Raw genomic sequence first — 114574 nt, 5'->3', positions numbered from 1 at the left:
TGACGATTGCCGTGACCATTTCCAGTGAAAATACACCGCTCAGAACGGACAACCGTCGTAGCACCATAGCCTCTGTTTCAGATAGCAGGTCACAGCTCCAATCGAACATAGCCATTAGCGTTTGATGGCGTGGCAGCGCTGTTCGCCTGCCGTCCCAGAACAGGCTGACCCGATTATTCAGTAATTCGGCAACGCCCTGAATTCCATAGACCTCGACCTGGCCCGCTGCCAGTTCTATCGCTAAAGGGACGCCATCGAGCATGCGGCAAATATGTGCAACCATCGGCGCGTCGTTGTCGCTCAGAATGAACGCGTTATCTTTGTTATGAACTCTCTCGACGAGTAATTGCACCGGCGAAAATGTTAACGCGTCATTTGCCGTCAATCCGCACAACTCTGCTGGGCAGGCCAAAGGACACAATCGATGAACATGTTCACCTTCAGCCCGTAAAGGCTCGCGACTGGTGGCCAGAATGTGGACCTGTTCTGTTACTTCAAAAACCTTTTCTGCAAGGTAAGTGGCAGCAACGATGACGTGATCACAGCTATCAAGCACAAGCAGCAATCGCTTTTCTCGCAAAAAATTCACCAACGTCTTAAGAGGATTAGGGCTGTGACATTGAACTCCTAACGCAGACGCTAGAATGCCTGGCAACAAGGCGGAATCGGTTATTGAACTCAAATCCTGGAAGAGAATGAGACCATCAAAATGTGATTCCAAATGGTGGGCTACGGCCAGTGCAACCGTCGTTTTACCCATCCCGCCAGGACCGCAGATCGAGACGAATCGATGGAGTTTGATCAGCTCTGCTATTGCAGGCACCGTTTCGTCACGACCAACCATTCGCATCAAAGGTGGCGGCAACATTCCGATTGAGCATTCGTGCGAAGGTTGCGTACTGTCAGAACCTGTAGCAGGGGAGAGGGGAGCTACAAAGCTGTAGCCGCGACCCGGGATGTTGGCGATATAGCTCAATTCGTTCTCGCCACACGACAAGGCTTTTCGTAACGCAGAAATATGCACTCGTAAACAGCTCTCATCGACGATCACGTCCTGCCAGACCATTCTGATCAGATCTCGATTGCTGATGACTTCCCCTGCGTGATCGACCAATGTAATCAGAACGTCGAGTGCACGGCTTCCCAGTTCAATTGGGGTTCCACCTTTCAACAAAAGTCTTTGTGCAGGGTGCAGATGGAAATGGCCGAAGGTTATCGGCTGGAGATGCGCATTCAGAGAGTCGTCCGCTGACCTATTCATGATTCGCAAGCTCGTGCGACATGGCACGGAGGGGGGCGATCCAGTGACCGCGGAGCGGGTCGATAGCTGATGCCATATTCATGGGCGTCACTGACGATGGATGAACTTACCTTGGCAGCTCATTCTGTGACGTCCGTGGCTACAGTTCTAAGGTGCCGGTTGGTTATCTCCATATAGAAAAATTTGTCATTGATGCAGTGTAGGCGTCATACGGATATCAGGTAGCGAAATTTGTAACGCACTGCTCAAGTCGGGCAATGAGACGTCGCTGACAAAAAAACGAACTGACAGTACTGGACGTTGGGCGTCCGAGGAGAGGGTAGAGCGAGCAGTCTGAGATTTGAAAAAGTGTTGCTTCAGAATTTCTGAAAATTTTCACGGGTACGATGTTCACGATTGAGCATCGCTTCAGACCAGACTGCTCGTTGCCGGACATGGTAATTACTCAGTTGGTGCTGCAACCACCACCTTCGACAAGGTAGGTTGCCACATGACGTGCACCATTGGAGTCTTCATAAACCATCTCAGCTTGCACGATCCCACAGGCCTGACTGGTGTCACTGATGCTGATGGTTTTTGCCACATCAAGTGGAAAGCCAGTGCGCGCAGTCTGCGCATCATTCGCGGCAAAAGCGGCGCCGGCAGCAACGGACAGGAACAAAGCAATAGCGGTTTGCATGGTTTTCATGGTCTTTTCTCTACAAGTATTGGTTGGGTGTGGGCCCGCGAGAGTGCGGGCCGATATTTGCGTACAGTTAGAAAGGGCGCAGAGGCAGGAATTTGCCATCGAGCGTAATCACGGCACGGTGACCGCCTTCTGGATCTTCGACTTTCTTCATGTTCAGCTTGAAGTTGATCGCGCTGATGATGCCGTCGCCGAATTGCTCGTGAACCAGGGCTTTCAGCGTGGTGCCGTAGATCTGGATCATTTCGTAAAAGCGGTAGATGGTTGGATCCGTTGGTACACCCGACAAGCTGCCGCGCAGAGGGATGATTTGCAGGCGAGCTACCGAGTCGGCATCCAGTTCAAGTTTCTCGCCGATCACTTTGGCAGCGGCTTCAGGCAGTGGATGCTGGCCGAGCAGGGCCGCAGTGACGTAAGCCAGGCCAAGGCCGGTGCCTTCCGCAACCTGTTCAAACGACAGATTTTTACGAGCTTTTGCGTCAAGAATTTTGGCGGTCAGTTCGAGGCTGGTGTCGTTGTAAGCGTGGGACTGAGTCATGGTATTTCTCCTATCGGATTTACGTGGTTGGTGTTGCTTAGTTGATGTTGCTTGGGTGTGAAGCAATCTTCTGCTCGTTAACCGATAGCGTCCAAGACCGATATACAATGCAGCGTATAAGCGGTGCCTATAGGAGGTGAGTTCACATGCTGCTACGACATTTACGTTATTTGCTGGCAGTCGCGGACAACGGCGGTTTCACGCGTGCTGCGGAGGCGCTGCATGTTTCCCAACCGACCTTGTCGCAACAGATCCGGCAGTTGGAGGAAACGCTTGGCGTAATTTTGTTTGACCGAACGTCGCGCACCGTGAAGCCGACGGACGCGGGCGAGGCCTACATCGCGTGTGCACGTCGCGTGTTGGTGGAGTTAGCGGCCGGTAAACGAGCCCTACATGATGTGAAGGATTTATCCCGTGGCACCCTGCGCCTGGCGATGACACCGACGTTCATGGCTTACTTGGTCGGGCCGTTGATACGCGATTACACCGCGCACTATCCGAATATCCATCTAGAAATTTTTGAGCTGTCGATGGATGAGATCGAGACGGGGCTGGCAGACGATTCGCTGGATATCGCGATTGCCTTTGATCAGGTCAGAAATGCCGACATCGAATCGATCCCTGCTTTCATCGAAACCTTGGGATTGATGGTTGGCCGCGACCATCCGTTGTACGAGTGTAAGACAGCATTGTCTGCGGAGCAGGTTGCTCAGCTGGAGTTTGCGCTGCTGACACCGGACTTCGTCACTCGCGTCTGTATCGATGAGTACTTTTCCAAGGCGAAGATCACACCGAAGGTGGTGATCGAGGTCAACTCGGTTAACACGCTGCTGGAGGTCATTAGGCACACGGCTGTAGCGACCATTCTTCCAGAACCTATCGCTACTCAGGATCGCGCGCTTCATAAGATCGGTTTGACGGATAAAGGGCCTCACCGCGGTGCCGCGTTGCTGAGGCGCAAAAACAACTACCACAGCGCGGCATCAGTCGCCTTTATGGACTTAATGTTGGGAATGGCGGCGAGCCAGTAGGGAAAGCGATTCAGCAAACAAGTGTTGATCATTACACCCAATGAAATGCTGGATTGTATTTGCTGGTAATTCCGCTGTTTATGCGATGAGGGGAAGATAAGTCCATCGACACGATCACCGAGTCGACACTAAACAAAAATCGGAGTACGCCATGTCCCAGCAAGCGATCAAACTTTATCGTCACCCGTTGTCTGGCCACGCACATCGCGTCGAATTGATGCTGTCCCTGTTGGGTCTGCCAACCGAACTGGTTTTCGTAGATCTGATGAAGGGCGCACACAAAACGCCAGAGTTTTTGGCCCGTAATAGCTTTGGTCAGGTGCCGGTGATCGATGACAACGGTACAGTTCTGGCAGACTCCAATGCAATTCTTGTTTATCTCGCAGCCAAATATGGCAAAGGCCAATGGCTGCCGAGCGATCCGGTAGATCAAGCTAAGGTTCAACGCTGGCTGTCAGTAGCCGCAGGACAGATCAATTCCGGGCCTGCCACCGCACGCTTGATTACTGTGTTCGGTGCGGGTTATGACGCCGAAGACGCCATCAAACGTTCTCATGGCTTGCTCAAAGTGATGGAGGACGAGTTGGGAAGAAGTAAATTCCTGGCAGGTGATAAACCGACCATCGCCGATGTCGCCGCCTACACTTACGTATCCCACGCACCGGAAGGTAATGTTGATCTGACTGAATATCCAAACGTGCGTGCCTGGCTGAGCAGCATCGAAGCGCTGCCGAACTTCGTTGGCATGCAACGTACCGCTAAGGGTTTGCAACAGGCTTAACTCAACCCTCAGGAGCTTGCCGAGAGAGTATTCTCGGCAAGCTCCATTCCATTTTTTGCTCCATGGTTTTTCTTTGGATCGCTTCCCGTTATATAAGCTAGCCCGACGGCGCGTGCGAAAGTCGCTATAGCCGTCGATACTGGCAAAAAGGTCTGCACGCGAAAGCGGTCAGATATCTCGCTGTCCTCTCATCAAGAAAGGGTCGCCTATGGATCGCTTTCAAGAAATGCAGATTTTCATGGCTGTCGCTGAAGAGGAGGGATTTGCTGCCGCCGCTCGCCGCTTGAATATATCCCCTCCCAGTGTGACCCGTGCCATCGCGGCGATGGAAGAACGTATCGGCACACAACTGCTGTCTCGAACAACTCGAAGCCTGCATCTCACAGAAGCAGGGCAACGTTATTTGGAGGATTGTCGGCGGATTTTAAGTGAGGTCGAAGAAGCGGAGGAGGCCGCTGCCGGTAGTTATTCCGTACCGTGCGGGCATTTGACGGTGACTGCGTCGGTTCTGTTTGGTGAACTGTACATCGCACCGCTGTTGGCCGAGTACGTGGACCAATTTCCTTCAGTGCACCTCAACGCGCTCCTGGTAGATCGTGTGGTCAGCATGGCTGACGAAAGTATTGATGTCGCCATACGCATCGGTCATTTGCATGAGAGTAATCAACACGCCATCAAGGTGGGTGAAGTACGCCAAGTCATATGCGGTACACCTGATTACTTCGAGCGCTACGGCAGGCCGCGTCATCCCGGGGAGTTGAGTAGCGCCAATATTGTCATGTCTTCGGCCAGCCATCTGTTGAGTGATTGGCAATTTGTTAATGACGGCAACGATCTGAGCTTTCGATTTGAGCCGCGTCTGGTCGTTACCGCAAATCAAGCTGCTATCAATATCGCCAGCCTGGGCTGGGGCATCACGCGGGTGTTGTCTTATCAGGTGGCCAATCAGGTCGCCGCTGGCGAGTTGGAATTGGTGCTGGAAGATTTCGAACCACCTGCATTGCCTATCCAGGTGGTGTACCTGAAGAGCGCGAGAGTGCCTGCAAAAGTGCGTACCTTTGTGGATTTCCTCAGTGATCGGCTGGCCAATGATGCGGCGCTCAAGGCTGTGGTCAAGGGCACGGCCTGATGGATCGCTATCACGAAATGCTCATTTTCGAAGCGCTATCGGAGAGACCAAGCCTCGCCGCGGCAGCACGTCGTCTTGATGTATCTGGCCCTACAGTGGTTCGTGCCATCGCGCGACTGGAGGAGCGTCTGGGTGTGGCACTGTTGGGGCGAAGCACACGTGGGGTCGTGCTGACCGAGGCAGGTGTTGCATTCATGGTCGATTGTTCGCGGATCCTCAAACAGGTCGATGAAGCGGAGGCCTCTGCCAAAGGCTTGCACGTTCAGGCACAAGGCAACCTCACGGTGCTATTGCCCCTGCTATTCAGTCGATATGTCATGACCCCTCTGCTATTGAGTTACATGAATCTGTATCCCGAAGTGAAAGTCTTCGCTCAATACCATGATCGTTTTCCGAGCATGAACGAGGAGGGTATCGACGTGGCCGTGTTGATCGGTCATCTCCCAAGCTCGTCATTGATCGCACGACAAGTTGGTCATGTACGCTCGATGGTGTGCAGCAGTCCCGCTTATCTGCTCCGTCACGGTGAGCCAAGTGTACCGGAGGATTTGAGAAATCATCGTTTGGTTGCCACGCACGCTTATCGAGACAAGGTTCAGTGGGACTTTCATGAGGATGGTGAATTGCACCATGTCAAAGCCCGGGCCAGGATAAGTTGTGCGACGATCCAAGCGGCCATCGATGCGGCCGCTCATGGAGCAGGGATTACCCGCTGTCCGAGCTATCCACTGCACGAGTATTTGAGAAATGGGCGTTTGCATCGAGTGTTGCAGCCGTATGAATTGCCAGCGCTACCGGTACACGTTGTGTACCGCGAAGGGCGCAAGGCTTCAATGCGGGTACGCAGTTTCGTCGACCATATGGTCGACGGCCTGCGCGAGCATCCGGCCATGCAGCTGGACCCTTCCTGAGCATAAGTTATAGTAGGCTCCACCCTGCATTCGCCAAGTGTGGCTATTCGGTGCCACGGTTGAGTTATCTCGACCCGTAAGAAATTCCCTTGTCTCGACGAGGGCCTCTTAGGCGCTTCGTGCCGTCTATCACTCTGTTTGCCGTGTCTTCGAGCACATGCTCATACTGGAAACTGTACCTCCGACACCATTTCATTCCATGAAAAGTGGATTGTGCTTTATGGTCCTTCTCTCTAACCCTGCTCAAGCACAGCATCAGTGAGTATTGCCCCAGCCACCGCCCTGAAACGCAGACACCTGCTTGTCTGGGCTGCGTAAGGACATAACCATGTCTACAAAAGCTTTGATTTGCCCCATTGACGGGATGATCGACTTTGAACGTCCCGATGGCGTGTTAGGTAGGGGATACCTGGCCTGCCCGAGTGTGCTTGAAGGTGCACCAGCCATCGTCGTTATTCAGGAGTGGTGGGGGGTAAACAAACAAATCATAGGTGTCGCCGATCGCCTTGCTCTCTGTGGGTATTTGGTATTGGTGCCAGACCTTTATCGTGGCAAAACGACTGTTGAGGAGGAAGAGGCGCACCACCTTATGGACCATTTGGATTTCAGTGCGGTGATCTCCCAAGATATTCGTGGTGCAGTCCGCTATCTCAATGCCTATTCCACTCGAATTGGTGTGACGGGCTATTGCATGGGAGGCGCTCTAACGCTGTTGGCGCTCAGCGAGATAGCAGAGTTTTCTGCTGGGGTTATCTGGTATGGATTTCCGCCGTTAGAAGCGCTGACCGTCTTAAATATAAAAGCACCCGTAATGGGACACTGGGCTACACAGGATGTATTTTTCAACATCGAATCAGTGGACGTACTTGAGGAGAGTCTGCGGAAGGCTGGGGTGGATGTAACGTTTCACAGATACTTAGCTCATCACGCATTTGCCAATGAGACCGCTTCTGGAGCTGGGCGCATTGCGGGAACTCAATATGACTCGGTTTGGGCGCAGCAGGCGTGGGATAGGACACTCACCTTCTTCGGAAAAAAACTCTGGTGAAGTGCTTGAAGTGATGATCGTGATTTTGTGCATTGTCAGATCTTGGAGATTGTCATTTCTAACACAGACAGGACGTTGAATACTTTCAGGGAAACGTAGCGACAGCGTGGCTCGCGGTCGCTACGAATTGTCATTCAGCCGTCGCGGCAGTCTCAATCAAGCCTGCAACAACCTTCGGATTCGACACCATCACCACGTGGGATGCACCTTTGACTACAACAGTCTTTTTAGCGTGTGCCCGCTCAGCCATGAACGCCTGTGCTTGTGCAGGGATGTTCTTGTCTTTGTCACCGTAAACGAAATACGACGGTACCGTTTTCCATGCTGGCTCGCTCGACGGCTCGTTAAGTGCTGCTACCGTCACGGGACGTTGGGTCGCGGCCATCAACTTGGCGTCAGCACTCGAAACATCCGCGGCGAATTGATCGTAAAATTTGTCCTGCTGGATATAGAGATCCTTTCCACCATCAGCCAACTCAACGGGCGGAGCAAGGGTTGGACCCAGGGTGTTACCTGGGAAACGGCCAGCTAGGTCGGCAGTGGACTCACCTGCTTCAGGCGCCACAGCTGCAACATAAACCAACGCCTTGACGTTGGAATTGCCGTAACCGGCTTCGCTTATGACTGGGCCTCCATAAGAGTGCCCAACAAGGATAACAGGGGTTTTGATGCTTTTCAGTACATCAGCTACTGATTGCGCGTCGCCCTTGAGCGAGCGGAGTGGGTTTGATGCAGCAATCACTGGGTAGCCATCTGTTTCCAGAATCTTAACCACACCGTTCCAGCTACTGGAGTCGGCGAATGCGCCGTGTACCAGCACAACCGTTGGCTTGACTGGAGCAGCCAGAGCAGCAGTTGAGCTAACCATAGCTGCGGCGAGGGCCAGACCTGCGAATAACTTGTTCATTGGGTGTTCCTGTACGTGGGAGTAGGGACGCGACAGGACCATTGGAACTGGATGCTGTGTCTCGTATGTGTCTGAGCTACCCACGCTACGCATGGAAGTGTGTCTGGAGTTGCCTGAGCTACAAACGGATACAAACGCCGTTTGGGCATTTCAGTGAACGAAATAGTGGATTGTATTTTGTGGTCGTTCTCTCCTTTGCGGTTAAAGCGGAGCATGGGCTCACACATTCTTCCACGCCGTACAACGGAGGCTCATACCAGATGAAACGCGTGCTTATGTTACTGGCCAACGGCGTAGAGCCACTGGAAATGGCCGCCTTCACCGACGTATTGGGCTGGGCCGATTTGCTCGGTGACCACCCTGTTGAATTGGTCAATGCGGGCCTTCGCAGAAAGATCGTAACCACCTTTGGTCTCACGCTGAATCCCAGTTTTTTATTGAGCGATCTGGACGTGAGCAGCTTCGATGCCTTGGCATTGCCAGGTGGATTTGAACCAGCGGGTTTTTATGAAGAGGCCCTGAGCGAGCCTTTCCTGGACACCATCCGCCATTTTGTCGAAAGCGGTAAACCAGTGGCCAGTGTCTGCGTGTCCTCGGTGTGTCTTGGTGTGGCCGGCGTGTTGCGCGACAGGAACGCAACGACCTATCACCAAGAAGGTGGAAAGCGGAAAAGCCAACTATTGGAAACCGGTGCCCGCTTCGTTGATCGACCTGTCGTCATTGACGACAACCTCATCACTTCCAGTGGTCCAGGTACCGCCACAGAGGTCGCGTTTCTACTGCTTGAGAAAATAACCACTGCTGAAAATGCAGCTTTTATCCGTCAAAAAATGCGCTTTGCCACTCCCGGCCGTGACTGGTACGAGACGCCGCAAGTGCCCTAAATCGCTCTCCTAATTTTGAATCGACTCACTACCAAGGTAACCGTATGACTCATACAGCACTCATCGTCGTTGACATCCAGAATGACTATTTTTCGGGTGGCAAATGGGAACTCAACGCTACTGACTCAGCCGCTGACAATGCTGCTCGTGTGATTAAAGCAGCACGTGAAAGAGGGGACTTGGTCGTCCATATTCGCCACGAGACGCTAGCCCCAAATGCCCCGTTTTTTGTCCCTGGTTCCGACGGCGCGCAATTGCACGAGAAGGTGCGCAATCTTGCGGACGAGTTGGTCATCGTCAAGCATTTCATGAACCCGTACCGCGAAACTGAACTGCTTGATGTGCTGGAACACAACGAGATTGAACGGGTCACTGTGGTCGGGAATATGAGCCACATGTGCATTGATGCTGTCACTCGCGCGTCTGATGACTTCGGGTTTGAGACGACAGTGATTCACGATGCCTGTACGACCCATGACTTGGAGTTCAACAACGTCAAAGTTCCTGCGCCGCTTGTGCATGCGGCCTTCATGGCAGCGCTTCGGTTCGGTTACGCCAAGGTGCTGAGCACCGATGAATATGTGGCCTAACTTTTTGCCGTCTCTTCTAAAGGGTCAACCGATGTTCAATCTTTCCAATGCTGTCGATTACTACTATTGGCCGACTCCTAATGGGCAGAAGGTCGCCATCTTTCTTGAGGAGTCGGAACTTCCTTACGTTTCGCACCCCATAAACATCAGCAACGGGGAGCAATTTTCGGCTGAGTTCACTCGGATTTCACCCAATCAGCGCATACCTGCAATCGTAGATAAGGAGACTGGCGTATCGGTCTTTGAGTCAGGGGCCATTTTGCTTTACTTGGCTCAGCGCCGCGGAGAATTTATACCGGCAGATCCCAACGGGGCTGCTGAAGTCATGCAATGGCTGTTCTGGCAGGCAGCGAACCTGGGGCCGATATTGGGGCAGGCGGTGTTCTTCCTTAATTATGCCTTCGAGCATGTGCCGCTCGCCGTGGCACGGTTTAGCAAAGAGACAGAGCGTCTGTACGGAGTACTGGAGCAACAGTTGAGTGAACGCCCGTATGTCGCTGGTGAGTATTCAATTGCCGATATGGCGATCTATCCTTGGGTACTCCAACACGACAAGCAGGGAATGTCCCTCGATGCTTATCCGAACGTGGCCGCTTGGTTAGAGAAAATCAGTAAGCGTCCAGCCGTAGTTCGGGCCTACGCTAAAGGGGAGCAAATTCGTCCCTCGGTTCAAACTGATCAGGACAGAAAAAAGCTTTATGGGCTCCCCTAGGTAGATCGCTACCACTTAAGCGATTTTGATGTTGTTCGAGCGCGTGCAGGGTCCGTCTCGAGCGTCATGAAACTCTCGCAGTGCGACCGGCACTGCAAAGCGCAGAGTTGATGATCACCGGCAATCGCGTGATTAGACCCCGCTGCCGGGGATTCAACCATTTACTCGCCGGTCGGCGAGTGAAGGGCACCTGATTACGAATGCGTAGAGGTGATCATGAATCAATCGGACGAGCCAGGAGCCTCTCCTTGGCATGCGGGTGAGCGGCAGTTACAGGAAAGCGTTGGCGTCGCAGATCAAATGGAGATATTTGGGCGCAGGGTCGTACGTGATTACATGCCTGATCAGCATCGATTGTTTTACAACCAGCTGCCTTACCTCGTGTTGGGCGCTGTTGATGAACAAGGAATGCCTTGGGCCACGTTATTAGAAGGCCCCCCAGGCTTCATCCATTCACCAGATCCGCGTGTGCTACAACTTGACCGCTTGCCAGCTGATGGTGATCCGGTCAAAGCCGCCCTGAAACAGGGAGCCGCGGTGGGGTTACTGGGCATCGACCTGAAAACCCGAAGGCGCAATCGAATGAACGGTAATATCAGCACCGCCTCATCAGGCGGTTTTGCCGTTTCTGTGGTGCACGCTTTCGGTAACTGTCCGCAGTACATCCAGTTACGAAGCGTTGAACCGGTCAGCCTTGGTCACTCATCTTCAAATGTCGTCGCCGAACATCTCAACGAACTGGATGAGGAGGCGAAGACAACAATCAGCAAGTCCGACACCTTTTTCCTCTCTAGCTACGTTGACCTGGACGGTGATTCATCCCGGCGCTCGGTGGATGTTTCGCACCGGGGTGGCAATCCAGGTTTCGTCAGGATTGAAGGCAACGTACTGACGATTCCCGATTTCGCCGGCAACCTGCACTTCAATACCCTGGGTAATTTCTTGCTCAATCCTCGCGCGGGGTTGGTGTTCATCGATTTTGAATCAGGCGATGTGCTGCAAGTTTCCGGACGTACCGAGATCATTCTTGAGGGGCCCGAGATCTCCGCATTTCAGGGGGCTGAGCGACTTTGGAAGCTGACAGTAGAACGGGTTATTCGACGTCATGCCGTGTTGGCCTTGCGTTGGCAGTTTGAAGGTTTTTCTCCAAACAGTTTGATGACGGGCAGTTGGGAGAAAGCTCAAGGTCGATTGCAGGCCGATGCCTTACGCGATCAATGGCGACAGCTGCGGGTGACGCGGATAATTGATGAAAGCAGCACGATTCGCTCTTTCTACTTTGAGCCCGCCGATGGTGCAGGCATACCTCGGTTCGAGGCGGGTCAGCATCTGCCGGTGCGGTTTTGCCTGGCTGAAGGACAAACTCCTCTGGTCAGAACCTACAGTCTCTCGAGCGCGCCTTCCGACAGTTTTTTCCGTATTAGCGTCAAACGTGACGGACTCATCTCCTCGCATTTACACGACCACGTTCGGGTCGGGGATTTGGTTGAGGCTCGCGCACCTCAAGGGCGATTTACTGTGCAAGCCGACGAGCATCGGCCTTTGGTACTGTTGGCCGCAGGTGTGGGGGTGACACCTTTGCTCTCCATGCTTCGCGAAGTGATTTATGAAGGGGAACGTATTCGTCGCACTCGACCCACTTGGTTTATTCAAAGTGCGCGCAGCCTGGCAGAGCTTGGGTTTCGCGATGAGCTGTACGAACTGGCGACCCGTGCCAAAGATAAAGTTCGCGCGTTACGCCTGCTTAGCCAGCCGGAAGAACATGCTCGCGAAGGTGAGGATTTTGAACTGGCAGGCCGGGTTGACATCGCGTTACTCAAGGCTCTGCTGCCCCTCGACGATTACGACTTTTATCTGTGTGGTCCGGGTGCATTTACCCAGGCTTTGTATGACGGATTGCGTGAGTTGCGCATTGGCGATGATCGTATTCACGCGGAGACTTTCGGCCCTTCGACGTTGGTTCGCCAACGGGATCAACTGACCCCGGCAGTCGAGCAAGTGCCAGCTGCTACCAGTCCCGTCAAAGTGCTGTTTTCGGCATCGGCCAAGGAAGCTCGTTGGGAGCCGGGTGGTGGGAGTTTATTGGAACTGGCCGAGAGCCGTGGCCTGAGCCCAGACTTTAGCTGTCGAGGTGGATCCTGTGGGACATGTCGAACGAAACTGGTCAGTGGGCAAGTGCACTATCTGAACTTGCCGGCCGAGATGCCGGCCGAGGGTGAAGTGCTGATTTGCTGTGCGGTACCTGCACAAAGCAAGGAGGGCGATGCCCCCCTTGTGTTGGAATTGTGAGGAGTGCCATTTCTGGAGTGCTCATCCCGCCAAACGCGGGTTGAGCGCTTTGTCCAAACCACCTTCGGAATCAAGTTGCGCAAGGTCGTCAAACCCGCCGACGTGCCAGTTTCCGATGAAGATTTGTGGGACCGTACGGCGACCGCTTCGGTTAACCATTTCGCTCCTGACCGCAGCAGACTGTGCATCGATTTCGGTGTAGCGAATGCCTTTTTCATTAAGCAGGCGCTTGGCATTTCGGCAGTAAGGGCAGGTGCTGGTGGTGTACATAGTAACTTCAAGCATATTGGATACTCCTGAGATATTCGGCTGAGTTAGGCAACGGCTTTTGCTGGACGGGCATGAACGGCAACGGTGTTCGGATGCTTGACCAACGACTTGAACGTTTTGTTGTCGGCGTCCAGGGCATCGATCGAACCGGCTCCGATGTCGTAGACCCAACCATGAAGATTCACCAGGCCTTTTTCCTGGGCCAAACGCACACTCGGATGGGTCTGAATGTTGGCGAGTTGAGCGATCACATTCTCACGAACCATCGAGCTGACTTTTGCCGCTTCATTGGCGTGAGGCCGCGACTCATTGATGACTTTTGCCGATTCGGCGTGTTGCAACCAACTACCAACGGCAGGCAGGTGGTCCATGCAGGTGCACTTGGCGACAGCGGTCATGGCTCCGCAATCGGAATGGCCGCAGATCACAATGTCGGTTACGCCCAGCACGGCCACGGCGTATTCGATAGTGGCTGAGACACCGCCAGGATTTGGGCTGTAGGACGGCACGATATTGCCGGCGTTACGGATGACGAATAGTTCGCCTGGCTCTTGCTGGGTCAGCAGCTCGGGAACGACGCGACTATCAGAGCAACTGATGAACAGCGTCTTTGGCGTTTGCGTTGTGGCAAGGTGCTTGAACAGCTCGGTCCGTTGTGGAAATGCTTCTTTTTGGAACTTCGAAAAACCTTCAATGAGCGCTTTCATGATGTTTCCTCTGATGGTTGTTTTATCAATAAGTGATGGTCAGTTGGTGCAGCCGCTGCCGATCACGCTGTATTCCAGGACATGGGTCTCGCCGTGCGAGTCTCGGTAGGTCATTTGCACTGGTGTCGGACCGCATACATCCGCAGTCGGTGTGATGTGGATTACTTTGGCGATATCCAGGTGCATGCCGTACGAGTAAGGAACGGCCTCTGGTGCGACCACAGCTTCCTGTGCGTAAGCTGACAGCGAGGCGGTCAGGGACAGGGCGAGAAACAGAATTTTTTTCATGACGAATCCTCCATTCAAATTTGGTGATTGATAGAAATGGGTTAAGAAATTTTTTGAAGCAGGCCCGCAGTGGCTGCGGGCCGATTACACAGTCATTTGCACACTTAGAAAGGGCGCAGTGGCAGGAACTTGCCATCGAGGGTGATCACGGCACGGTGACCGCCTTCTGGGTCTTCGACTTTCTTCATGTCGAGCTTGAAGTTGATCGCGCTGATGATGCCGTCGCCGAACTGCTCATGAACCAAGGCTTTCAGTGTGGTGCCGTAGATCTGGATCATTTCGTAGAAACGGTAAATGGTTGGGTCGGTTGGCACACCGGACAGGCTGCCGCGCAGCGGGATGATTTGCAGGCGGGCCACCGAGTCGGCGTCCAGGTCCAATTTTTTGCCGATCACTTTGGCAGCGGCTTCCGGCAGCGGGTGCTGGCCGAGCAGAGCAGCGGTGACGTAAGCCAGGCCAAGGCCGGTGCCTTCAGTAACTTGCTCGAAGGACAGATTTTTGCGCGCCTTGGCGTCGAGAATCTTAGCGGTCAATTCGAGGCTGGTGTCGTTGTAAGCGTGGGACTGAGTCATGGTGTTTCTCCTATCAGTTTTACATGGTTGGTGTTGCTAGGTTGATGTTGCTTGGGTGTGAAGCAATCTTCTGCCGTTTGCTCGATAGCGTCCAAGACCGATATACAATCCTCTGCATAAGTTGTTCCTATAGGTGCAGGTCGGAGCGTTCATGAACGTTGAAAACTCAGAGGCGCTGCTGTTGATTCCTAACGGTTTTCCGGTGTGGATTGACGTGGCTCAGGCAAGCATTGGAGGGGCGGGCACGGCGATGCGCTTTGTATTGCCCGTACATGGCCATAACCTGCCGTTGATGCATCGTCAGGAAACCAAGTTGGTGGTGGCGCTCAAGGGGGAACTGGATATTCGTGCCGGCCGACATCACATCGCATTACTGCAAGAAGGCGAAGCCACAAAGCTCGAACCCGGGGTCGCGCACCGTATTCATCAATATGGGGCGGGTCCGAGTACCGTGGGGGCGGTGCTGTGGCCGGGTGCGGTAGAGCAAGCCTTTCGTGAGCTTGCAGCGGCTGCTAAACAAGGCGCGTATGGTCGTAGCGACATGATTGAAATCCTCGCCCGTTACCATGTGGCTTGGGCTACTCAATCGAATGAACATGATCCTGAATCGATAACGGTCCAGCCGTTCCGAGATTGGCTGGGCGATTTGCCGGAGGCGTTGAGGAAGCAATTAGAAATTAGATGGGGAAGGTGAGGTCGCCGTCTCGATCCGGCTGACGAGGCGGAACGCGTGAGTGTATTGAGCGATGAAAAAAGCCCGCGAGTGGCGGGCTCCATTTCAACTGTTCTGAATTTTCAAGGTGTGATCGCATGCAGTCGTCTGCCTTTGACATCTACCTGTTGGCCAATGGCAAACTCCTCGCGCGGAGAGCGCACAACTTGCTCCTCACCGTTACTACTCCGGACGGTATAAGCACGCTCCTCTAGCCCGGTTGCCTTTTGCACTTCACGCCCTCCCAGCAACCCAAGCCCAGCTCCAATTAACGCACCCAAAGGGCCGCCGGCTGCACCGCCTATCAATACTCCGGTACCGACTCCAAATGCAGCGCCTGCTGTGGTGTCGTCCGTTTGAGACAGAACCTCGTCGGCTCGCGCCGCGCCTACGCTGAACAGGAACAGTCCGATAGCTATGGTTGCACCGCCCAGAAGTTTCATGTTGCCTCCGAATGGCAAGCACCTGGGCGCCTACCAATTGATGATCATGTGCGGCCATCTAAGCGCCGCCTAACCATCCACAACGTCAGAAGAAGTGAGATGATCTTCCTTTCAAGCTGGCTAACGCTTGCATCGGTCGAAACACTCCGCAAAGCGATAGCCCGGCTACTAACGGGGAGCATTTATGCTTTGAGTTTCGCAGCAATTTTCGCGACGTACTGCCCTTGGTGATGAGCAATGCGTAACTCTCGCGAGTCAGGTTGGCGTGAACCATCACCCCCTGCAATTGTGGATGCCCCATAGGGGGTCCCTCCGCCTGGTTGTGAGATATCGAATAGCGCAGGGTCGGAATAACCGATTGGCACAATGACCATGCCGTGATGCGCGAGAGTCGTCCACGTCGAAGTGATCGTCATCTCCTGGCCACCACCAGTACCTGTGGATGTGAATACACTCGCGATCTTGCCGACCAACGCTCCTGTCGCCCACAAACCGCCAGTTTGATCGAGGAAGTTACGCATCTGTCCTGACATATTCCCGAAGCGTGTTGGGGTGCCAAAGATAATTGCGTCATAACCGGAAAGCTCGGCGGGGGTTGCTATGGGGGCAGCTTGGTCGGTCTTTCCGTGTGCCGCCTTGAATGCTTCTGGGTCCATGACTTCAGGTACACGCTTTATCGTGACCTCTACACCAGGAACACTCCGCGCACCTTCGGCCACATGCTGCGCCATCGTTTCTATGTGGCCATACATCGAATGATAGAGAACCAATAGTTTGACCATCTCCACTTCCTCTTTGCCGCATCGGTGTTGTATGTCAGCTACTACAGGCCCAAATCGGAAAGGCCCGGGTGATCGTCAGGGCGGCGGCCTAGTGGCCAACGAAACTTACGCTCTGATTCTTTGATGGGCATGTCATTGATGCAGGCAAAACGGTGAGCCATCAGGCCGTTATCAGCGAACTCCCAGTTTTCGTTCCCGTAGGAGCGATACCAGTTTCCTGAATCATCGTGCCATTCGTAGGCGTAGCGAACAGCAATGCGGTTATCTGTAAAGGCCCACAGTTCCTTGATAAGCCGATAGTCCAGCTCTTTGTTCCATTTCCGAGTCAGGAACGCTGCGGCCTCTGCTCGATTCACCGCAAAATCAACTCGATTGCGCCACCTTGTATCGGGTGTATAGGCCAGTGAAACTTTCTCCGCATCGCGGGTGTTCCAACCGTCCTCAGCCAACCTGACTTTGAGGATTGCTGACTCGCGATTGAATGGTGGTAGCGGGGGGCGGGTTTCAGATTCAGCCATGACTTTCGCTCCAAATGTCTGGTGCATTGTGGTCGAGAGGTTTTACGCGCGGGGGAGAGGACGTATTCATTCGTCTCGGTAACACCCTGAAACTGCGCGATTGTCGTAACGACGAATGTCCCTATGCCTTTGTTTCTGGAAATTCTGCCAAAGGAACGAACGTATTGGTTCTGCCATCCAGGGCCACTATGGATCCCGTTTCAATGTCATAAACCCAGCCGTGTAGATTCAGTTTTTTCTGTTCAAGCGCCAATCTGACGCTTGGGTGGGTTTTCAGATTGGAAAGCTGAGCGATCACATTTTCGCGGACCATTGAACTGACGCGTTCTTTATCGGATGCGTGGGTGCGGGTTGCATTCATCACTTTGGCGGACTCTGCATAGCTCATCCAAGCAGCTACGGCAGGTAAGTGATTCAATGATTTTCCACTCGATACGGCTGTCATGGCTCCACAATCCGAGTGGCCACAGATGACAATGTCGTGGACTCCGAGTACCGCCACCGCATACTCAACCGAGGCGGTCACACCACCTGGCTGAGGGCCATAGGATGGGACTATATTTCCTGCATTGCGTATAACAAATAATTCTCCAGGCTCTTGCTGTGTGAGCATTTCCGGAATGACCCTACTGTCTGAGCATGTAATAAATAAAGTTTCAGGGTTTTGAGTGGTGGCAAGATATTTGAAGAGATCAGTTCGTTGCGGGAATACTTCTTTTTGAAATTTTATGAACCCTTCAATCAGAGCTTTCATGTGCGCCTCTCGTTTGTAAAGTTTTGAATAATATTAAGTTGTTGATGATATTTGACGCGCGAACCGTCGTCCAAGATCGAGAGGAAATAATGATTTATTTGTTATATGGGATAGATCTAATGTTGTAGTATTTCTCTCTTCATATATTCGAAAAAAATATGTATGGCTTGGTTTGGATTCGGCATGAAATGCAATAATTGGCGCATTGCGAGCTTAATTGTTGACGAGATTATTATGCAGCTTCTCTGTTCGTTTTTATTGTGCCCAGCGTTACACTTTTCTCACTCAGGTAGTGACTGAAACGGGAACGTAACCAACGTTCTCCCGAGTCGTTGTCCAGGGTCGCGCTCCATGACATAGAAAGGTCGAGCGCGGGCAGACTCATCGGAACGGGGTCTGCACGAAAACCACCTTGTCGGGTCATCGCTTTTGCCACGTAATCGGGCACAACGGCCAACATATCCGTGTCCTCGAGCAGTGTTCTGAGGGCGCTGTATTGCGAAACAGAAAGGGCGACCTGGCGTTGCCGTCCAATAGATCCTAAGGCTCGGTCAATGTAGTCGGACGATTCACCGCTGACTGAAACAGAAATGTGTGGGCGATTGCAGTACTCGTTGAGGTCCAGAGCACCTGCCATGGAGCTGGTACTCAAAATAGTCGGGCGGCTGCTTCGTAGAAATTTTCGTTTGGCGTTGGCAGGGAGTTCGCGGGAGTGACATACGCCCAGCGATACCTCTCCCGTAGAGAGCTGATTGGCCAGCATTGTGTGGTCTGTACGACGTACTACGAAAGTGACTTGAGGAGCCTCTATACGCAGTTGGCGCAACAGTCCAGGCAGCAAAGAGTACTCGACATCATCAGAAAGACCGATTCTGAAGACGCTAGCACTGGTCTCAGGATCAAATTCGCTAATGCTGCCGAGCGCGGCCGTCATTGTATCTAGTGCAGGAGTCAGGCTGAGTTGTATTTCAAAGGCTCTACTCGTGGGCTCCATCGTCCTACCCATCCGAATGAACAGAGGGTCATCGAAAAACTGACGCAGCCGATTTAATGAAGCACTGATCGCCGATTGGCAAAGAAACAGTTTCTCGCCGGCACGGGTAAGGTTTCGTTCGTGCATCAGCGTTTCGAATACGATCAAAAGACTGAAGTCGATTTTGCGAAGATCGTTTCTGTTCATCATCATCATCACCAGGGCGTTGCCCCATACTTTTGCGTCAGTGCACAAAGAGCGATGTTGAATGGTATTCGCCCATTGCCTATGAGCCTGGTAGCGGACTGTAACAATCGGATCAATTAAGCTGAAGCTTCGAGTTTCAGAGTTTAATTGAGGCGCCGCTTTCGTTGGCTTGTATGTATGGTGGATTATTTTGCTTGTATTGACACTTCTACGTAGGTTTCAATCTTCTAAGGTATGAGTTCTAGGGGCTAATACTTGAGTATTATGCGGGTGTGTTGTGGGTGTGGTTGCGGGGCAGCCAAGAAGAATATAAGAAGTGTTAAGCCTGCTGAATTTTTTGAGTTTGAAATGGGGAGGTAAAGATTGTGTTAATTTGGAGGATGTTGAGTCTCTGCGGTTTTTAGAATTTGCTCAATGCAGTCAATCATCACCTGCCCGTCAAATGGCTTACTAAGAAAACAGATCGCACCCGCGGATTGCGCTCGTTGGCGAACTGACTCCTCCGGGTATGCGGTGATGAAAATGATGGGGATTCTCTGACCTTTTTTGATCAGTTCACTTTGCAGATCCAAGCCACTCATGCCCGGCATCTGCACATCTGAGATGAGGCAGGTTGTGTCATGGCTTTTTGACGAGGCGAGAAATTCTTCGGCGGAAGAAAAAAGACTGGGTTCACAGTCCAGGGAGCGCACCAGGCTACTGAGCGCGATTCGACCAGATTCGTCATCGTCGACAATAGAAATCACAGGGATTTTATTCACTGCGCAGATCCTGGACGCGACATCAATGGATTCGAAACAGCGGAGGCCGTCGCGCCAGTTCTACTCTATTGGCGGGCTTCAACAAAAGAAATCATACACTCGTATGTGCTGTGCCTAGCGTTTTGGCCCAATTCCTAAAAATTCAGCCATTCGAACCAGATCAGCAAATGACTTTGCATGCATTTTTTTCATCACATGCCCGCGATGGATTTTGACGGTGATTTCACTCAGATTCATTTCTGCCGCGATTTGTTTATTCATCAGCCCCTTGGCTGCGTGGACCAAAACTTCTCGTTCACGGGCCGTCAGTGATTGATAACAGGTATGCATACCAGCATCTTGTTTGTCTATTTCCCGGCGCTTGGCGTCCCTTTGGTGCGCCGCAGCTACGGCATCCAACAAATCCTGCTCACGGAATGGTTTTGGTAGGAAGTCCACGGCACCGGCCTTCATCGCTCTGACTGACATTGCGATGTCGCTGTGCCCGGAGATGAAGATGATGGGTAAGGCGATTTTCGACTCGATCAGTTGATGTTGGAACTCCAGGCCACTCGCACCTTGAAGGCGAACATCAAGGACTAAACAGCTTGGGGCGTCAGAATCGGGGAACTGAAGAAACTCTGATGGCGACGCAAACGTCTCCACTCGAAGACCAATTGAACGAAACAGGCTACTAAGCGCCTCCCGCATTGGTGCCTCATCGTCTATCACAAAGACGACAGGTGTCTTATCGATGGTTGAGGTGTCTTCGTTCACGCGAGTCCCTTTTGAATGGATGGAAAGGACAAGTGAAATATCGCTCCTTCACCTGTTTGGCTCGTTGCCCAGATACGGCCTCCGTGAGCATCGATAATCGATCGGCAAATTGAGAGCCCCATTCCCATCCCTTCGGATTTGGTGGTGTAGAAGGCATTGAACAGCTTTGGCATGCACTCCGGTGAAATTCCAGGGCCGCTGTCTTGAACATCCACACACACCTCACCCTGATCAGAGTGCCTAAGGCTCAAGAAGATGGCGCGATGCTTACATTTGGCATTTGTCATTGCCTGCACGCCATTCATGATCAAGTTGATGATTACCTGCTGCAACTGAACCCGGTCGCCTATGATCTCGGCTTCTTCGGTATCGTATTCATGGTCTAGCACAATTTTGTTCCGCTTGACCTCCCGATCGACCAACGCCAAAGACTCTTCAATGACTTCTCTAAGGTCCACTGGGACGCTTTGGGGATCCGTTTTCCGAGACATTGCTCGGATGCGTCGAATGACTTCGCTTGCTCGGTGTGTTTCGCTCATCATTCGTTCTATGGCGCTGCGCACCTCATCAACGTTTGGAACATCACGATTCAACCAGCGCAAACCCGCGGTACCGTTGGTGGCCACGGCTGCCAACGGCTGGTTGACCTCATGGGCTATCGATGCCGCTAGTTCGCCCAGCGTAGTGATCCTGGTGACGTGAGCTAACTCTGCTTGCGAACGATGAAGTGCCTCCTCCGACATTTTGGCGTCGGTGACATCCATCAGTGCACCAACGTATTCAAAATTCCCGGAAGCGTCCTGGATTGGGTGAGCCAACATTTGCACATGCTTTACCCGGCCATCGGCCATTAAGAGTCGATACTCCACTTTGATGTGTGGCTCTTTCTGGTAGGCGTGTTTGATCGAGGCTTTGACCAAGTCCAAATCGTCTGGATGAGTTTTTTTCATAACGCTTGAAAGCAATGGCTCCTCGTCGTCGCTGAATTCGAAGATCCGCCGCGCCTCGTCGGACCAATACATTTCTCCACTGGGAATTTTCAGGCCAACGCTTCCGGTTTGACTCAGCCACTGAGCGCCTGCGAGAAAAGCTTCGCTACGTCGCAGAGCATTGATGGCTCTTTTTTGTTCAGTGACGTCGTTGTGCGTAGCCAGGACTGCTTTTGGCTGATTTCTCTCGTCCCGTGATAGAGAGCAACGACTGACTACTGTCACCGCTGTTCCGTCACGTCGATGTTCCACCACTTCGCCTTCCCATCGACCAGTTTCGATCAGCGCTTTCATCACCTGCTCCCACGTGAGCGCCAGTTGAGGTCGTAGAAGAGTTCGGAAATCCTGTCCAATGGCTTGCACTTGTGACCACCCATACAAGGCTTCGGCGCCGGGACTCCACGTCGTGATAATGCCATTCATATCTCGAACGATGATGGCGTCATGCGTTTGCGCGAGAACCCGCACCTGCTCCTGCAACTCATCGTTTGCTGCTTTATTTTTGAGTGCAAGCACGCTGGTGATCGCGATGGCAGACAAGCTAACCAAGCATCGCGCGAAGGCTGAACTATTGAAATCGGTACCATGGGAGATGAAGAAAGCGATCAACGTCAATCCGCTGCATGACAGCGATACGCCGATGACCCCCTTCCTGGAAAACAAACTGACGGACATGAGAATCACGGCGACGTACAAGACCGCTACCGCGATATGGATGGACGTCAGGGTATCGATGATGAAGATGACGCTTGCGAGCGTGATCGCGCCAAATCTTTGTAGCAGAGCGGGCGAAGCCAAGGGATGGGGCTTTTCTACAGCTACCGTCGGTTCAATTGAAATTTTCATATCAATCAATAGGCCTGCTGAGTTTTCGGTCATCACGGATGAATGCAGTGAACACCCCTGACGAAATTGCAGCAAGCAAAACCCATCTTGTATATCAAAGATGCGTTGGTTCAATCCAAAAACGACGTCGTAACCGTAGTTTGATGAATGTGGGCTGTAAAGTGCAAAAGGTAACGGACATATCAATAGAGATAGCTATGCAATCAGAGCTGGCTTCGAAGATAGAATCATACGAACCACGTGGAAAGGTCGATGAAGATATTCAAAAACTTGTGTACTGTAACTATTCCCGTTAATGCACCAGTTACAGAAGTGTTCGCAATTATTTGACAGGATTTTGTACTGTGACTCTCCAACCCTGGAGAGAGCCCGCACAATGATCTCTTCGCTTGAAAAGGCCCGTTGCTCTTGATGTACCCAAATGGGTCTCCCATTTCCAAAATGGTCAAGGTCAGTCACTTCAATCGGACCTGCCTGCAAAGATGCACTCAATCCTGAGTAGTGGGCGACCTTACCATCCCCTAGGTAAATACCGTGATGGGCATAGAATTTGCGCGGGCTCACGAGGTGCGATCCTGCGGCCAAGCCGTCAACATCTCGGACTGCTTCTGTTGCGGATTTTGAGCTTTCCCCGTTCAGTATTGGAGCGCTATTGCGGGGGCATGTATTTGAACCACTTTCAAAAAATTGGTCATTTAGGTTCGATGCGCAATCTGTATTGACGACTGTCGAGTTCAAATATATCGAACCCAAGGAAGATATAATCCCAATCGTTTTCACCAGTAGCTTGTTCATGATGAATTCCTCTGGAGCCTTTGAAAGTAGAATATCTTTCCAGAGGAAAATAATCAGTCGCACATTGGTTTATACGAATAGTCAACTTGTATGCGTGTCTAATACTTCAGTATTATTCTCGCTGTTTACAGAAATTTTTGAGCTGGCTGGCATGCGGAGAGATGTGTTTCATTCGCTTAACAGTGCGGCGTAATTAGGTCAATGGAGATATCACGATGCTTGTATCGAAATGTATCTCGACGATTGTTAGCTAACTCTGCTTACAAAACCCCGGTCCTCCCGACACGTGTCAGATACACCTTTACCTTGAAATGGATGCACCGCACGAGCGGAATTCCACACGGCCTATGCCGTGCACTGACCGGAGAAAATTAATGTCACGCTTTAACGCTCGAAAATCCATCGGCCTGTTTGGTGCTGCCTTAGCTGCCGCCGTCTCTCTCTCCGCATTCGCGGGGATGGCGCACGCCCAAGACACGCCGGCCGCGAAAAGCTGGCAGACAGGGCTTCACCGTACGGATCTCGTGAAACGCGATCTCGGTGTTTCTGACCGCGAAGTTATTCAGGTTCGTGTCGACTTTGAACCTGGTGTCGCTGCACCTAAGCATTCCCATCCAGGCGTGGAAGTGGCTTACGTAATCAGCGGTACCTTTCAGTACCAGCTCGAAGGGCAGCCAACGGTGACACTCAACGCCGGTGACTCCTTGTACATTCCAGAAGGCACCGCGCATATCGCAACGAACATTGGCACCACCACGGGATCAGAATTGGCGACCTATATCGTCAAGAAAGGCGAACCGCTGGTTAACCTGCAAAAATAGGCAGCACCTGTCGGCTGCTTGGAGCACGACCTCCGGGCAGACGGCACGGGGCATATGGGCGTATCGATAAGCCGCTAACCTCTTTGGGCCGGTTTCGATCCAATGGCTTGCATGAGGCGGCGAAGCTAGTCTCTCCACCTGCGCCTAAAAGAATTTCAGCTCAGACACATTGCAGATACATAACTGCTGTTTGATGTGTCAGTTCGCCTCCAAATTGAGAGTGTTTTTTATGTTTAGCAGATTGCGTAAGGCCATGAAGTCAGTCAGCCAGAGCGCGCGTTTGATGGTTGGGATTCCCGACTACGACAATTACGTGGCTCAAATGGCAATCAACCACCCTGATCAGCCAGTAATGACCTATTCGGAGTTTTTTCGTGAGCGGCAGGATGCTCGCTATGGGAAAGGAAAATGTACAACGCGCTGCTGCTAATTCCTCAGGCGTTCAACCACCACTGCGAGCAGTCATACGCCATAAGATTTATCAGATGCATTCGGTAGAAATCACCTAATCGTTACTCAGCGACCTCCATGTTTTTTGCGATATGCCCCCGGTTGCATACCCACGGACTTTGCAAACGCGCGCGTAAAGGCAGAGATCGACTGGTACCCCACGGCTGGGCTGACCGCTTCAACCGTGTGATTGGTCTTAAGTAGTTGGCAAGCATGGCGTATCCGCAAAGCTAGCAGCACTTGCCCAGGTGACTGGCCCGCCAGCTCGTTGAAGCGCTTGAAGAACGCCGAACGTGAAAGGCCGGTGCAGGCCGCCATGCTTTCCAGTGACCAAGCCTGTTGCGGATGTTCGATTAGTTGGTCCAGAAGCGGCGCAAAGACTGGGTGTCGGGCCACCGCTACCAGCCCACGGAGGTTCTGGTTGTCTGCCACCTGTTGGCGAAGCACATACAGAAATAGTAGGTGGCTCAATCGCTCCAGCAGCGCAGATGAGGGCGTTGGCAGTCGCTCGCACTCCTCAAGAATTAGCTCAAATAAAGCCCTTGCCGCCTTCAGGGAGGGATCGCCAGCACGAAGAATAATATAGTCGGGTAGTCCTTCGATGATTAGTGACGACAGCCCGGATTTGAAGTGAAAAAAGCCGCAGACAAGACCGACACCATCCTCGGCCTGGCTATCCAGGGGAACCATGTCAATTTTCGGAAGAAGCTGCGCAGTGTGGGCTTCCTCAGTGCTGGAAAGCCGATACTCAAAATCCCGCAGAAGAAATATCGCATCCCCTGCATTCAAACGTTGCGGCTCGGTTTGGGCAGCGATATGCAGCCAGCAGTGACCTTGGACAACCAAATGAAAGCTGGAGCGCGCTGCCCCGGAAGTACTGGCATGCCAGCCACCACAGTAACGGCCGACATGAAATAGGTTTGCCTCCAATTCAAGGCTTTCTAATAACCAATCCATCAGCGATCGCGACGAAATCATCTATTCAAAACACTCATGGGCATGTAATCGCTACTAATGAATATGGTTGGATTTCCTGATAAACAAGAGACTAGCCGGACTTCAATCCACATGAGTCCATCCCATGTCACGTGTCACTCTACACACATTGCAAAGCGCACCTGAAGCCGCAAAGCCCTTCCTGGAGAATGCGCAGAAAAACTCCGGCTTCATTCCCAACCTTCTGGCTGTGTTGGCCAATGCTCCGGCAGCATTGGAAACCTACGTTACAGTATCGGCTCTTAATGGAAAGTCCGACCTTAGCTTGGCTGAGCGTGAAGTGGTGCAATTGATTGCTGCGACGACTCACGGCTGTGATTTTTGCGTGGCGGGCCACACCGCGGTAGCAGTTAACAAGGCAAAGCTACCTGATGAAGTCGTTGACGCTCTGCGTGATCAAGTGACCATTCCGGAGGTGAAGCTCGAAGCCCTGGCGGCCTTTGCCCGCGAAGTGATTGCCACACGAGGTAATGTCAGCGAACCCACCTACAGTGCTTTTAAAGACGTCGGGTACAGCGAAGGCAACGCGCTGGAGGTGATTCTCGGAGTAAGTCTGGCGACCCTGTGCAATTTCGCAAATGTGTTTGCTGGCACACCCCTCAATGCTGAGTTGGGTCGGTATCGTTGGAAATCCGGTCAATAGCTTAAAGCGTTATGTGTCGAACATATCGGTTTACACGGGATCCTGAAATGCTCGACCCAGCATGAGCCATTTGGCCGGACGCTTTTGCCTGAGTACTGGTGTAGAGCGATGTGACGTAGATGCTGTTGTGCCTTGCAACATCAACGTTCATCGCTACGCCACCAGTTCACATTACGGTATCAGTGGTGAGTACGTTTCAAGCCTGCTGAACGAACGCCAACCGTACGGCAAATCCAATAAGCAATGTGCCGAATAGCCACTGCTGCACCCGCTGGGCGGTAGCGCTTCGATTCAACCACCGTCCTACCCAAGCACTTGCTGTTGCGTACAAGCTGTCGAATACGAGGCCCGTAATAACCAGAACGACACCCAGCGTTGCAAACTGCTCCCATACCGAAGATCGGCTGGGATCAATGAATTGTGGTAGCAGCACTGAGCTGAACAGCAACGCTTTTGGATTGAGCAGATTAGTCAGGAGGCCGCGGCGGAAAGAGGCTATCAAGGATGAAGATGCAACCCCATTCTCGTGAGCTGCTGGTGAGCTTGCGCCACTGCTTTTGAACATTTGTAACCCAATCCAGAGCAAATAAGCAGCGCCCGCATATTTCACGATATCAAACGTCCAGGGCAGAACTTTAAACATCGTTGCCAGCCCCAACGCAGTCAGTGTGACATGGCAAGCGCGTGCAAGCGCAAGACCCAAAGCCGTCGCCATCGCGGCAGTTCGCCCTTGTTTTGCTCCAGTTTGCAGCAGCAGGATCATATCGGGACCCGGCATAAGAAAGATCATTGAGAGGGCTAGGAGATACAGCGCTTTATCTTCCATTTAGAGCAGCTCGATGGCGGTTAAGGAAGACAAAATTCTAGGGCCAAGGGGCAGGGCAGGTGGTTGCGTATTGAACTCATTTAGCGGCTGGTTTTGGCAGAATCTGCCAGCCTAGATTCTTAAAAGGTCGAGTAATGCCAAATGAATCGTAATTCATATATCAAACTCGATAACTACGATCGAGCCATCCTGGAAGCCTTGCAACGGGATGGTCGCCTGACCAACGTAGAGTTGGCTGAAGAAATTGGTCTCTCTGCATCTCCTTGTCTACGCCGCGTACGCAACCTTGAAGAGGCAGGTGTTATTCGCGGCTATCAGGCAACTTTAGATGCAGAGGTTGTTGGGTTAGGGATGACGGTGTTCGTTGGAGTAAAAGTCGAACGTCACCATGAGGTTGAGGCTGAAAAATTTCAAACGACAGTGCTGGCGCTTCCAGAGGTTGTGTCAGCCTTTTTAGTGTCTGGTGAGTCAGATTTTCTGCTGCAAGTAGTGGTGCCTGATTTACGTAGGTATGAGCGGTTCTTGACATCCGTTTTGCTAAAACTACCTGGTGTCAGGGATATTCGGAGTAATTTTGCAATCAAGTCGATCAAGCCTCAGGGGCCTCTGCCATTGGATCACCTAGAGGCTTAGCTTTACCTGTCGCCACCGCAGGCTTTGGTCGAGTTCGGCCTGTCCCTGTCGACTCTAGCTTATTGTGATGTCTAGAAAAGCTGGGGCGGTTCACCTTGATCCACGAGTGGTCGCGGACGAGCAGGTGCAATGGATACTTAAGGAATGGCAATCCCCAAAGCGTTCAGCGTTGGTGTATCCATTTTGCCGCTGCTTTTGATCCCTGAGTCCGCTTGGAAGGCCATTAGTGAACCACGGACGCTGTTGCCCAAGACCCCATCAATAGGTCCTGAGTAATAATTTTTTACCATCAACGCCAGTTGGACACGTCGTATTAGCATCGCAAGATCCGCGGCTGCTGGCTTGGTAGGCGTGGTTGAGTAGGCGTTCGATTTAGTTATTGTGCCGGTCGAATTTGGTGTTGAGGTTGTGCTTGGCGTACTGGTGGCTGAGCGAGTGGTAGTACTTGGGCTAGCAGGCGTTGTGTAGTAGTTGGTTGTCGGCGGGGTATAGGCACGTGGCGCGCTGTAGCCGCCAGAGCTGCTGTAGTGAGAGCTATGTGAGCTATGGGAACTGTGTGAGCTGTGAGATCTATGTGCTGCGTAAATGTTGATCGCGTCTTTCGCGTTGAGCGTGTTTTTGAATACGGGTGGAGCGCTGTGCTGATTCGGTAACCAGTCAGATGATGCCAACTGAGCCTGGTTGGCATCAACCATTGGGCTTCCGACCATGGGTACCAAGGCGATGGATTGGCCAATCAGCATTTTCCAGCGATCAAGCAATTTCATGTAGCGCTCCTTGCATAACTACTAGGTCATCAACGGAGAGCGGATGGACGTTGCGGCTCTGCCATTTTGTTGAATGAGATTTGAAGAAACCAGCACAGGCGTCGGTAGCTGAGCAGGTCTGGCACGCGTCGATAAACAGGTTTTTCCAGTCGGAAATACTCTGGCGATAAAAACGACCCAGTACCGGATCCAGTACGCAAAGCGGCAGGTTATAAATCGAGACTGCGATGCCGCGGATATCGAGGAAAAATGCAGCTTGGTTCAGCTCTTTTTGATAATCGGCTGGATCGATCCAGAGCTGCTCGTAATTCTTCTTAGCGAGCCCCGTATTCTCAATGCCCATGAGCGCTACGTGGTGCACGAAAGGCAAATTGCGGAAAACGAAATGCGACCACTCTGGGAGCCGAGGCGTGGTCAATCTGCTCAGCACCATGCGAATTTCTATCTTCTGATTGGCGCGATGCAGGTTATACAGCCCTGCCATGGTTTCGCTAAATGCTCCTGGTGCCTGCACAACATTGTCGTGATCAGCTGCATTGTCGGCGTAGAGAGGGACACCCCAGGTAAGGCTGAGATGGTTCACTCGTTCAAGATCATTGACCCACGTGGCGTCACTGAGCAGTCGACCGTTGCTCAGGATATGTAGAGATTTTTCTGGGATGATCTTTTTTGCTCGCTCGATTATCGCGAGCAGTCCCTCCCTATACAGCGTGGGTTCTCCACCGCTGATACCCAGCTGCTCAGGACCCTGATCAATCAAGTCAATTAGCTTTAGGTTTTCCTCAATGTGCCAACGGTCATCTACGTCTTTAGGAGGTTGGGAGCACATTAAACAAAGGCTGTTGCAGCGATCTGTCATGAACAGGAGATTGCTATTGGCGCCCCGGCGATAAAGCACTCTGACCACGGTTGATCCTGGTCTCACAGCGATCACATCACCAGGCTGTACCACTAACGTATCTTTCGGGTTCGTCAGCAAAGTCGCGTCAGTGCTGCAACGTATGTTCGTATTGCCTGTCAGCAAAAATCCTCCAACAGGAAACGAGATCATTTGTTCATGGTTGTCGGCGGAGGACTCGTCGAGCCACAACATGAGATCATCGTAAGAAGCCTCACCCGCGCAAGCAGCGGTTCCTTTGGAGATCAACTCACCGGGCGAAATGACCTTGAATAATTTTGGGGCTGCGAGATTAATAATCTCAAACTGAGTATCAAGCCGTAGCATCTTCAGTCCCTGTAGCCGGCAGAGGGTAAGTTGCTCAAATTCCGGCGGGCTAGCCAAGACATAAGTACCTTTTGCGTGAAATTCTCACCATCGCGCAATAGGCCAAAAAGGTGGGTGAGAAGTGCCGTATTTTTCTGGCAGAAGCTGCTGAAAGAGCGATGTCCGATCGGATCTCCCTGACGGGCGAAATGCTCGATTGGATCTGCACCACAGTAAGGTACGAGCGCGCAATCTGAGCAGCCGGGTAATGCTTCGGCTACACCAGCAGACAGCAGTAAAGCAATCACTGGCGACTCAAGCAGCTCTTTCAATGGTTGATCTACGCTACCCAGCTTCAGGCCTACCTCACCCATCTCAAGAAGCATGCGAGATTCGTCTGATGGGTAAACGTCGCCATCGTAGTTGTAGACAAGGGTCCCAACTCCTGCGCCGAGAGGTGATCGTAGGTCTACGTAGCCAGAGGCGAAGGGAGTGAGAATATTGGTAAGTAGTAGCGATGCGTAGCCTTCAGAAATAAACGTACCCTGAACGTTCAGCTTCAGCAGATATGACAATGCCTCCATGTAGAAACCGATGAACTCGTTCATCGAATAGTCCAGGCGTTTCGCGGATGTTTTGGCGAAACCATATGGGCTCAAAGGTCGTAGGGAGATGCTCGTAAAACCCCGAGCTACGTACTCGTCAATGATGGCTTGGGGATATGCCAGGCTCTTTGAGGTGATGGTCGTCAACGCGGAAACGGCATCGTGGCCAAGCCTTGCTCGAACTCGATCAATACCTTCTACGGTTCGCTCGTAGGCGTCCTTCGTAGGGGTAGGTCTATTGGCGTTGTGCAGAAAAGCAGGGCCATCCAAGGAGGTGGAAAACTGGATTTTGTGGCGTTGTGCAAAATCGAGGATTTCTTCATTCAGATGATGCAGGGTTGTCGTGATTACGTACTGGATGCTGCGCTGCTCAACTACGTTACGGTCCTCTACCAAATCAACGATTTGGCGAATGCGATCAAAGGCCAGCAATGGTTCGCCACCTTGAAACTCAACGGTGAGTACCGGGGAGGGCGACTCAAACATTCGATCGACTGCCAGTGCAGCATGCTCAGCTGACAAGTCATGACCTGAGCCACTTAGAGGTGCTCTAGAGACTTGGCAATACTGGCAGGTATGGTTGCAACGCAGCGTGACTACAAAAATGTGTAGAGCCGGGCCATCGAGTACAAAGCTTTTCCGACTGCGATATTGCGCCACCATCTCAGGGATAGGGTCGTGTCCGTTTGGTTCGAAGATGAAATGGCGAGCGAGAAGATCTTTGTAATGAGCGGAGCCGACATCCACAGTTTTGTGAACGAGGTCGTTCAACTGTTTTTCCGAAACGAACAGATACTCACCTGTTTCCGCAGTGAGCAAAATGCTTTGGCTGTGATGACTATCGATCCGTAAAAATCGAAAAGGAAGTAGTCGATAGCTCGCGTCCTTGGCGATCAACATGGTACTCAAACGCCAGCTCCACGAAGGGCGGCTGCCGCAAGGATTTCTCTCAACCCGGAAGTCTCGCGCTGAATCTGATCGCGTAAAGCGAAGTCATTCAGGTTACGCAAAATCAGCTCGCGGGCTTCTTGCTTGGATACGGCTGCATCCGCTCCGCCAGCCAGAAGTGTGGGGACGACGTCGAGATGAATCTGATTTTCCACTTGCCGGATTTGGATCGTCAGGGATGTGGCTAGAGCGTAGGAAGCTCGTTGCACCACACTGAGTGGATAGATCGCGCTGTCGACGGAGACCGTGACTTCCCAGTACATCTTTCGATTCCATACATTTTTATTGGCGCGAATGATGACCGTGCAAAAGGCGAAACGCCACTATTTGTAACCAAATATTTACGTATGCCGATGACTGACCTGTTTTAAAAATCAATATGGGCAACTGCACAGACTTGCCCACCTATTTGCATTCGACCTGATCAATCATTTCCACCAGATTTCACCATCACACTGCGTGGCCATGACCGGCAGAGAACGCTAGGGTGGCGTCCTTGGAGGGAGGATTGAGGCAGATATTCCTTTTGACTGTTAAAGAAAAACTTGCACGTAAGGTCAGCCAGCGGAAGGCCGTTTTCGAAAGCGGACAGTGATAGAAAAATAAATCTGTCCCCTTTTCGATGCTTTTCAATGATGTGCAACTTGAAGAGATGCACAGTGGCTAGCAGTGGCCGAGGTGCGTAGAACGCGATTGACCACTCCCTAGAGCGACCAAAAACAGGAGTAGATCACTACAGCCGGGGTCGCAGTGGTAGTCCTCGATTGCTACCGCCTTCACAAGCTGGTGTAGTGGTCTACGCTGAGGCGGCAAAAGGCCACTGCCTGCTCTATGATGTGCTTCATATATAGGGCCGCCCTTGGCTTGCTCCCTAATTTCCTCTCTCCACGGATGCGAGACATGATTGAATCGATCACCCTTTCCGGCATAGCAACCTACAGCCCTGTAACCCCCGAAACGATTCAAAACCTGAAGGCCGTGAACTACTTCTACGGTGCAAACGGAGCAGGCAAGACAACGATCAGCAGGCTGATAAACAACCCAGCACTATCAACTGCCTCCAAGGTTACGTGGGCGAAGGGCAATCAGATTCCGGCAATGGTCTACAACAACGACTTCATCGCCGCGAATTTCACTGATTCGAAGCAGTTCAAAGGTGTGTTCACGCTGGGTCAGGCCGAGCAAGCGCAACTTGATCGCCTGGAAGAGTTCAAGAAGGATAGAGACCGCCACGCGCTGTTCAAAACCAAAGCGCAAGAAAACCTTAATGGCCCAGACGGCAAGAGCGGGAAGATCGCCGAAAAAAATGCCCTGGAAACAAAGTTAGTAGCGCGGTGTTGGGAACAAAAGCAGAAGCACGACGATGAGTTTCAGGGGGCTTTTAAAGGCCTGAGAAATAACCGAGAGGCCTTCAAGAATAGGGTCTTGCAGGAGAGCAAAAGTAACACTTCTAAGCTGGTTACTATCGAAGACCTGCGTAAGCGCGCAGAGGTACTTTATGGTGATGCACCATCACCCATGAATGCTGTCTCCAACCTTGACCTGTCTCGTTTGGTCGCGCTTGAGCAAAACCCTGTCCTGAGCAAGAAAGTGGTCGGCAAAGAGGATGTCAATGTATCTGCGATGATCCAACACCTGGGGAACAGTGACTGGATTAGGCAAGGTATGAAGTACTTGGGCCATACCGATGATGACTGTCCCTTCTGTCAACAGAAACTGCCGCTTGAATTCGAAAAAAGCCTTGAGGACTATTTCGACGAAACTTTCGAGGCTGATACTAGAGCTTTATCGCAGTTTCGGGATATTTATAGCTCGGTAGCAGATGGCCTGTTAGTTCAGGCTCAAACAGTCCTAGCCACAGATTGTTCTCACTTAGATAAAGATAAGCTTGATCTTGAGTTGCAGGCCCTGAATGCAATCATACTGGTGAACAGGCAACGCATTGAGCACAAGGTGGCTAGCCCTAGTATTGACGTGGCGTTGGAAGGTCTCGCAGAGATTCCGCTGAGAATTTCTGAACTGATCAATTCAGCCAATCTCAAGGTCTCTGAACACAATCGTCTCGTTTCGGGGTTCTCATTAGAGCAGGATAAGTTAACAGGTGCGGTGTGGCGGTATCTTCTTGATGTTGAGCTTAAAGATACTCTTGCTGATTACATAAAAGATGCTGACCGTGTCGATAAAGCAATTGATGGTATCACTGCAAGCATGGATAGGGCGACGGTAGATGTAGCCACAGCTGACGTAGAAATTGCAAAGATTGAAACTTCGCTGACAAGCGTGAGGCCTACTGTCATTGCAATCAATAAAATTCTGAAAGACTTTGGGTTCCGAAGTTTCTCCCTGGATCCTGCGTGCGCCGATAATTCATATCGGCTGATCAGAATTGATGGAACTGATGCTAAAGCAACGCTCAGCGAAGGTGAAAAGACCTTCGTCACTTTCCTGTACTTCTATCATTTGCTCAGGGGAAGTATTACGACCTCGGGAATCAGTACCGATCGAATAGTCGTCATTGATGACCCGGTATCAAGCCTGGATAGCGATGTTCTGTTCATCGTGAGTAGCTTGATCAAAAAGCTTTTTCACGAGGTTCGCCAGAAGGGGAATAACCTAAAGCAGGTCTTTGTCCTAACCCATAACGTGCACTTTCATAAAGAAATCACCTTTAACCCCCAGAGGACTGGAGATGCTTCTATTAAGGATGAGACGTTTTGGGTAGTACGCAAGCCCGATCACTTTTCGAAAATTGAAGGCTTTGAGAACAATCCAATTAAGACGTCCTATCAGCTGCTGTGGGCAGAATTGGCGAGAAAGCCATTGCCGGCGCTTACAATTCAAAACACCATGCGCAGGATTTTGGAGAACTACTTCAAAATCCTAGGAAATATAGATACGCATGTCATCATCGAGAAGTTTGACGGGCAGGAAAAGGTTCAATGCCAATCATTGATTAGTTGGGTTAATGACGGATCTCATTATTCGCCAGATGATTTGTATGTGGCAATAAGCGATGGCATGGCGCACAGCTATATGAAGATCTTCTTCAAGGTCTTTAAGGCTATGGAACATATGCCTCATTATAAAATGATGATGGGCCGAGACTTTGTCGATTTAGATCCTATTGAGGAGGCGACGGAAGATCAGGAACTGGTGGGCGAAGCTGGCGGGGCTGCCGTTGGCGCAGACGCAGACGCATTTATCATTGTTGCCGGAGCGGCTAGCGATGAAGGTGCTACCGAGCCATTGGGCACTCCTAAGTCCTTGGTAAGCCCCATTGTAGCGCAGCCCCCTAAGCCATTCTCAGTTGGGGCGGATGGTTCGGACCCAGATATCCCATTCTGAGTCGCTTGATCATGAGCCCGCGTGCCTTGTGGTGCGCTAGTTCAAGAGCTTCTGCCTCGGTCTGATACCCGCCATATCTATATGAATCGTCCCCGGCTCTGTAGGCGCCTCCAAACCTAAAATAGAGCCCTAGCGAATGGCTGCTTCTGGCCGTTCTTTGCCGGCCATGCCCATGAAACGTGTAGGTTAAATCCGATGCAATCGCTGGTCAGAACGAATGCAAATGCCTGGTCAGGTCGAATGCAAGCGGGTGGGCAAGTGGAATGCAATTTCCCAGTTATTGGAGTCATCCATTTCCTGAGCAGCGAGGAGGCGTGAGCCGGAACGTAGGTATATAGCCGCCCCCTTTTTTGCAGGCAAACCTGCTCCCACAAATACATGAGAGCCGGCTTGTCTGCGAGCAAGATTTAAAACGCGAACGCCTTCAATGCTGTACGCAAACTTTGCGAAACACTCTGTAGTACTTCACCGGCGCTGGCGGTCGTGGCGGCCGAGCGATTGCCGGCGTCGGCGAGGTGGCCAACTTCTTCCATACTGGAAGTGACTTTGCGCGAGGCGTTGGTGACTTCAAGGGTGGCGGCGACAATCTCCAGCATCGCCTGAGTCGCTACCGCGATGCGGTCCTGAATGCCCATCAACGACTCACCGGCCGCCACCACCGTCTTGATGCCGACGTCGACGTCCCCAGCACTGCGCTGGATTGCTTGCACGGCACCTTCGATGCTGCTGCGGATGGCGTCGATCAAAGACTCGATTTCCGTGGTCGCGTTAGTCGTGCGTTCGGCCAGCTTGCGCACTTCATCGGCGACCACGGCAAAGCCACGGCCTTGTTCACCGGCACGGGCGGCCTCGATGGCGGCGTTGAGCGCCAGTAAATTGGTTTGCCGGGCAATTTCACGAATGGTCTGTACGATGCCGCTGACCTTGTTCGATTGTGTGCCCAGGTCGGTGACCGAGGATTGCGTCTCGCGGCTGGCAGCCGCCAGGCGCTGCACGCTCTCCAGGCTTTCTAGGCGGGCGCTGTCACCGGCGCGAGCCTGATCGTCCGCCTGGCCGACAGAGGTCTGCGCCGCCACTGCCTGTTTGGCGATGTGAGTGATGGTATTGGAAATCTGTTCCATGGCCACACCTGTGGTCAGCGCCGACTCAGCGAGGCACGTGGAGTTTTCCTTCAGTTGCTCAAGTGCAATATTGACACTGCTGACCTGTACGTCCACCGATTCAGCGCCAGCGGCGGTATCGGCCACCAGCTTGCGAATGCGCTCCCGTGCTTCGGCCAAGCCGGCCAGGACGCTGCCGGCAATGGGAGGACGGTTATCGTTGCGCAGGTCTCCTGAGGCGAAACGGGCCATTTCCTGGCGCAGTTCGGCAGGTTCGGCGCCGAGTAGGGTTTTGATCCGGCGGGCGACGAAGGTGTAGATCAGCCAGGCGACCAAGGTGCTCAGGCCGCCGACCAGTCCCAACAGCCAACGGGCGTTGCTGGATGTATTGCTCATCTCCACCAGTTGCGCGTCTGCGTAGGCGTTGGCGACCAGAACGGTTTTGTCGACGCCCAGGCGGTGCAGGTCATAGGCGGCTTTCAGTTCCTCGAACGCGGTGTTGGCGGCCGCTTGATTGCCTTGTTGCAGGGCCGGAATGAAGTGTGTTTCAAGCGCGCTGAAATAGGTGTCGGCGGCTTTTTTCTGGGCGCCAAGCAGGCTGCCTTTAACCGCATCATTGAGGTCGGAGGCGAGCCAGTACGCGTTGCGCGTATCGAAGTCGGTGCGTAACTGATGAAGCTTGCTCAGCCCCTGCGCGGTGTCAATGCCGCTGTTCATCAGTTGATAGACGATCAAATGCGCTTCGATCACGTACAACGGCGGCGGAAGAATGTCGGCCACTACATCCTTGCCTTGCCCCATCTCAATAGCCGCCCGATCCATCTGACCGAACGCCGCGACGCCACCGACAAAGATCGCACCGAAGCCCAGGCTGCAAGCGATCACCAGCAGCAACAACATACCTTTCACTGATCCCAGCATCGATTTCACAACAGATCCTCCCTGAGTTTTAGTGGTGGCTAAGAGCCTTTATCGGCCATGCGCCATCAAATCAAGAGGGCAGGGGACTGATTTATTTCTCCGCTCTTTTGTGGCACGCGAAAAGCAAATCAATTCCTCGTCACTAGTCCATGCTGAAAAACCTAGTTGTTGAAGTCAGCTTGAGTGGCTTGAATATCGTCAGGGGTACCCGCATGCACCAAGTCTCCGCTTTTTCGACATCAAGCTGACTGTGGCGATCGACAGAAATCGGCCGTTCTCTACCGATCACAGTCAAAAGCTTTCTGGTCAAATCCGACGTAATCGTTGGGCAGAGCGAATGCAAATGACTGGTCAAGTAGAATGCAAGCGGTGGTTAAACCGAGCGCAATTTCGCATCAATACGGCTGTTTCAGGGAGAATCAGTTTCGCTAGTTTCCGTCGTTGCAGTCGTGACGAATAAACGTCTTAGACGGAAAAGGAACTGCGCAAAGTGGTATTTGAGGGCATGAAAGCAAGGCGCCCACCTTTCGGCCGGGCGCCTCAACATCTCTAATGGGGCATCACCCCAAACGAGTAATCGCTTCCCTCACTCCCGCGCCATACGCCGGATCGGCTTTGGTGCAGTTGGATATGTGCCGATCAACCACCATTTGCGACGCACCTTTTATAGCGCGTGCGGTATTTTCAAACAGCAACTGTTGCTTCTCTGGCGTCATCAGGCGGAACAGGTCACCTGGTTGCGAGTAGTAATCCTCGTCCACACGATGGTTCCAGTGATCGGCAGCACCTTCGATGCTCAGCGGTGGTTCAGCAAACTCCGGTTGCTCTATCCACTCTCCATAACTGTTGGGGTCATAAGGAATGGCGCCGCCCATATTGCCGTCCACCCGCATGGTGCCGTCGCGGTGGTAGCTGTGAACCGGGCATTTCGCACTGTTGACGGGAATCTGCGAGTGATTGACCCCCAAGCGATAGCGTTGTGCATCGCTATAGGAGAACAACCGACCCTGTAGCATCTTGTCTGGCGAAAAGCTGATACCCGGCACAACGTTGCCAGGGTTGAAGGCTGCTTGCTCCACTTCAGCGAAAAAATTGTCTGCGTTTCGATTCAGCTCCATCACACCGACTTCGATCAGCGGATAGTCCTTGTGAGGCCAGACTTTCGTGAGGTCAAATGGATTCAAGTGGTAACTTCCAGCTTCGTTCTCCGGCATGATCTGGATGTACAAGGTCCATCGCGGGAAGTCACCACGTTCAATGCTTTCATAAAGATCGCGCTGATGAGTTTCTCGGTCGCCGGAGATCAATTGCCCAGCCTCAGCGTCGGAAAGGTTCTTGATACCTTGCTGGGTTTTCAGCGTAAATTTGACCCAGAACCTCTCATTGGCCGCGTTCAGAAAGCTGAATGTGTGACTACCGAATCCATGCATGTGTCGGAAGCTAGCTGGGATGCCACGATCACTCATCACAATAGTGACCTGGTGCAGTGCCTCAGGCAGCGACGTCCAGTAATCCCAGTTGTTGTTTGCGCTGCGAAGACCAGTGCGCGGATCACGCTTGATAGCGTGGTTTAGGTCAGGGAACTTCAGCGGATCGCGAATGAAGAAGACGGGAGTGTTGTTTCCCACCAGGTCCCAGTTTCCCTCTTCGGTATAGAACTTCATAGCGAAGCCACGAATATCTCGCTCAGCATCTGCTGCTCCGCGTTCGCCAGCAACGGTGGAGAAACGGGTGAACATCTGTGTCTGCTTGCCAACTGCCGAGAACATTTTCGCTCTGGTGTATCGGGTGATGTCATGTGTCACTGTGAATGTTCCGTGGGCCCCCGAACCTTTTGCATGCATGCGACGCTCTGGGATCACTTCACGGTCGAAATGAGCCATTTTTTCTAGAAACCATACGTCTTGAAGAAGGGCAGGGCCACGCGGGCCTGCCGTTTGAGTGTTGTTATTGTCGACTACGGGAGCGCCAAACGCGGTTGTGAGCTTTTTCATGCGGTCACCTCACTAATCAGAGTGTGTACCGGTGGTGCCAGCAATCGACAACAATGACGAAATTCGTCTTCTCAACGGCCGAAAACCACCTGCTCGAGACAAACAGCAGTTCCTCCTGATAACCACCAAAAGCCTAAAGAGGGGCACCGACAAAGGCGGCCTCTGTTGGTCTTACGATCGCGTTACAAAACGTGCCGCAAGCTGGAGATCGGTTCAGGCGCGAATTAGTATGCGCTAGGATTTTACGATCGTTGGTCTCATAGCATGAGCGGTTAGATGGAGAGTCAATACCTCTCGGCCGGCTCAATTCGCTGAATGTAATAGGTCAGAAGAAAGAACAATTCTTCCGAAAAATGAATTGCCGACTACGCTGGATGTTGTCCGGTGATCACACGCGTTTCGTCCTGTGACCTACGTTCATCTAAACTCCTTACTCATCCTTTGGCCTGCGATGTTCTCGCGGGCTTTTTTCCTTTCGAATCCAGGATTTCCGTTCATAGCTCAATTCAGAAGAGCCAAGCCTACTTAATGTAGGAGGCGGGGCGGCGTGACAAGCTACTTGTTTGAGTGAATTTCGAGTCGTTTGCCTCGCTTGCCAGATCACCCACTCAGCTCGGCGTTGAAGAGACAAGCGAGGTAAACTCCCATCAGGCCTCCCCTGTAAATGGTGCATACCCCGTAGGTTTAAAAGGCTCAAGGCCAATGTGGCCCCTCTGCTGCCTGGCGGCCCTATGGTGGTAAAATTCCATCCTGTGTATGTAGTCCGTCCTCGTTCGCATTGCGAGATTCAAATGAAAGAAAATCTAAGCGAAGAAGAAATGCGCCAGGCGCTTTTTGGTCCATCCAAAAAGAACGAATCAGAGCCAGAGAAAACTCCAGAAGACCCTGGTTCCCCTGAGGCCCCGCCGCGGAAGGTTGTCAAATCGCTCTCGCCGAAATTGAGAGTTACGCTGCGGGTTTCGAAAGAGTTTGAAGGTGCCGCTGAGCTATTCACCTACGATGCGAATACCTTGAGCACATTGGTCGCCGAGCAATCAGCAAAGGCCGAGGCTAAGAAGAAAAAGTTTAAATACTTTGAATTGGTGTCAATCAAGCCGAGTTGATAGCCGCATTTTTTATTAAGGCGCATAGCTCCCGGATGTGGAGCCAAATTATTCGGGCTCCCACATTTTCACGCTGTTCTCAATCTTCCAAGTTTTTAGCGTCGAAGGCGGGCATGGCTATCAACGTGCGCAGTCCACTATCAATGTGCAGTGAGGTCGCCGGTCAGTGTCCGCAGCTCACCGCGGACGATGCCGAGCAATGTGCGCAACAGCAACCCGAAAATCACGACGGAAGCTAAGGCCAGCAAAGATAAGGCTATGCCGTCGGCGTATCCGTTTTGTGCATACGTTGCGTAACGCATTGCGGCGCTAGACGACGACGCTAGTGGGAAGCTCACTGACCACCACGCAATGCGGAATGGACAACACCCCGCCAGGCTCAATAGACGGCCTAGCAGAACCGCCAACAAGAAAAGCATCAGCATGAATAATGATTCGGCGAAAGCATCGATGTGTCCAACGGTCGTGACATACGAGGAGAAGCCGACAGCGAATGGCGCGACTAGAAACAGCAGGGACGGCTGTAAAGTTGTGGGCATCGGATCTCCCACCATCAACCGCGAAAAAATTAGCGTAAACAGCGGTACAGCGAAGAACAAACCGATTGCCAGCGAGAATATCATAAGGCCATGCATCGATTGTAAGTGCAGCGCAGGTACCGCGAGCGGCACGTTGATCATGCCCACTACCGGAATAATCCACGCTGGAGTGGTGTGCTGCACGTGCTGCCGAACACTCATCCAGCGATTGACGATGAACCAGGCAAATACCGTCATTCCCACCGTGCCCAGTACCCAAAAAATGCGTGCCAGGGGAAGACTGATGTCGGCCAACAAGATGGGCAGCAGGAGAAGGCTGATCAACGGCGTACCGAACATGTTGCCGGCGACGGGGTGACTGAATTCGGCCCGAACCAAATCGAAGCTGCTCCACAGCTTTATTGCATAACCACCTATCATAGCTACAAAGCAGAGCATGGCCGTGTAGCCGATGTATTCGCTGACCCACTGCGGTGTACCGAAATAAGCATGAGCTAAGCGCCACGCCACGGTCAGACTGCTGAGGCCCATAATGGACCCGAACAGTGCCACTGGCAGGTATCCCATCGCCCCAATCTTGGTATCGATTTCTCGTGGAGTCACTACAGTGCTCATGCCGTTACCTTTACTCGTGAGGAGGGGCAGGATTCGTATTGAAAGTTTGATCCAGCCTCACTCACTCTCGCAGCCTCACCTATCTAAATCGACCGAAGTTTGTAGAGAGTCGAGATTTACGCTTTCGATGATGGCCTCTATTAGCTAAGAACTCTGCTATCACGCTCGATTTGCAGGAAGCAGCATCAGTCAATCCTGGAAGTAGGTGTTGGAAGTCATGTCCCTTCAGCCTAGACGAGTGAAGTAGCTTCGGGGGGGGGACTACGTATTTCACGTACAGACAGCTTGTAGATAGCCAGAGTGAATAGTAGCTGTATCAATCGCAACGCCCGCTGAATGAATGGCGTTTCTACCGATCTCGAGCAACCGTGGCAGGTAGCATGGGTCTATACCTAGAAGGTCGAGCCGGATGCAAGTTATCCTCTGTAAGCCCTTCATCCATCGCGTGTTGAAAGAACTTACCGCAGAAAGCAAGACCTGAGCCATCGAGCCTTGGGCCATATGATAAGGACGTGAGGAGTGATCACGGGTCGCCTCATTCTCAAGCTTGAGCTCCTGTTTTGGAAGGGTATAACTGAAAGTCCTCCAATCAGAATTCACCACGTACTCATCTGACTCAAGACGTTTCCGGCCGCCGACGCACTTGAACCGAGATTTGATTATAGGGCCGACCCAGTCCGCGGGCGGGTTAAGACAGAACTCCATGAATCGCTCCGCATCGGAGCGGCGAAGATCCAGGAGAGGTTTACGAGCCACAATCAGTGCCCAAAGCAGCAAGCGTTCAACGTGTGTTCTGAAGGAGCTGATGGTTGACTGGTTGCCGGCGTAGGACTTCAAGAAACTCCGTTTAAGCGGACAAGCCGCGCCGCTGAGAGTCAAACGTTACGTGAACAAACTGGAAAAGCTCAGCGGAGAAACCAGCCTTAAATTGGAGCAACAGCTCTGATTCATTGAGCAATGCGCTATTGGCTCTGAAATCCCAGAATGCGGTGGTCGCAGCGTCGCGCGATTCTCCGTTCTTGTTTATCTGACACCGATTAGTCGTTGGGATACTCACCTTGTAATGGTAGAGCTGAATACAGGACCTAAAGCCCCTAAAGGCAAGGTGTCGCTTTGTTCTTCTATTCGTCCTGCCAAGGCCACGTCATCACGAGATGGAAAGTGTCGTAACAAAAACTTAGCGTCACGCCTTACTCGATCTGGAAGGGAGTTATCTCGGCTTAGCTCAACTAGAAATTCGCGGGTCTGCACCACTGCACGGGAACGCTCGTCTGGCATTGTCATTATTCACCTCCATTAGGACGGATGTGCGCTCTCTCTGCGGCTAATGGGCGACGCTCCGCTACATTCTGCTGCGATGGCCATGAAATAGCACGACGGAGTGCGACCTGCATCCAGATGGGAATCTCACAGTCCGCGAGTTGCGTAAATTCATGCGGAGTCAGTTTAGCTTTGATACTGGCTATGACCGTGCCACTCACGCCTTTTTTGCCTAAGTAGAGGAGGGCGCAGAGCGCTAATCCGACGATCGTGCCAGCATGCTGTAGTTTTGGGGGAGCAACGTGGAGCAAGCGTATGCGCTTCGCCCCAACTGTCACCTCGCGACTACCGCCACTCGTATAATAAACCGGTCTGATTTGCATCTGAGTGCTCAATCCGAAATATCTGACGGCCTCTGCACCATGTACCTGAATAATTTCACGATTATGTCTAGCGATTGCACGGAGGATTGACTTGGTACTTGGTCGCACATAACCAGTGAGGTGACTCAGCTTTGGTCGCATGTAAATACCACGACTCAGTCGTTCCAGCTCACCTGATGCAGCAAGGCGAGATAAGGCTTTGGCCACAGCCCCTTGCGAACCTAAATTAGCAAAGCGATTGATACTGAAAGGCTGCGCTTTCGGGGTGTACTTGAGGCGTTTGACGATATTGGCGGTAACAGACATGACACACCAGTTTTTAGCGTTTGAGGCGGTGCTGCAACGATTTAGGCATAGCAGCCTTGTGGTCGATGTCACCCGCGCTTTTTTTGTACTGCTGGGAATAGAACCCTAACTCTTTTTAGGTTCACCTCGGTGTTCACCCCCAAGTGCGTGTAGGTTCGATCAGAAACCTTGAAAAGCGGGACCCGCTCACCCTGTGGATTGATCGCCTCACTTGCCTCAAGGAGCGGCTCCATTTTCCAATGACCGGTTTCATTTACGAAACCAGGAGTGACGTATTGAATGGACCGCACCCGAAATGACTCATGCTGGACCTTGAGAAGGTCTTTCAGTGCCTCAAATGAGGACACCATGAACATTTCCCCAACGAATTCCTTACCGTATCGAACGTGTGCTTCGAGGTAAAACCAAGGGATCATTACCGTCTGCCGCATGAACGGACGCCCCAGAAAATCAGCATTGAAAAGGCTGGAAATAATCGTTGGCCCTTCATGATCCGTGTTCATCGCTGGTACCTCAGCTTCTCGAATGAACAATATATGTTGTAGTCATATATAGCGCAATGTCGCCTTATCGTTCCTTTTGTGAGAAAGCAAAATGGAACTGAAAGAAGCATTTGGGGCGACGCTTCGACAGGCTCGTCTTCGGAAAGGCCTGACCCAGGAGCATTTTTCGTTGGTAAGCAGCCGTACCAATGTCAGTTTGCTTGAGCGTGGAGGTACCAGCCCGACGCTTGTAAAGCTCGAGGAGTTGTGCAGCGTTTTGGGGGTTCATCCCGTCAGCCTGGTAACGGCGTGCTACATGCGAAAGGAGAACATCACGGATCTCAAAGCGTTTTTAGCTCAAGTGCGGAAAGACCTGAAAGCCATTGATATCTGAAAAACTATCGACCGCAGGTTCCGTGGCTCACCGGATCTTCGTGGCACAAGGAAGGATAAATTCGACTGGTGGTGGGACGCGGGGTGTCGGGCAACTCATCGCGGCGTGGCCCGATAAAACCGGAGTTTGCGGGGGCGAAACTGAATCTGTAATGCACCTGTGCCGAACCCAAGTCGCTTGCACGAGCTTGGGATAGGTGCATTGCGGGATCGGCAAGCACAAACTGAACCGTTAGCTGGGGGGCCGTCGACTGCAAGAGTTTCAGATTTGCAGATTTCTTTACACGACAGTTTCAAATTTACCTTTCATTTGGGGGGCGTTACCGGCATTTCTGATGGAAAAGTTTCAAATTCATGGAGTCGCAAGATTGGATAGCCGGCCTTGGAGGGCCCGGCCTGACACATCATTTAACATAATATACATTATGCGTAATGACGCGCACTGGCTTTGGAAGCTCTTTGGCCAGATTTGAAGGCAGGCGCAGCCTCTTACGCATCACCTGGTCCAGCTTGCTGCTTGGAGATGCAACTCACAATGAATGCATCCTGCGATCCGCGCTCCCTGTGATAACCAACCACATTGGCCAACGTCCACCGCAGCATCCTCATCAGAACCGCATCAGAAGATTTCGCGCTGTTGGACTCGTATGGGTACCGACTGTTGGTGAACACACTTCGATATTTTTCAAAGCATTCTTCTTGGCTATTCAGTGCCAGGCTGCGCCGAATCTGTTCAGGAACGGCATGAAACATCGTTAGCAAATCATGCCAATCAACACGTTGGCTGCGGTCAGTTTTCCCAGAGTTTTGGAGGCATTTGTGAGCCGCCTTGACGGCGTCCTTATCAAGGACGCAGGTTTCCCCAGTGGTTCCCTGGTGCTGGTCAGGGATCGAAATAAAGCTCTTTAGCAGGATTTCCATACCGATCGCTGCATTGACTATTGCGCATCCAGCAGTTCGGCCGCTTTGAGGTAGCTGTGCGCGCTTTCGAGCATCCAGCCCGGAAAGTGATCCATTTCAGACTGTGTGAAAACCTAGCAATCTGTCCGGCCCTTTAAGAGAATGCTCCGTATCGAAAGATACGGAGCATTTTTCGTTATGGCCTACATACAAGGAGAGTCCCGTAGCCAGACCAGCCTGTTCCCGGTCTCGCTGGAGGAACTGATCCCTGAAGATCACCTCGTACGGGTCATCGACCTGTATGTCGCCAAGCTCGATCTGGGCCAGCTCGGTTTTGAGAAAGCTCAGCCCAAGGCCACTGGGCGCCCTGCTTACGACCCCGCCGATCAGCTCAAGCTCTATCTCTATGGCTATTTTCAGCGCATTCGCTCGTCGCGGCGCCTAGAAGCTGAGTGCCAACGCAACATCGAAGTGATGTGGTTGATCAACCGGCTTAAACCCGACTTCAAGACCATCGCCGACTTTCGCAAGAACAACAAAGTAGCTTTCGTTACGACGTGCCGAGCTTTTGTGCAGTTCTGCCGATCCGTCGGCTTGATTGCGGGTGATCTGGTTGCGATCGACGGCAGTAAGTTTCAGGCTGTCGCTTCCTCGCGACGCCACCTGAATTTGAATCAGCTCAAGCGTCAGGAGGAGAAGCTGGATAAGCGGATTGCCCAATACCTGGCTGACCTGGATGCCGCTGATAAAGCAGAGGGCGAGCAAGTGGTCGATCGCACTGCGATCAAGGCGGCACTGGCGAAGCTTGAGGCCAAGCAGCAAGACAACCGTAGTTGCCAAGCTTTGATGAAGTCGATGGGGCTGGAGCAATTCAACACGCACGAAAGCGATGCCCGAATGATGCGCACGCCAAAGGGGGCGCGTGTTGCCTATAACGTGCAAACAGCCGTGGACGCAGAGCACTGTCTGATTTTGCACCATGAGGTGACGCAAGATGGTGACGACCGCAAACAGCTTGAACCCATAGCTAAAGCTGCCAAGGCCGAACTGGGGCAGGACACGCTGACCGTGACAGCCGATATGGGCTACTCAAATGGCCAGCAATTCCAGGCGTGCGAGGAGGCCTCCATTACCGTGTACGTGCCGCCAAACCGAACTTCGAACCCAGGCGGAGAGACATTATTCGAGCGCCAGGACTTTACCTATGACGCTGAACAGGATCGATACCAGTGCCCGGCAGGTCAATGGCTAACCCTGAAGCAGCGTTACAAAGGCGACCGGATCTACCAGGCGGCAGTCAGCGACTGCACTGGATGTGCGCTGAAAGCCCAATGTACAACGGCTCAGCGCCGCTATGTCTCACGTCACGCACAAGAGGAAGCCTTTGAGCGTATGGCACAGCGGATGCAACTGCATCCAGAGATGATGGAGCGACGCAGATCCATCGTGGAGCACCCGTTTGGCAATCTCAAACAATGGCTATTTGGGAACGGGCGGTTCTTGCTACGACAACTTGAAGGGACGAAAGCTGAAATGGCCCTGGCCGTGACCGCGTACAATTTCAAGCGGGCGATCAGTGTCCTGGGAGCCAAGAAAATGATGCAACTAATGGGCTGAAGAGCCTTTTTCAGCACAAAAACAAACGCCCCGAACAAGTCGGGGCGTTTGGTCTAAGGTCTGTCAGTGTGTTTTCACACAGTCTGATTTAGGTCTTTCCTCTAATTGGTAAATGCTGATTCTTATCTTGAGCGACATCGTTTATTTGTGAAAGATGCGTTAATCAATGAGCTACACTGCCCTTTAATGCTTTTTAGTTATAACTAAACTAAACGACTATTTAGTTGAGCTATTTTCCAAGTGCCCTTTGATCATTTGTCCGGATCAATGCCAAGTGCTGTTCCAGTGCAAGCACATTCCGTGTCGTGGCGAGTACTGCGTCTGGATTGAGACTCATCGAATCGATGCCAATCTCCACCAGATACGCGGCCATCTCGGGATAATCAGACGGCGCCTGCCCACAGATTCCAGAATGCCGGCCGTTGCGCTTTGCGCCCTCTACCGCCAGACGAATCAGTTGCTTCACACCAGGATCGCGCTCATCAAAATCGCAGGCGACGATCGCCGAATCCCGATCCACGCCAAGCACCAGTTGAGTCAGGTCGTTGGATCCGATGGAGAAGCCATCGAACAGTTGGGCGAACGCATCAATCTGGATGACATTGTTGGGTATCTCGCACATTACATAGATCTCCAGACCATTTTCGCCACGCTCAAGGCCGTGGCTGGCCATCGCCTGCAACACCCTTTCCCCTTCCCCCACGGTGCGGCAGAAAGGGATCATCAACTTGACGTTCGTCAGGCCAATCTTGTCGCGCGCCCATTTCATAGCCGCGCACTCCAGTGCAAAACCTTCGGCATACGCCGGATGGGTGTAACGGATAGCGCCACGAAAGCCGATCATCGGGTTGTTTTCTTCGGGCTCGAAGTACTGGCCACCCAGCAGCGTCGCGTATTCATTGCTCTTGAAATCGCTCATGCGCACTACGCACGGTTTTGGATACACCGCTGCTGCAATCGTGGCGACGCCCTCGGCCAAAGTCTTGACGAAGAATTCGGTAGGGTTTCCGTAAGCGACACTCAGGGCAGCGATCTTTTTACCCGTTGCGTCATCCACTTTTTCCGGGTGCACGAGCGCCATCGGATGGACCTTGATGTATTCACTGATGATGAACTCCATGCGCGCCAGGCCGATGCCATCCACGGGCAGCGAGGCAAGACTGAAGGCCTGATCGGGGTTGCCAAGGTTCATCATGATCCTGGTTCGAGGGTGCCCCAATTGGCTGAGGTCGGTTTGCTGAATGTCGAACTCCAGAATGCCTGCATAGATGTTCGCGGTTTCGCCGTCGGCACAACTGACGGTAATCAAGGTGCCCGTCTCAATCTTCTCGACGGCATCTACGGCGCCGACGATGGCCGGAATACCCAGCTCGCGGGCCAAGATGGCGGCATGGCAAGTACGACCGCCCTGGCTCGTCACTATCGCCGCGGCGGTTTTCATTACCGGTTCCCAATCGGGTGTCGTGGTGTCTGCAACCAGCACTTCGCCTGCTCGAAAATCACTTAAATGTGCAGGGTTACTGATAACCCGCGCCTTACCGGCGCCAATTCGAGTACCGACAGCCTTGCCGCTGAGCAGGACGGTCGATCGACGCTTGAGATGGTAGATTTCAAGCACACTTCCTGTCTGTTGCGATGCCACGGTTTCCGGGCGCGCCTGCACCATATACAACTGACCATCGAGTCCATCCTTGGCCCACTCCATATCCATGGGCTTATACGCACCGGCTTTTTCCGAGTAGTGGGTTTCCACCTTGATGGCATAGTCGGCCAATACCATGACCTCCGTATCAGAGATACAAAAGTGCGCGCGCTCTTCGGTTGGCGTGACGATGTTTTTGGTGTATTCCACCGCGATATTGCGGGTATTGAGCACGTTGGTAAAAACCATCTTCTTTTCTTTGCTGCCCAGGCTTCGCTTCAACACCGCACGATAGCCCTTTAGAAAACCGGGTTTGTGCACATAGAAACTGTCGGGGTTAATCGTGCCCTGTACGACATTCTCGCCGAGCCCCAGCGCAGCATTGATGAACACCACATCCTTGAAACCTGTCTCCGTGTCCAGCGAGAACATCACGCCACTGGCCCCAATGTCGCTACGCACCATTTTCATGACCACAACGGCCAGATGGACCTTGTAGTAATCAAAGCCACGGTCGTATTTGTAGTGGATGGAGCGGTCAGTGAAGTTAGAGGCCAGGCAGCGTTTGTAGGCATCGATCAGGGCATCGTCAGTGGCGACGTTGAGGTAGGTGTCGTTCTGCCCGGCAAATGAAGCCTGCGGTGAATCTTCAGCGGTTGCCGAGGAGCGTACTGCCAATGAAATGTGCTCACCGTATTGCTGCCTGAGTTGGGCGTAACCCTGCAATATCGCCCCCCTCAGATCTTCGGGTATTGCACAGCCGTAGACAATCGCCCTCGCCCTTTCCCCTCGCGCCTGCAAGTCCTTCACGTCAGAGGGATCAAGCCCGTCGAGTGCTTCATGCAAGGGCTGCCAGGCGTCATTGTGATCAAGCACATAACGATACGCATCAGAGGTAATGGCAAAGCCGTTTGGAACGCGTACCCCCAATGCCGTCAGGTTCTGGTACATCTCCCCCAGCGAGGCGCTCTTGCCACCGACCAGTGGAACATCGTTGAGATCCAGCTCGCTGAACCAACGGATATTGTTGTTGGAATACGTCACGGTTTCTCTCCGATTATGGCGCGCCTTCGTCGTCCGGCTCGCCATCCACTGCCGACCAGGGCATGTGGATCGGCATCGGCCAGTCATTTTGCTCGTTGGCCCTGTGATGTATCACCGTCCAGAACAGGTCGAAGATGGTTTTCTGTTCCTTATCCAGCGTTTCGTAGAAGGTTTTGGTCCGCACCTGAGCAGCGTTCAGGCGTACCAGATGGGCCTGCATCCAGTCCGCTTGTGCACGTAGAATCGCGATCCCCCTGGCCATCCGTTCCGGTGTGGTTTCATCGTTCAGCATGTTCTGGGCAGGTGCCATTGCGCCAACCGCGCCTGTACCCTTTTCCAGTTGCTGATGGGCATCGGCCATCACTGCTGTTGCCCACGCATCCCAGGCAGGCAATTGCTCGGGTTTGAGGTCAAGTTTGCCCTTGAGGTCATCCAGGGTTTGCTGTGTCTGTTCGAGCCAGTCGAAATCAGGCTGTTGTTGGGCCATGGCGCCTGGCATTGTCATGGACGGGTTGGCGAAAACGCTGGTCGATGGCGACAGTAAAACGCTTGCCGCAATCAATACGCACAGCCCGATCAGCCTTGATCTGTTCATGTTCAGCTCATCTCGATCCTGTGGGGTCGACTCGAGCATAGGACCCGCATTAGCGGGCAGTCTGATCCATGTCAGAAACCACTGCGATACACGAACAATGGGATGGTCGGTCAACGCTGACGGGCGCTTGTCTTGAATCCTTAACGGTACGTGCGTCCCATCAGTGCGCCAACCCAGGGTAGAGTCGTGTGGCGAGAAACAGGAGCAGAGCAAACACAAACAGCATCACCGCAAAACTGGTACTCACCGCGTAGATACTCTGGCCACCGACGATCATGGCTCCGCGCAATGCATCCACCAGGTAGGTCAGCGGGTTACACACGGCAACGATCTTCAACCAGCCCGGCATCAGCTCCAGTGGGTAAATGGCGTTCGATGCAAAGAACAGCGGCATGGTCAGCACCTGGCCGATCCCCATGAAGCGCTCGCGGGTTTTGACGATGCAGGCGATAACCAAAGAAAAGGTCGAGAAAATACAGGAGCCGATAAACACCCCGGCGGTCACGGTCAAGACAGGCAGCAACTGCCATCTGATTTCCACATGCAGTGCGATGGCAATCAGATAAACCACGAGGGCTTGCACCAGCCCCCTCAGCCCGGCCGCTACGGCTTTACCCATGATGAGCGAACTGCGATGGGCCGGTGTGACCAACAGTTTGTGCACGATTCCCAAGTCGCGCTCCCAAATAATGGCGATGCCATAGAAAATGGCGCTGAACAGGATGCTTTGCGCAAGAATGCCCGGCGCCATGTAATCCAGATAGCGCAGGTTGCCGGTCGGGATGCCGCGCACTTGGCTGAACACCTGACCGAATATCGCCATCCATAACACTGGCTGCACAGCCCGTGACAATAACTCGGTGGGGTCACGAATCAGCTTGCGCACTTCGGCATCCGCGACGGCGAAGGTCTCAAGGATAAAATCAAACATGCGGATCATCCCAGTCGGTGGATAACATCTCGACTCTCGCGCGTGTCACGATAGTTACCCCCCTGTTCAATGACGACGCCGCTGAAATAGACGAACACATCATCCAGACTGGCGTTTTCGCCGACCTGGGCCTTGAGTTCATCGGGTTTTCCTGTCACCGCAAGGTGTCCTTGGTGCAGGATCGCCAACTCGTCGCACAGTACGTCAGCCTCCTCCATGTCATGGGTTGTGATCAGGATGGTCATGCCTTGGCTGGTACGCAGTTGCTGCAACCGCTCCCATACCGTTCTGCGCGCGATGGGATCCAGCCCCAGCGCAGGCTCATCCAGAAATAACACTTGTGGGTAATGCAGCGTTGCCTGGGCGATTTCGAGCCGGCGTATCATGCCGCCTGAATAAGTTCGTACCAGTTTCGAGGCCACCTCTTCCAAGCCGGCAAATGCCAGTGCTTCCTTGACTCGCGTGACGCGGCGGACACCCCGCAAGCCGTACAAGCGGGCCGAAAGGTTGAGGTTTTCGGTAGCCGTCAATGCCCCATCGGCCGACAGCATCTGTGGCACATAGCCGATACGCCGCCTGACTTCGATCGGTTGCCTGGCAATATCGAAGCCCGCCACGGTGGCCGAGCCGGAGCTGGCATCGAGCAACGTAGTGAGGATTTTGATTGCCGTACTTTTTCCCGCGCCATTGGGACCGAGCAGGCCGAAAATATGCCCCTGGGTCACTTCAAGCGTCAAACCATCAAGTGCCGTGAGGTGATCGAAACGCTTGCTCAATGCCTGGGTGGTGATTGCGAACGACGCATGTGTATCGGTCATGCTTACACCACCCTGCTCGGTGAGGTCAGTGACAGGAGCAACTTACTGTCATCTGACCATGCCGGCCTGCTGTTGATTTAAATCAAATCAAGGCACAACCGCCCTCCCGTTGGACCTGACGCCTCAAAGGCTTTTGGGGTCGTGCCTGGACCATCAGTACGCAGCAAGGTGATGCACATATCAAAATCGTTAAGAGACTCAGCCACACAGTGGATCGGGCGTCATTTTTTCGCATCCGAGTGCCGGGCGTTTCCTGATCTGATCAGGCTGTCGCGCTCGACTCGGGGAGATGAATTTCAGTGGCACTGCGACCCGCTAGCCAAGCGAACACAGACGCCGCAACCAACACGGTTGCGCTTAGCTCGAATGTCGCTTTATAACCGCTCAGATCAAAGGCCAGGCCGCCGATGATGGCCCCTGCGGCGATAGCCAGTTGGACAATGGCCACGAGCAGGCCCCCACCGGCTTCAGCATCATCCGGGAGGGTTTGCGCCAGCCATGTCCACCATCCAACGGGAGCAGCAGTAGCGACCAGCCCCCATCCTCCGAGCAGCACGGCGGTCAGCAACGGCGAAGCGCCGTAGTTCACTAGCGCCAGTGCTATGACAGCCATGATCAGAGGTATAACCGTCAGCGTGCGATAGAGGCCATTGCCGATGAATCTTTCGATCAGAAAGGTCCCGATAAAACCTGCCAGTCCCAGCCCCAACAGCATCAAAGACAATGTTGAAACGCTGACGCCGGTGACGACCTCAAGAAATGGGCGCAGGTAAGTGAACAGCATGAACTGCCCCATGAAAAATACGCTGACGGCGACCATTCCCAATGCTACTGGCAACCGCTTCATCAGCCGCAGGGCGTTGCCGCTACCTGCCTGGCGCTCGGCCTTGAAGGATGGAAGGCTTATCAGCAGCCACACGGCCGCCAGCGCTGCGACAGGAACAACACAGAAGAATGCGCCACGCCAGCCGATCAGCGAGCCAAGGAAGCTGCCCGCCGGGGCTGCGATTACCGTCGCCAGAGCGTTACCACCATTGACAATGGCCAGCGCTCGGGAAACCTGGTCCGGCGACACCAGACGCATCGCAGTCGCCGCCGACAATGACCAGAAACCGCCGATGGCTATGCCGATCAAGGCACGCCCAAGCATGAATGAGGGGTAGCCCGGCGCGAGCGCGACGACCGTACCTGACACAATCATCAGCAAGGTCAGACACAGCAGCAGCTTCTTGCGTTCGATGCGGGCGGCGATTGCTGCAATGACCAGGCTTGTGATCAATGCGAATGCGCCGGACACGGAAATACCCTGGCCGGCCTGACCTTCCGTGATATGCAGCTCTGCCGCAATGGGCGTCAGCAGGCTGACGGGCATGAATTCTGAAGCGACCAGGGCGAATGCGGCCAACGACATGGCCAGCACGGCGCTCCAGCCGCGTTTCTCCGTAGAACGAGAGGTCATTGGAACTACCTGTGGTGCGAAAGGCGTGTTGGTTTTGCGAGGTGGCAAACGAGGCATGAGTCGTACGCTTCGGTTTACGCGAACAGCCGAAGTCAATGCACGTCCGGGCGAAATGCCCGGACGTGCATTTTTTCACTCCGCCAGTGTCGCGTTGTCGATCACGAAACGGTATTTGACGTCACCCTGGAGCATCCGCTCGAACGCCTCATTGATGTGCTCTGCACGTATCAGCTCGATGTCCGAAACGATGCCGTGTTCGGCGCAGAAATCGAGCATCTCCTGGGTTTGCGGGATGCCGCCGATCATCGATCCGGCCAGGGTGCGACGTTTCATGATCAGGTTGAACACGTTGGGCGATGGATGTGGCGAGGCTGGCGCTCCCACCAATGTCATCGCGCCGTCGCGCTTGAGCAGCACCAGCAAGGCGTCCAGGTCATGGGGGGCGGCGACTGTGTTGATGATCAGGTCGAAGCTTTTAAGGTGCGCGGCCATTTGCTGCGCATCGCTTGAGACCACCACTTCATCGGCGCCAAGGCTTTTGGCCGCCTCACGTTTGGATTCGGACGTGGTGAAAGCGACCACATGCGCGCCCAACGCATGGGCCAGTTTGATGCCCATGTGACCCAGGCCACCGATGCCCACCACACCCACTTTCTTCCCGGGGCCCGCGTTCCAGTGACGCAGCGGCGACCAGGTGGTGATGCCCGCGCACAGCAGCGGCGCAACGGCAGCCAGTTGTGCCTCGGGGTGGCGAATACGCAGTGCGTAGCGCTGATGCACAACGATCGCTTGCGAATAACCACCGAGCGTCCAGCCTGGTGCGTCCGGAGTCGGAAAGTTATAGGTGCCAACCATGCCGTCGCAGTAGTTCTCAAGACCTTCAGCACATTCCTCGCAATGTTTGCAGCTGTCGACGATACAGCCCACTCCGACCAGATCACCCGGTGCGAACCCGGTGACCTTCAGGCCTACGGCTGAGACACGACCGACGATCTCGTGACCGGGCACACAAGGGTATTTCGTACCTTCCCATTCGGCGCGCACCTGGTGCAGGTCCGAGTGGCAGATACCGCAATAGGCAATCTCGATCTGCACATCTTCCGGGCCGGGATCACGACGCGTGATGCGCAGGGGTTCAAGCGGTTTGTCGCCCGCATGGGCGCCATAAGCGAAGACTTGCATTGAGGCTCTCCTGTGACTGATCGACACATTCTCCCGGTCGATCCGCCTCTGCCCCTAGTGCATTCCTCTTGAATGCTTGCCTAATCCTGTGGGGATGAAGGGTGGTGGAGAGGAAACGCCTTTTCAGCGAATTGAAGTTCGGTCAACAGGAGCGCCCCGACATGATCCCTACCCCGCTGGGCCATAAATCACCTGACCTCCGCCCTGGAAGGCGCCCTCGCTCGCAGTTCAGCCGTGAATATGGCCGCCTGTTCGGTACCGCGCCCAGTCGTGACATTATGGGGCGAGTATTTCCTGAAGAAATTCAATGAACACATTGATGCGACTGGAACCACGATGATTGGGCAGGTACAGCGCATTGATGCAAGTGCTCGCACTGCCAGGGTTGACTTCATACTGTTCCAGCACGCGCGTCAGGCGACCTGCACTGACATCGTCACGCACCAGCCAATCGGCCAATAGCGTCACCCTTCCCCCGGCTAACGCCGCCTCGCGCAGAATGTCGGCGTTGTTGCTTTGCAGACGTCCCTGCACATTCAAGCGAATGATTTCCTCATCACCCTGGAATGTCCAATTGTGGTGGCCCGTGCGGTAATCAAAACGCAGGCATTGATGCTCCAACAGGTCATGGGGGTGTCGGGGCAGCCCGGTACGCGTCAGGTAATCGGGGCTCGCCACCACCCAACGCTGGAAATCGCCCAGACGCTTGCTGACGATGTCATCACTGACGACCGATGAACCCAGACGCACTGACACATCTATTTGCTCGCTGAGCAGGTCACTGACCTCGTCGCTCAGCGAGAGGCTGATCTCAAGGCCAGGATGACGATCCAGCAGTCGCCCCAGATGAGGAGCAATGATGCGTCGGCCGAATTCCACCGGGACGCTGGCCCGTAAGCGCCCTTGAGCTTCGTTGCCACGATCGGTCACGACAGCATCGGCTTCATCGATGGCCTCCAGGATCGCCACTGCTTTTTCGAAGTAGTTCTGTCCCGCCACCGTGACGCTCGTGTTGCGCGTGGTGCGGTTCAGCAAACTGGCGCCCAGTTCGCTTTCCAGCCCCGCTACCTGCCGGGTCACAGACGAAGTGGAGATGCCAAGCTTGCGCGCCGCTGACGAATAACCACCACAGCGTACGGTTTCGACAAACATTTTGAGCGCCAGCAACTTATCCATAAATGGAGTCCAGGATCGAAAAGGAACGGTAATAACTGTGCACGAACAGGCGTCGTACGTCTTGCATGGCTGTGCTCAATCAGTCGTGGATTAAAGTCGATAGGCGCCGCTGATTCAGGATGGCGTGATGCCCATGATCCGATTACCCATGCACACCCCCCAGTCGCCCATGCGCCTGCCCTCTGCAAGTTGCTGGCTTTGCCAGGCCTGCAGGGCTTTATCGAGGTCGCCAATGTCGTCGATTGCCTGAGCCAGGAACAATGCATTGCGTGCCGCTTTGGCCGTGCTTCCGGCGGTATGAGGACGCGGTACAAAAGCGGCATCGCCGGTCAACAGCACGCGTCCGAACACCATTTGTGGAACATTCAGATCAAGAATCGCCTGGACAAAAATGTCCTTGGTCTGGCGAATCAGTTCGCGAAAAGCCGGGTTTGCATGCCTTTCGCCCATTTCCCGTATGTAAGCCTCCTGATCCGCCGCCAACGCCCCTGGTGGAATGGAGTGACTACGCCGCAGGCCGTCGCGATCAGTGAGTACGGCGTCCAGCTCCGGCCCTTGCGTGGCTTTCAAATACCATAGCCAGTTGAACCGTCGCTCGCCAGGCTCAACGGAGCCATTCAAACCCGGCACCATGTATTCGAGCATCAGCGATCCAGGGTCCTGTTGAAAGACAAAATCCTCGTAAAGCTGCGTCTTGGCGAAGTCTGCAAGCCGGTCCTCATCAACAAGCCCACGCCAAACCACATAGCCCGAATAGCCAGGTTGTGCCCCGGGCAACACCATGCTGCGCACGGATGAACCGGCACCGTCGGCCCCTACCAGCAGGTCTGCCTCGGCACGACTGCCATCTGCAAAAAAAGCGGTCACTCGGTGCTCATTCTGAGCCAGATCCACCAGCGTCTTGCCACGGTGATAATGCTCGGCAGGAAACGCCGAAGATAATGAGCCGTACAGTGTGTTCCAGGACGTCTGCGTTTGCGGCATCGGTTCTTTATGCACGACGGTGCCGGCTCGATCCAGATACAGACGATCATGGGACCGGACACCCAGCGCACGGGAATGCTGGATCCCTGCATAGCGAAAATGCTGCAAGACATCCCCTTGCAGAACAATGCCACCGCCACGGCTATCCATTGCCGCGGGGGATCGCTCGAAAACATCGACTTGCCAGCCAATCGCCCGCAACGCCGTGGCGGCAAACAGGCCGCCCAGTGAACCACCGATGACCAGGGCCTTCGGACTATCCGGACTCTTCATTACCTTTCTCCTTGCGAAGTGGTGATTCCCGAACCAACCGGTTTAGAGCTGCGTTATGCCAGCGCCGGATAGTCGATGTAGCCCTTGGCGTCGCCGCCAAAAAAGCTGTTGCCGTCCGCCGGGTTGAGTTCGGTACGCCCGCGCAGACGAGCCGGCAAGTCGGGGTTGGCAATGAACGGGCGACCGAAAGCGATGAGGTCGGCACGCCCTTGCGCGATGGCCTGTTCAGCGGTCTCTCCGGTGTAACCTCCCGCCAGCATCAGAACACCGTGGAAGTCAGCACGCAGCTGTTTGATGATGGCGTCCCAGCGTGGATCATTACTTTCATCGAGCACCGTGCCGACCATCATCGGTTCCACCAGGTGCAGGTACGCGAGATTCCATTGATTGAGCCGCGAAGCAATGTAGCCGAAGGTCTGTTCCGGGGTGTCATCGCCCATCCCCATGAAACGTCCCATCGGTGTCAGGCGCACGGCAACGCGTTCGGCGCCTATTTCTTCGGTCACCGCCTGTACGACTTCGAGCAGCAGCCGCGCACGGTTCTCAATACTTCCACCGTAGCGATCGCTCCGCTGATTGCTGTCGCTGTTGATGAATTGGTCCAGGAGGTAGCCATTACCCGCGTGGATTTCCACACCGTCCATACCGGCCGCAAGCGCATTGCGCGCGGCCTGGCGGAAGTCGGAAACGATCACTTCGATCCCCTTAATGTCCAGTTCCTGAGGGACAGGTACATCACCCCAAACCCCCTCACCTTTCTCATTGAGGATAAAGGTCTTGCCGGGGACCGGCTGCGCGGTCGGTGCTACCGGTAAGCCGCCGTCGGGTTGAAACACCGGGTGTGACACCCTCCCCACATGCCAGAGCTGCAGGAAAATGCGCCCGTCCTCTGCATGCACGGCATCGCTGACCGCTTTCCAGCCCTGAATTTGCTCGTCGCTATGGATGCCCGGCGTCCAGGCGTAACCCTGACCCTGCTGCGAAATCTGGGTCGCCTCGGTGATGATCAACGCGGCACTGGCGCGCTGGCGGTAGTACTCGACGTTCATCGATGTCGGCACGTTGCCGGGTTGCCCCGCCCGCGAGCGAGTCAGAGGGGCCATGGCGACACGGTGATCAAGGTCGAGTTGACCGAGTTTGATTGGGCTGAACAAGTGATGGGACATGATGATTTCCTGTAGGGATCGGGGTTGGACAAGCGGCTCAAGCGGCCTGGTTTCGTTTCAGTATCTGAATCATGATTTCGCTGGGTTGCGCGCCGCTGATCACGTCACCCGCAATCTGGATACTCGGCACCGAGCGCACCCCGGACGCCTTGCTTTGCGCTTCGAGCTTCAAGACTTCAGCCGAGCCTTCATCGGTGTTGAGAAAGTCGACAATGGCCCTCCGGTCCAGTCCTGTTTCGCCAGCGATATCGGCCAACACATTGAGGTCACCAATATTCCGCCCCTCGCCGAAGTAAGCCTTGAAAATGGCCTTGACCAGGCATGAAGCGTCTTTACCCGCCTGTTGCTCGCGCCATACCAAGCGATGCGCTGCCAGGGTGTTGGGGGTTGTTTCGACACGCTCATAATGGAAACCAAGACCGACGGCCTTGCCGGCGTGGGTGACCTGCGCGTCCATGGCCTGGCTGCGCGCCCAACTGCCAAATTTGCCCGAACGATAGGCTTTGCGATCCACGCCTTGAACAGGCATGTCCGGGTTCAATTGGTAAGGCAGGAAACTGATTTGACGGTCAGTTGAATAACCCGACGCGGCCAGTGCGCGTTCGAGATTCACCTCACCGATCCAGCACCATGGGCAGATGAAGTCGTAAGTCACCTGAATAGTGGTTGAGTGCAAACTCATGACGGCCTCCGTGGTTGAATGTTTTCACACCCCCAAGGTAAGCGTCCGACGCCAGCCGGAGTATCCACCTGCCGCGCAACGTTGCTTTTCGCAACACGCAACGCTGGGTTGATCTGCGCGTCGGCTCATGGCCGCCGTTGCGCCCGGCGCAATGTAGCGTTGCGCCATGATGGACTACTCGATCCCAAGCGCCCTGTCTAAGCTCACCGAGCTGAAAGTCGCCGTACGCCAATCGCACGCGGCGGATTGAAAGATCTGTCGTTCACTCGGTTCGAGAGGTAAGGCGATGAAGCGCAAGACGATCATCGGTGCCGTTCTGGCGCTTGGCGTGGTGGGGGCAGGGTTCGCGCTCTGGATGATGTGGAGGCCGGAAATCGCTGCTGTCAGCCAGCCTCAGAGTGCCGGACGCGACACCCTGGACAGAGGCCGGCGCATCGTCGAAGCGGGCGACTGCGCGGTCTGCCACACTCGACCAGGAGGCGATTACATGGCGGGCGGCTTGCCATTGATCACGCCCTTCGGAACACTCTTCACCACCAACATCACCCCGGACCCGGAAACCGGTATCGGCAAGTGGTCGCTGCCGGCCTTTGAACGAGCCATGCGTGAAGGCATCGCCCGCGACGGTCACTTCCTCTACCCGGCCTTCCCCTACGTGCATTACCGAAAGTTGAGTGATGCCGATATCGCGGATGCCTACGCCTTCCTGATGAGCGTGGACCCGGTCAAATACACCGCACCTGAAAACCATATGGTTTTCCCCATGAACTTCCGTGCGCTGGTGTCGTTCTGGAACTTGCTGTTCCTGCATGGGGATCCGCTGGAACCGCTTCCCGACCGGTCTGCGCAATGGAACCGCGGACGCTATCTGGTCGAAGGCGCGGGGCACTGTTCGTCCTGTCATTCGCCCCTGAATCTGATTGGTGGCGAAAAGAGCAGCGAGCTGTTCAACGGCGGTATCGTCGACGGCTGGACCGCCCCCTCCCTGCGCGGGATGGCCGAAGCGAAAAAACCCTGGAATGAAACCCAGCTAGTCGCCTATCTCACGGGCAAGGTCGCCGAAGATCACGGTGCGGCGGCGGGCCCGATGCTGCCGGTCAGCTTGAGCATCGCGCAATTGCCGGTACAAGATGCCCAGGCCATCGCCCACTATATTCTCGACCTCAAGCAATCCTCCACGGTCGCGACGTCACCGCCCTGCCCGCCTGTGACCAACGCCGTTGCCAAGGCTTTGCCGGGCGCGTCATTGTTCGACGGTGCCTGTGCAAGTTGCCATGGCGCCGCCGCCCCCATGCGCGCCATTGAATCGAGGCCTGCGCTGGCAAGCACCAGCGCAGTCACGGCGGACTCGCCACGAAACCTGATCCAGACCGTCCTGAAGGGCATCCCGATGTCCACCTCCGACTCCAGCCACTACATGCCTGGCTTCGCCGACAGTCTGGATGACACCCACCTCGCCGCCATCGCCGAGTACTCGCGCAACGAGAGCTGCCCGACCAGACCCTGGACGGACCTCGACAAGACAATCAAGAGCATTCGAGCTCAGGAGTAGCCACCGTGATCACACTCGACATCAACGGCAAGACTCATGAACTGGACATCCCGCAAGACATGCCGCTGCTGTATGCCCTGCGCAACGAGGCAGGACTCAATGGCACGAAATACGGCTGCGGGTTGGGTCAGTGCGGCGCTTGCACCGTTTTAGTGAACGATAGACCGGTGTTTTCATGCCTGACACCTTGCGGCGCGCTGGAGGGCAAGTCCGTGCGCACCGTGGAGAGCCTGGGCAGTGCCGACAAACCGGGGCCGTTGCAGAAAGCCTTTATCGACGAGCAGGCGGCCCAGTGTGGTTATTGCATCGCGGGGATGATCGTACGGGCGCAGGCTCTATTGGAGGCCAACCCTCATCCGGACGATGACACGATTCGTCGCCACATGGCGCCCAACCTGTGCCGCTGCGGCACCCATGTGCGGATCCTCGCCGCCATCAAATCGGTCATCGCGCAGGGAGCCAAGGTATGAAGTCCTCAACGCAAAACGTCGATCTGAGCCGCCGCGCCTTCGTGATAAACGGCGCGTTGGTGATGGGGTTCGCCATGCTCCCGGGTATCCCGCGAGCCTTCGCCGACACCGAAGTGGACACCTTGGGTACGGCGATCCTGGCGCCTGATTTGCCCGGCAGCCTGCGGGCCACGCCGTATCTGGACGCCTGGATCCGCATTGATGCGAAAGACGGCATTACCGTCTACACCGGCAAAGTGGAGCTGGGCACTGGCGTCAAGACCGCGCTCCTGCAGATCGCCGCGGAACGCCTGGAAGTGTCACCGGGTCTCATTCGTTTTCTCACGGCCGACACTGCGCTGACGCCCAATGAGGGTTACACCGCCGGCAGCCATACGATCGTCGACAGCGGTACTGCACTGTTCAACGCTGCGGCCCAGGTGCGTCAGTTGTTACTCGAATCCGCGGCACGCCAATGGCAATCCAACATCGACAGCCTGAGCACACGGGACGCGGTGATCCACGATGGTCAAGGCCGCAGCATGACCTACGTACAAGCGGTGGTCGGGGTTCAATTGCATCGCTTCGCCTCGGCCAGTTCCCCCTTCAAGCCAGCCAGCAGCTTCACCCTGATCGGCCAGTCATTGCCTCGGCTGGACATTCCGGCCAAGGTCAGCGGAGGTGCGGCCTATGTGCAGGACATACGCCTGCCGGACATGCTGCATGCCCGCGTGATACGTCCTCCCCGGCGCGGCAGTCAGCTACTGGACATTGACGAGGCCGCCCTCAACAAACTCCCCGGTGTGGTGAAGCTGGTCCGCAACGGCAGTTACCTCGCTGTGGTCGCCACCGATGAGTGGCTGGCGGTCAAGGCCATGCGCGAAGGCTACGCCGCTGCCCGCTGGACCGAAGGTAATCCGTTACCTGACTCGACACACATCCACCAACTGCTTACCGAGCTGCCAGCGCGGCGCTACCCGGTGAGTGCCAAGTGTCACCTCACGCAACCTGAGTCCCGTGGGTACAAGGCACGGGTGACCAAGCAATACCTGATGCACGGTTCCATCGGACCGTCTTGTGCGGTGGCGTGGTTCAAGGATGGGACGCTGACCGTCTGGACCCATACGCAAGGTGTTTATCCGCTGCGCAATGGTATTGCCGAGATGCTGGGGTTGCCCGTGCAGCAGGTGCGCTGCATCCATGCTGAAGGCTCCGGCTGCTATGGTCACAACGGCGCCGATGACGCTGCCGCCGATGCCGCGTTGATCGCCATGGCCCTGCCTGGCAAACCCATACGGGTGCAATGGATGCGCGAACAGGAAAATCTCTGGGAGCCCTACAGCTCGGCAATGCTGGCCGAAGTCGAAGCGGGACTGGACGACAGCGGCCGTCTGCATGACTGGAAATACGAGCTCTGGAGCACTCCGCACAACGAACGCATCGTCAATGCCGGGCGCCTGCTGCCGGCGTGGCTATTGGCCAAACCCTTCACCCCTGCGCCTTCGGTTCCGATCGCCCAACCCGAGGGTGACGGCGACCGTAACGCGGTTCCGTTGTATGAGATTCCCAATCTGCAGGTTGATTTGAATTTTGTGCTGAGCATGCCATTCAGGACCTCGGCCATGCGTTCGCTGGGTGCCCATATCAACGTGTTCGCCATCGAAAGCACGGTGGATGAACTGGCGGCCCGGGCCGCTGTGGACCCGGTGCAATTTCGCCGGAATCACTTGAGCGATCCACGTGCACGGGCGGTGGTGGATCGGGTGGCCAGTGCGTTCCGCTGGCCGCAAAAAGCAACAGGCCCTGGCAGCGGAATCGGATTCGCCTTCGCCCGCTATAAAAACATCATGGGTTACTGCGCCATTGCCGTGCAGTTGCATGTGCAGCGCCAGACCGGGCAAGTGACGATTGATCGGGTGGTGGCGGCCGTCGATGTGGGTCAGATTGTCAGCCCCGATGGGCTGCTCAATCAGATTCAGGGCGGCATCGTGCAGTCCGCCAGCTGGACGCTCTATGAACGAATCCTCTATGACGCCAGTGGCCTGCATAGCTTCGATTGGAGTGGCTATCCGATCATGCGTTTTTCCGAGGTGCCGAAGCAGGTCGAGATCCACATGCTCGATCAGCCGGACCAGCCATTTCTCGGTGCTGCGGAAATCGTCCAGGGCCCTATGGCCGCAGCGCTGGGTAATGCCATTAAGGATGCCACCGGCAAGCGTTTGCTCGATTTGCCACTGGCTCGACGAGGCTGGCAGGATGCGTTGGGATCGTGAGTGGTCCTGACGGTCTGAATCGGTCGGCTGTCGCACACTTGGAATAAAAAAAGCGGTGGAGGATCACTCGCACCGCCCTACCCCATTCAAGGGAAATGTTTCTCTTCTATAAAACATGCCGTTGGAAGAGAACGGCATGTACACGCAACACTTCTTAAAGCGCTGCCTGTCGGTTAAGCGGGCAGTTAACCCGCCAAATATAGTTCCAACTCCACTCTACCGAATACCGCTTAAAACAATGCCAATTGGTAATTAATGATGATCCGGTTTTCATCCTGTTGCCGAGTGTTCGGAATGTTGTTTCGTACCATCGCGTTTTTCCACATGAGGCTAACCCCTTTCAACGGTCCCGATTGCACGACATAGGCCAGCGTTATATCGCGTTCCCACTCACTGGAATGGCTGGACGCGATGGTATTGATGTCATCACCTTTAACGTATACAACCCCCGCCGTCGCACCGGGCAAGCCCAGTGTCGCGAAGTCATAGGCGTAGCGTGCTTGCCAGGACTTCTCGCCCGCGTGCACGAACTTCTGAACCTGCATTTCCGTGATGGTGTAAGTGGACGGACCGTCACCCTGGTTTAAATAAGGGAAATCGCTTTTTCCGTTGCTGACCTCATAGCCGGCTCCGAAGGTGTGACCGGCAACGGCATAGGTCAATAGTCCACTGAACAGGTTGTTGTCGACTTTGCCTTTTATCGTATTACCCCCGTAGTAGCCTGTCGTAAAGTACGCAGGGTCATGGCCGTTTGCACCATCGTCCCGGCTATTGAAATATCGAAGATCACTGGTCAGAACGCCCGAACCGATAGCCCAATTATGAGTCAGCCCCAGAAAGTGTTGCTTATAAAAGTCTTCAAGGTTTCCGTAATAATATTGCAAGGTCAGATCTTTGCTCAGTTTGTAATCTCCGCCCGCATAAAGGAATTTATTACTGAAGCGCCCGGTGACAGGGTTGTTGGCACCCGCAATGGACATGTTTTCGTTATTGCTGGAGTTACGCCCCTTGACCCCGTCAATTTGCCCTCCTGTCAGGGTCAGGTCCTTGATGTCCGCGGAGGTCACCTGGGCCCCTTGCCAGGTTTGCGGCAGCAGACGCCCGTCATTGCTGAAGATAACCGGCAGTTTCGGGACCAGAGTGCCTAGCTTCAACTCGGTCCTGGATATCTTCACTTTCCCGGTCAATCCCAAACTGGAAAAATCGTCAACCGCATGGTCGCCGTCGCTTGGAAACACTACGCCTCCGAAGTTGTTACCCGTTGGATTGCCATGTTTACCAGTGCTTGAATCGAGTTTGACACCCAACATGCCTAACGCATCGACACCGAAGCCTACAGGCCCTTGGGTGTATCCGGAGATATATTCCAACTGGAAAGCCTGTCCCCATTCCGCTTGATAACTTTGATTGGCGGCTTTCTGCGCGGGTGTAGCGGAATCACGATAATCGCTGTTGATATAGTAATTACGCAATTTAAGCGCTGCCTTACTATCATCAATGAAACCAGCCGAATGGGCTTGCTGCGCCAATACGCACAGGGCAGCCGCAAGGGTCAAAGTACCTTTCATTTATGAGCACTCAAGTTGTGGTTATTGTTTTTGTATTCACGGGTCAGCGGTTTTTCAGGCGCACATGCCCCAGCCGCACAGGCAGCATGAGCGCCGTTATTCAGAAGTTATTTAATGAAGACAGCCACTACCGGGATCAATCCGCCTTGAGCAGGGACTTCCATGTTGCCGGCGTACCCAGTTCAGAGTCGACCAACTGATTTTCAAATTGATTGCGTTCACTGATGGCACTGGCGGAGCGATCGGTCATGGAAAACCAGAAAATACCGATGAATGCGATGGCCATTGAAAACAGGGCCGGATATTCATAAGGGAACCAGGCTTGCTGATGATGAAGGATCTTGACCCAAACGGTCGGACTCAGAATGCACAGGATGATGGCCGATACGAGTCCCAGCGATCCGCCAATCACGGCGCCACGGGTCGTCAAGCCTTTCCAGTAGATCGATAACAACAGCACCGGAAAGTTGGAACTGGCGGCGATGGAGAACGTTAAGCTCACAATGAAGGCGATGTTTTGCTTTTCAAACGCAATCGCCAGGAGGATCGACAACACACCCAGTACGATGGTCGTCACACGAGAGACGCGCATTTCGTCACGGTCGGTGGCGGTGCCACGGCGCAAAGCATGGGCATAGAGGTCGTGAGAAACCGCTGACGAGCCCGCCAGGGTCAACCCTGCCACCACCGCCAATATCGTCGAGAACGACACCGCACACATGAATCCGAGGAAGACATTACCGCCGACGTTATGGGCAAGGTGAATCGCGACCATGTTAACGCCACCCAATATTCCACCGGATGCATCGTGATAGGCCGGATTGCTCGCCACCAGGGCGATGGTGCCAAAGCCGATAATCACAATCAGCGCATACCCGATGCCGACAAGACCGGAGGCATAAAGAATGCTTTGGCGCGCGGCTTTGACGTCACCGACGGTGAAAAACCGCATGAGAATGTGTGGAAGACCCGCCGTACCGAAGACCAGTGCCAACCCCAGGGAAATGGCGGATACCGGGTCGGTGATCAAACCTCCGGGGCTCATGATTGCGCCATGGGATGGATGAACCTGGGTGGCTTGAGTGAACAATTGATTCAGGCTGAATCCGAACTCGGACAACACCATGAACGCCATGAAGACGCAGCCGGTCAGCAGTAACACGGCCTTGATGATCTGAATCCAGGTCGTTGCCAGCATCCCGCCAAAGAAAACATAGATGACCATCAGCGTACCGACGAGCAGTACGGCCGCTGTGTAATCGAAGCCGAACAACAGTTCCACCAGTTTGCCGGCGCCAACCAGTTGCGACACCAGGTAAAGCAACACGATCACGATGGAGCTGGACGCCGCAAAAGCCCGTATGGGTCTTTGCTTCAGCCTGTAGGACAGAACGTCCGCCAGGGTGTAGCGCCCAAGGTTGCGCAGAGGCTCCGCGATCAGGAACAGAATGATCGGCCAACTGGCGAGAAAGCCGATCGAGTAGATCAGTCCATCGAAACCACTGGTAAACACCAACGCGGAGATGCCCAGTAAAGACGCTGCGGACATGTAGTCTCCGGCTATGGCCCAACCATTCTGGAAACCGGTGATTTTCCCCCCTGCGGCATAGTGATCGGCAACGCTATTGTTCTTGCGCGCGGCCCATCGTGTGACAAATAGAGTGAACACGACGAACGCCAGAAACATGCCTATGGCAATGGAGTTATGTTTGGGTACTGCGGCAGGGACATCGCTCGCGTATACGGTTGCCGAACCAAGGACGGCCGAGAATGCGATAAGAAGACGCTTCATTTGTTGAAGCTCCTGATGATTGTTTTTATTTTGGGGTCATAGCAGGTGTTGGTGCGCCATACGTAGACAGCCACGAGAAGCACCGTAAAGGCGAGCATTCCGAAACCAATCGGCACGCCCCACGTCATGGGTTGGCCTTCGGTGATCGGTGTACCCAGGCGGGAAGGAATAAAGGCCAGCGAAAGAATAAAACCGAAATATACCGCCAGCATGAGAGCCGTCATGCTCCACGAGAATATTCGTCGCTGTTTGACCAATGCACGAAACTGTGGGTTTTCCAGGATCGGATTTTGAAGAGTGTCTTCAAGCTGTTCAGCGGACACGGCCGGGCCACCGGCTTGCGGATATGCATGTTCCATGGTTCTCTCCTGCGAAGGACGTGTAACTGAATTAAAACTTCACGGGCACTGCCGTTTCGCGCATCACGGCTTCTGGAGTCCGGTACAACTCAGCCATTTCGCGCTCTTGCTCGCTTTTCAATTGCGCCTGCATATACGCGCCAAGATGCCTGGCGTGCTGAACGATCGAGGCGCCGAAACGGCAACGTTGTTGGCTATAGTCCGCCAGGGCATCTTCAACGGATGCATGACGCTCAAGTGCTTCGACGATGGCCAAGGCATCACCGGCCGCCTTGGTGACACCCATACCGCAATGGGGACGGACCACGAATGCAGCGTCGCCGAGCAAGGCGATGCGTCCGAAATTCATCTTCGGTACTTCCAGGTCGTAAATCGGCTGGAACAGCGGTTGCGTGGCTTTCTTCACGACTTCGGCAAACTGCGGCGCCAGTAGCGTATCGGCGGACTTATACATATTGGCGAGCACATCACGGCGTATCAGTGCCGGAGGAATTCCACCTTCAAACTGCTTGCCGCTCTCATCCCGGAGCAGATCCTTCAACTCATCGTCGCCGCTGGTGCGGTACCAGACAAAGTTGTACCGACGCTCTCCTGCAAGGGTGCTGTTCGACTGTCCGGCAACCGGATACCCCAAAATCTGTTCGCGCGGAGGTAGGCAGAAGGCAAATTTATCGAAGAGCGATGCGTGGGCGGAATCGGAAAGAACAGCTTCGTCGACCAAGCCGCGCCATGCGATATAGCCGGCGTATTGCAGGTGTAAGTCAGGCAAAAGCTGCTGGCGAATCGTCGAGCGAAATCCATCGGCAGCGATAATGATGTCGGCTTGATGAGTGGTGCCATCAGCCAATGTGACACTGGCGTGGGACTCTGTGCTTTCGACCGAGACGACGCTGCCACCGCTACGATAGAGCGAGTCTGGAAACGCGCCGCGAAGCACCTGGTACATCTTCCCCCATGCCGTCAGGGTTTGCGGCAGCGCGTTCTCGAGTACGACATCGCCGTCCTGGTCCAACGTGACGCGCGACAGCACATCGATACCTACCGACGCATCAAGCGGGATGCCCGCTGCGGCCATTGCTTCGAACAATTCAGGGTGTGTAACGATCCCAGCGCCACGCCCGGCCAGTTCATCCGGCACACGCTCGAAGACTTCTACATCCCAACCCTTGCGAAGCAACATGTTCGCCGCAAACAGACCACCCAGCGAACCACCCACGACGATAGCGCGACGTTTGTCCGAGATATGAGTCATGGCTGCACCTCCACAGCCCCGGCGGCATGGGCGGCGTAGGAACCGACGGCTTCAAATTCGGAGGCCGGGAAGTTGAGTTCGATGGTGACGCCGGAAGGGTCTTCGATGAAGACCTGATGCAGGCCCAGGCTCGGAACCGTGCGATCACGCCAGGCGATGCCTTCGACTTCCAGGACACCCCAGAACTCAACCAGGCCTGTTACCAGAAACGCAATGTGATCCACGGTTCCAGTACCCTTCAGCGGGATTTCCTTGTCTCCGAGGTACTTCTGCAGACCCTCGGGGTTGGAGGGATCGATCCCGATAATGTGGACCGTACCAAAATCCTGCTCGTCCCCACCCATGTACAACCACACGCCGGGAAAGTCGAACGGCGGCCGGTAGCCGGGGGTGAAACCGAGCACCCTTTCATAAAATTGGCTGGACTTCTCCAGGTCGAACGACCGGATCGAGTAATGAGCGAGTTTTCGGACTTGCATGATGCCTCCTACGTTTTTTTGTATTTATTTATCGGTTGATAAACAGTAAGGCCTGACGAAATTGAAGTAAATAGCCGCAGGACCGGATTTTTTGAGGACTGCCCCTTAAACACGTCGTGGTGACGTCTCTACAGGACGAGTTTCAGGCGTTGGGAATGGGCGTTTCAGGGCGAAATAGCGAGGTGCGCGCCCTCCCACCACCCGTACGGCCAAAGGCTGAAACAGGTGATGAGTGGTCGACAAAAAGAAGGGGGAAGCAAGATGCCAGGAGGCGGGAAAACCGAAAAATCAATTCAAGCGAGGCGTCTCGCCGACGTCGTTGTCGACTTGAGCCAATACATGCGGACCGCCATTGAGGAACGCATCGACCATCTGCTCTATCAGCGCATCAATGTCTTCGGTCACCGGCAGATCGTAGATCCACTTGCGCACGCCGATATAGAAAATGCTGGCATGCAAACTCCAGATCAGTTCGAGCTCCTTTTCATTGATCGTTTCACCACAGGATGGCGCCAGACCATGGGTATGGCGAATTTCGGCAATAACAGGAATGAAGACTCGCTCACGCAATTTGGCCAGATAGCGATCGTTGATGCCTTCACGGGTCAATCCGGCGAAAACGAAGATGCGAATCCATTCTCGGCGCAGAATCACGTTGGCGTATGAGGTATAGAAACGCACCAGGCGCGCCTGAAGGGGTTGCGATCGATCCTTGATCATCGTCTCCCAAGAGGCATCCCACTGATACACCTCGTCGTAAACACGGTCGATCAAGGCTTCTTTGCTGGGGAAATAGCGATAGAGCAACGGCTGGGTAATGTCCAGTTGTCGCGCCAGCTCACGGGTGCTTCCAGAGAATCCACACGTCGCAAAGTGCTCAATGGCCTTCTGCACGATCTGCTTTTCCCGGACCTCTGGCGAAAGGCGCCGAGTCGTCGCTTTGACAGTGCCCTGTGAGTCCGCTGAAGTTTGCGGCGCTTTCTCGTCTACGTTTTTTGAGTCTTGCATAACGCCTCACTAGAGCTTCGTCGAGGCATCATACAAAACAAAAGAATGCGCTGGCTATGAACCCCGACCCGGCGTCTGAGGACGTGAGCAGATCAGTTCCCGGGCAGGAGTCCAGGCGGCGCGATGACTCAGTGGCTCTGCCCGTCTCTACGGGACACCACCAGGAAGATGATCAAGGTCACCAGTGACAATGCACTGCCGACTGCGGCAATCGCCAACCAGCTAAAGTGTTCATAAAGCGAGCTGGCCACCGAGGAGCCGGTCGCCCCGCCAATGAAAATGCTGATCATGTACAACGCATTCAGACGGCCTCGGTTGGCAGTGCCCAAGGCGTAGACGGCTCGTTGTCCAAGCACCATGTTCATCTGCACGGCAAAATCCAGCGCGATACCTGTAACAGCCAAGCCAATCACACCGTAAAAAGGGTTGATGAAGGCCGGCAGAAAACTCACTGCGCCCAATATCATGGCCAACTGTGAGGCGCGTCGAGTGTGTCCTGCATCAGCGAGACGCCCACTGAGAGGTGCGGCGATTGCACCGATGGCGCCGACCAGCGAGAAAATCGCAATCTGACTTTGCGTGAGGCCGAACTCACGGCTCAACACCAGCGGAACCGCGGTCCAGAACAAACTGAACGCGGCAAACATCAACCCTTGATAGAGCGCTCGCTGACGCAATACCGGCTCGCGGCAAAACAATTGTCCAAGGGACTTCAACAACTGACCATAGGACGCGCGATGGGTCGGTTGCCATTTGGGCATGGTCATGCCGATCACCATGGAGATGACGAGCATCAATGCAGCCGCGCCGATAAATACGGCCCGCCAGCCAAAATGATCAGCAACCAGGCTCGACAGCGGCCGCGCAAGCAGGATCCCCAACAGCAAGCCCCCCATGATCCCGCCCACCACTCGGCCGCGAGACTCTTCCGGCGCCAGATGCGCGGCCAATGGAATCAGCATTTGCACGGAAACAGAGCTGAAACCGATGAGCGCCGAGACGACAAGGAACACACTCGGCTGCCTGGCCAAACCCGCGCCGATCAGGCTGAAGATGGTGACCACGATCGTCGCAATCATCAGTCGGCGGTTTTCCATGAGGTCCGCCAACGGAACCAGGAAAAACAAACCCAGTGCGTAACCAATTTGAGTCAGCGATACGATAAAGCTGGCGCTGCCATTCGACATGCCGATATCCGGGGCGATCAAGCTGATGATCGGTTGTGCGTAATAGATGTTGGCCACGATGGCCCCACAACAAAACGCAAAAAGCAGAACCATCCCTCTCGTCATTGAAGCTTTTGTTAAAGCCGCTGCTGTGCCGCTTGCTGAAACACTCATGCCATGGACTCCTGAAATTCGGCAGCAGTGACTTTCCAATGAAGGTCACCCGCTGGATGTTTGTCAGGTCACAAAGTAGGCGGCTCGCCCCAGCGAGAGAATATGGACATGGCGCAACGTCTTGTTGCGTAGTGCGCAAAAGCGGCGCGGGCGCCATCAACGAAGACCAGCCAGCCGAGCGCCAAGGCGACCAGCAATACCAGTCGAATCCAGATGCGCTACTACAATACTTAGAACTTCAGGACCTGACAGGAAGCGAGCGAATGTGGATGAAACGCCAACTCTGCGTCGTTCGGCTGATTCGTTTCGCATCCGCTTCGCTCATCCTCGTCCCCTCCATTGCGGGCGCAGAGGATCTCGAACCCAGGTCCTACGCCAATACGCCGGTTGGTATCAATTTCCTGCTCATGGGCTATAGCGATCTCCGTGGCAACGTGACGGCCAACCCCTCCGTCCCGCTCCAGGATGCCAAGCTCAATATCAAGACTGTCGTGTTTGCCTTTGCCAGATCCCTGGCTGTCTGGGGCCGCTCCGGGAAGTTCGATATCGTCGTGCCTGAGGCTAGATTGACGGGTTCTGCCCTGTTTGCCGGTGAACCCAGGGAACGTGATGTGACGGGATTGATCGATCCAAGATTTCGCTTCTCGGTCAACTTGTATGGCGCCCCGGCGATGTCCCTGGCTGAATTCCCCAACTATCAACAGGATGTGATTATCGGCACCAGCCTGGCGATCACGGCGCCACTGGGCCAGTACGACGCGAACAAGCTGGTGAATCTCGGCAACAACCGCTGGTCGTTCAAGCCCGAATTGGGGATTTCCAAGCGTCTGGGGCCGGTGACCCTGGAACTGTCCGCCGCGGGAACCTATTACACCGACAATAACGAGTACCTCGGCGACCGCACACTCTCCCAGAACCCGATCTACCAGGTACAGGCGCATTTTATCTATGCCTTTGATAACGGAGTCTGGGTGTCGCTGGATTCGACCTACTTTGAGGGGGGGAGTACTTCAATCGATGGCGTCGGTAACCATGACTTTCAGGAAAACACACGCTATGGATTCACCCTCACGCTACCGTTGAATCGAAATAATTCGGTGAAGCTCAATGCGAGCAATGGCGCACATACTCGTACGGGCAGCGAATACGATGCCATCGGCATCGTCTGGCAGTACCGCTTCGGCGGAGGGCTTTGAACTTGGGGCTTGGGATACTGCCTTGATGAAATAGCGTTAGTACAAATAGCATCCTGAATGCCTCAGTGGCCCGAGACACCCTCCCCCATCAACGCGTTGTACCGGCCTCAAACGCGATGATCCCCTGGCGCTGACGCCGATAAAAAACCCGCTTCACGATCTCGGCCGACACCATGTACACCAGACTGATTGTCAGCATCAGCAACAGGATAGGGAGTGGCAAAGGCACCAGGCCGAACCATTGGGCTACCGGGCTGTATGGCAGTCCTATGGCCAGCAGGCCGATACCCAATGCACTGACGATCAGCAGTTTCGCCGGGCGGCTTTGGTAAAACGGTTTGTAGGTGCGCACGATGAAGATCGTCAGCAGTTGAGTCAGCAACGACTCCACGAACCAGCCGCTGCGGAATACTTCGGGAACCATCTGCGCCATCAGGTACAAGGCCACGAACGTCAGGATGTCGAACAGCGAGCTGACCAGCCCGAACACCACCATGAAATTACGAATCTGCGTGATGTTCCACCGGTGAGGCGTGCTTTGCCATTCCCTGTCGACGTTGTCGCTGGCAATCCCCATTGAAGGGATGTCGGACAGGAAGTTGTTGAGCAATATCTGCTTGGCCAGCAGCGGCAGGAAAGGCAGCGCCAGGGAAGCAAGGGCCATGCTGATCATGTTGCCGAAGTTGGCGCTGGAGACGATCGATATGTATTTGAGGGTATTGGCAAAGGTATGCCGCCCCTCTTCGATCCCTTCGCGCAGGACATTCAGATCGTGCTCCAGCAACACGAAGTCGGCAGCCTGTTTGGCCACGTCGGCAGCGTTGTCCACGGAAATCCCGATATCGGCGACTTGCAGTGCCGGGGCATCATTGATGCCATCCCCCATGTACCCAACCACATGCCCGGTCTTTTGCAGGGCCCGGATGATGCGTTCCTTCTGGTTGGGATCGACCTCGGCGAACAGGGTTGTCAGTGGCGCCAGGTGCATCAAGGCCTCATCTTTCATCGCCGAGAGTTCACCGCCGGTGATGATTCGCTCCACCGGCAGGCCCACCGCCAGGCCGACATGGCGGGCGACCAGATGATTGTCGCCGCTGATGATCTTCACTTTCACACCCAACCCGTCCAGGGCGGCGATGGTGTCCTTGACCCCGGGTTCGGGCGGGTCAAAGAACAACAGAAACCCGCGAAAGGTCATGTCTTTTTCTTCGTCCCGACCGTAGTGCGGCTGATCGGGCAATGCGCGAGTGGCGAGGCCCAGGACTCGAAAGCCCTGCTCGCTCCACTCCGCGAAACGTTTTGCGATCGCCGCCCGTTCCGCGTCGTTCAGCGTGACAACCTGTTCACCACGGCGCAGGTGCGTGCAAACCTCAAGTACGTTGTCCAGAGCGCCCTTGGTCACCATCAGCCTGCTGGCTTCAGGCGCATTGGCCACCACCACGCTGAGGCGTTTGCGGACAAAGTCATAGGGCACTTCATCGAATTTGATGACGTCAGTGCACGGGGCCAGGTCTTTGCCGGCCAGGCTGATGGCATCGTCCATGGCGTTGCGCATCCCGGTCTGCAAACTGGAATTGAACACTGCCAGTTGCAAGACATCAGTGGCGGCGACACCTTCCACATCCATCGCAGCGTCCAGCACCACGACACCCCGGGTCAGCGTACCGGTCTTGTCGGTACACAGAATGTCCATGGCCCCGAGGTTTTCGATGGCGTTGAGGTGGCGCACGATCACCCCTTTGGCAGCCATGCGTTGCGCGCCTTTGGCCAGCGTGATGCTGAGAATCGCCGGCAACAGTTCCGGCGACAGCCCGATGGACAAGGCGATGGCGAACAACAATGTGTCGAGGGGCGGGCGATGCAGCAAGATGTTGATGCCGAACACGACGATGGTGATCACCAGCATCACCCTCAACAGCAAGCCACCAAAATGCCGCAAGCCACGTTCGAATTCGGTTTCGGGAGGCCTTAGTGACAAGGTCTTGGCAATGTGACCGATCTCGCTGTCCTGGGCATAACGCGTCACAAGTACCACGGCAGTTCCGCTACGGACCGAGGTGCCCATGAACACACAATTATGGCGCTGTCCCAGGGTGGCATCGGGGGAACACTCACCCGGAAGCTTTTCGACCGGAAAGGTTTCGCCGGTCAGCAAGCTCTCCGAGATGAAACAATCAAGTGCCTGCACGATACGGCCGTCAGCGGCAATCAGGCTGCCGGCGCTGAGTAGCAGGACGTCGCCTGGCACCACCTCACTGGCGGCTACCTCCAGGGTCTTGCCGTCCCGACGGACCGTCGCACGCAAGGCGATCTTGTTGCGCAGCTGCTCCACCGCGTGGCTGGCGCGATTTTCATACCAGGCGCTCAGCACCGCGCTGATCAGCACAATGCACCCGACAATCGCCGCGTCGAGCCAGTCGCCCACCACCACGGCCACCAGTGCGCCGGCAATCAGAATGAGGACCAGGGGTGTGCGCATTTGCTCCAGCACCAGCCTGGCCAATCCCTGTGGTCGGTCCTTGGCTCGAAGTGGCGCGCGGCGCAGTCGGGCCTTGGCCTGGGCATCGCTCAACCCCGTCGGCTTGCTGTGCAACGTGCTGAATAACTGGCTGAGCGACGGGCTCCAGTAATCCGTGCTGACATCATGCGCGGGCTGTGTGGCACTGGAATGCCATTCACGATGCGCGAGCCAGAGACCGGGCAACATCGGTAACCAGAACGTCAAACCGCGAAACAACAATGTCGCGGACAACGCCACCGCAACGTTCACCCCGACCCAATGCAACGTCACCACGGCCGCCGCTTCGAAGGCGCCAAGGCCACCCGGCACAACACCGATACTGCGCAGGACACTGGCCAGCATGAAGCCGGCAAACAACCCCAAGGGCGGAGCCGAGACGCCCAACGCGCGCACCAACACCCACAGCGTTGCGCTGTCCAGCACGATGATCGCCAGCTCCAGCAGCGTGATGCGCCAGAGCAACGCGTGGTTGCGTACCAACGTCCGATCCGCACCGGTGATTAACGCGACGCCCTTGGCAACAATCGAAAAACGCTGACCCGGAATATGGGTCGCCAGGCGTTTATTGCCGGCCAGCCTTGGCGTGATAACCGCCAGCACCAGACTGACCGCCACAAACACCCCGCAGGTGGTCACCACGGCGGCCGTGGCATGCCCCTGAAAAATCACCACCGGCAGCGCCACGCCAACAGACAGCACATAGGCCAGGAAGTACCCGGACAGATCCAGGACAAGGCACGCCAGCACCACCGGTTTGGCAAACCCGAGACGCACGAACGAGGCGACAACCGCAAAGGCCCCGCTGATCCCGGAAGACGGCAAGGCTTGATCGACAAACAGCTTCATCAGGCTGAGCTTGCCCGCATCCCAGAGTGAAAGGTGTTGAGCCCCGGCCTTGAGCACTACACGAAAGACTTGCCCTTGCGCCATATAGGTCAGGGCTTGCAAGCCGAAGGCCGCAATGAGCCACAGTGGCTCTGCCTCCGTCAGCAAACGTGTGAAGGATTCGACGTCGGTGAATTGCAGTGCGACGCCCACGACCGTCGCAAACATGGCCGCGCCCAGCAGCCAGGTGAGCCAGAGGGCGGGACGACTGAAAGGCTGGCCTTCTTCCAGCGCAGGCGCGCGAGTAAAGTCTGGAATGGGCGATTTAACAGACATGCCAGGCCCCTGAGCAATTCGGCGGATTGCTGGATTCTGGGCCTGTGGTGGTTATTTGGTTTGATTAATGTCAATCCCTCAGGCCCGAACCGGCTCAGTCCGATGGGATATTGCTGCTGAAACCTGGATACCTGCAGCGCTGGGCAAACCTAGGGGGTACGTATTATCTGAGCGTTATTGTTGATGATCATTTGAATGATCTCGACCGATCCGTTGATGGCGAATTGAACGCCCATGCACACCAGTATGAAACCCATCAAACGTGAAATGGCATCGATGCCCGACTCCCCCGTCAGCTTCATGATTAAATCCGACGCGCGCAAACAACCCCAAAGTGTCAAAGCCGTGACAAGGAATATCAGTGGCGGAGCTGTCAGCAATACCCAATGTGGAAAGTTTGTACTGTTTTTAATGGTGGCCGAAGCACTGATGATCATCGCGATAGTGCCCGGGCCGGCTGTGCTGGGCATGGCCAAAGGGATGAAAGCAAAGCTGGTTTTTTTCCCCCCGTCATCGCCGGCCGTTGCTACGCGCGGTTTTGGAAACAACATGCTTGAGCCGATCACGACCAGGATTCCACCCCCGGCAATTCGCAGGCCCGGAATGGAGATACTGAATACGCCCATCACAAACTCACCGATGTAATAGGTCACCAGCATGATGATGAACACGTAAAAGGCCGTCAGGAAAGCCTGCTGATTTTTTTCTTCACGACTGAACCCCTGGGATAAAGCCAGAAATAGCGCCACGGTGGTGGGTGGATTGATCAGGGGCAGCAATGCCAGCAACCCGAGTGTGACGGCGTCGAATAAATGGTTCATCCCTATACACCCTGCAAGTCACTGAAGACACTTCGTGGTGCGTCATTGCGGAGCCGGCTGCGTGTCGGCATTTTCTATAAAGCTTCATTTCGCAACTGCACTCGAACGCCAGACAAGTCTAGGTGCGATGTGGGTTTTCACCACTGACGGCGAGAATCTGGCCATACCTTGATTTAAATCAGATGCCCCAACCACGCGCGAATCCAACTTAGATCAACACCGTTTACATCCGAAACCGGTCCCCGCACAGGCATGCCGTCGATGTATCAGAACCTCGCCTTCTTCGCCGCCTTCCTCCTGCTCTACAGCCTGTTTGCCGGGGGTATCGAGACGCGCCTGCTCAATGGTCCTCTGATGTTCATGCTCGTCGGCCTGATTCTCGGCCCGGCGTTCCTGGGCGTTTTGGCGCCCCGGATCGACAAGGACGGCCTGAAGATCCTCGCAGAGCTGACATTGGCGATTGTTTTATTCAGCGATGCCGCCAATGCCGACCTGAAGGTTCTCAAAGCCCACGAAGGATTGCCGTTGCGCTTGCTGATGATCGGGCTGCCGCTGACGATTATTGGTGGTTGGTTGGTCGGTCATTGGCTGTTTCCGCAGATACCGTCGGTGGAACTGGCAATCATGGCGACCCTCCTGGCCCCCACCGACGCGGCGCTGGGCAAGGCGGTGGTGAGCAATCCCAAGGTTCCCGGCGCCGTGCGTGAAGGGTTGAACGTCGAAAGTGGGTTGAATGACGGTATCTGCGTGCCGGTGCTGTTGATGTTCCTGGCGTTGCTGGTCGAAGAACAGACCCGGTCCCCCCTGTCACTGGCCGCGCAATTGTTCGTTGAGGAACTGGGGATCGGTGCCGTCGTCGGGCTGGCCCTGACGTTTATTGCCTGGCTGATGTTTCGCTACGCCTCAAAACAGGATTGGCAATCGCCCATATGGTCACAACTGACGCTGCCCGGACTCGCCCTCCTGTGCTTTGCCACAGCGCAAACACTCGGTGGCAGCGGGTTCATTGCCGCGTTCGTCGGCGGGTTACTGGCGAGCAGTCTGTTTTCCGAGCAAAAGCATCGCCTGCTTGAGTCCAGCGAAGAATTCGCCACGCCGCTATCGGTCATTACCTGGATCGTGTTCGGCGCCCTGGTCATCCCTCGGGTCTGGGGCAATCTCACCCCGGTCATCTGGCTCTATGCGGTGCTGAGTCTGACGGTGATTCGCGTGCTGCCAGTACTGATCAGCCTGGCAGGCACGGCCTTCGATTACGAAACCCGACTGTTCATCGGTTGGTTCGGCCCACGCGGACTGGCCACCATCGTCTTTGCCATCATGATCCTGGATTACCCGCTGGAAGCCGGTCGCATGGTAGGCGCCATCGCGGTGTGTACGGTCTTGCTCAGCGTGGTCCTGCATGGTTTGAGCGCCAATCCATGGGTCGCGCGGCTGGCCCGTCGCGAGCCTTGATTGACTTGTACAACTTTACCCCTAGGCTTCAGGCTTATCTGTACAGACTTTCCGATTTGTACAACGTTGCCTGGAACCTGCCATGTCCGTCTGCCAGCCCCCTTTCGCCAAGACTTTCGCAACGCTGAACCCAGCCCCTGCTAAGCGCCGCACATCGCAGCCGAGCGCCTGATGTCGGGCCGGGCATGGCTGATCGCCAACGCGCTATGGATGCAGGCCGGCTGGTGGGGCTGTGTGCTGGGCGCCAGGCACCCTTGGCTGCTACTGCTGGCAGCGGTCGGTTTGGTGATCCATGTGGCGGTTTGTCCACGGCCCGGCGAGGAAGCCCGTGCGCTCCTGCGTGTGGGCGTGGCCGGTTGGTTGATGGATGCCGGCCTAGGCGCGCTGGGGGTTTTCGAATTTGACCGGCCGCCCCTGCCACTGTGGCTGGCACTGCTCTGGCTGGTGCTGGCAAGTGGACTTCGCCACAGCCTGGCCTGGGCCCGGAACCCGATGTGGTACGGTGCACTCCTCGGCCTGATCGGTGGCCCTCTGGCGTACATCGCCGGTGCGCCACTGGCCGGGGTCGGTTTGCCTTGGGGCACCCTTGGCACCGCCCTGCTGCTGGCGCCGCTGTGGGCAGCAGCTTTGCCCCTCGCCCTGCGACTGGCCGCGCCGCGCTGACAAACACATGGCAGCTGCTACGGCTGGCGACGGAAGAACAGACTCACCTGCCCCAATTCGACACCCAATTTGCTCATGCTCGACCGATTGATCAGGGTGTCGTCGTCCATCAGGTACATCCAGTCGTCGAAATCCACCTCCCAATGCTTGCCGTCCACCGGCAGGTCAAGGCGATAGCGCCAGCGCAGCGCGTTGCCGGCAACCTCACCCAAGGCTTCGCCAATCACGTCGCTCGCCCGGCCACGCCAGCGCATGGGGCCATCCGGTTCCAGGGTCCAGACCCGCTGCTGGCGCGTGCCATCGCTGTAGACAAAACGCTCGTCGAGGATCAGGCGCTGTCCCTCTCTATGGCTTTCGATCTGGACGTGGAAGCGCTTGACCACTTCGCCCGAGCGATTCTGGTACAGGCCCCAGGCTTGCACCGGCCGGGAAAAGAACGCCGCCAGATCCAGGCTCGGGTGTTCCTGGGCGTAGTGCTCCACGCCGACATTGCCGCAGCTGGCCAGCAACAGACTGCCAATCAGTAACAGTATTCGCCGCATGTCTATCTCCTCTTCAGAAGGCGCCTATTCAGCAGGGCCGGCCAGCCCCAGCAGGCGCTGGCGCAACTGTGGATCTCGCGCCCGCGGATCGAGCCAGATGTCGAAAAACGCACGGGCGAATCGGGTATCAGTCACTCGCCGGCGAAGCTGGTCGTCGACGTAGAACATGCAGCCTTTGTCGGGCAGGTAGACCCCGGTAATGCGCATGCCGGGCTGAACATCAACGAAGGCTTCACGCATTTCAGCGGACCACCGCTGCAGGGTGGCGTCATCCAGGCTCGCCCCGCCCAGGCGGCGCATTTCATCCAGGCTGGCCTTGACCAGCGTGTCCCTTGAAAGTGCGCGGCGATACGTCAATTCGAGCGCAAAGGGCTGACCCCACGCCGGCGGCGCCTCGGAGCTCCACAAGCGCGCGGTGTAGAGGCTCATGCCAAACCAGCTGAAATCCCCCCGGCCGACCAGACGCGCCTCGGGAACCGTGGGCCGCCAGTCCGCCGAGGCCGACACGGCGAAGAACAGCAACAGCAGACAGGCCTTCGTCAGGCGATGTTTGAAAGTGCGTCTTGTCTCAACCACGTTCATCAGAGCCTCCTGTCTTCAGCACAATATTGTACAAGAGTAGCTATTTGTATAGCTTTTTACCGAGATGGAGTAAAACTTGTACAACTTTTTGTCGGGTACTCGCCTCTAACGCAGGTAAGTTCTGACTTTGCGCGATAAATCTGGAGGTTTTTCATGGCCACGCGTACGACCCTGCTGCTCGCTTGCCTGACCCTGGCCTTGGCCGGGTGCGCCGGCTCCGGCGATAAACAGCCGCCCACGACCATGCAGGTTGATCTGCAACGCTACCAGGGCACCTGGTATGAGCTGGCCAGGCTACCGATGTTCTTCCAACGCAACTGCGTGCGCTCTGAAGCGCACTACGCCCTGCGCGAGGACGGCCGGATCGACGTCGACAACCGCTGCCAGGAGCATGACGGTCAGTGGAATGAAGCCCGGGGCATTGCCGAACCGCAGCAGCCAGGCAGTACCGACAAGCTTTGGGTCCGGTTCGATAATTGGTTCAGCCGTCTGCTGCCGGGCCTGACCAAAGGCAACTACTGGGTGCTGTACCACGACCCGGCCTACCGCGTTGCGCTGGTCGGCCATCCCAATCGCGAATACCTCTGGCTGCTGTCGCGTACCCCCACCGTGAGCAGCGAGACCCGCGACCAGTTACTCGAGATGGCCCGCAAACAGGGGTATGACACCAACAAGCTCATCTGGCGCCAGGCAGAAGCGGCCCAGCCCTGAGCGGGCCGAGCCACAGCACTATCGAGCGCCCTCTACGCGCTTTGCTCGAAACGGAACGAGGCGCCATAAGCCGACGTTGGCAAATGGCTCGATCCGTCGGCCCGCAGCCGCGAGCGGAAAGTACCGCTTTGCGGTTGGGTACGGTACAGCCCCCGCTTTTGCAGCTCAGGGATCACCAGTTCGACAAAATCCTCAAGGCTGCCCGGGCTGATCAGCGGATTGATCATGTAGCCAATGGTGCCGGAAATGCGCGCGTGTTCTTCGATGCGCTCGGCCACCTATTGCGGGGTCCCCACCAGGATGAGGTCACTGCCACGGGTGACCTTGGCAAAACGCTGCTTGACGTCGCCGGCCGTCAAGGGTTTGCCACGGCCATCGGGGTGCATCACATAGGAGGTCATGCCCTCCCGGCCCGCTTAAACCGCCGGTCATTGCAACGGCGAAAACGCCGCCGGCAGATAAATCGTCGAGCGCATGTCGCGCAGTTGCGGGCCGGAATTTTCCGGTGGCCAGACGCCGTCCGCCACGGCCTGGGTTCGCACTTGCAGGCGCTGTTCCAGCGTGGTCCACGGCCAGATGTGCAGGTATCGCGGCAATGCACCGTCGGTGGCATAGAAGGCGGCGTACACCGGCGAATATTGCTCGGCAGTGCGTGATTCTACGGACTTGACCCAGCCATCGAGGGTCGGCTGCAACCCAGAGCTGACCAGGTCGTACACGCGCATTTCGTAGAAGGGGCCGTGCTGGCCGGGGTTCAAGGGTTTGAGGAATGGAAACAGGCTGTAGTTTTCGATCCGCAGATCGGTCATGAATTCGTGGGTGCCAAATACCTTGCCATCCAACAGGAAACGTTCACGCTCCGCCTGCCGCCGGCTTTCGTCGGCAAACCCGCGCAGCACGGCGATCTGGTTCAACTGGCCGATTTCCGACGCCCAACACCCCATCAGGGTGCCGCCAACGCCGGGTTCGGCCAGTGCCGTTTTAATACACGCCAAAGCTTGCGCGACGGTGCGAACCCGAACGGTGAAGGTGATGAGCTCAAAAAAAACCATGATGTCCCCCGGCCAACAGCCACTTGAAAGCCAGCAGCCTAGGGCAACGTCATGGGACAAACCATTCGGGCGATCACTCGGCAGAACGGGAAATGCCTTAGTCGGCCAGGTGGTTTCTTTAGGGCGAGGCTCAGTTCGGGTCCAGCAAGCCGCCACTCCAGTTACGCGACACCCGGCTCCCGGTAAACTTGGCCACCCCCATGCCCTGGGCAATCAAGCGATCGCGAAAGCGGGTGACCAGGCGCCCGGTTTGCTCGGCATACAACACCACTTCCGATGACGGATCACCCGGCCGGCGCAGAATCCGTGCAAAGCGCTGACCTTCCTCGACGATATCGCCCAGTTCTTTTTCAAAGATCAGCACCCCGGGCTGCGGCGCAATAATGGTTTCCATGTGACCCATTTCCACTGCTTCGACAGGCCAGTCAGAGGGTGGAACTGCCTCATCGATGACGCCGTATCCGCACAGCCAGGCATACAGGCCCTCGGCATCCTGTTCGGCGAATCGATCGTTGACGTCGCCCTGCCCTCGCAACTCCAGGGTCGCGGCCATGCGCGCGTCGGTCCTGCCTTCGCGCAGCCACGGGGCGATGATGGTTTCCTCGAACGAACCGTCGCCGCCGTCGTCCCAGATGATCGCCACGGCCATTTTCATCGCCGCCGCCAATGCGCGACCACGGGGCCAGAAGCTGCGATGAACGTAGACGTAGGGCAGCGCTTCGTCGTCGGTGTGCAGGTCGAGCATCACGTCGGCCGGTGCCGCCAGCTGCACCAGTTTTTTTTGCCATTCCTGGACGTTGGTCATCGACCGTTCCATCGCCGCCGACTGGTCGAAACCCCGGTTGAAGTTATGCCCGGTGGCGTCGTGGTAACGCCCCAGAATCCGCCCCTGGCGAAACTGTCCGATGCCCAGCGGATTGGCCTGCGGCACCACGGTCACGCTGCCCTTTAGCCGACCCTCGGACTCGGCGACCCGCAGGCGCTGCATCAACAGATGCAGGACCAGCATCCCGGCGATTTCATCGGCATGCACACCGGCCTGCAAATGCACCTTCGGCCCGGGGCCATCGCCCTCGAAACGCCAGGCACCGACCTGCACCGGTTCGCCGTTGTTGTTGCGAACGTTGAACGAAATATCCTGCACCATACGCTTGCCCTCCCCTCATCAGCGTGAAAAATCGAGGTATTGCCGCCGCCGAGACTGGAGATTGAACACACGTTCAACTAAGCTCGCCAGCGTGGAACCACTGCCAAGGAATCTTCTGTGACAACCACCGCCCCGAAAAACCGCCGCGCCGAGCCTGACGAGCGTCGCGAACTGTTGGTGGCCGCCACCCTGCGCTGCCTGGGCCGCGACGGTCATGCCGGGATTTCGGTACGGCGCATCGCCACCGAGGCCGGGGTCTCCGTCGGCCTGCTCAATCATCATTTCGGCAGCATCGATGCCCTGATCGCCGACACCTATCAGAAACTCGCGAGCGAACTCACCACGGCACTGCTCCAGGAAATCGAACAGGCCGGCACACCCGCGCAAAAGATGGATGCGTTCCTCGTCGGCTCGTTTTCACCCAGGGTCATGGACCCGGAACTATTGGGCGTCTGGGTGGTGTTCTGGAGCCTGATCCGGCACTCCGAACACGTCAGCCAGTCCCACGTCAAAACTTACGGTGCCTACATTGATCTGCTCCGCCAGTTGCTCGACGACATGGCCGACAGCGAAGGCTTCAGGATTCACGACACGCGCCTGGCTGCCATCGGCCTATCGGCGATGCTCGACGGACTCTGGCTCGAGTGGTGCCTGAATCCCGAGACCTTCAGCGCCGCCAACGGCCTCCATATCTGTCGTTGCTGGATAAAGGGGTTGCGTCACGGAGCATTCAGCACCGACGACGTCCTGTGACGGATGCCGGCCGAAAATCATCGCCAGGGTCCCACTGACGGCGATCAGCCCGGCTCCGATCATTAACGACCCATCCATCAGCGTGCCCCAGATCAGACTCGACAGGGCAAACGCCCAGATCAGTCCGGTGTATTCGAACGGTGCGAGCAAGGTCGCCGTGGCGTGGCGGAAACTGGCGAACAGCAGGAACTGTCCCATGCCGCCCACCAGCCCTGCCCCGACCATGCCCAGCCAGGCCGGTGTCGGCGTCGGGCTGTAGGTCCATGGCAACGCCACGACCATGCAGAGCACGAACACCACGTTGGTGATCAGCATTTGCTCCAGCACCGAGGTCTGGTCATCCACCTGGCGCAACTGGATATAAGTGAAGGCCCAGCACATCGCGGCCAGCAGCGTCAGCACAACCGGCAGTGGTTCGGTCATGTTGTCCGGGCGGCAGGCAATGATCACGCCGGCAAAACCGACGATCAGGCTGAACCACTGCCAGCCGCTGGCTTGCTCCTTGAGAATCAACGCTGCCAGCACCGTGACCATGATCGGCGCGGAAAAATACAGGGTGGTCATTTCCGCCAGGGTCAGGTCCCGGGCCGCCGTGTAATACAGCAGCCAGGCCACGATCGACAACAGGCCGCGCACCACCAGCAAGCGTCGGCTCGGTGAGGACCAGGCCCGCTGGATCAGACGCGTGCGTCCCGCTGCGAATACGACGGCGACCACCACCAGGGCGCGCCAGAACAGAATGGTCACCACCGAGTAATCAGCCACCAGCCACTTGATGACCGCGTCCTGCAACGCCAGGAACGCGTAGCCCAAGGTGCACAGGCCAATGCCCTGCAGCGAACGGTCAACCCGTGGCGAACTCATTAGGCGGACCTGCGCACGGGCGTCCCGCGCCGTTCGGCAAAGGCAAACAGCGCCTCGATCAGGAACGTCAGGCAGACATACACGCCAGCCACCAGCAACAGCGGCTCATAGACCTGCAAGGTCTGCGCCCGAACCACGTTGGCCGCGCCCAGCAAGTCGATCACCGCAATGGTCGAGGCCAGTGCCGTGGACTTGAGCAGCATCACGGTTTCCCCGGCCAGGGTCGGCAGCAGCAGGCGCAACGCCCTTGGCAAGCGCACCCGCAACAAGGACTGACGCGGGGTCATGCCAAACGCCGAAGCGGCTTCCATCTCACCCTTGGGCACCGCCAGCAGGCCACCACGGATCACTTCACCCACATAGGCGCCCACCGACACCACCAAGGCGAACACGATGTACCAGTACCCATCGCGCAGGTACGGCCAGAGAAAACTGCCACGGATCAGCGGAAACTGCGCAAACAGGCTGCCGAGGCCGTAGTAGAAGATGTAGATCTGGATCAACAACGGTGTGCCGCGCGTCACGCTGGTATAGAACAGGCTGACCTTGGCGATCACCTTGTTCTTCGAGATCCGCGCCAGCGCCACCAGCACCGCCAGCGCGTAACCGCACACGCTGGAAACCAGCAGGATGGTGATGGTCGTTTGCAGCCCCCGGCCCAACAGCGCCGCGTATTCAATTGTCCACGCTGGAATCATGTCATTCACTCAGCCAATGGCATCCAGCGACGAATGCGTCGCTCGAGCCGTCCCGACAGGTAGTTGGACAACAGCGTCACTGCGTAATACAACGCGGCGGCCGTCAGGTAGAACAACAGATAGTGACGCGTCGAACCCGCGCCTTGCTTGGCGGTGTAGAGCAATTCGTTGGTGCCGACCACGCTGATCAGCGCGCTGTCCTTGATCAGGTTGATCCACAGGTTGGCCATCCCGGCCATCGCATACGGCGCCATGATCGGCAGCGTGACGCGGCGGAACAGCCCGAAGCCGTGCAGACCGAAAGCCTTCGCCGATTCGATCTGGCCATAGGGAATCGCCTGGATGGCCGCCCGGAAAATCTCCGAGGCGTAAGCGCCCTGCACCAGCCCCAACACCAGGATCGCCGCCAGCGGACCGCTCAGGTTGACTGCGTCGTATCCGAGGCGGGCCATCAGCGAGTTGAGCAACATGGAACCGACGTAGTACAGGAGCAGAATCAGTAACAGCTCCGGCACCGCCCGGAACAGTGTGGTATAGCCACGGGCGACGGCCGCAATCGGTTTTGGCGCGCCCAACTTGATACAGGCCACGACCAGGCCGATGGCCAGCCCGACCACAAACGCCCCCGCCGAAATCTGCAGGGTCATCCAGAGTCCCTTGAGCAGCGCCCCGCCCCATCCCTGTTCGGTGAAATTGATCAAATCGAACATTGCTGGCATTTCACTCTCCGGTTAGCAGACATCAACCAACTGACGTGATCCCTGTGGGAGCGAGCCTGCTCGCGAAAAACGTTGACGATGACGCGGTTTAACTGACGAACCGCGTCACTCTTGCGTTCATCGCGAGCAAGCTCGCTCCTTCAGGAGTTGGGTGCTGCCGTCAGAACGTCGGTTTCACACTGGTACCGAAGTAACTTTGGGAGAGGTCGTCGTAGTCCTTGCTCGCCAGCAGGGTCTTGATCGCCGTATCGAGTTTGGCCTTCAGTTCGGTGTCGTCCTTGCGCAGACCGGCGCCTACACCCTTGCCGAAGATCGGGTCGTAAGGCACCGCGCCGAGGTAGGCCAGATTGCTGGCAACGGCATCCGGGGTCTTGACGAAGGACGCCATCGCCGTGCCGTCGGCCATCATCAGGTCGATACGTCCGGCGATCAGGTCGGCGTTGGCCGAGTCCTGGGTGTCGTAATACTTAACATCGGCAATTTTTTCGTAGTAGGTCTTCAGGTAGCTGGCGCTGACCGTCGAGTTCTGCACGCCAATGGTCTTGCCCTTGAGGTCATCCGGGTATTTGGTCACGGCAGTGCCCTTCGGCCCGACCAACGCGACAACCGAGTCGTAATAGGCCTTGCTGAAGGCGATCTGTTTTTCCCGCTCCTCGGTCACCGACATCGAAGAGAAAATCACGTCGATCTTCTTCGCCAGCAGCGACGGAATGATCCCGTCCCACGCCACTTCCTTGATCTCGCATTGCGCTTTCATTTCGCTGCACAGCTTGTGGATCAGGTCGACTTCGAAGCCCTTCCACTCACCGTTGGCCTGCTTCTCGGTGTACGGCGGATAGGGTTCGGCGGCGACCGCGAACCTGATGGGCTGCGCTTGGGCCGCGCTCATGCCCGCCAGCAATACGCAGGCCGCGCCGGTCAACCAGTGTGCAAAACGTCGATTTCCCATGATGTATTCCCGTCTTTTTATGTGTTAGCGAGTTTGATGAGCGTTGACGAATTGTCGGCAGCGCTCGCTGCGTGGGTGTACGAACACTTCGTCCGGCGAACCGGTTTCCTCGATCAGTCCTTGATGCAGAAAGGCGACTTTGGAAGAGACATCGCGTGCAAAGGCCATTTCATGGGTCACCAGGATCATGGTCCGGCCTTCTTCGGCGAGAGAGCGGATCACCCGCAGCACTTCCCCGACCAGTTCCGGGTCGAGTGCCGAGGTGGGTTCATCGAACAGCATGACCTTGGGCCGCATGGCCAGGGCCCGGGCGATGGCCACCCGTTGTTGCTGTCCCCCGGAAAGAAACGCCGGGTACTCGTTGCGCTTGGCCGCCAGCCCTACGCGTTCAAGCAAGGCTTCGGCCCGTTCAGTGGCCTCGGCACGGCTTTCACGCAGGACCTGGGTCGGCGCTTCGATCAGGTTTTCCAGCACCGTGCGATGGGGCCAGAGGTTGAAGTTCTGGAACACCATGCCCAGGCTTGAGCGGATGCGAACAAGCTGTTTGGCATCGGACACCAATGGCGCGCCGGGCCGTGTGTGGTTCAGGTGAATGCTTTCGCCGTCCACCAGAATCCGCCCCTGGTCCGGTACTTCGAGCATGTTGATGCAGCGCAGCAAGGTACTTTTACCCGAGCCGCTGGCGCCGATCAGGGAGATCACCTCGCCCTCGCGTGCTGTCAGGGAGACGCCCTTGAGCACCTCGATATTACCGAAGCGTTTGTGCAGCTGTTCGACCTGGATCATGGTGCGGCCGGCGACCGGTTCGACCACCGCTGAAGGCGTCTCGCGGCTGATGATCGGACGTGGTGCCTCACCTTTTAGCACCAGGACGAAATCACGAATTCGCTGGCAGGCTTCGGCCAGGCGCTCTTCACCGAGGGTGAAGGACAACCGCACAAAACCTTGTGCCGGCTCGCCGAAGGCCGCCGCATCCAGCACCGATACCCGCGCCTCGCGCAACAGGCGCCAGGCGAACTCCAGCGACGTTAGGCCGGTGGCGCGTACATCCAGCAAGACGAACATGCCGGCGTCGGGTTTGAGCACTTCGATCCCCGGGCAATCCGATAAACCCGCCACCACCAGATCGCGACGACGGCGATAAATGTCGCGCATGCCGTGGGTCACTTCGTCGTGGGCCTGTACGGCCTTGAGCGCGGCTTCCATGACAAACCCCGGCAAGCCGTAGAGCATGCTCAACACCAGGGTTTCGGCATGCGCCACCAGCGAAGGGTCTGCAACGATCCAGCCAATGCGCCAGCCGGTCATGGCATGGGACTTCGACAGGCTGCCGATCACCACGCACCGCTCGGCCATGCCCGGCAAGGCGGCCAGGCTCAGGTGTTCGCGCTCGAACGCCAGGCTTTCATAGACCTCATCCACCACGACCCACAGATCATGGGCGATGGCCAGGTCGGCGATGGCTTGCAACTCTTCGCGGTTGAGCACCACGCCGGTGGGATTGTTCGGATTGGAAAAGAAAATCGCCTTGGTGCGCGGTGTAATGGCCTTGGCCAGCACCGCCGCGTCGAGGCGGAAATCATCGCCCGCCGCACAGGGCACACGTACCAGCGTGGCGCCGGAGGCCTTGAGGGTGGCCTCGTAGGTCACGTACATCGGATCGAGGGCAATCACCTCGTCACCGGCGCTGAGCAGGCACATCGACGCGACGAACAGCGCATTCTGCGCACCGGCCAGGGCAATCACGTTTGACGCTTGCAGCTCTCGGTCGAACAGCTTGCCGTAGCGCGCGGCGATGGCCTCGCGCAAGGCCAGGCGACCGGCAATTTCGGTGTAGTGGGTATCACCTTCGCGCAGCGCCTGGATGGCGGCGTCGGTGATGAAATCAGGGGTGGGAAAATCCGGGTCGCCGACGCTGAGGATGATCACGTCCTCGCCGCGACGCCGTGCCTCAAACGCCGCATTGTGAATATCCCAGGCAGCAACGCCTTGACCTGAGATCCGCTCAACAAAGGGTGAAAACCGCATGCCAGTGCCTCGTTCGAAATGAAGAAACGCAAGCCCGCAACCAGCCGGGAGAGAAGGTGCAAGGAACATAGCCCAAGCTGAACACTCGTTCAACAGAATACTGGAGAAGGTTCGCGTTCAGCGTAAACAGGTCGTTTTTACGACAGTCGCGGCGTTTTTGCGTACCGGCCAATCCGGGCATGCAGAAGACCGCCGGGCGACTATGCTCCTGTGAAGTTCTCCGGTCGGAAAACAGCCAATGCAATCAAGTGCTTCCCCGCTGACGCGATCCGCACGGCTATGGCTGTGCGGTGTGCTCGTCCTCGGCGGTTGCGTGCGGGTGGGACCGGACTTTCAACCGCCCGGCGAGGCTTGGGTCGATCACTGGAACACCCCCGCGATCGGGCACGCCAGCCAACGCACCCTGCAACCGGACATCCGCCAGTGGTGGCAAGTCTTCGCCGACCCGGTGCTCGACCAGTTGATCGCCGAAGCCGATGCGCACAATTCCAGCCTGAAGATCGCCGGCCTGCGGGTGATGGAGGCTCGCGCGCAGTTAGGCATCGCCCAGAGTGGCCGCTACCCGCAGTTGCAACAGGTCGCCGCCGACAGCGTGTACGTCGACCGTCATCAATCCGGTGGCACTAACCCGGTCGACAGCCAGTTCTGGCAGCACAGCGCGGGGTTCGACGTCGGCTGGGAACTGGATTTCTGGGGCCGTTTCAGCCGGGCCATCGAGTCTTCCGACGCCAGTTACTTCGCCGCCGAGGCCAATTATGAAGACGGCCTCGTGCTGCTGCGGGCGCAAGTGGCAGATACCTACTTTGCCCTGCGCACCACCGAAGCGCGCTTGCGCGTGGCCAAGGACAACGCCCGGCAGCAGCTACGCAACTACGAGATCACCGAAAGGCTGTTCAACAGCGGCCAGACCGCCGAACTCGACCTGCAGGGGGCCAAGACCCAATACCTCGCCACCTTGAGCACCCTCCCTGTCCTGGCAGACCAGTTATCGAGCACCCGCAATGCCCTGACCGTGCTGATCGGGCGACCACCCGGTGCACTGCCGCAGGTGGTCGAGAGCACCGGGTTGATTCCGTTGGTGGACCGAGCCGTATTGCAGGACGTGCCGGCCAATCTGCTGTTACGCCGCCCCGACGTACGCGCCGCCGAACTGAATGTCGCCGCGCAGTCCGCATTGATTGGCGTGGCCGAAAGCGATTTCTACCCGTCGCTGTCTTTGCTGGGCAGCATCGTCTGGTCAACCGACACCTTGAGCGGCACATCACGCAGTCTCGATCTGGTCGGAGGGCCCAGCCTGCGCTGGAACGTGTTCGACCACGGCCGCATCAGCAACAACGTGCGGGTCCAGGATGCGCGCCTGCAGCAATTGATCGAGGCCTACCGCGACAAGGTGCGCCAGGCGGCACGCGAAGCCGATGACGCCGCCAACGGCTTGACCCATGCCTTGCAGCGCGAACGCATCCTGCGCGAGGCCGAAGGCGCGGCTAAACGCTCGCTGGAGCTGGCCGTCATCCTGTACCGCGAAGGCTATTCGGATTTCCAGCGGGTGCTGGATGCCCAGCGTGCCTTGCTGGAACTGCAGGACAGTTACCTGCTCAGTCGAGGCGATGCGGTGAGTAATGTGATTGCCCTGTACAAGGCCATGGGCGGCGGCTGGTACAGCGCCCAGCCCAGGGTCGACGCGGCCACGCGCCGACAGATGGAACAACGCACCGACTGGGGCGACCTGCTGAACGACCCCCCGGCCGCGCAGCCCGCCTCCCCCCTTGCCCAACCAGGTAATAAACCATGAGTGAAGCCGCCTCCACCCCGCCGCCAGCGGAACCCGCCGCCGACCCGACGAAAAAAGGCGTGAAATGGGTGTTGCTGCTGATTGTCGTGAGCCTGGCCTGGTACCTGCTGGCTGACCGATTCACCCCCTATACCCAGCAGGCACGGGTCGGTGCCTTTGTGATTCCAGTGGCGGCGGAAGTCTCCGGCCGGGTGATCCGCGTCAACGTGCGCAACAACCAGGACGTCAAGGCGGGCGACGTAATTTTCGAGATCGACCCGCAGCCCTACCAGATCGCGGTCGACCGGGCCCGGGCGGATCTCGAATCCACCCGTCGACAAGTCGGCGCCAGCACCGCCGGCATCGCTTCGGCCCAAGCCAACTTGCGCGCCGCGCAGGCCAACGAACTCAAGGCGAGGCAGGACAATCAACGACTGGAAGGTTTGTATCGCGAGGACCCCGGAACCATTTCCGTGCGCCTGCTGGAAGTGTCCCGCGCCAACCGCGAACAGGCCGTCAGCCAGGTCGCCGCCGCCCGCGCCGAAGTGCAGCGCGCCCGCGAGCAGGAAGGCGGCAACGAGGAGTCCAACGCCCTGCTGCGCAGCGCCGCCACCGCTCTGTCGAAAGCCGAACTGGATCTGTCCAACACCCAGGTCCATGCACGCTCGGCCGGTTTGATCACCGACTTGCGCACCGACGTCGGCCAGTTCGCCGCGGCCGGGAACCCGGTGATGACCCTGATTGCGATCCACGACGTCTGGATCAGTGCCGACATGACCGAGAACAACCTCGGCCTGATGCGTCCCGACAGCCCGGTGTTGATCGCACTGGATGCGTTGCCCGGCGAAGTGTTTGCCGGGCGCGTGCGCAGTATCGGTTATGGGGTCAGCGTCGGGCAGCCGACCGCTCCCGGCAGTCTGCCCACGGTGCAGAACAGCCGCGACTGGCTGCGTCCGGCCCAGCGTTTTCCGGTGATCATCGAGTTCTCGCCGGACGCCTTGACCATGCTCAAGGACAACCGTGCCATTCGTGCCGGCGGCCAGGCCGAGGTCATGGCCTTCCCGTCCGAGGGCAATGTCCTCAATCCCCTGGGAAGGATGTTTTTGTGGCTGATGAGCTGGCTGTCCTATGCCTACTAAACGCCCGCCGCGGGTCCAGCGCGCGTTGCGCCTGGCCAGCGGCACCGCACTGTGCCTGGCCGCAAGTTTCGGCCTGGCGCTGCCGATCCCGTTCCTCGCGCCGGTGCTCGGTGCCTTGCTGCTGTTCAGCCTCAATCGTCCGTTACCGTTCAAGGCCGCCCTGGTGCTGGCGGTGACCGCGATGCTGACCACCGGCATTGGCCTGCTGTTGATCCCGGTGTTGCGCTACTACGCCTTCAGCGGCGTGCTGTTGATTGGCATCAGCCTGCTGATGGTCTTTCGATATGGCCAACGGGGCGGCAACAATCTGGTGGTGACCTTTCTGGTGATCGGCCTGACCATGATTCCCTCGGCCGGGGTCGTCGATTTCGGTCTGGCAGCAATGGTCATCAAGGCGCTGATCAGTGGCTTGCTGCTGGCCGTGACGATCGGTGCCTTCAGCCACTGGCTGTTCCCCGAACCGGACAATGCCCCGGCGCCGCCGCCCGCCGTCCCGCTGCCGGAGGCCGACGTCGACCGGGTCGCGCTAAGGGCCACCCTGATCGTGATTCCGACCTTCCTGCTGGCGCTGATCGATCCCGCCAGCTACCTGCCGATCGTCCTCAAAGCCGTCAGCCTCGGCCAGCAGAGTTCCAGCACCAACACCCGCGACGCCGCGCGCGAGCTGGTTGGCTCGACGTTGCTCGGTGGTCTGCTGGCGATCCTGTTCTGGAGTGCACTGAGCGTGTTTGTGCATCTGTGGATGTTCTTTTTGTGGATGCTGCTGTTTGCCCTGATCCTTGCGCGCAAGCTCTATGGCCTGAGCCCGGGCCGGCTAAGTCCGGGCTTCTGGCTCAATACCCTGATCACACTGATTATCCTGTTGGGGCAGTCGGTTCAGGACAGCCTGCTGGGAAAGGACGTCTACACCGCGTTCGCGATTCGCATGGGGCTGTTTATCGCGGTGACGCTGTATGCGTGTTTGATGGTGCATTGGCTGGATAAGCGACCGGCCACAAAAATCAGTGCGAGCCTGCACTGAACTTGTGCCCTGCACTGATCTTGTGAGTTGAACTGACCTTGTGGCGAGGGAGCTTGCTCCCGCTGGACTGCGCAGCAGGCCCTTCTTTTCATGCATCGTAGGGCCACTTCGCGTCCCAGCGAGGCGGTGGTCCCACAAACACCCTTGCCATAAGGCCGGTCTACACCTGCTCAGGGATTAACCTGATACCCCTTGCCCTGCAGGCAGCTCGTATAAGCGGTGGAAGTGGTCGAGGCGTTGGTTTTCTCCTGGGCACGCCGCTCCTGACGCTGGCGCGAACCACCGACCACGGCACCGGCCGCAGCGGTCTGTTTGGCGCGGTCTTGCCGGTAATCCTGCTTGGTGTTGTCATCGACGCGATCATAGATCTCGTCATGCTGATTCCCGCGCACCTGCGCCGCCGTGGCGCCGGCGGCAGCCCCCACAGCCGCGCCCTTGACCCGTCCACCGGAAGGCGTCGAGGTCGTCGATGTACTACTGGCGGCGATGCTGTTGCATTCATTGATGTCGAGTTGGGTCTGTTGCGAACTCTGGCCCTTCATCGGTACGACCGTTTGTGCCCAACCCTGGGCACTGAAAACCGACAATACGACGCACAGGCCAATGGGCGACAATCTGTTCATGATGTCCTCCGGATGGGCGCGAGTGGCCCAAAGAGAGTGTAGATCAGCCCTCCTGGCCAACCTCCATGACCAGACAATTTCCGACTCAACGCACCGGCACCGCCTCCAGCTGTGCGCCCTTGCAAGGCCCGTCGATGCAGTGCCCGTCTTCGAAGCGAAACATCGCACTGTTCTGGTTAGGCACCCAATCCCCTTGTGTGTGTGGCTTGCCCGCGATGGCGTCAGGCCAGGCAATTTCGATGTCGAATGTGCCGGCCCGTTCGCTGGCAAGCCAGCTCCTAAAGGTCTTGTGGTGTCATTTGGGCTGCGGATACAGCTGTTCATTGAACTGCGAGAGCTTTGGAAACACGAGTGGCTGATCATCACTCAGATGCTGCAACCGCTGCGCATAATCCACCAGAAATTGTCCACGCGCCTCATCGCTGATGTACGGCACATGCCACGCCACGAACGGTTCCAGCACATCAAAACCAACGTAAGCCAGGGTCCCGCGCAGGATCGGCCGCAGCATGTCCTGCAACGGACCATGAATCGCGTCTTCGCCGAACATGTGTTCGCGGCCACCCAAAGTGACGGTGACCAATGCCTTTTTACCGGCCAGGCCACCTTGGTCATAAAAGCGTTTGCCGCCATAGCAGATGCCGGACACCAGCACCCGGTCGATCCAGCCCTTGAGGATCGCCGGGGTGGAGAACCAGAAGATCGGGAAGTTGAGGATCAGCAGGTCGGCCCACAGCAGTTTGTCCAGTTCGGCCTGGATGTCCGCCGCCAGCGACTGGCTTTTCACCCCCAGGCGTTGCTCCAGGGCGTACACCAGATACTCGGGGTTTTCCCGCGAGGAGAAGTCATCGGCGCTGGCCACCGGGTTCCAGTTCATTTTGTACAGGTCGCTGACCTGCACTTCATGGCCCTGGGCTTCAAGGGTCGCGACCGCTTGATCGCGTAAAGCCGCGGTGAAGGATTGTGGCTCTGGATGAGCGTGGACGATCAGTACTTTCATGGTGATTCCTTAGACTTTTTCCAGCGTAGGGTTTGAATTCGGGAGTGCGCGGCTGGCCAGCAAGCGGTCGAGCCAGTCGGGGTCCATTTGCGGTTCGGACGAAAACAGCAGTCCGGTGTAATCCTGGTGCGGCGGGGTGAAAATCTTGCTGCGTGAGCCGTGGTCGACCACCCTGCCCCGTTGCATCACCAGCACTTCATCGGCAATCGCACGCACGGTCGCAACGTCGTGGGTGATGAACAGGTAGGCCACGCCCAGCTGTTGCTGAATACGATTGAGCAGTTTGAGCACGCCTTCGGCCACCAGTTGATCCAGTGCCGAGGTGACTTCGTCGCAGATAATCAACTGCGGGTCGGCCGCCAGTGCCCGGGCGATGCAGATCCGTTGTTTTTGTCCACCGGACAGTTCCCGGGGCTGACGCTCCATGAAGGTGGCTGGGTCGAGCTCGATCATCTCCAGCAACTCGGCCACCCGCGCACGCATGGCCTTGCCCTTGAGCCCCAGGTAAAAGGTCAGCGGCCGCCCGATGATATCGACGATGCGCTGGCGTGGGTTCAGCGCCGTGTCGGGAATCTGATAAATCATCTGGACGCGCCGCAGCTGCTCCTTGCTGCGCTGGCGAAAGTCCGCCGGCAATGGCTGGCCGTCATACAGCACCTGGCCCGAGGTCGGCGGCAGCAGACCGGTGATCAGTCGCGCGGTGGAGCTTTTGCCGCTGCCGGATTCGCCGATGACCGCCAGGGTCTGGCCACGGTACAGCTTCAGCGAAACGTCGTGCAGCACCGGCTGACGACCGTAACTGGCGCAGCTGTTGCGCAGTTCCAGCAGCGGCTGTTCCTGTTGCGGAAGCGCCTTGGGCTCGGTGCGGAAACTGCGTACCGCCCACAACGACTTGGTGTAGTCCTGCTGCGGATCGCCGAGCATCTTGCGGGTCTCGGCCTCTTCCACACGCTTGCCGTGGCGCAGCACCATGATGCGGTCGGCCATCTGCGCCACCACCGCCAGGTCGTGGCTGATGTAGATGGCCGCGCTGCCGTAGGTTTTCACCGCATCGCGAATCGCCGCCAACACTTCGATCTGGGTGGTGACGTCCAGCGCGGTGGTCGGCTCGTCGAAGATGATCAGGTCGGGATGGCAAGCCATGGCCATCGCCGTCATCACCCGCTGCAACTGACCGCCGGAGACCTGGTGCGGATAACGCTGGCCGATCTGTTCGGGATTGGGCAGGCGTAGCACGCGGTACAGTTCCACGGCTTCAGCCATGGCCTGTGAGCGGCTCATGCCGCCATTTTTCACCGCCGTTTCGACATGCTGGTCGATCAGTCGATGGGCCGGGTTGAACGAAGCGGCCGCGCTTTGTGCGACGTAGGCGATGCGCAAGCCGCGCAACTTGCGCAGGGCTTCGGGTTTGGCCTTGAGCAGATCGATGCCGTCGAAATGCACCGAACCACCGGTGATCTTGCAGCCGTCACGGGTGTAGCCCATGGCTGACAGGCCGAGGGTCGACTTGCCCGCTCCCGACTCACCGATCAGCCCCAGCACTTCGCCGCGCTGAAGGGTCAGGTCAATGCCCTTGATCAGCGGATGCCAGGCGTCTTCGTAGTGACCTTCGATATGCAGGTTGCGGATTTCCAGCAAAGGTTTGGAGGTCGTCATGTTCAGCATTCCTTGAGGCCGCTGGATTGATGCAGCATCCAGTCGACGACGAAGTTGACGCTGACCGTGATCAATGCCACGGCCAGGGCAGGCAGCAACGGGCTGATGTCGCCAAAGGTAATCAGTACAGCGTTGTCGCGCACCATGCTGCCCCAGTCAGCGGTGGGCGGTTGAATACCCAGGCCGAGGAATGACAGCGCACTGATGAACAAAAACACAAAGCAGAACCGCAGGCCGAACTCGGCAATCAACGGTGCCGCCGCGTTCGGCAACACTTCGCGGGTCACCAGCCACCACAGTCCTTCACCCCGCAGGCGTGCCGCTTCAACGAAGTCCTGGACCACGACGTTCATTGCCACCGCCCGGGACAGACGAAACACCCGGGTCGCATCCAGCAGCGCGATCACCAGCACCAACGAGGTCGCCGTGGTGCCGACCACACTGAGAATCAGCAAGGCAAAGATCAACTGCGGAATCGCCATCAGGATGTCCACCACCCGCGACAGCCCCTGATCGATCGCACCGCCCTTGATCGCCGCGACCAGGCCGCTCAAGCCACCGAGCAGGAACGCCAGCACCGTGGTGAGGAAGGCAATGCCCAGGGTATTGCGCGCGCCGTAGACCAGGCGGCTGAACATGTCGCGCCCCAGGTTATCGGTGCCCAACAGAAACGGCCCGCCCCACGGCGCGAAGCCCTCGCCCACCACCTGGGTTTCGCCGAAGGGCGCCAGTACCGGGGCGAACAGCGCCACCAGGATGTACACAACGATCACCAGCAATCCGAACTTGGCACTTAGCGGCGCCCGGAGCATTTGTTTAAGCAAGCTCATGGTCTACCCCTTTGGATGCATCAGGCGTGGGTTGCTGGCAATCGACAGCACATCGGCGCTGGTATTGAGCAGGATGTAGGTCGCCGCGAAGATCAGGCTGCAGGCCTGCACCACCGGGATATCGCGTTTGGCCACGGAGTCCACCAGCAACTGGCCGAGGCCGGGATAGACAAACACCACTTCGACCACCACCACGCCCACCACCAGGTACGCCAGGTTCAGCGCCACCACGTTGACGATCGGTGCCAGGGCATTGGGCAAGGCATGGCGAAAGATGATCCGCGACTGGCTGATGCCCTTGAGCCGGGCCATTTCGATGTAGGGGCTGGCCAGCAGGTTGATCAGCGAGGCGTGGGTCATGCGCATCATTTGCGCGATCACCACCAGGCTCAGGGTCGCCACGGGCAGCACCGAGCGCTCCAGAATCGTGCCAAGGGACGCATCCGGCGCGAGATTGGAAATGCTCGGGAACCAGTTGAGCTTCACCGCGAACACCAGGATCAGGATGTAGGCGACGAAGAACTCGGGAAACGACACCGCACTCAGCGCCGAGGTGTTGAGCAAACGGTCGAACCAGCTGTTGCGGTACAACGCCGCGAGCATCCCCAACAGCAACGCCAACGGCACCGACACCATGGCCGCCAACAACGCCAGGCTGAAGGTGTTGCCCAGTCGCGCACCCACCAATTCAGCGATGGGTCGCTGGTTGGCCAGGGAGACACCAAGATCGCCTTGCAACAGGTTCCAGATCCAGTGCCCGAAGCGGGTCAGTGGCGGCATGTCCAGCCCCAGTTGCGCACGGAACGCCGCCACGGTTTCCGGGGTGGCGGATTGGCCGAGCATGGCCTGGGCGATATCACCCGGGAGCATGCCGACCGCGAGAAAAATGATCACTGATACCGCAAACAGCGATAACAGCCCCAATGCCAAACGCTGAAGTAGCAACCTGAAAATACTATTCACCGCGCAGTTCCTTACGAAGACCACCATTTCCAACTGTAGGAGCGAGCCTGCTCGCGATAGACGTCAACGATGACGCGGACAGTCTGAGTATCCGCGTTGCCTTGACCTTTCTCGCGAGCAGGGCTCGCTCCTACAGGGGTTCTTCATCTTTGCCGAACGCTTACGCCTGCCACCAGCGCTCGATTACCCGCAGCCCATCCAGCTCGCCATAGGGCGCAGTCTGCCCACCGTGCGCGACCCTGTTGGAGCGCGCCGCCACGGAACTGGCGAACAGCGGCACGATTGCCCCGCCGTCATCCCGGCACAGCGACTGCATTTCGTTGTACATCTCGCGGCGCAGCGGGTCGTTCATCTCGCCACGGGCAGCGTTGAGCAGTTGATTGAAGCGCGGGTTGTCCCAATGGGTTTCGTTCCATGCCGCGCCCTTGGCGTAACCGATGCTGAACATGCGGTCGGCGGTCAGGCTGCTGTACCAGAACGACGTGGTGAAAGGTTGCTTCATCCACACGTTGGTGAAGAAGCCATCGGCCGGCTCGCGTACCACGTCTATGTCGATCCCGGCTGCGCGGGCTTGCTCCTTGAACAGCACCGAGGCGTCGACGGCGCCGGTGTACGCTGCGTCCGAGGCTTGCAGGCGCACCTTGAGCGAATCCATGCCGGCCTTTTTCAGGTAGAAACGCGACTTGTCCGGATCGTAGCTGCGTTGTTCCAGTGCCGTGTTGATGAAGCGGCTGCCGGGCTGGATCGGGTGATCATTGCCCACCAGGCCATAGCCGTACAGCACCGAGGCCAGCAGGGTTTCACGGTTGATTGCGTGCTTCATCGCCATACGCACGTCATTGTTCTGGAACAGCGGACTGTCGGTGAGCATCGGGAAGGTGTAGTGCTGCGCGCCCTTGGTTTCTTCGATGACCAGGTTCGGATTGCGCTTGAGCAGGGCCACGGTTTTCAGGTCGACCTTGTTGATCACGTCCACTTGCCCGGTGACCAACGCGTTGATTCGCGCGGCGCCGTCGCCAATGGCGATCAGTTCGGCGCTGGCGAAGTGCGCCCGCCCCGCTTTCCAGTAATCCGGGTTGCGTTCCAGGGTCATGCGCACACCCGGTTCGAAGTTCTTCAGGCGATAACCGCCGGTGCCGACACCGGCCTGCCAGTCCGGCACGCCGTCCTTGCTCGGCATGATCACCAGATGGTAATCGGCGACCACATAGGTGAAGTCGGCGTTGCCCGAATGCAACTCGAACACCACGCTGTCGCTGCCGTTGGCGCTTACCTTGGCCACATCGCCCAATACGGTCTTGGCCGCCGAGCTGGATTTGTCCCCGAGGTGATGCTGGATCGAGGCGACCACATCGTCGGCAGTCAGGGTCTTGCCGTTGTGGAAGGTCACGCCCTGGCGCAATTTGAAGGTCCAGACCCGGGCGTCCGGGGTCGAGGTCCAGCTTTCAGCCAGTTCGGGGATCGCCGAGCCGTCGACGGCAATTTCGGTCAGGGTGTTATAGATCGCCGAGAACCCGACGAAGGTAAAGGTATCGACCCAGGAACCAGGGTCTTTCGAGTCGGTGGTGCTGGCACCGGCCAGGCCCAGGCGCAGCACGCCACCTGGCTTGGGCGTCGCCTCTGCCGCCATGGCGCCGAATGGCAGGCCCATGGAGTACGCGCCGGCAACCGCCGCGGCAGTCGCGCTGTACTTGAGAAAGTCGCGACGCGCAAAGCTGAATTCATGGTTCGCTTGAGTAATCTTGTTTTTGTTATCGCTCATTGCATTGCCTCTGATTGAAAGCTAAGGAAATACCCGTTCAAAACCACGCGAAACACCGGGCCATGGCCCGGTGCAAACACCCTTTGAATCCTTTACCGTCACACCTGGATCGCCTTCACTTCGACGAATTCGTTAAGCCCCTCTTCCCCCCACTCCCGTCCGTTGCCGGATTGCTTGTAGCCGCCGAACGGCGCCTGATAGTTGAAGGCCGCGCCATTGAGGAAGCATTGGCCCGCCCGCAGTTGCCGCCCCAGTTGCAAGGCGCGCTCGCGGCTGCCGGCCCAGACGCCGCTGGACAGGCCGAACGGCGAGTCATTGGCGATCTGGATCGCCTGTGCCTCATCCGCGTACGGAATCAGGCACAGCACCGGGCCAAAGATTTCTTCCTGGGCAATGCGCATACGGTTATCGACATCGGCAAACAGCGTCGGGCGGACGTAATAACCGCGCTCGAAGTCCGGCGCCGAATCCCACCCGCAGAGCAACCGCGCGCCTTCGGACTGACCGAGACGGATGTACTCCTCAACGGTGCGACGCTGCGCCGCCGAACACATCGGGCCGAGGAAGCTCTGCGGATCGAGCGGATCGCCCATGCGCAGGCTCAGGGTCTCGGCCATGGCCAGTTCGAGCGCTTCGGCATAACGGCTGGCCGGCAGCAACATGCGTGTCAGCGCAGTGCAGGTCTGCCCGGAGTTGATCATCACGTCCTGTACGCCATAACGCACCGCTGCCGCGAGATCCGCATCCTCGGCGATCAGCAACGGTGACTTGCCACCCAGCTCCAGGCACACCCGCTTCACCGATGGCGCTGCTGCCTGGGCAACGCGCACACCCGCGCCGGTGGAACCGGTGAACGACACCATGTCGACGTCCGGGTGCCTGGACAGGGCTTCGCCGACCTTGGCGCCCGGCCCGCTGACCAGGTTGAACACCCCGGCCGGCAGACCGATATCCTCGATCATCTGCGCCAGCAGAAACGCGTGCAGCGGCGTTTCCTGGCTCGGCTTAACCACCACCGTGCAACCGGCGGCCAAGGCCGGCGCGAGCTTGCCGATCAACTGGTGCAGGGGGTAATTCCACGGGTTGATGAACGCACAGACGCCAACCGCTTCGCGGATCACCAGCGAGTTGCCGACTTCACGCACCTCGTCCATCAAGCCGGCGAGATCGATGTACTGCTCCAGGCCAATGATCGGCCCGTCCACCTGCACCGAACGGCTCCACTGCACCGGCATCCCCAGTTCAGCGGTGATCACGGCGGCCATTTCATCGGCGCGGGTGCGCAACTGTTCGGCCAGCGCCCGGATGTAACCGGCACGCACACTGGACGGCGTCCGCGACCATGGCCCGAAGGCCCGACGGGCAGCGGCGACAGCGTTGTCGACATCGCGCTCATCACCCAAGGGCACACGGCCGGCGACTTCTTCGGTGGCCGGGTTGATCACCTCGGCGATGCCCTGCCCCGACGGGATTTGCCAGCGTCCATCAATAAACAGTGCCTTGTGATCAAGCATGAACCTGAGCCTCCATCAGTTCCTGGGCACAACGGGCGATGCGCTGGCAGGCATCGCGCAACGGCGCCGCCCCCACCACCAGCCCGAGGCGAATGTGTCCGGCGGCGCTCGGGCCAAAGGCTTCGCCGGCCAGCACCGATACGCCGTGGCGATCGAGCAGGCGGTCGGCGAATGCCTGGGCGCTGAGGCCGGTTTCGCGGATATCGACCATCACGAACATGCCGCCATCGGGCTTCAGCGCACGCACGCCGGGGCAATCGGCCAGGCTTTCGCACACCAGATCACGGCGCTGCCGATAGGCTTCGCGCATGGCTTCCAGTTCCGGTAACTGGCTCTCCAGTGCCACCACGGCGGCGTCCTGGATAAAGTCCGGCGAGCCGTAGAGCATGCACAGCGCCAGGTTTTCCAGGTGCGCAGACAGAGACAGCGGCGCCACCACCCAACCCACGCGCCAACCGGTCATGGCATGGGATTTCGACAGGCTGTTGAGGGTCGCGGTGCGCTCGGCCATGCCCGGCAGACTCGCCGGGCTGACGTGTTCGCCGTCAAACAGCAGCTCGCTGTAGACCTCATCGGAAATCAGCCACAGATCGTGGGCGATGCACAGTTCCGCCAAGGCTACCCAGGTGCTGCGCGGCAGGCTCGCGCCCGACGGGTTGTGCGGGCTGTTCAGCGCCAGGGCACGGGTCCGAGGCGTGATGCGGGCGGCGACGTCTTCGGGCAGTACGCGAAAGCCGTTTTCCGAACGCACCGGCACCGGCACGACCTTGGCCCCGCAAGCACCGAACACGGCTTCGTAGGTGACGTACATCGGCTCGGCGACGATCACTTCATCGCCGGGGTTGAGCACGCACTGAGCGACGCTGAACAGTGCGCACTGCGCCCCGGCCAGCACCGTGACCTCATCCGCCGACACCGACTGCCCGCTGCGTTGCCCGTGGCGTTTGGCGATGGCTTCACGCAGGGCACGCTTGCCGCGCACCTCCGCGTAGTGGGTGTTGCCGGACAACAGGCTGTCGATGGCGCCCTGGACGATGGGTTGCGGCGTGTCGAAATCGGGGTCGCCAACCGACAGCAACAAGATGTCCTTGCCTTGCTCCAGCATGGCCAGCGCGCGGTAGTGAATATCCCAGGCGGCGGCGCCGTCACCGGCGATGCGTTGAGTCAGATCGGAAAAGCGCATGGCCCTATTCCCTCCAGTAAAGGTTGAACATCAGCGAACGCAGGCATGCTTGAGCTCGATCAGGGTGACACCGTTGCGATTGAAGCCGTGGCGCAGGTCGGTTTGCAGTTCCGCAAGGTTCTGTGGCTGCGTCACGGTGCAGCCGAAGGCGCGGCCCAGCACGGCGAAATCCGGGTTGCGCGGCAGTACGCCGATGGGTTCGATATCCAGGCCGATCATGTCGTCGCGAATCTGCCCCAGGGCGTCGTTGTTCCACAGCAACACCACCAGTGGGCTGTCCAGCTCCTCGACGGCCGTCGCCAGTTCCTGCGCGGTGTAGAGGAAACCGCCATCCCCCACCAGCACCAGGCCCGGCCGTTGCGGTGCACCGAACTTGGCGCCGATACCGGCTGGCAAGCCGTAGCCCAGGGTGCCGTAGCCGGTCGGGTGCAACCAGCTGCGGGTGGCCGCACTGGCGAAGGCGTAGTTGCCGGTGTATGCCAGCTGGGTCATGTCGGTGCTGATGAAGGCGTTGGCCGGCAGTTCGGCGGCAATGCGCTGCAGAATCGCCTGATGGATCGACTGCAACGGGCCATGGCCGGCCTGGATGGCTTCACGCAATGCCGCGACTTTGGCGATCGCGGCACCGGCATCGCGAACATCTGGCGACAGGCGTTCCAGTACGGCGGCCAAGGTCTGCTGTGCATCACCGTGCAACGCCACGGCGCATGGGTAGAAGTCATTGAACTTGCGCGGATCGATGTCCACCCGCAGCAGTTCGGCGTTGAGTGGCAGGCGTTCGCGCCAGAAATCGGTGTCGGCCATTTCCGTACCGACCGCCAGTACCACGTCGGCTTCGGCGATCAGGTTCCAGCCCGGTTCCACGCACAGCGACGAGCCGGCATTCAACGGTGCGTCCGGTGGCAGCAAGCCTTTACCGGCGACGCTGGTGAACAGCGGCGCGGCCAGTCGGGTGCTCAGTTCGGCCAGTTCTTGTGCGGCATTCAGCGCGCCACCACCGGCGATGATCATTGGCCGTTTGGCGCCGTGCAGCCTGGCGACCGCCTCGTCCAGTGCGGAAGCGGCTGGCGTACCGCGACCGGGGCGACGCACCACGTCATTGCTCCAGTCGCGAGCCACCGGTGCCGACAGCACGTCCAGCGGCACCGAGATGTGCACCGGGCGCGGACGCTCGCTGTCGAACACCGCGTAGGCGCGGGCAATCAGTTCCGGCAGGTCTTCGGCGGTCAGGGCCACGGCGGAGAACGCGGTGATGGGCGCGGTCATGGCGCGCTGGTCCTGGCACTCGTGCAGGCTGCCCCAGCCCTTGCCGAGGCTGGCGCTGTGGTTGACGCTGGAAATCACCAGCATCGGAATCGAGTCGGCGTAGGCCTGGCCGATACCGGTGGCGGCGTTGGTCACGCCAGGACCGGTGATGATGAAGCACACACCGGGTTTGCCGCTGACCCGGGCGTAGCCGTCGGCCATGAAACTGGCGCCCTGTTCGTGCCGGGTCAGCACATGACGAATGCCGCTGCCAGGCAAGCCGCGATACAGCTCCAGGGTATGGACGCCGGGAATGCCGAACACGGTGTCGACGCCATAATTGGCCAGCAGACGCACCAGCGCCTGGCCACCGGTCAAGGTTTTGCTTTGCATGTTCAGTTCCTCATTCATGGCCGAGGCGAATCAACGCGTCGACGGCAGTCGTGCCCTGGGCACCGACCAACAATGGGTTCACATCGAGTTCGAGCAATTGCGCGGCGTTTTCGCAGGCGTAGTCGGCCACGGCACGGATCGCCGCGACCAGCGCGTCAAGATCCGCCGCTTCGCGACCACGGAAGCCTTGCAGCAATGCCGCGCTGCGCAGGCTCAGCAACGCCTGGCGAATGGCCCCGTCAGTGGTCGGCAGCAACAGGCTGCGACTGTCCTTGAGCAGTTCCACCAGAATGCCGCCAGCGCCAATCACCAGCGCCAGGCCGAAGTCGTTTTCACGCTTGATGCCGACAATCAGTTCGGCCAGTGGCGGCTTGGCCATTGGTTCCAACAGCAACTGATCGAACGCCACGCCCGGTGCGTACGCGGCAATGCTCGCGCGCATTTTTTCCAGTGCCGCGCTCAGGGCCGCGTCGTCCTTGAGGTTCAGCGCCACGGCGCCGGCCTCGGTTTTGTGCGGCAACTGGGCGCTGACGGCTTTGAGCACCAGCGGATAACCCAGGGCTTTGGCATCTTGCAGTGCCCGGTCCGGGGCGCTCAGTACGCCGTTGGGGGTGGGCAGGCCGAATTCGCGCAAGGCCTGCTTGGCGTCCCATTCGTTGAGCAAACGGCCTTCGCCTTGCAGGGCTTGCGGGCACAGCGGCACCAGCGCCGATTCACCCAGGGCCAACAGGGCCTCACGGTTGCGCTGGTAATTGGCAATGCGTCCCCAAGCCGCCAGGCCGTCTTCAACACCCTGCAATGCCGCCACGCCCTGCTCATGCAGACGCTCGCGAGCGTGGGCCGGCAGCAACTCGGGGAACGCCGAGGTGACGAAACCGGTTTTGCCGTGGCGCACCAGCGCCTTGCAGTAGAGGTCCAGCAGCAGGTCACATTCCTTGCGTTCGCCGGTGAACTCGGACGGGTAGTCGAGGACCAGCATCGCGGCATCGGCTTCAGTGCGCAGGGCGCTGTCGAGCATGCGGTTCAGTGCCTCGCCATCGCCCCAGATCGCCGTGGTGAAATCCAGCGGGTTGACCAGGTTGGCGTAGCTGGGCAGTACTTGCGCCAGCTCGCCGGTTTGACCCGCGTCGAGCTTGGGCAGCGCCAGTTCATTGCGCTCGGCGTAGTCGGCGATCAGCCCGGCGTCGCCCCCGGAACAGGCCAGCGCGATCAGGCTGTTGCCCGCCGGCAGGTTGCCGCAGGCCGCGGCTTTCAGGGTTTCGACAAAGCTCACCGGGCCGCTGACGCGGATCACGCCGAGACGTGCGAACAGCGCGTCATACAGCGCATCGGAGCCGGACAGCGAACTGGTGTGACTCAACGCCAGCTCGGCGCCGATCTGCGACACGCCGGTCTTCAAGGCAATGATCGGCACGCCCTTTTCCAGCGCCTTGTGCGCAGCGCGGGCGAAACCCGGTACGTTCTTCAAACCTTCCAGGTGCAGACCGATGGCGGTAACCCGTGGCTCATCGAGCAGCACATCCATCAACTCGGCCACCCCCAATTGCGCCTGATTGCCCACCGAGGCCATGTAGGCCACGGGCAGCGAACGGTCGCTCATGGACAGGTTGTAGGCAAAGTTGCCGCTCTGGGTCAGCACCGCCACGCCCTTCTCCACCGCTTTGCCGCCATGGGCCACCGGCCACAGCGCGCAGCTGTGCAGGTAATCGAGCAGGCCGTAGCAGTTGGGGCCGAGCAAGGCCATGTCACCAGCGGCTTCGATCAGTTGCTGTTGCAGGGCCAGGCCTTCAGCGCCGGTTTCGGCGAACCCCGAGGCGTAGCAGATCGCGCCGCCGGTACCGATGGCGGCCAGTTCGGCCACACAGGTCAGGGTCAGGTCACGGTTGGTCGCAATGAACACCGCGTCCGGGCCGCACGGCAGGTCGGCCACGCTGCGCACACACGGCACGCCTTCGAGGTTCTCGTGCTGCGGATTGATCAGCCACATCTGCCCTGGGTAACCGCCCTCGGCGCAACGCTTGAGGGCGCGGGCCATGCTGCGGCCGCCAACGAACGCCACGTGGCGCGGCGCGAGCATGCGTTTGAGGTTGTCACGAATAGTCTGGGACATAAGTATTCTCCGGACCGATCAGCGCAGCAGCGGCCGCAGCAGCTCGCGGGAAATGATGTGGCGCTGGATTTCCGAGGTGCCTTCCCAGATCCGTTCGATCCTCGCGTTACGCCAGATGCGTTCCACCGGACCTTCGTCCATCAGGCCCATGCCGCCGAAAATCTGCACCGCTTCATCGGCGGTCCGCCCCAGTACTTCGCTGGCAAACAGCTTGGCCATGCCGGCCTCGCCATCGGTCATGGTGCCCTGGTCCATTTTCCACGCGGTGTGCAGGGTCAGCAGTTCGGCCGCGCGAATTTGCGTGGCCATGTCCGCCAACTTGAACGAAATGCCTTGGTAGGTACCGATAGGCTGGCCGAATTGCTTGCGGTCCGCCGCCCATTGCAGCGAGACGTCGAGCGCCCGTTGCGCCTGGCCGACGCAGTTGGCCGCCACCATTACCCGTCCGGCGGTCAGCCAGGCGTTGGCCACGTCCCAGCCCTTGCCGACTTCACCGAGCACCTTGGAGGCCGGTACGCGGCAGTCGTCAAAGAACATTTCGAAGGTGTGATAACCACGGTTGCTCACGCACTTGGGACCACGGCGGATGGTCATGCCCGGCGTATTGCGGTCGACCAGGAACGAGGTCACGGCGTTACGTTTCTTGCCGTTGTGCTCGTAGGTATCGGTGACGGCGAAGACGATGGCGAAATCGGCGTGGCCGGCGTGGCTGATGAAGTGCTTGCTGCCATTGAGGACGAAGTCGTCACCGTCGCGCACAGCGCGGGTCTTGATCGCGTTGGCATCGGAACCGGCGCCCGGCTCGGTCAGGGCGAAGCAGTCGATCTTCTCGCCCTGGATGCACGGCAACAGGTAATCGTTGATCTGATCGCCGGTGCAGGCCATGAGGATCTTGGATGGCCGCGCGACGAACACGTGCAGCGCCCAGGAGACCTTCGACAGTTCACGCTCGATCAGCGCCTGGGACAGGTAGTCCAGACCGCCACCACCGACCTCTTCGGGCATGTTGAAGGCGTAGAAACCCGCGGCAATGGCCTTGCCGCGAATCTGCGCGGCGAGCTCCGGGGAGACTTCGTCGGCGCGATCGACTTCGGTTTCATAGGGCAGCAGTTCCTTCTCGACGAAGCTGCGTACCGAGTCCACCAACATTTCTTGTTCTTGGGTCAGTTGGAAATTCATGGGTGCTACCTGTGTTCGTTTGCAAAGAGTGGTGGGTGAGGCGGGCTTAGCGACCGATAAAGCGTGCCGGGCGTTTTTCCATGGCGGCGCGCAGCGCTTCGCTGCCGTCTTCGCTGCGTCCGCAGAGAAGGCCGGCGGCCAGTTCCGCTTGCAGTTGCTCGGGCAGGCTGCGGTCGGCACCTTCGCGCATGAGTTTTTTGGTCTGTGCAAAGGCAAAGGTCGGCCCCGCAGCCAGGCGTGTGGCGAGTTCGCCGGCCACGGCCTGCAATTGATCGTCGGCGCACACTTCGCTGACCAGCCCCGCCGCGAGGGCACGGTCGGCGCCCCACAGTTCGTCGAGGAACAACAGGCGCTTGGCCTGCTCGGCACCGATCAGGCGTGGCAGGTGCCAACTGGCGCCGGCGTCCGGCGAGTAGGCCATGCTGGTGTAGCCGGCCTTGAAGCGTGCCGACTGCCCGGCGATGCGCAGGTCGCAGCACAGGGTCAGGTCCATCCCGGCGCCAACGGCGGTGCCGTTTATGGCAGCGATGGTCGGCTTTTCCAGGCTGTACAAGCGGGTCATCAGGGCATGAGCAGTTTCGGTCCAGCCGTAGGTTTCCAGCGCGCCACGGGCTTCAGCTTCGGCCCATTCATCGAGGTCGGCACCGGCGCAGAAGCTGCGACCGCTACCGGTCAATACCACCACGCGCACCGCTGGATCAGCGTTGTACGAGTCGAGCAAGGCGTGAAGGTTTTTCAGCGTCGGGATATCCAGCGCATTGCGCTGAGCCGTGCGATTGAGGGTGATCCAGGCAACGCCTGCTTCGACCTGACTGAGCAGAGAATCGTGAGTAGTCATGCGGGTCCTCGAATTGTTTTGTTTGTCGTGAGGTGTTGCGACTTGGAGCCATACTAAACGACTGTTCAGTAAGCCGGCAATCGGCGAAGAAATGGGCTGTAACAAGTCATAAAACTCGTTAACGCATTGTTTTTAATAGGTTTTACGCCTGTCGATAGGGAGTGAGCGAAACCGTTGTTACAACTTCGAACAACTGCCTTTGGCCTCCCAACCAAATCGCATGATGCAAAACAACTGTAGGAGCGAGCCTGCTCGCGATGAAGGCAGGACATTCAACATCGCGTTGACTGCCACACCGCTATCGCGAGCAAGCTCGCTCCTACAGGGGGTTGTGCTTGAGTGAATGAATTAAACGCTCGGCAAACTCGGTGCCAGCACTGCCTCACGGTTGCGATGGAACAGGAAATACGCGCCATAGCACAGGGCGATAAAGCCGAAGCCCCAGTACAGGGATGGACGCTGGGTTTCATCCAGGGCCAGGAACACAAACAGCGAGCAGCACAAGGTGATGCACATCAGCGGCAGCACCGGGAACCACGGGGCGCGGTATTTCAGGTCGCTGATTTTGCCGCCGTCACGCAGATAGGCCTTGCGGAACTTGTATTGCGCCAATGCGATGACAATCCAGGTCACGGTGCCGGACATGCCGCTCACCGCCATCAGCACCATGAACAAGGTGTCGGCCGCGATGAAGCTGGTCAGCAGCGACACCAGCGCAAAGCACAGGGTGATGCTCAACGCGCGCAACGGCACGCCACGCTTGCTCAGCGGCGATAGACTTTTCGGCGCCATGCCGGTTTTCGACATCGCCCAGAGGATGCGAGTCGAGGCATACAGGCCGGAGTTGCCCACCGACAGAATCGCCGTGAGGATCACGAAGTTCATCAGGTCAGCGGCATAGGGGATGCCGACCATGTCGAACACCTGCACAAACGGACTTTCCATAAGGCCCGCCTGCTGCCACGGCACGATGGCCGACAGCACGATGATCGCCAGCACGTAGAAAATCAGCACGCGGAACACCACGTTGCGCACGGCGCGCGGGATGCTCTTTTCCGGCTGGTCGGTTTCGCCAGCGGCCACGCCCATGATCTCGCAGCCCTGGAAGGCGTAGACCACGGTCATCATCACCGCGAACACGGCGGACAGGCCGTTGGGGAACAGCGAGTCGCCGATCAGGTTGTTCATCATCGGCGCAGGCGCACCGCTGCTCAGCGGCATCACGCCGAAGATCACCAGCACACCGACCACGATAAAGCCGAGAATTGCCGCGACCTTGATCCCCGAGAACCAGTATTCAGCCTCACCGAAGGCGCGGGTGGCCATGGCGTTAATGCCAAACAGCACCACCACGAACAGCGCCGACCAATACCAGATCGGCACCGCCGGAAACCAGCGCGTCATCAGCATGCCAGCGGCGGTGAACTCCAGGCCCACAGTGGTGGCCCAGCTCATCCAGTACACCCAGCCGATCATGAAGCCGGTGGCCGGACCGATGAATTTGGTGGCATGGGTCTGGAACGAACCGGACACCGGCATCTGCACGGACAACTCGCCCAGGCAGACCATCACCAGGTACATCAGGAAGCCGGCGACCAGGTAGGCCAGAATCGCCCCCACCGGACCGCCTTGATTAATGGTGACACCAGAGCCCATGAACAGCCCGGTGCCAATCACGCCCCCCAGGGAGAGCATGAAAATGTGCCGGCTTTTCAGGGCACGGGTCAGTTGGATGCCTTTACGGTCGATGTTTTCACTCATGTCGGCACCCTCAGCATTCGGTGAGGGGCGCGGCGCATGACAGGATGTCGTGGCGCGGGGAAGAATCAGCTTTACGGCAATTCATTATTATTATCTCCAATAAGCTTCGAAGACCGCGCTGCGGCGGTTGCGTCGATTATTGGAAAGCCATGTAAGGTCGCGTTGTACGTATGGATCGAAGTTGTAGAAAGTCGTAACAAAAATGTACGTCAGCTCTGCAACAGGCGTTCCAGCGCCTGTAGTGCGTGCTTGCAGTGCTCATTGAGCGCAGGCGCCAACTGCCCGATAGCTAATTGATCGTTGATCAGGGCCGTCTCTTCCAGTGATCTCAGGACGCCGGCCAAGGCACGAAAACCCAGGGAGTCGGCGCTTCCCGCCAAACGATGGGCCAGGTGTGCGATTTCAGTGAAGTCATCGGCTTCAATCGATTCGCGCAGCGCCTCACGGTGTTGCAGAATCGAGTCGCGCAGCACCGCCAGCAACCCCTGCACTTTCTGCTCGCCGAGCAAGTTACGGTGCGTTTGCAGCAGCGGCCAGTCGATGGCGCCCTCTTCCAGCAGCGGCTTGGGCGTCATCAACTGCCCGCTCATGACCTTGCGCAGCGTGTCCAGATTCAGCGGCTTGGCCAGCACGCCATCCATACCGGCATCCAGATACCCGCGAACCAGCGCCGGTTGCACGCTGGCTGTGAGGGCAAAAATGCGCGCGGTACGATTCGGCCCATCGGCACTGCGGATCCGTTTGCACAACTCGACGCCAGTCATGCCCGGCAGATGCACATCCAGCAGCATCAGATCGAACCGTTGCGCGGCGCATTGCGCCAATGCCTGTTCAGCCTCCTCAGCCAGCCACACCTGGTGGCCGTCCCGTTGCAACAACCCCTGGACCACTTCGCGATTGAGCGCCACATCCTCAACCACCAGCACCTTCAATGCCGGCCCTGTCACCGTGATCGGTATGGGTGCGGTGACGCCTGCAGCGGGTTGCAACGTCAACTCGAACCAGAAGCAACTGCCCCGCCCGACTTCACTGGTGACGCCGATGCTGCCACCCATTTGCTCAACCAAGTGTTTACAGATCGCCAGTCCTAACCCGGTGCCGCCGAAGCGCTGCGCCACTTCTTCGCTGGCCTGGGTGAAGCGCTCGAAAATCCGCGCCTGCATCGGCGGGGCAATGCCGATGCCGTTGTCGGTGACACTCACCCGCAGACGATCGCCGCCAGCCCCCACAGGCGGCCCCAGCAAGGCCACTTCGACACTGACCTCACCACACTCGGTGAACTTGATGGCGTTGGCCAACAGGTTGCTCAAGACCTGCCGCAAGAATTGCTCGGCACCGTGGTGATACTCGGCGATTCGCTGATCGACCCGACACTGCAGGATGGTGTCGTTATCCAGCGCCTTGGGCTCGAGCAACGTCAGCACCTCATCGATCAAATTGCGAATCGAGAAGTCCACCGGCTCGGGCAGGCTGGCGCCCTCCTCCAGTTTGGCGAAAAACAGCACTTCATTGAGGATGGTCAGCAATCCTTCGCCAGCCTTGTGCAAGGCCTCCAGACGTTTGCCGTCCTGCGGATCGAGGCTGGCGCCGCGCAGTAACTCGGCCATACCGAGGATGCCGTTGAGGGGCGTGCGCAACTCATGACTCATGGTCGCCAGGAACCGTGACTTTGCCAGGTTAGCCGCTTCCGCTTCGTCCTTGGCGCGCATCAGGCTGGCAGTGCGTCGCTCGACCATCTTCAGCAACTCGTCGCGGTTGTCCTGCAAGGCCAGCCGATCGCTTTCACGGCGGTCGATGTCGCTGAGGATCGCCCGGCGCATGTCGTCGAGGGCGTGGGCCACGGTGTCGATTTCGTCTTTGTGGACACTGCGCCGCTTGTGCAGGCGCAGCGGCTCATGCCATTCGCCGGCGGCAATACGCCGGGCGAACTCTGCCATGACTTGCAGGTGCCGGGTGACCAGACGGTAAAACAACCAGGACAGCGCAATCGCAAGACCGCAGAGGAACGCCCCCATCCACAACAGGCTGGTCAGCCCGGTGGCATACAGGCGCTGATACACCGCGCCCAGATCGGTGCTGACTTCCAGTTCACCCAAGTGCCGTAAAGGCCCGGACGGCGGTTGGTAGTCCAGGGCAAAACGTTCGACGCGCAACGGCCCGAGCGGATCCGGGTTGCCTTGCAGCAGGTCGAAGTCCGGGCTGCTCAAGTGCACCCGCGCGACGTCGGAGAAGTCCACCAAGCCGCGCAACTGCACATTCAATTGCTCCTGGTTCAGATCCCACAGGCTGCGCTCCAGGCTTGCCAGATAGCCGGCGCGGATCAGCTCCATGCGCGAGTCGATGTCGCGCATTTCCCGACGATATTCGATGTACAGCTGCACGGTACTGGCGAGCACCGTGAAGCACAGGCTGAACAACAGAATGAACAGCAACAGACGCCGCAACAGACCACCGGGACGCGGGCGAATCATTGTTCGTTCACCGGCAGGTTGATCATGTCGCGGTAAGTGACTTCGCTTTCATCGAGCAGGCGCTCGATGTCGCCAGCATCGACCATGCGCTGCAGTTGCGCATTGATCTGCGGCATCTGACTGGCCAACGGCGAGCGACGGGAAACCGCGACCCGCAGGTAGTCGACGCTCAGGGCCTTGGGCAACGCGACGATGTCCTGGGCGCCCGCCAGACTTTCGACATAGAGCTGGCCGGTACGGCGCTCCTGGGTGATGAAATCGATGCGCCCGCGAATCAGCTTGCCGAAGTTCTGGCGGCTGTCGGAGACCCATTCAATGTTGTTGTTTTGCGCGACCATGCGATCAAATTCCACGCCGTAACTTTCACCGAACAGCAAGCCGCCACGGTAATGGGCCAGGTCTTCCAGGCGTTCGAACTGCACCGGGTGTTGGCGATTGATGAACAACGCGACCTCTTCGCGCAGTACTGGCACCGTGGAAAACAGCATGCTTTGTTGCCGGTGCGCGGTGCTGTAGGCCAGCACCACGTCGACCCGGCCTTCGGCGGCATCGAGCAGGCAGCGTTTCCAGTTGCCCAGCACCACGGTCTCGACCTCATAGCCCAGCTCACCGAACAGCTTTTTCACCACACTCGGCGCCAGGCCACGGACCTGTTTGCCGTCGCTCCAGGAAATCGGCGGGTAGACCGGATAATCGCAGTAGCGGACGTTTTCCGCGGCCAGGGCGTTGCCCGCCACCAGCGCCAACAGCAACCAGAGCAGTCGCCCCACGGCCGTCACGCCGCCAGGCTGGCAGTGAACAGGTAACCGGCGCCGTGGATGGTGATGATCAACTGCGGCTCAGCCGGGTCGTCGTGCAGTTTGCGGCGCAAGCGACCGACCAGCACGTCGATGGAGCGGTCGTTGGGCACCCATTCGCGGTTGCGGATCTGATCCATCAACTGGTCGCGACTCAGGGTGTGGCCGCTGTTGCGCAGGAACACGCTGAGCAATTGGTACTCGCCGTGGGTCAGCAGGGTTTCGCTGCCGGAAGGATCGATCAGGCGCCGGCGATCGGTGTCCAGCGACCAGTCGGCGAACTGTTTGACGGGCTTGGCGACAGCCGCAACAGGCTGGGGCGTCTGCGCATGACGAACCCGGCGTATCAGGTTTTTCGCCCGGGACACCAGCTCACGTGGATTGAGAGGTTTAATCACGTAGTCATCGGCACCGCATTCCAGGCCGACGATGCGGTCGATTTCATCGTTGCGCCCGGTGATCAGGATGATCCCGACTTCCGAACGTACCCGCAGTTCACGGGTCAGGGTCAGGCCGTCCTTGCCGGGCAAGCGGATATCGAGCATGACCAGGTCTACGGCCTGGCTGGCCAGAAAGGTTTCGGCCAGTTCCGCCGTGGCGGCGCAATGAACCTCGTAGCCTTCCTGGGACAGGTAGGCGTGCAACAGTTCGCGAATCAGCGGATCGTCATCGACGATCAGTACCCGTGGCGTCATGACTGGGGTGTCCTGCCTGTGCCCGAAGGCGCATTTCTTATTAGAGTGTTTTTGTACATCAGCGCCAGAGAGTAGCCATTGCTGAACGACCGATCAACAGTTGCTCGTCTGTATGCAAAAGCGCTGCCGTCCACCGGCCTGCAAACCATCGACCCAGGCCTCGCAAATCTGGATGCCCTGCTCCGGGGTGAAGGTGCCGGGATTGAGTCCGGACTCCAGCCACAGACCGTCGAGCAAGGCACTGAGGCTGATCGCAGCAAGATCGCCATCGAAATTTTCCCAGCCTTCTTCCTGCGCCAGCTCCATCAGCACCTTGCGCAAAATGGCACGGTACTCGCCATAGGAATGATCGTGGGCCTGGTTGATCGCCTCGGCGGTTTTCACCGCGCCCCAGAACGCGAGCCAGGCGTCAATGAGTTGCGGGTCGAGCAATTCGGCGGAAAACGAGCCGCGAAAAAACGCCGACAAGCGTTCGCGAGCATTGGGTGCAGCCTGTTCCATCGCATCGCGCAGCAGGGTCATGACCCTCCCGGTGATCGCCATGTAGGCCTCGGCCACCAGTTCGTCCTTGCCCGAGTAGTGATGGCTGATCAGCCCCACCGAAACCCCGGCCTCGGCGGAAATCTTGCGGATCGAGGCACCCTGAAAACCGTGGCGCTTGAGGCACACCAGCGTCGCCTCGATCAGATTGGCCTTGCGCAACTCCGGTTCCATGCGGGAAAAACGGGCTTCCTGATTCATGGGTGACATGCTCCTGGATTCAATCAAGGGGGCTCGCGCTACGTTTGCAAGCTGAACGACTGTACAGCAAGAGCCTGTCTTGTCTCCAGTCTGGTGTAAGCCTGTGTCCTTGTGGGGGCTGGTTTGCAGGCGAAGGCGTCAGCACATTCAACCTCTACGTTGCCTGACATTCCGCCATCGCGAGCAGGCTCGCTTGTACAGTGTTTTTCGGGCGTTCACACATTCCACGAACTACCACCAAACCCTATGGGAGCGCGGCTTGCCCGCGATGGCGTCATCCCTATCAACAGAAAATCCTCATCAATCCCGATACCCCGGAGCCACCCGTTCCAGCAAGCGCAACAACGCCGCCCAGGCCAATTGCATGGCATCCGGATCGTTCAATTCACCTTCATCCAGCGCTCGGCCAGGGTCATTGAACTGACGCTCGGTGTGCTCACAGACTTCAGCCGGCGGCAGCACCAACTCACCGGCCGCCTGCGCGGCCAGTTGGATTTCGCAGGCTTTTTCCAGGTAATACATGCGCAGAAACGCCTGACTTACGGTTTCGCCGACCGTCAGCAAGCCATGGTTGCGCAGCATCAATACCGGCTTGTCCCCCATGTCTGCCACCAGTCGCTCTTGCTCACTCAAATCCAGCGCCACGCCTTCGTAGTCGTGATAAGCAACCCGACCATAGAACTCCATGGAAATCTGATTCACCGGCAGCAAGCCGCACTTCAACGCGGCCACCGCGCAGCCGGATTTGGTGTGGGTATGCAGCACGCATTGGGCATCTTCACGGGCACCATGAATCGCGCTGTGAATCACGAAACCGGCCGGGTTCACCGGGTATGGAGACGCCTCCACGGCATGGCCATTCAAATCGATTTTCACCAGATTCGATGCCGTGATTTCCTCAAACATCAACCCATAGGGATTGATCAGAAAATGATGCTCCGGCCCGGGGATACGCACCGAAATGTGGGTAAAGATCAGATCAGTCATGCGGTAATGCGCAATCAAGCGG

At 57.0% G+C, this 114574-nt stretch carries 104 protein-coding genes and 3 pseudogenes (2 of these 107 cut by a window edge); 29 read left to right on the top strand and 78 right to left on the bottom strand.

All coding sequences use genetic code 11. The features are described from left to right. From ACGJAX_RS21580 to cynS (ACGJAX_RS21570), 3 genes are all read right to left on the bottom strand, one after another. Positions 1-1261, bottom strand: partial view of a winged helix-turn-helix domain-containing protein gene (locus ACGJAX_RS21580; RefSeq protein WP_390956080.1) — the 5' end (the start) only. It extends 1643 nt beyond the left edge of the window; the window shows 1261 of its 2904 coding nt (coding positions 1-1261); its start codon is at positions 1259-1261; its stop codon lies off the left edge, out of view. A 445-nt stretch (positions 1262-1706) separates the two neighbouring features. Beyond that, positions 1707-1949: a DUF2790 domain-containing protein gene (locus tag ACGJAX_RS21575; RefSeq protein WP_390956079.1), complete on the bottom strand. Its 243-nt coding sequence runs from the start codon at positions 1947-1949 to the stop codon at positions 1707-1709. 67 nt (positions 1950-2016) lie between these two features. Continuing rightward, positions 2017-2484, bottom strand: a complete 468-nt coding sequence (cynS, locus tag ACGJAX_RS21570) for a cyanase (RefSeq protein ID WP_390956078.1) — start codon at positions 2482-2484, stop codon at positions 2017-2019. 146 nt (positions 2485-2630) lie between these two features. Between cynS (ACGJAX_RS21570) and cynR the strand changes: the two genes are divergently transcribed. From cynR to ACGJAX_RS21545, 5 genes are all read left to right on the top strand, one after another. Continuing rightward, the gene (gene cynR, locus ACGJAX_RS21565; protein WP_390956077.1) at positions 2631-3515 is read left to right on the top strand and encodes a transcriptional regulator CynR; all 885 of its coding nucleotides are present in this window, start codon (positions 2631-2633) and stop codon (positions 3513-3515) included. A 151-nt stretch (positions 3516-3666) separates the two neighbouring features. Further along, positions 3667-4296 carry a glutathione S-transferase N-terminal domain-containing protein gene (locus ACGJAX_RS21560; RefSeq protein WP_390956076.1) on the top strand — a complete coding sequence of 210 codons (630 nt, stop codon included), beginning with the start codon at positions 3667-3669 and terminating at the stop codon, positions 4294-4296. A gap of 208 nt (positions 4297-4504) precedes the next feature. Further along, a complete protein-coding gene (locus ACGJAX_RS21555; RefSeq protein ID WP_390956075.1) occupies positions 4505-5425 on the top strand; it encodes a LysR substrate-binding domain-containing protein in 921 nt (306 codons plus the stop codon). Then, a complete protein-coding gene (locus ACGJAX_RS21550) occupies positions 5425-6336 on the top strand; it encodes a LysR substrate-binding domain-containing protein (RefSeq protein ID WP_390956074.1) in 912 nt (303 codons plus the stop codon). The genes ACGJAX_RS21555 and ACGJAX_RS21550 overlap by 1 nt, the downstream gene beginning before the upstream one ends. A 328-nt stretch (positions 6337-6664) precedes the next feature. Continuing rightward, the gene (locus tag ACGJAX_RS21545) at positions 6665-7384 is read left to right on the top strand and encodes a dienelactone hydrolase family protein (RefSeq protein ID WP_390956072.1); all 720 of its coding nucleotides are present in this window, start codon (positions 6665-6667) and stop codon (positions 7382-7384) included. 130 nt (positions 7385-7514) lie between these two features. On the opposite strand, the gene ACGJAX_RS21540 is transcribed toward ACGJAX_RS21545, so the two are convergent. Then, on the bottom strand, positions 7515-8291 hold the full coding sequence (locus tag ACGJAX_RS21540; protein ID WP_390956071.1) for an alpha/beta fold hydrolase: 777 nt from the start codon (positions 8289-8291) through the stop codon (positions 7515-7517). Positions 8292-8551: 260 nt separating this feature from the next. Here ACGJAX_RS21540 and ACGJAX_RS21535 point away from each other — a divergent pair, with 260 nt between their 5' ends. The 4 genes from ACGJAX_RS21535 (at position 8552) to ACGJAX_RS21520 (ending at position 12766) form a co-directional block, all read left to right on the top strand. Beyond that, positions 8552-9175: a DJ-1/PfpI family protein gene (locus ACGJAX_RS21535; RefSeq protein ID WP_390956070.1), complete on the top strand. Its 624-nt coding sequence runs from the start codon at positions 8552-8554 to the stop codon at positions 9173-9175. 44 nt (positions 9176-9219) lie between these two features. Beyond that, positions 9220-9765 (top strand): isochorismatase family protein, encoded by a 546-nt coding sequence (locus tag ACGJAX_RS21530; RefSeq protein WP_390956069.1) that lies wholly within the window; start codon positions 9220-9222, stop codon positions 9763-9765. A gap of 31 nt (positions 9766-9796) precedes the next feature. Then, complete coding sequence (locus tag ACGJAX_RS21525) at positions 9797-10477, top strand: glutathione S-transferase N-terminal domain-containing protein (RefSeq protein WP_390956068.1); 681 nt, start codon at positions 9797-9799, stop codon at positions 10475-10477. Between the two features lie 216 nt (positions 10478-10693). Then, the gene (locus ACGJAX_RS21520; RefSeq protein WP_390956067.1) at positions 10694-12766 is read left to right on the top strand and encodes a pyridoxamine 5'-phosphate oxidase family protein; all 2073 of its coding nucleotides are present in this window, start codon (positions 10694-10696) and stop codon (positions 12764-12766) included. A gap of 21 nt (positions 12767-12787) precedes the next feature. Here the strand turns inward: ACGJAX_RS21520 and grxC are convergent, their stop codons facing one another. From grxC to cynS (ACGJAX_RS21500), 4 genes are all read right to left on the bottom strand, one after another. Then, positions 12788-13051: a glutaredoxin 3 gene (grxC, locus tag ACGJAX_RS21515; protein WP_390956066.1), complete on the bottom strand. Its 264-nt coding sequence runs from the start codon at positions 13049-13051 to the stop codon at positions 12788-12790. Positions 13052-13080: 29 nt separating this feature from the next. Further along, positions 13081-13743 (bottom strand): carbonic anhydrase, encoded by a 663-nt coding sequence (locus ACGJAX_RS21510; RefSeq protein WP_390956065.1) that lies wholly within the window; start codon positions 13741-13743, stop codon positions 13081-13083. Between the two features lie 39 nt (positions 13744-13782). Then, a complete protein-coding gene (locus tag ACGJAX_RS21505) occupies positions 13783-14031 on the bottom strand; it encodes a DUF2790 domain-containing protein (RefSeq protein WP_390956064.1) in 249 nt (82 codons plus the stop codon). 104 nt (positions 14032-14135) lie between these two features. Next, the gene (gene cynS / locus ACGJAX_RS21500; RefSeq protein WP_390956063.1) at positions 14136-14603 is read right to left on the bottom strand and encodes a cyanase; all 468 of its coding nucleotides are present in this window, start codon (positions 14601-14603) and stop codon (positions 14136-14138) included. A 151-nt stretch (positions 14604-14754) separates the two neighbouring features. Here cynS (ACGJAX_RS21500) and ACGJAX_RS21495 point away from each other — a divergent pair, with 151 nt between their 5' ends. Continuing rightward, positions 14755-15297 (top strand): hypothetical protein, encoded by a 543-nt coding sequence (locus ACGJAX_RS21495; protein WP_390956062.1) that lies wholly within the window; start codon positions 14755-14757, stop codon positions 15295-15297. Positions 15298-15398: 101 nt separating this feature from the next. On the opposite strand, the gene ACGJAX_RS21490 is transcribed toward ACGJAX_RS21495, so the two are convergent. From ACGJAX_RS21490 to ACGJAX_RS21450, 9 genes are all read right to left on the bottom strand, one after another. Further along, the gene (locus ACGJAX_RS21490; RefSeq protein WP_390956061.1) at positions 15399-15758 is read right to left on the bottom strand and encodes a hypothetical protein; all 360 of its coding nucleotides are present in this window, start codon (positions 15756-15758) and stop codon (positions 15399-15401) included. A 182-nt stretch (positions 15759-15940) separates the two neighbouring features. Continuing rightward, entirely contained in the window at positions 15941-16540 is a 600-nt protein-coding gene (gene wrbA, locus ACGJAX_RS21485) for an NAD(P)H:quinone oxidoreductase (RefSeq protein ID WP_390956060.1), read from the bottom strand. 41 nt (positions 16541-16581) lie between these two features. Further along, positions 16582-17058 (bottom strand): DUF1348 family protein, encoded by a 477-nt coding sequence (locus tag ACGJAX_RS21480; protein WP_390956059.1) that lies wholly within the window; start codon positions 17056-17058, stop codon positions 16582-16584. Between the two features lie 121 nt (positions 17059-17179). After that, a complete protein-coding gene (locus tag ACGJAX_RS21475; protein ID WP_390956058.1) occupies positions 17180-17812 on the bottom strand; it encodes a carbonic anhydrase in 633 nt (210 codons plus the stop codon). A gap of 232 nt (positions 17813-18044) precedes the next feature. Next, a complete protein-coding gene (locus tag ACGJAX_RS21470) occupies positions 18045-18992 on the bottom strand; it encodes a LysR substrate-binding domain-containing protein (RefSeq protein ID WP_390956057.1) in 948 nt (315 codons plus the stop codon). Positions 18993-19360: 368 nt separating this feature from the next. Continuing rightward, positions 19361-19753, bottom strand: coding sequence for a response regulator (locus ACGJAX_RS21465; RefSeq protein ID WP_390956056.1), 393 nt, complete (start codon positions 19751-19753; stop codon positions 19361-19363). 114 nt (positions 19754-19867) lie between these two features. After that, complete coding sequence (locus ACGJAX_RS21460; RefSeq protein WP_390959962.1) at positions 19868-20443, bottom strand: response regulator; 576 nt, start codon at positions 20441-20443, stop codon at positions 19868-19870. A 62-nt stretch (positions 20444-20505) separates the two neighbouring features. Next, positions 20506-22419 (bottom strand): ATP-binding protein, encoded by a 1914-nt coding sequence (locus ACGJAX_RS21455; RefSeq protein ID WP_390956055.1) that lies wholly within the window; start codon positions 22417-22419, stop codon positions 20506-20508. 120 nt (positions 22420-22539) lie between these two features. After that, positions 22540-23139, bottom strand: a complete 600-nt coding sequence (locus ACGJAX_RS21450) for a lecithin retinol acyltransferase family protein (protein ID WP_390956054.1) — start codon at positions 23137-23139, stop codon at positions 22540-22542. A 374-nt stretch (positions 23140-23513) separates the two neighbouring features. Here ACGJAX_RS21450 and ACGJAX_RS21445 point away from each other — a divergent pair, with 374 nt between their 5' ends. Both ACGJAX_RS21445 and ACGJAX_RS21440 read left to right on the top strand, forming a co-directional pair. Then, the gene (locus tag ACGJAX_RS21445) at positions 23514-23960 is read left to right on the top strand and encodes a cupin domain-containing protein (RefSeq protein ID WP_390956053.1); all 447 of its coding nucleotides are present in this window, start codon (positions 23514-23516) and stop codon (positions 23958-23960) included. A 229-nt stretch (positions 23961-24189) separates the two neighbouring features. Next, positions 24190-24390, top strand: a complete 201-nt coding sequence (locus ACGJAX_RS21440) for a CstA-like transporter-associated (seleno)protein (RefSeq protein ID WP_390956052.1) — start codon at positions 24190-24192, stop codon at positions 24388-24390. An 86-nt stretch (positions 24391-24476) separates the two neighbouring features. On the opposite strand, the gene ACGJAX_RS21435 is transcribed toward ACGJAX_RS21440, so the two are convergent. After that, positions 24477-25388 (bottom strand): cupin domain-containing protein, encoded by a 912-nt coding sequence (locus tag ACGJAX_RS21435; RefSeq protein ID WP_390956050.1) that lies wholly within the window; start codon positions 25386-25388, stop codon positions 24477-24479. Positions 25389-25491: 103 nt separating this feature from the next. On the opposite strand from ACGJAX_RS21435, the gene ACGJAX_RS21430 reads away from it, so the two are divergent. Next, the gene (locus ACGJAX_RS21430; protein ID WP_390956049.1) at positions 25492-26049 is read left to right on the top strand and encodes a carboxymuconolactone decarboxylase family protein; all 558 of its coding nucleotides are present in this window, start codon (positions 25492-25494) and stop codon (positions 26047-26049) included. 196 nt (positions 26050-26245) lie between these two features. Here the strand turns inward: ACGJAX_RS21430 and ACGJAX_RS21425 are convergent, their stop codons facing one another. After that, entirely contained in the window at positions 26246-26875 is a 630-nt protein-coding gene (locus ACGJAX_RS21425; protein ID WP_390956048.1) for a LysE family transporter, read from the bottom strand. A gap of 159 nt (positions 26876-27034) precedes the next feature. Between ACGJAX_RS21425 and ACGJAX_RS21420 the strand changes: the two genes are divergently transcribed. Then, positions 27035-27508 (top strand): Lrp/AsnC ligand binding domain-containing protein, encoded by a 474-nt coding sequence (locus tag ACGJAX_RS21420; RefSeq protein WP_390959960.1) that lies wholly within the window; start codon positions 27035-27037, stop codon positions 27506-27508. Positions 27509-27645: 137 nt separating this feature from the next. Here ACGJAX_RS21420 and hxsA read toward each other — a convergent pair whose 3' ends face one another. Genes hxsA through hxsD form a run of 4 tightly spaced genes read right to left on the bottom strand, consistent with a single transcriptional unit; the run spans position 27646 to position 31295 of the window. Further along, a complete protein-coding gene (gene hxsA, locus ACGJAX_RS21415; protein ID WP_390956047.1) occupies positions 27646-28275 on the bottom strand; it encodes a His-Xaa-Ser repeat protein HxsA in 630 nt (209 codons plus the stop codon). Further along, on the bottom strand, positions 28262-29557 hold the full coding sequence (hxsC, locus tag ACGJAX_RS21410) for a His-Xaa-Ser system radical SAM maturase HxsC (RefSeq protein WP_390956046.1): 1296 nt from the start codon (positions 29555-29557) through the stop codon (positions 28262-28264). Before hxsC ends, hxsA begins: the two co-directional genes overlap by 14 nt. Continuing rightward, positions 29503-30984 (bottom strand): His-Xaa-Ser system radical SAM maturase HxsB, encoded by a 1482-nt coding sequence (gene hxsB, locus ACGJAX_RS21405; protein WP_390959959.1) that lies wholly within the window; start codon positions 30982-30984, stop codon positions 29503-29505. The genes hxsC and hxsB overlap by 55 nt, the downstream gene beginning before the upstream one ends. Positions 30985-30989: 5 nt before the next feature. Further along, the gene (gene hxsD / locus ACGJAX_RS21400) at positions 30990-31295 is read right to left on the bottom strand and encodes a His-Xaa-Ser system protein HxsD (RefSeq protein ID WP_390956045.1); all 306 of its coding nucleotides are present in this window, start codon (positions 31293-31295) and stop codon (positions 30990-30992) included. Between the two features lie 637 nt (positions 31296-31932). Here hxsD and ACGJAX_RS21395 point away from each other — a divergent pair. Beyond that, complete coding sequence (locus ACGJAX_RS21395; protein ID WP_390956044.1) at positions 31933-34377, top strand: AAA family ATPase; 2445 nt, start codon at positions 31933-31935, stop codon at positions 34375-34377. Positions 34378-34784: 407 nt separating this feature from the next. Here ACGJAX_RS21395 and ACGJAX_RS21390 read toward each other — a convergent pair whose 3' ends face one another. Both ACGJAX_RS21390 and ACGJAX_RS21385 read right to left on the bottom strand, forming a co-directional pair. Further along, entirely contained in the window at positions 34785-35498 is a 714-nt protein-coding gene (locus ACGJAX_RS21390; protein WP_390959957.1) for a methyl-accepting chemotaxis protein, read from the bottom strand. A gap of 1460 nt (positions 35499-36958) precedes the next feature. Continuing rightward, the gene (locus tag ACGJAX_RS21385; RefSeq protein WP_390956043.1) at positions 36959-38392 is read right to left on the bottom strand and encodes a catalase; all 1434 of its coding nucleotides are present in this window, start codon (positions 38390-38392) and stop codon (positions 36959-36961) included. Between the two features lie 791 nt (positions 38393-39183). Here ACGJAX_RS21385 and ACGJAX_RS21380 point away from each other — a divergent pair. Further along, on the top strand, positions 39184-39495 hold the full coding sequence (locus ACGJAX_RS21380) for a hypothetical protein (RefSeq protein WP_390956042.1): 312 nt from the start codon (positions 39184-39186) through the stop codon (positions 39493-39495). 140 nt (positions 39496-39635) lie between these two features. On the opposite strand, the gene ACGJAX_RS21375 is transcribed toward ACGJAX_RS21380, so the two are convergent. The 4 genes from ACGJAX_RS21375 to ACGJAX_RS21360 form a co-directional block, all read right to left on the bottom strand. Then, complete coding sequence (locus tag ACGJAX_RS21375; protein WP_390956041.1) at positions 39636-40649, bottom strand: SLAC1 anion channel family protein; 1014 nt, start codon at positions 40647-40649, stop codon at positions 39636-39638. A gap of 1053 nt (positions 40650-41702) precedes the next feature. Then, the gene (locus tag ACGJAX_RS21370; RefSeq protein ID WP_390959955.1) at positions 41703-41927 is read right to left on the bottom strand and encodes a BPSL0761 family protein; all 225 of its coding nucleotides are present in this window, start codon (positions 41925-41927) and stop codon (positions 41703-41705) included. Positions 41928-41932: 5 nt separating this feature from the next. Further along, positions 41933-42598, bottom strand: coding sequence for a DUF6088 family protein (locus ACGJAX_RS21365; protein ID WP_390956040.1), 666 nt, complete (start codon positions 42596-42598; stop codon positions 41933-41935). A 68-nt stretch (positions 42599-42666) separates the two neighbouring features. Further along, complete coding sequence (locus ACGJAX_RS21360) at positions 42667-43101, bottom strand: hypothetical protein (protein WP_390956038.1); 435 nt, start codon at positions 43099-43101, stop codon at positions 42667-42669. 91 nt (positions 43102-43192) lie between these two features. On the opposite strand from ACGJAX_RS21360, the gene ACGJAX_RS21355 reads away from it, so the two are divergent. Beyond that, entirely contained in the window at positions 43193-43474 is a 282-nt protein-coding gene (locus ACGJAX_RS21355; RefSeq protein WP_390956037.1) for a helix-turn-helix domain-containing protein, read from the top strand. A gap of 488 nt (positions 43475-43962) precedes the next feature. Here ACGJAX_RS21355 and ACGJAX_RS21350 read toward each other — a convergent pair whose 3' ends face one another. Further along, on the bottom strand, positions 43963-44394 hold the full coding sequence (locus ACGJAX_RS21350) for a hypothetical protein (RefSeq protein WP_390956036.1): 432 nt from the start codon (positions 44392-44394) through the stop codon (positions 43963-43965). A gap of 177 nt (positions 44395-44571) precedes the next feature. Here ACGJAX_RS21350 and ACGJAX_RS21345 point away from each other — a divergent pair, with 177 nt between their 5' ends. Next, positions 44572-45990: an IS1182-like element ISPfl3 family transposase gene (locus tag ACGJAX_RS21345; protein WP_390956034.1), complete on the top strand. Its 1419-nt coding sequence runs from the start codon at positions 44572-44574 to the stop codon at positions 45988-45990. Positions 45991-46219: 229 nt separating this feature from the next. Here the strand turns inward: ACGJAX_RS21345 and ppsA are convergent, their stop codons facing one another. The 10 genes from ppsA to ACGJAX_RS21295 form a co-directional block, all read right to left on the bottom strand. Continuing rightward, positions 46220-48676 carry a phosphoenolpyruvate synthase gene (gene ppsA, locus ACGJAX_RS21340; RefSeq protein WP_390956033.1) on the bottom strand — a complete coding sequence of 819 codons (2457 nt, stop codon included), beginning with the start codon at positions 48674-48676 and terminating at the stop codon, positions 46220-46222. A gap of 13 nt (positions 48677-48689) precedes the next feature. Beyond that, complete coding sequence (locus ACGJAX_RS21335; RefSeq protein WP_390956032.1) at positions 48690-49271, bottom strand: Spy/CpxP family protein refolding chaperone; 582 nt, start codon at positions 49269-49271, stop codon at positions 48690-48692. 160 nt (positions 49272-49431) lie between these two features. Next, the gene (locus ACGJAX_RS21330) at positions 49432-50202 is read right to left on the bottom strand and encodes an ABC transporter permease (RefSeq protein WP_390956030.1); all 771 of its coding nucleotides are present in this window, start codon (positions 50200-50202) and stop codon (positions 49432-49434) included. Between the two features lie 5 nt (positions 50203-50207). After that, positions 50208-51020, bottom strand: a complete 813-nt coding sequence (locus ACGJAX_RS21325) for an ATP-binding cassette domain-containing protein (protein WP_390956029.1) — start codon at positions 51018-51020, stop codon at positions 50208-50210. 262 nt (positions 51021-51282) lie between these two features. After that, on the bottom strand, positions 51283-52479 hold the full coding sequence (locus tag ACGJAX_RS21320) for an MFS transporter (RefSeq protein WP_390956028.1): 1197 nt from the start codon (positions 52477-52479) through the stop codon (positions 51283-51285). 132 nt (positions 52480-52611) lie between these two features. Beyond that, on the bottom strand, positions 52612-53661 hold the full coding sequence (locus tag ACGJAX_RS21315; RefSeq protein ID WP_247255623.1) for an NAD(P)-dependent alcohol dehydrogenase: 1050 nt from the start codon (positions 53659-53661) through the stop codon (positions 52612-52614). A 276-nt stretch (positions 53662-53937) separates the two neighbouring features. Then, positions 53938-54837 (bottom strand): LysR substrate-binding domain-containing protein, encoded by a 900-nt coding sequence (locus tag ACGJAX_RS21310; RefSeq protein WP_390956027.1) that lies wholly within the window; start codon positions 54835-54837, stop codon positions 53938-53940. Between the two features lie 114 nt (positions 54838-54951). Beyond that, on the bottom strand, positions 54952-56094 hold the full coding sequence (locus ACGJAX_RS21305) for an FAD-dependent monooxygenase (RefSeq protein WP_390956026.1): 1143 nt from the start codon (positions 56092-56094) through the stop codon (positions 54952-54954). A 53-nt stretch (positions 56095-56147) separates the two neighbouring features. After that, entirely contained in the window at positions 56148-57260 is a 1113-nt protein-coding gene (locus tag ACGJAX_RS21300) for an N-ethylmaleimide reductase (protein ID WP_390956025.1), read from the bottom strand. Positions 57261-57297: 37 nt separating this feature from the next. Beyond that, the gene (locus tag ACGJAX_RS21295; RefSeq protein WP_390956024.1) at positions 57298-57942 is read right to left on the bottom strand and encodes a DsbA family protein; all 645 of its coding nucleotides are present in this window, start codon (positions 57940-57942) and stop codon (positions 57298-57300) included. Between the two features lie 286 nt (positions 57943-58228). Here ACGJAX_RS21295 and ACGJAX_RS21290 point away from each other — a divergent pair, with 286 nt between their 5' ends. The 3 genes from ACGJAX_RS21290 to ACGJAX_RS21280 are packed head-to-tail and all read left to right on the top strand — an operon-like array spanning position 58229 to position 62216. Beyond that, a complete protein-coding gene (locus ACGJAX_RS21290; RefSeq protein WP_390956023.1) occupies positions 58229-59494 on the top strand; it encodes a c-type cytochrome in 1266 nt (421 codons plus the stop codon). A 59-nt stretch (positions 59495-59553) separates the two neighbouring features. Further along, positions 59554-59964 (top strand): 2Fe-2S iron-sulfur cluster-binding protein, encoded by a 411-nt coding sequence (locus ACGJAX_RS21285; RefSeq protein ID WP_390959953.1) that lies wholly within the window; start codon positions 59554-59556, stop codon positions 59962-59964. Continuing rightward, positions 59961-62216 (top strand): molybdopterin cofactor-binding domain-containing protein, encoded by a 2256-nt coding sequence (locus tag ACGJAX_RS21280; RefSeq protein ID WP_390956022.1) that lies wholly within the window; start codon positions 59961-59963, stop codon positions 62214-62216. Before ACGJAX_RS21285 ends, ACGJAX_RS21280 begins: the two co-directional genes overlap by 4 nt. A gap of 230 nt (positions 62217-62446) precedes the next feature. On the opposite strand, the gene ACGJAX_RS21275 is transcribed toward ACGJAX_RS21280, so the two are convergent. From ACGJAX_RS21275 to ACGJAX_RS21245, 7 genes are all read right to left on the bottom strand, one after another. Then, positions 62447-63784 (bottom strand): OprD family porin, encoded by a 1338-nt coding sequence (locus ACGJAX_RS21275; RefSeq protein ID WP_090321877.1) that lies wholly within the window; start codon positions 63782-63784, stop codon positions 62447-62449. Positions 63785-63920: 136 nt separating this feature from the next. Beyond that, complete coding sequence (locus ACGJAX_RS21270; protein WP_390956021.1) at positions 63921-65576, bottom strand: cation/acetate symporter ActP; 1656 nt, start codon at positions 65574-65576, stop codon at positions 63921-63923. Continuing rightward, complete coding sequence (locus ACGJAX_RS21265; protein ID WP_090321882.1) at positions 65573-65935, bottom strand: DUF485 domain-containing protein; 363 nt, start codon at positions 65933-65935, stop codon at positions 65573-65575. Before ACGJAX_RS21265 ends, ACGJAX_RS21270 begins: the two co-directional genes overlap by 4 nt. Positions 65936-65966: 31 nt before the next feature. Then, positions 65967-67187 (bottom strand): FAD-dependent monooxygenase, encoded by a 1221-nt coding sequence (locus ACGJAX_RS21260; protein WP_390956020.1) that lies wholly within the window; start codon positions 67185-67187, stop codon positions 65967-65969. Then, positions 67184-67666, bottom strand: coding sequence for a VOC family protein (locus tag ACGJAX_RS21255; protein ID WP_390956019.1), 483 nt, complete (start codon positions 67664-67666; stop codon positions 67184-67186). The genes ACGJAX_RS21260 and ACGJAX_RS21255 overlap by 4 nt, the downstream gene beginning before the upstream one ends. A gap of 288 nt (positions 67667-67954) precedes the next feature. Next, entirely contained in the window at positions 67955-68560 is a 606-nt protein-coding gene (locus tag ACGJAX_RS21250) for a TetR family transcriptional regulator (protein ID WP_390956018.1), read from the bottom strand. A 242-nt stretch (positions 68561-68802) separates the two neighbouring features. Beyond that, entirely contained in the window at positions 68803-70014 is a 1212-nt protein-coding gene (locus ACGJAX_RS21245; protein WP_390959951.1) for an MFS transporter, read from the bottom strand. Positions 70015-70052: 38 nt separating this feature from the next. Here ACGJAX_RS21245 and ACGJAX_RS21240 point away from each other — a divergent pair, with 38 nt between their 5' ends. Continuing rightward, complete coding sequence (locus tag ACGJAX_RS21240) at positions 70053-71210, top strand: transporter (RefSeq protein ID WP_390956017.1); 1158 nt, start codon at positions 70053-70055, stop codon at positions 71208-71210. A gap of 88 nt (positions 71211-71298) precedes the next feature. Here the strand turns inward: ACGJAX_RS21240 and mgtA are convergent, their stop codons facing one another. After that, entirely contained in the window at positions 71299-74892 is a 3594-nt protein-coding gene (gene mgtA, locus ACGJAX_RS21235) for a magnesium-translocating P-type ATPase (protein ID WP_390956016.1), read from the bottom strand. Positions 74893-75041: 149 nt separating this feature from the next. Then, the gene (locus tag ACGJAX_RS21230; protein WP_247255626.1) at positions 75042-75713 is read right to left on the bottom strand and encodes a MarC family NAAT transporter; all 672 of its coding nucleotides are present in this window, start codon (positions 75711-75713) and stop codon (positions 75042-75044) included. A 261-nt stretch (positions 75714-75974) separates the two neighbouring features. Here ACGJAX_RS21230 and ACGJAX_RS21225 point away from each other — a divergent pair, with 261 nt between their 5' ends. Together ACGJAX_RS21225 and ACGJAX_RS21220 are read left to right on the top strand one after the other, a co-directional pair. Continuing rightward, on the top strand, positions 75975-77165 hold the full coding sequence (locus ACGJAX_RS21225) for a sodium:proton antiporter (protein ID WP_248914953.1): 1191 nt from the start codon (positions 75975-75977) through the stop codon (positions 77163-77165). 171 nt (positions 77166-77336) lie between these two features. Further along, positions 77337-77828: a DUF2878 family protein gene (locus tag ACGJAX_RS21220; RefSeq protein ID WP_390956015.1), complete on the top strand. Its 492-nt coding sequence runs from the start codon at positions 77337-77339 to the stop codon at positions 77826-77828. A 17-nt stretch (positions 77829-77845) separates the two neighbouring features. Here ACGJAX_RS21220 and ACGJAX_RS21215 read toward each other — a convergent pair whose 3' ends face one another. Beyond that, positions 77846-78370 carry a DUF3833 family protein gene (locus tag ACGJAX_RS21215; protein WP_390956014.1) on the bottom strand — a complete coding sequence of 175 codons (525 nt, stop codon included), beginning with the start codon at positions 78368-78370 and terminating at the stop codon, positions 77846-77848. 24 nt (positions 78371-78394) lie between these two features. Further along, on the bottom strand, positions 78395-78952 hold the full coding sequence (locus tag ACGJAX_RS21210) for a chalcone isomerase family protein (RefSeq protein ID WP_390956013.1): 558 nt from the start codon (positions 78950-78952) through the stop codon (positions 78395-78397). A 153-nt stretch (positions 78953-79105) separates the two neighbouring features. Here ACGJAX_RS21210 and ACGJAX_RS21205 point away from each other — a divergent pair, with 153 nt between their 5' ends. After that, on the top strand, positions 79106-79663 hold the full coding sequence (locus tag ACGJAX_RS21205; protein WP_390956012.1) for a lipocalin family protein: 558 nt from the start codon (positions 79106-79108) through the stop codon (positions 79661-79663). 32 nt (positions 79664-79695) lie between these two features. On the opposite strand, the pseudogene ACGJAX_RS21200 reads toward ACGJAX_RS21205, so the two are convergent. The 3 genes and pseudogenes from ACGJAX_RS21200 to ACGJAX_RS21190 all read right to left on the bottom strand — a co-directional run. Continuing rightward, positions 79696-80070: pseudogene (locus tag ACGJAX_RS21200) on the bottom strand (LLM class flavin-dependent oxidoreductase); the annotation flags it as partial. Between the two features lie 21 nt (positions 80071-80091). Further along, entirely contained in the window at positions 80092-80715 is a 624-nt protein-coding gene (locus ACGJAX_RS21195) for an NIPSNAP family protein (RefSeq protein WP_390956011.1), read from the bottom strand. A 130-nt stretch (positions 80716-80845) separates the two neighbouring features. After that, the gene (locus ACGJAX_RS21190) at positions 80846-81862 is read right to left on the bottom strand and encodes a succinylglutamate desuccinylase/aspartoacylase family protein (RefSeq protein WP_390956010.1); all 1017 of its coding nucleotides are present in this window, start codon (positions 81860-81862) and stop codon (positions 80846-80848) included. 117 nt (positions 81863-81979) lie between these two features. Here ACGJAX_RS21190 and ACGJAX_RS21185 point away from each other — a divergent pair. Further along, positions 81980-82519, top strand: a pseudogene (locus ACGJAX_RS21185) (TetR/AcrR family transcriptional regulator); the annotation flags it as partial. Here the strand turns inward: ACGJAX_RS21185 and ACGJAX_RS21180 are convergent. The 5 genes from ACGJAX_RS21180 to ACGJAX_RS21160 form a co-directional block, all read right to left on the bottom strand. After that, positions 82475-83479: an EamA family transporter gene (locus tag ACGJAX_RS21180; protein ID WP_390956009.1), complete on the bottom strand. Its 1005-nt coding sequence runs from the start codon at positions 83477-83479 to the stop codon at positions 82475-82477. The pseudogene ACGJAX_RS21185 and the gene ACGJAX_RS21180 sit on opposite strands and share 45 nt — an antisense overlap. Beyond that, a complete protein-coding gene (locus tag ACGJAX_RS21175; RefSeq protein WP_090327325.1) occupies positions 83479-84177 on the bottom strand; it encodes an ABC transporter permease subunit in 699 nt (232 codons plus the stop codon). The genes ACGJAX_RS21180 and ACGJAX_RS21175 overlap by 1 nt, the downstream gene beginning before the upstream one ends. Positions 84178-84182: 5 nt before the next feature. Continuing rightward, on the bottom strand, positions 84183-84896 hold the full coding sequence (locus tag ACGJAX_RS21170; RefSeq protein WP_090321938.1) for an ABC transporter permease: 714 nt from the start codon (positions 84894-84896) through the stop codon (positions 84183-84185). Positions 84897-85056: 160 nt separating this feature from the next. Further along, entirely contained in the window at positions 85057-85845 is a 789-nt protein-coding gene (locus ACGJAX_RS21165) for a transporter substrate-binding domain-containing protein (RefSeq protein ID WP_247255637.1), read from the bottom strand. 24 nt (positions 85846-85869) lie between these two features. Further along, on the bottom strand, positions 85870-87873 hold the full coding sequence (locus ACGJAX_RS21160) for an aminotransferase class I/II-fold pyridoxal phosphate-dependent enzyme (RefSeq protein WP_390956008.1): 2004 nt from the start codon (positions 87871-87873) through the stop codon (positions 85870-85872). Between the two features lie 238 nt (positions 87874-88111). Here ACGJAX_RS21160 and ACGJAX_RS21155 point away from each other — a divergent pair, with 238 nt between their 5' ends. The 3 genes from ACGJAX_RS21155 to ACGJAX_RS21145 are packed head-to-tail and all read left to right on the top strand — an operon-like array spanning position 88112 to position 91804. Continuing rightward, a complete protein-coding gene (locus ACGJAX_RS21155; RefSeq protein ID WP_390956007.1) occupies positions 88112-89665 on the top strand; it encodes an efflux transporter outer membrane subunit in 1554 nt (517 codons plus the stop codon). Then, positions 89662-90783, top strand: coding sequence for an HlyD family secretion protein (locus tag ACGJAX_RS21150; RefSeq protein ID WP_090321950.1), 1122 nt, complete (start codon positions 89662-89664; stop codon positions 90781-90783). The genes ACGJAX_RS21155 and ACGJAX_RS21150 overlap by 4 nt, the downstream gene beginning before the upstream one ends. Then, a complete protein-coding gene (locus ACGJAX_RS21145; protein ID WP_390956005.1) occupies positions 90773-91804 on the top strand; it encodes a DUF2955 domain-containing protein in 1032 nt (343 codons plus the stop codon). The genes ACGJAX_RS21150 and ACGJAX_RS21145 overlap by 11 nt, the downstream gene beginning before the upstream one ends. Positions 91805-91974: 170 nt before the next feature. Here the strand turns inward: ACGJAX_RS21145 and ACGJAX_RS21140 are convergent, their stop codons facing one another. The 19 genes and pseudogenes from ACGJAX_RS21140 to ACGJAX_RS21050 all read right to left on the bottom strand — a co-directional run. Continuing rightward, positions 91975-92427, bottom strand: coding sequence for a YMGG-like glycine zipper-containing protein (locus ACGJAX_RS21140; RefSeq protein ID WP_248914965.1), 453 nt, complete (start codon positions 92425-92427; stop codon positions 91975-91977). Between the two features lie 85 nt (positions 92428-92512). Continuing rightward, positions 92513-92599: pseudogene (locus ACGJAX_RS21135) on the bottom strand (2Fe-2S ferredoxin); the annotation flags it as partial. A 123-nt stretch (positions 92600-92722) separates the two neighbouring features. Then, positions 92723-93427: an NAD(P)H-dependent oxidoreductase gene (locus ACGJAX_RS21130; protein ID WP_390956004.1), complete on the bottom strand. Its 705-nt coding sequence runs from the start codon at positions 93425-93427 to the stop codon at positions 92723-92725. A gap of 9 nt (positions 93428-93436) precedes the next feature. Continuing rightward, positions 93437-95083 (bottom strand): nickel ABC transporter ATP-binding protein NikE, encoded by a 1647-nt coding sequence (locus ACGJAX_RS21125; protein ID WP_390956003.1) that lies wholly within the window; start codon positions 95081-95083, stop codon positions 93437-93439. A gap of 2 nt (positions 95084-95085) precedes the next feature. Beyond that, positions 95086-95913 (bottom strand): ABC transporter permease, encoded by an 828-nt coding sequence (locus ACGJAX_RS21120; RefSeq protein WP_247255645.1) that lies wholly within the window; start codon positions 95911-95913, stop codon positions 95086-95088. A 3-nt stretch (positions 95914-95916) separates the two neighbouring features. After that, positions 95917-96876 carry an ABC transporter permease subunit gene (locus tag ACGJAX_RS21115; protein WP_390956002.1) on the bottom strand — a complete coding sequence of 320 codons (960 nt, stop codon included), beginning with the start codon at positions 96874-96876 and terminating at the stop codon, positions 95917-95919. Positions 96877-97036: 160 nt separating this feature from the next. Then, positions 97037-98638: an ABC transporter substrate-binding protein gene (locus tag ACGJAX_RS21110; RefSeq protein WP_390956000.1), complete on the bottom strand. Its 1602-nt coding sequence runs from the start codon at positions 98636-98638 to the stop codon at positions 97037-97039. A 98-nt stretch (positions 98639-98736) separates the two neighbouring features. Continuing rightward, a complete protein-coding gene (locus ACGJAX_RS21105) occupies positions 98737-100152 on the bottom strand; it encodes an aldehyde dehydrogenase family protein (RefSeq protein ID WP_390955999.1) in 1416 nt (471 codons plus the stop codon). Then, positions 100145-101335 carry an aminotransferase class I/II-fold pyridoxal phosphate-dependent enzyme gene (locus ACGJAX_RS21100; RefSeq protein WP_390955998.1) on the bottom strand — a complete coding sequence of 397 codons (1191 nt, stop codon included), beginning with the start codon at positions 101333-101335 and terminating at the stop codon, positions 100145-100147. The genes ACGJAX_RS21105 and ACGJAX_RS21100 overlap by 8 nt, the downstream gene beginning before the upstream one ends. Positions 101336-101365: 30 nt before the next feature. Next, entirely contained in the window at positions 101366-102973 is a 1608-nt protein-coding gene (locus ACGJAX_RS21095; RefSeq protein ID WP_390955997.1) for a 5-guanidino-2-oxopentanoate decarboxylase, read from the bottom strand. A 10-nt stretch (positions 102974-102983) separates the two neighbouring features. Continuing rightward, positions 102984-105083: an acetate--CoA ligase family protein gene (locus tag ACGJAX_RS21090; protein ID WP_390955996.1), complete on the bottom strand. Its 2100-nt coding sequence runs from the start codon at positions 105081-105083 to the stop codon at positions 102984-102986. 18 nt (positions 105084-105101) lie between these two features. Next, a complete protein-coding gene (locus ACGJAX_RS21085) occupies positions 105102-106262 on the bottom strand; it encodes an acyl-CoA dehydrogenase family protein (RefSeq protein ID WP_390955995.1) in 1161 nt (386 codons plus the stop codon). A gap of 46 nt (positions 106263-106308) precedes the next feature. Further along, positions 106309-107100 carry an enoyl-CoA hydratase/isomerase family protein gene (locus tag ACGJAX_RS21080; RefSeq protein WP_247255652.1) on the bottom strand — a complete coding sequence of 264 codons (792 nt, stop codon included), beginning with the start codon at positions 107098-107100 and terminating at the stop codon, positions 106309-106311. A 348-nt stretch (positions 107101-107448) separates the two neighbouring features. Next, complete coding sequence (locus ACGJAX_RS21075) at positions 107449-108861, bottom strand: amino acid permease (RefSeq protein WP_390955994.1); 1413 nt, start codon at positions 108859-108861, stop codon at positions 107449-107451. Positions 108862-109070: 209 nt separating this feature from the next. Further along, a complete protein-coding gene (locus tag ACGJAX_RS21070; RefSeq protein ID WP_390955993.1) occupies positions 109071-111332 on the bottom strand; it encodes an ATP-binding protein in 2262 nt (753 codons plus the stop codon). Beyond that, the gene (locus ACGJAX_RS21065) at positions 111329-112102 is read right to left on the bottom strand and encodes a transporter substrate-binding domain-containing protein (RefSeq protein WP_390955992.1); all 774 of its coding nucleotides are present in this window, start codon (positions 112100-112102) and stop codon (positions 111329-111331) included. Before ACGJAX_RS21065 ends, ACGJAX_RS21070 begins: the two co-directional genes overlap by 4 nt. A gap of 5 nt (positions 112103-112107) precedes the next feature. Continuing rightward, positions 112108-112824 carry a response regulator gene (locus tag ACGJAX_RS21060; RefSeq protein ID WP_047529264.1) on the bottom strand — a complete coding sequence of 239 codons (717 nt, stop codon included), beginning with the start codon at positions 112822-112824 and terminating at the stop codon, positions 112108-112110. 93 nt (positions 112825-112917) lie between these two features. After that, positions 112918-113565: a TetR family transcriptional regulator C-terminal domain-containing protein gene (locus ACGJAX_RS21055; protein ID WP_390955991.1), complete on the bottom strand. Its 648-nt coding sequence runs from the start codon at positions 113563-113565 to the stop codon at positions 112918-112920. Between the two features lie 300 nt (positions 113566-113865). Beyond that, a protein-coding gene (locus tag ACGJAX_RS21050) for a class II aldolase/adducin family protein (protein WP_247255655.1) crosses the window boundary here: on the bottom strand, positions 113866-114574 show its 3' portion. Its footprint extends 86 nt past the window's final position; 709 of the gene's 795 nt are visible here — the last part of the coding sequence; its start codon lies beyond the right edge, outside the window; it ends in the stop codon at positions 113866-113868.

It is taken from the genome of Pseudomonas moorei, assembly GCF_042846945.1.
GTDB lineage: Bacteria > Pseudomonadota > Gammaproteobacteria > Pseudomonadales > Pseudomonadaceae > Aquipseudomonas > Aquipseudomonas moorei.
The sequence above is the reverse complement of the archived record's forward strand: the minus strand, read 5'-3'. Positions and strand labels throughout refer to the sequence as shown.

What these genes read in the sequence shown, in the direction of transcription:
- ACGJAX_RS21370 (WP_390959955.1), bottom strand. Translation starts at nt 41,927, where the DNA reads ATGCCAGACGAGCGTTCCCGTGCAGTGGTGCAGACCCGCGAATTTCTA.
- ACGJAX_RS21190 (WP_390956010.1), bottom strand. Translation starts at nt 81,862, where the DNA reads ATGGTGCAGGATATTTCGTTCAACGTTCGCAACAACAACGGCGAACCG.
- ACGJAX_RS21240 (WP_390956017.1), top strand. Translation starts at nt 70,053, where the DNA reads ATGAAGGTCACCCGCTGGATGTTTGTCAGGTCACAAAGTAGGCGGCTC.
- ACGJAX_RS21175 (WP_090327325.1), bottom strand. Translation starts at nt 84,177, where the DNA reads ATGATTCCAGCGTGGACAATTGAATACGCGGCGCTGTTGGGCCGGGGG.
- ACGJAX_RS21300 (WP_390956025.1), bottom strand. Translation starts at nt 57,260, where the DNA reads ATGTCCCATCACTTGTTCAGCCCAATCAAACTCGGTCAACTCGACCTT.
- ACGJAX_RS21380 (WP_390956042.1), top strand. Translation starts at nt 39,184, where the DNA reads ATGAAAGAAAATCTAAGCGAAGAAGAAATGCGCCAGGCGCTTTTTGGT.
- ACGJAX_RS21495 (WP_390956062.1), top strand. Translation starts at nt 14,755, where the DNA reads ATGAACGTTGAAAACTCAGAGGCGCTGCTGTTGATTCCTAACGGTTTT.
- hxsB (WP_390959959.1), bottom strand. Translation starts at nt 30,984, where the DNA reads ATGTTGATCGCCAAGGACGCGAGCTATCGACTACTTCCTTTTCGATTT.
- ACGJAX_RS21345 (WP_390956034.1), top strand. Translation starts at nt 44,572, where the DNA reads ATGGCCTACATACAAGGAGAGTCCCGTAGCCAGACCAGCCTGTTCCCG.
- ACGJAX_RS21230 (WP_247255626.1), bottom strand. Translation starts at nt 75,713, where the DNA reads ATGAACCATTTATTCGACGCCGTCACACTCGGGTTGCTGGCATTGCTG.
- ACGJAX_RS21335 (WP_390956032.1), bottom strand. Translation starts at nt 49,271, where the DNA reads ATGAACAGATCAAGGCTGATCGGGCTGTGCGTATTGATTGCGGCAAGC.
- ACGJAX_RS21320 (WP_390956028.1), bottom strand. Translation starts at nt 52,479, where the DNA reads ATGACCTCTCGTTCTACGGAGAAACGCGGCTGGAGCGCCGTGCTGGCC.
- ACGJAX_RS21315 (WP_247255623.1), bottom strand. Translation starts at nt 53,661, where the DNA reads ATGCAAGTCTTCGCTTATGGCGCCCATGCGGGCGACAAACCGCTTGAA.
- ACGJAX_RS21260 (WP_390956020.1), bottom strand. Translation starts at nt 67,187, where the DNA reads ATGACTCATATCTCGGACAAACGTCGCGCTATCGTCGTGGGTGGTTCG.
- ACGJAX_RS21085 (WP_390955995.1), bottom strand. Translation starts at nt 106,262, where the DNA reads ATGAATTTCCAACTGACCCAAGAACAAGAAATGTTGGTGGACTCGGTA.
- ACGJAX_RS21480 (WP_390956059.1), bottom strand. Translation starts at nt 17,058, where the DNA reads ATGGCTGAATCTGAAACCCGCCCCCCGCTACCACCATTCAATCGCGAG.
- cynR (WP_390956077.1), top strand. Translation starts at nt 2,631, where the DNA reads ATGCTGCTACGACATTTACGTTATTTGCTGGCAGTCGCGGACAACGGC.
- ACGJAX_RS21575 (WP_390956079.1), bottom strand. Translation starts at nt 1,949, where the DNA reads ATGAAAACCATGCAAACCGCTATTGCTTTGTTCCTGTCCGTTGCTGCC.
- ACGJAX_RS21505 (WP_390956064.1), bottom strand. Translation starts at nt 14,031, where the DNA reads ATGAAAAAAATTCTGTTTCTCGCCCTGTCCCTGACCGCCTCGCTGTCA.
- ACGJAX_RS21450 (WP_390956054.1), bottom strand. Translation starts at nt 23,139, where the DNA reads ATGAACAAGCTACTGGTGAAAACGATTGGGATTATATCTTCCTTGGGT.
- ACGJAX_RS21150 (WP_090321950.1), top strand. Translation starts at nt 89,662, where the DNA reads ATGAGTGAAGCCGCCTCCACCCCGCCGCCAGCGGAACCCGCCGCCGAC.
- ACGJAX_RS21475 (WP_390956058.1), bottom strand. Translation starts at nt 17,812, where the DNA reads ATGAAAGCTCTGATTGAAGGGTTCATAAAATTTCAAAAAGAAGTATTC.
- ACGJAX_RS21375 (WP_390956041.1), bottom strand. Translation starts at nt 40,649, where the DNA reads ATGAGCACTGTAGTGACTCCACGAGAAATCGATACCAAGATTGGGGCG.
- ACGJAX_RS21285 (WP_390959953.1), top strand. Translation starts at nt 59,554, where the DNA reads ATGCCGCTGCTGTATGCCCTGCGCAACGAGGCAGGACTCAATGGCACG.
- ACGJAX_RS21350 (WP_390956036.1), bottom strand. Translation starts at nt 44,394, where the DNA reads ATGGAAATCCTGCTAAAGAGCTTTATTTCGATCCCTGACCAGCACCAG.
- ACGJAX_RS21355 (WP_390956037.1), top strand. Translation starts at nt 43,193, where the DNA reads ATGGAACTGAAAGAAGCATTTGGGGCGACGCTTCGACAGGCTCGTCTT.
- ACGJAX_RS21165 (WP_247255637.1), bottom strand. Translation starts at nt 85,845, where the DNA reads ATGGGAAATCGACGTTTTGCACACTGGTTGACCGGCGCGGCCTGCGTA.
- ACGJAX_RS21075 (WP_390955994.1), bottom strand. Translation starts at nt 108,861, where the DNA reads ATGAGTGAAAACATCGACCGTAAAGGCATCCAACTGACCCGTGCCCTG.
- ACGJAX_RS21180 (WP_390956009.1), bottom strand. Translation starts at nt 83,479, where the DNA reads ATGAGTTCGCCACGGGTTGACCGTTCGCTGCAGGGCATTGGCCTGTGC.
- hxsD (WP_390956045.1), bottom strand. Translation starts at nt 31,295, where the DNA reads ATGTACTGGGAAGTCACGGTCTCCGTCGACAGCGCGATCTATCCACTC.
- ACGJAX_RS21385 (WP_390956043.1), bottom strand. Translation starts at nt 38,392, where the DNA reads ATGAAAAAGCTCACAACCGCGTTTGGCGCTCCCGTAGTCGACAATAAC.
- ACGJAX_RS21055 (WP_390955991.1), bottom strand. Translation starts at nt 113,565, where the DNA reads ATGAATCAGGAAGCCCGTTTTTCCCGCATGGAACCGGAGTTGCGCAAG.
- ACGJAX_RS21160 (WP_390956008.1), bottom strand. Translation starts at nt 87,873, where the DNA reads ATGCGGTTTTCACCCTTTGTTGAGCGGATCTCAGGTCAAGGCGTTGCT.
- ACGJAX_RS21220 (WP_390956015.1), top strand. Translation starts at nt 77,337, where the DNA reads ATGTCGGGCCGGGCATGGCTGATCGCCAACGCGCTATGGATGCAGGCC.
- ACGJAX_RS21395 (WP_390956044.1), top strand. Translation starts at nt 31,933, where the DNA reads ATGATTGAATCGATCACCCTTTCCGGCATAGCAACCTACAGCCCTGTA.
- ACGJAX_RS21265 (WP_090321882.1), bottom strand. Translation starts at nt 65,935, where the DNA reads ATGGAACATGCATATCCGCAAGCCGGTGGCCCGGCCGTGTCCGCTGAA.
- ACGJAX_RS21110 (WP_390956000.1), bottom strand. Translation starts at nt 98,638, where the DNA reads ATGAGCGATAACAAAAACAAGATTACTCAAGCGAACCATGAATTCAGC.
- ACGJAX_RS21205 (WP_390956012.1), top strand. Translation starts at nt 79,106, where the DNA reads ATGGCCACGCGTACGACCCTGCTGCTCGCTTGCCTGACCCTGGCCTTG.
- ACGJAX_RS21090 (WP_390955996.1), bottom strand. Translation starts at nt 105,083, where the DNA reads ATGTCCCAGACTATTCGTGACAACCTCAAACGCATGCTCGCGCCGCGC.
- grxC (WP_390956066.1), bottom strand. Translation starts at nt 13,051, where the DNA reads ATGCTTGAAGTTACTATGTACACCACCAGCACCTGCCCTTACTGCCGA.
- ACGJAX_RS21295 (WP_390956024.1), bottom strand. Translation starts at nt 57,942, where the DNA reads ATGAGTTTGCACTCAACCACTATTCAGGTGACTTACGACTTCATCTGC.
- ACGJAX_RS21125 (WP_390956003.1), bottom strand. Translation starts at nt 95,083, where the DNA reads ATGACGACCTCCAAACCTTTGCTGGAAATCCGCAACCTGCATATCGAA.
- ACGJAX_RS21145 (WP_390956005.1), top strand. Translation starts at nt 90,773, where the DNA reads ATGCCTACTAAACGCCCGCCGCGGGTCCAGCGCGCGTTGCGCCTGGCC.
- ACGJAX_RS21100 (WP_390955998.1), bottom strand. Translation starts at nt 101,335, where the DNA reads ATGCGCTTTTCCGATCTGACTCAACGCATCGCCGGTGACGGCGCCGCC.
- mgtA (WP_390956016.1), bottom strand. Translation starts at nt 74,892, where the DNA reads ATGTCTGTTAAATCGCCCATTCCAGACTTTACTCGCGCGCCTGCGCTG.
- ACGJAX_RS21195 (WP_390956011.1), bottom strand. Translation starts at nt 80,715, where the DNA reads ATGGTTTTTTTTGAGCTCATCACCTTCACCGTTCGGGTTCGCACCGTC.
- ACGJAX_RS21325 (WP_390956029.1), bottom strand. Translation starts at nt 51,020, where the DNA reads ATGACCGATACACATGCGTCGTTCGCAATCACCACCCAGGCATTGAGC.
- ACGJAX_RS21095 (WP_390955997.1), bottom strand. Translation starts at nt 102,973, where the DNA reads ATGCAAAGCAAAACCTTGACCGGTGGCCAGGCGCTGGTGCGTCTGCTG.
- ACGJAX_RS21440 (WP_390956052.1), top strand. Translation starts at nt 24,190, where the DNA reads ATGTTTAGCAGATTGCGTAAGGCCATGAAGTCAGTCAGCCAGAGCGCG.
- hxsA (WP_390956047.1), bottom strand. Translation starts at nt 28,275, where the DNA reads ATGAAATTGCTTGATCGCTGGAAAATGCTGATTGGCCAATCCATCGCC.
- ACGJAX_RS21310 (WP_390956027.1), bottom strand. Translation starts at nt 54,837, where the DNA reads ATGGATAAGTTGCTGGCGCTCAAAATGTTTGTCGAAACCGTACGCTGT.
- ACGJAX_RS21530 (WP_390956069.1), top strand. Translation starts at nt 9,220, where the DNA reads ATGACTCATACAGCACTCATCGTCGTTGACATCCAGAATGACTATTTT.
- ACGJAX_RS21245 (WP_390959951.1), bottom strand. Translation starts at nt 70,014, where the DNA reads ATGAGTGTTTCAGCAAGCGGCACAGCAGCGGCTTTAACAAAAGCTTCA.
- ACGJAX_RS21120 (WP_247255645.1), bottom strand. Translation starts at nt 95,913, where the DNA reads ATGAGCTTGCTTAAACAAATGCTCCGGGCGCCGCTAAGTGCCAAGTTC.
- ACGJAX_RS21535 (WP_390956070.1), top strand. Translation starts at nt 8,552, where the DNA reads ATGAAACGCGTGCTTATGTTACTGGCCAACGGCGTAGAGCCACTGGAA.
- ACGJAX_RS21155 (WP_390956007.1), top strand. Translation starts at nt 88,112, where the DNA reads ATGCAATCAAGTGCTTCCCCGCTGACGCGATCCGCACGGCTATGGCTG.
- ACGJAX_RS21290 (WP_390956023.1), top strand. Translation starts at nt 58,229, where the DNA reads ATGAAGCGCAAGACGATCATCGGTGCCGTTCTGGCGCTTGGCGTGGTG.
- ACGJAX_RS21280 (WP_390956022.1), top strand. Translation starts at nt 59,961, where the DNA reads ATGAAGTCCTCAACGCAAAACGTCGATCTGAGCCGCCGCGCCTTCGTG.
- ACGJAX_RS21520 (WP_390956067.1), top strand. Translation starts at nt 10,694, where the DNA reads ATGAATCAATCGGACGAGCCAGGAGCCTCTCCTTGGCATGCGGGTGAG.
- ACGJAX_RS21255 (WP_390956019.1), bottom strand. Translation starts at nt 67,666, where the DNA reads ATGCAAGTCCGAAAACTCGCTCATTACTCGATCCGGTCGTTCGACCTG.
- ACGJAX_RS21270 (WP_390956021.1), bottom strand. Translation starts at nt 65,576, where the DNA reads ATGAAGCGTCTTCTTATCGCATTCTCGGCCGTCCTTGGTTCGGCAACC.
- wrbA (WP_390956060.1), bottom strand. Translation starts at nt 16,540, where the DNA reads ATGGTCAAACTATTGGTTCTCTATCATTCGATGTATGGCCACATAGAA.
- cynS (WP_390956078.1), bottom strand. Translation starts at nt 2,484, where the DNA reads ATGACTCAGTCCCACGCTTACAACGACACCAGCCTCGAACTGACCGCC.
- ACGJAX_RS21225 (WP_248914953.1), top strand. Translation starts at nt 75,975, where the DNA reads ATGTATCAGAACCTCGCCTTCTTCGCCGCCTTCCTCCTGCTCTACAGC.
- ACGJAX_RS21525 (WP_390956068.1), top strand. Translation starts at nt 9,797, where the DNA reads ATGTTCAATCTTTCCAATGCTGTCGATTACTACTATTGGCCGACTCCT.
- ACGJAX_RS21070 (WP_390955993.1), bottom strand. Translation starts at nt 111,332, where the DNA reads ATGATTCGCCCGCGTCCCGGTGGTCTGTTGCGGCGTCTGTTGCTGTTC.
- ACGJAX_RS21140 (WP_248914965.1), bottom strand. Translation starts at nt 92,427, where the DNA reads ATGAACAGATTGTCGCCCATTGGCCTGTGCGTCGTATTGTCGGTTTTC.
- ACGJAX_RS21435 (WP_390956050.1), bottom strand. Translation starts at nt 25,388, where the DNA reads ATGATTTCGTCGCGATCGCTGATGGATTGGTTATTAGAAAGCCTTGAA.
- ACGJAX_RS21105 (WP_390955999.1), bottom strand. Translation starts at nt 100,152, where the DNA reads ATGCTTGATCACAAGGCACTGTTTATTGATGGACGCTGGCAAATCCCG.
- cynS (WP_390956063.1), bottom strand. Translation starts at nt 14,603, where the DNA reads ATGACTCAGTCCCACGCTTACAACGACACCAGCCTCGAATTGACCGCT.
- ACGJAX_RS21390 (WP_390959957.1), bottom strand. Translation starts at nt 35,498, where the DNA reads ATGGAACAGATTTCCAATACCATCACTCACATCGCCAAACAGGCAGTG.
- ACGJAX_RS21060 (WP_047529264.1), bottom strand. Translation starts at nt 112,824, where the DNA reads ATGACGCCACGGGTACTGATCGTCGATGACGATCCGCTGATTCGCGAA.
- ACGJAX_RS21365 (WP_390956040.1), bottom strand. Translation starts at nt 42,598, where the DNA reads ATGTCTGTTACCGCCAATATCGTCAAACGCCTCAAGTACACCCCGAAA.
- ACGJAX_RS21510 (WP_390956065.1), bottom strand. Translation starts at nt 13,743, where the DNA reads ATGAAAGCGCTCATTGAAGGTTTTTCGAAGTTCCAAAAAGAAGCATTT.
- ACGJAX_RS21545 (WP_390956072.1), top strand. Translation starts at nt 6,665, where the DNA reads ATGTCTACAAAAGCTTTGATTTGCCCCATTGACGGGATGATCGACTTT.
- ACGJAX_RS21560 (WP_390956076.1), top strand. Translation starts at nt 3,667, where the DNA reads ATGTCCCAGCAAGCGATCAAACTTTATCGTCACCCGTTGTCTGGCCAC.
- ACGJAX_RS21275 (WP_090321877.1), bottom strand. Translation starts at nt 63,784, where the DNA reads ATGAAAGGTACTTTGACCCTTGCGGCTGCCCTGTGCGTATTGGCGCAG.
- ACGJAX_RS21540 (WP_390956071.1), bottom strand. Translation starts at nt 8,291, where the DNA reads ATGAACAAGTTATTCGCAGGTCTGGCCCTCGCCGCAGCTATGGTTAGC.
- ACGJAX_RS21430 (WP_390956049.1), top strand. Translation starts at nt 25,492, where the DNA reads ATGTCACGTGTCACTCTACACACATTGCAAAGCGCACCTGAAGCCGCA.
- ACGJAX_RS21360 (WP_390956038.1), bottom strand. Translation starts at nt 43,101, where the DNA reads ATGAACACGGATCATGAAGGGCCAACGATTATTTCCAGCCTTTTCAAT.
- ACGJAX_RS21490 (WP_390956061.1), bottom strand. Translation starts at nt 15,758, where the DNA reads ATGAAACTTCTGGGCGGTGCAACCATAGCTATCGGACTGTTCCTGTTC.
- ACGJAX_RS21445 (WP_390956053.1), top strand. Translation starts at nt 23,514, where the DNA reads ATGTCACGCTTTAACGCTCGAAAATCCATCGGCCTGTTTGGTGCTGCC.
- ACGJAX_RS21330 (WP_390956030.1), bottom strand. Translation starts at nt 50,202, where the DNA reads ATGTTTGATTTTATCCTTGAGACCTTCGCCGTCGCGGATGCCGAAGTG.
- ACGJAX_RS21555 (WP_390956075.1), top strand. Translation starts at nt 4,505, where the DNA reads ATGGATCGCTTTCAAGAAATGCAGATTTTCATGGCTGTCGCTGAAGAG.
- ACGJAX_RS21425 (WP_390956048.1), bottom strand. Translation starts at nt 26,875, where the DNA reads ATGGAAGATAAAGCGCTGTATCTCCTAGCCCTCTCAATGATCTTTCTT.
- ACGJAX_RS21550 (WP_390956074.1), top strand. Translation starts at nt 5,425, where the DNA reads ATGGATCGCTATCACGAAATGCTCATTTTCGAAGCGCTATCGGAGAGA.
- ACGJAX_RS21460 (WP_390959962.1), bottom strand. Translation starts at nt 20,443, where the DNA reads ATGCGGGAGGCGCTTAGTAGCCTGTTTCGTTCAATTGGTCTTCGAGTG.
- ACGJAX_RS21215 (WP_390956014.1), bottom strand. Translation starts at nt 78,370, where the DNA reads ATGCGGCGAATACTGTTACTGATTGGCAGTCTGTTGCTGGCCAGCTGC.
- ACGJAX_RS21210 (WP_390956013.1), bottom strand. Translation starts at nt 78,952, where the DNA reads ATGAACGTGGTTGAGACAAGACGCACTTTCAAACATCGCCTGACGAAG.
- ACGJAX_RS21470 (WP_390956057.1), bottom strand. Translation starts at nt 18,992, where the DNA reads ATGAACAGAAACGATCTTCGCAAAATCGACTTCAGTCTTTTGATCGTA.
- ACGJAX_RS21130 (WP_390956004.1), bottom strand. Translation starts at nt 93,427, where the DNA reads ATGAAAGTACTGATCGTCCACGCTCATCCAGAGCCACAATCCTTCACC.
- ACGJAX_RS21170 (WP_090321938.1), bottom strand. Translation starts at nt 84,896, where the DNA reads ATGCCAGCAATGTTCGATTTGATCAATTTCACCGAACAGGGATGGGGC.
- ACGJAX_RS21080 (WP_247255652.1), bottom strand. Translation starts at nt 107,100, where the DNA reads ATGACTACTCACGATTCTCTGCTCAGTCAGGTCGAAGCAGGCGTTGCC.
- ACGJAX_RS21305 (WP_390956026.1), bottom strand. Translation starts at nt 56,094, where the DNA reads ATGAAGAGTCCGGATAGTCCGAAGGCCCTGGTCATCGGTGGTTCACTG.